At 57.4% G+C, this 115,343-nt stretch carries 95 protein-coding genes, 1 other RNA gene and 1 pseudogene (1 of these 97 cut by a window edge); 78 read left to right on the top strand and 19 right to left on the bottom strand.

Annotated features, from left to right (window positions below):
- The coding region (locus EV700_RS16800; RefSeq protein ID WP_207224594.1) for a hypothetical protein at positions 1-244 on the top strand (244 nt) is incomplete at its 5' end.
- Positions 225-1,817 (top strand): FAD-dependent oxidoreductase, encoded by a 1,593-nt coding sequence (locus EV700_RS06080; RefSeq protein WP_130411807.1) that lies wholly within the window; start codon positions 225-227, stop codon positions 1,815-1,817. The genes EV700_RS16800 and EV700_RS06080, both read left to right, overlap by 20 nt.
- On the opposite strand, the gene EV700_RS06085 is transcribed toward EV700_RS06080, so the two are convergent.
- The 5 genes from EV700_RS06085 to EV700_RS06105 are packed head-to-tail and all read right to left on the bottom strand — an operon-like array spanning position 1,800 to position 7,848.
- Positions 1,800-3,407 (bottom strand): right-handed parallel beta-helix repeat-containing protein, encoded by a 1,608-nt coding sequence (locus tag EV700_RS06085; protein WP_130411809.1) that lies wholly within the window; start codon positions 3,405-3,407, stop codon positions 1,800-1,802. The two genes, EV700_RS06080 and EV700_RS06085, sit on opposite strands and share 18 nt — an antisense overlap.
- Positions 3,408-3,429: 22 nt before the next feature.
- Complete coding sequence (locus tag EV700_RS06090) at positions 3,430-4,632, bottom strand: glycosyltransferase family 4 protein (protein ID WP_130411811.1); 1,203 nt, start codon at positions 4,630-4,632, stop codon at positions 3,430-3,432.
- Positions 4,629-5,144 carry an acyltransferase gene (locus tag EV700_RS17195; protein ID WP_130411814.1) on the bottom strand — a complete coding sequence of 172 codons (516 nt, stop codon included), beginning with the start codon at positions 5,142-5,144 and terminating at the stop codon, positions 4,629-4,631. The genes EV700_RS06090 and EV700_RS17195 overlap by 4 nt, the downstream gene beginning before the upstream one ends.
- The gene (locus EV700_RS06100) at positions 5,137-6,396 is read right to left on the bottom strand and encodes a lipopolysaccharide biosynthesis protein (protein ID WP_130411816.1); all 1,260 of its coding nucleotides are present in this window, start codon (positions 6,394-6,396) and stop codon (positions 5,137-5,139) included. Before EV700_RS06100 ends, EV700_RS17195 begins: the two co-directional genes overlap by 8 nt.
- Before the next feature lie 36 nt (positions 6,397-6,432).
- Positions 6,433-7,848, bottom strand: coding sequence for a mannose-1-phosphate guanylyltransferase/mannose-6-phosphate isomerase (locus EV700_RS06105; RefSeq protein ID WP_130411818.1), 1,416 nt, complete (start codon positions 7,846-7,848; stop codon positions 6,433-6,435).
- Between the two features lie 427 nt (positions 7,849-8,275).
- On the opposite strand from EV700_RS06105, the gene EV700_RS06110 reads away from it, so the two are divergent.
- The 11 genes from EV700_RS06110 (at position 8,276) to EV700_RS06160 (ending at position 21,658) form a co-directional block, all read left to right on the top strand.
- The gene (locus EV700_RS06110; protein WP_130411820.1) at positions 8,276-9,385 is read left to right on the top strand and encodes a polysaccharide pyruvyl transferase family protein; all 1,110 of its coding nucleotides are present in this window, start codon (positions 8,276-8,278) and stop codon (positions 9,383-9,385) included.
- 19 nt (positions 9,386-9,404) lie between these two features.
- On the top strand, positions 9,405-10,826 hold the full coding sequence (locus EV700_RS06115) for a hypothetical protein (RefSeq protein ID WP_130411822.1): 1,422 nt from the start codon (positions 9,405-9,407) through the stop codon (positions 10,824-10,826).
- Complete coding sequence (locus EV700_RS06120; protein ID WP_130411824.1) at positions 10,823-11,989, top strand: glycosyltransferase; 1,167 nt, start codon at positions 10,823-10,825, stop codon at positions 11,987-11,989. Before EV700_RS06115 ends, EV700_RS06120 begins: the two co-directional genes overlap by 4 nt.
- Before the next feature lie 3 nt (positions 11,990-11,992).
- Positions 11,993-13,237, top strand: coding sequence for a glycosyltransferase family 4 protein (locus tag EV700_RS06125; RefSeq protein ID WP_130411826.1), 1,245 nt, complete (start codon positions 11,993-11,995; stop codon positions 13,235-13,237).
- Positions 13,234-14,091: a dTDP-4-dehydrorhamnose reductase family protein gene (locus EV700_RS06130; protein ID WP_130411828.1), complete on the top strand. Its 858-nt coding sequence runs from the start codon at positions 13,234-13,236 to the stop codon at positions 14,089-14,091. Before EV700_RS06125 ends, EV700_RS06130 begins: the two co-directional genes overlap by 4 nt.
- A 12-nt stretch (positions 14,092-14,103) precedes the next feature.
- The gene (locus EV700_RS06135; RefSeq protein ID WP_130411830.1) at positions 14,104-15,114 is read left to right on the top strand and encodes a polysaccharide biosynthesis protein; all 1,011 of its coding nucleotides are present in this window, start codon (positions 14,104-14,106) and stop codon (positions 15,112-15,114) included.
- Entirely contained in the window at positions 15,107-16,234 is a 1,128-nt protein-coding gene (gene wecB / locus EV700_RS06140) for a non-hydrolyzing UDP-N-acetylglucosamine 2-epimerase (RefSeq protein ID WP_130411832.1), read from the top strand. Before EV700_RS06135 ends, wecB begins: the two co-directional genes overlap by 8 nt.
- A gap of 226 nt (positions 16,235-16,460) precedes the next feature.
- Positions 16,461-17,312: a UTP--glucose-1-phosphate uridylyltransferase gene (locus tag EV700_RS06145; RefSeq protein WP_130411834.1), complete on the top strand. Its 852-nt coding sequence runs from the start codon at positions 16,461-16,463 to the stop codon at positions 17,310-17,312.
- Between the two features lie 13 nt (positions 17,313-17,325).
- The gene (gene pgi, locus EV700_RS06150; protein ID WP_130411836.1) at positions 17,326-18,990 is read left to right on the top strand and encodes a glucose-6-phosphate isomerase; all 1,665 of its coding nucleotides are present in this window, start codon (positions 17,326-17,328) and stop codon (positions 18,988-18,990) included.
- Complete coding sequence (locus tag EV700_RS06155) at positions 18,987-20,270, top strand: nucleotide sugar dehydrogenase (protein ID WP_130411838.1); 1,284 nt, start codon at positions 18,987-18,989, stop codon at positions 20,268-20,270. Before pgi ends, EV700_RS06155 begins: the two co-directional genes overlap by 4 nt.
- Before the next feature lie 14 nt (positions 20,271-20,284).
- A complete protein-coding gene (locus EV700_RS06160) occupies positions 20,285-21,658 on the top strand; it encodes a phosphohexomutase domain-containing protein (RefSeq protein WP_130411840.1) in 1,374 nt (457 codons plus the stop codon).
- A gap of 70 nt (positions 21,659-21,728) precedes the next feature.
- On the opposite strand, the gene EV700_RS06165 is transcribed toward EV700_RS06160, so the two are convergent.
- On the bottom strand, positions 21,729-23,111 hold the full coding sequence (locus EV700_RS06165; RefSeq protein WP_130411842.1) for an ABC1 kinase family protein: 1,383 nt from the start codon (positions 23,109-23,111) through the stop codon (positions 21,729-21,731).
- A 124-nt stretch (positions 23,112-23,235) separates the two neighbouring features.
- Here EV700_RS06165 and EV700_RS06170 point away from each other — a divergent pair, with 124 nt between their 5' ends.
- From EV700_RS06170 to EV700_RS06215, 10 genes are all read left to right on the top strand, one after another.
- Positions 23,236-24,072 carry a lysophospholipid acyltransferase family protein gene (locus EV700_RS06170; protein ID WP_130411844.1) on the top strand — a complete coding sequence of 279 codons (837 nt, stop codon included), beginning with the start codon at positions 23,236-23,238 and terminating at the stop codon, positions 24,070-24,072.
- 69 nt (positions 24,073-24,141) lie between these two features.
- Positions 24,142-24,396, top strand: coding sequence for a DUF1244 domain-containing protein (locus EV700_RS06175; protein WP_130411846.1), 255 nt, complete (start codon positions 24,142-24,144; stop codon positions 24,394-24,396).
- Positions 24,397-24,504: 108 nt separating this feature from the next.
- Positions 24,505-25,971 carry a glyceraldehyde-3-phosphate dehydrogenase gene (locus EV700_RS06180; RefSeq protein WP_130411848.1) on the top strand — a complete coding sequence of 489 codons (1,467 nt, stop codon included), beginning with the start codon at positions 24,505-24,507 and terminating at the stop codon, positions 25,969-25,971.
- Between the two features lie 130 nt (positions 25,972-26,101).
- Complete coding sequence (locus EV700_RS06185) at positions 26,102-26,374, top strand: metal-sensing transcriptional repressor (protein ID WP_130411850.1); 273 nt, start codon at positions 26,102-26,104, stop codon at positions 26,372-26,374.
- 17 nt (positions 26,375-26,391) lie between these two features.
- Entirely contained in the window at positions 26,392-26,727 is a 336-nt protein-coding gene (locus tag EV700_RS06190; RefSeq protein WP_130411852.1) for a rhodanese-like domain-containing protein, read from the top strand.
- Positions 26,728-26,733: 6 nt separating this feature from the next.
- Positions 26,734-27,549, top strand: coding sequence for a sulfite exporter TauE/SafE family protein (locus EV700_RS06195; RefSeq protein WP_130411854.1), 816 nt, complete (start codon positions 26,734-26,736; stop codon positions 27,547-27,549).
- Between the two features lie 3 nt (positions 27,550-27,552).
- Positions 27,553-28,245 carry an MBL fold metallo-hydrolase gene (locus EV700_RS06200; RefSeq protein WP_130411856.1) on the top strand — a complete coding sequence of 231 codons (693 nt, stop codon included), beginning with the start codon at positions 27,553-27,555 and terminating at the stop codon, positions 28,243-28,245.
- Between the two features lie 57 nt (positions 28,246-28,302).
- Positions 28,303-29,292, top strand: a complete 990-nt coding sequence (locus EV700_RS06205) for a serine/threonine protein kinase (protein ID WP_130411858.1) — start codon at positions 28,303-28,305, stop codon at positions 29,290-29,292.
- Between the two features lie 91 nt (positions 29,293-29,383).
- A complete protein-coding gene (locus EV700_RS06210; protein ID WP_130411860.1) occupies positions 29,384-30,535 on the top strand; it encodes a fatty acid desaturase family protein in 1,152 nt (383 codons plus the stop codon).
- A gap of 3 nt (positions 30,536-30,538) precedes the next feature.
- Positions 30,539-31,633 (top strand): flavin reductase family protein, encoded by a 1,095-nt coding sequence (locus EV700_RS06215; RefSeq protein ID WP_130411862.1) that lies wholly within the window; start codon positions 30,539-30,541, stop codon positions 31,631-31,633.
- A 4-nt stretch (positions 31,634-31,637) separates the two neighbouring features.
- Here EV700_RS06215 and EV700_RS06220 read toward each other — a convergent pair whose 3' ends face one another.
- A complete protein-coding gene (locus EV700_RS06220; RefSeq protein ID WP_165391354.1) occupies positions 31,638-32,435 on the bottom strand; it encodes a DUF2059 domain-containing protein in 798 nt (265 codons plus the stop codon).
- A gap of 20 nt (positions 32,436-32,455) precedes the next feature.
- Positions 32,456-33,337, bottom strand: coding sequence for a LysR family transcriptional regulator (locus tag EV700_RS06225; RefSeq protein ID WP_130411866.1), 882 nt, complete (start codon positions 33,335-33,337; stop codon positions 32,456-32,458).
- Between the two features lie 130 nt (positions 33,338-33,467).
- Here EV700_RS06225 and EV700_RS06230 point away from each other — a divergent pair, with 130 nt between their 5' ends.
- Positions 33,468-34,430, top strand: coding sequence for a sensor domain-containing diguanylate cyclase (locus tag EV700_RS06230; RefSeq protein WP_130411868.1), 963 nt, complete (start codon positions 33,468-33,470; stop codon positions 34,428-34,430).
- 21 nt (positions 34,431-34,451) lie between these two features.
- Here the strand turns inward: EV700_RS06230 and ylqF are convergent, their stop codons facing one another.
- Positions 34,452-35,387 carry a ribosome biogenesis GTPase YlqF gene (ylqF, locus tag EV700_RS06235; protein ID WP_130411870.1) on the bottom strand — a complete coding sequence of 312 codons (936 nt, stop codon included), beginning with the start codon at positions 35,385-35,387 and terminating at the stop codon, positions 34,452-34,454.
- Between the two features lie 196 nt (positions 35,388-35,583).
- On the opposite strand from ylqF, the gene leuC reads away from it, so the two are divergent.
- The 5 genes from leuC to EV700_RS06260 all read left to right on the top strand — a co-directional run bounded on the left by leuC (position 35,584) and on the right by EV700_RS06260 (position 41,316).
- Positions 35,584-37,002 carry a 3-isopropylmalate dehydratase large subunit gene (gene leuC / locus EV700_RS06240; RefSeq protein ID WP_130411872.1) on the top strand — a complete coding sequence of 473 codons (1,419 nt, stop codon included), beginning with the start codon at positions 35,584-35,586 and terminating at the stop codon, positions 37,000-37,002.
- A 13-nt stretch (positions 37,003-37,015) separates the two neighbouring features.
- Positions 37,016-37,663 carry a 3-isopropylmalate dehydratase small subunit gene (gene leuD, locus EV700_RS06245; RefSeq protein ID WP_130411874.1) on the top strand — a complete coding sequence of 216 codons (648 nt, stop codon included), beginning with the start codon at positions 37,016-37,018 and terminating at the stop codon, positions 37,661-37,663.
- 84 nt (positions 37,664-37,747) lie between these two features.
- Positions 37,748-38,821 carry a 3-isopropylmalate dehydrogenase gene (gene leuB, locus EV700_RS06250; RefSeq protein WP_130411876.1) on the top strand — a complete coding sequence of 358 codons (1,074 nt, stop codon included), beginning with the start codon at positions 37,748-37,750 and terminating at the stop codon, positions 38,819-38,821.
- Between the two features lie 231 nt (positions 38,822-39,052).
- Positions 39,053-40,159, top strand: a complete 1,107-nt coding sequence (asd, locus tag EV700_RS06255) for an aspartate-semialdehyde dehydrogenase (protein WP_130411878.1) — start codon at positions 39,053-39,055, stop codon at positions 40,157-40,159.
- A gap of 155 nt (positions 40,160-40,314) precedes the next feature.
- Entirely contained in the window at positions 40,315-41,316 is a 1,002-nt protein-coding gene (locus EV700_RS06260) for a zinc-binding dehydrogenase (protein ID WP_130411880.1), read from the top strand.
- Between the two features lie 41 nt (positions 41,317-41,357).
- Here the strand turns inward: EV700_RS06260 and EV700_RS06265 are convergent, their stop codons facing one another.
- Positions 41,358-42,047 carry an anti-sigma factor gene (locus EV700_RS06265; protein WP_130411882.1) on the bottom strand — a complete coding sequence of 230 codons (690 nt, stop codon included), beginning with the start codon at positions 42,045-42,047 and terminating at the stop codon, positions 41,358-41,360.
- Positions 42,044-42,589 (bottom strand): sigma-70 family RNA polymerase sigma factor, encoded by a 546-nt coding sequence (locus tag EV700_RS06270; RefSeq protein WP_130411884.1) that lies wholly within the window; start codon positions 42,587-42,589, stop codon positions 42,044-42,046. The genes EV700_RS06265 and EV700_RS06270 overlap by 4 nt, the downstream gene beginning before the upstream one ends.
- A 319-nt stretch (positions 42,590-42,908) precedes the next feature.
- On the opposite strand from EV700_RS06270, the gene EV700_RS06275 reads away from it, so the two are divergent.
- The 34 genes and pseudogenes from EV700_RS06275 (at position 42,909) to EV700_RS06440 (ending at position 96,398) form a co-directional block, all read left to right on the top strand.
- Positions 42,909-45,686, top strand: a complete 2,778-nt coding sequence (locus EV700_RS06275) for a motility hub landmark protein FimV (RefSeq protein ID WP_130411886.1) — start codon at positions 42,909-42,911, stop codon at positions 45,684-45,686.
- 67 nt (positions 45,687-45,753) lie between these two features.
- Positions 45,754-46,542 carry a tRNA pseudouridine(38-40) synthase TruA gene (truA, locus tag EV700_RS06280; RefSeq protein WP_130411888.1) on the top strand — a complete coding sequence of 263 codons (789 nt, stop codon included), beginning with the start codon at positions 45,754-45,756 and terminating at the stop codon, positions 46,540-46,542.
- A gap of 47 nt (positions 46,543-46,589) precedes the next feature.
- Positions 46,590-47,213 carry a phosphoribosylanthranilate isomerase gene (locus EV700_RS06285; protein WP_130411890.1) on the top strand — a complete coding sequence of 208 codons (624 nt, stop codon included), beginning with the start codon at positions 46,590-46,592 and terminating at the stop codon, positions 47,211-47,213.
- A complete protein-coding gene (gene trpB / locus EV700_RS06290) occupies positions 47,210-48,421 on the top strand; it encodes a tryptophan synthase subunit beta (RefSeq protein WP_130411892.1) in 1,212 nt (403 codons plus the stop codon). The genes EV700_RS06285 and trpB overlap by 4 nt, the downstream gene beginning before the upstream one ends.
- 27 nt (positions 48,422-48,448) lie before the next feature.
- On the top strand, positions 48,449-49,255 hold the full coding sequence (gene trpA, locus EV700_RS06295; RefSeq protein ID WP_130411894.1) for a tryptophan synthase subunit alpha: 807 nt from the start codon (positions 48,449-48,451) through the stop codon (positions 49,253-49,255).
- Positions 49,256-49,279: 24 nt separating this feature from the next.
- On the top strand, positions 49,280-50,137 hold the full coding sequence (gene accD, locus EV700_RS06300; protein ID WP_130411896.1) for an acetyl-CoA carboxylase, carboxyltransferase subunit beta: 858 nt from the start codon (positions 49,280-49,282) through the stop codon (positions 50,135-50,137).
- Between the two features lie 34 nt (positions 50,138-50,171).
- Positions 50,172-51,434, top strand: a complete 1,263-nt coding sequence (gene folC, locus EV700_RS06305) for a bifunctional tetrahydrofolate synthase/dihydrofolate synthase (RefSeq protein WP_242610198.1) — start codon at positions 50,172-50,174, stop codon at positions 51,432-51,434.
- Positions 51,418-52,617 carry an SPOR domain-containing protein gene (locus EV700_RS06310; RefSeq protein WP_130411900.1) on the top strand — a complete coding sequence of 400 codons (1,200 nt, stop codon included), beginning with the start codon at positions 51,418-51,420 and terminating at the stop codon, positions 52,615-52,617. Before folC ends, EV700_RS06310 begins: the two co-directional genes overlap by 17 nt.
- A complete protein-coding gene (locus EV700_RS06315) occupies positions 52,605-53,126 on the top strand; it encodes a DUF2726 domain-containing protein (RefSeq protein WP_130411902.1) in 522 nt (173 codons plus the stop codon). Before EV700_RS06310 ends, EV700_RS06315 begins: the two co-directional genes overlap by 13 nt.
- A gap of 36 nt (positions 53,127-53,162) precedes the next feature.
- Positions 53,163-55,292, top strand: a pseudogene (gene rlmKL, locus EV700_RS17015) (bifunctional 23S rRNA (guanine(2069)-N(7))-methyltransferase RlmK/23S rRNA (guanine(2445)-N(2))-methyltransferase RlmL); the annotation flags it as partial.
- A gap of 1,427 nt (positions 55,293-56,719) precedes the next feature.
- Positions 56,720-56,968 (top strand): glutaredoxin family protein, encoded by a 249-nt coding sequence (locus tag EV700_RS06325; RefSeq protein ID WP_130411904.1) that lies wholly within the window; start codon positions 56,720-56,722, stop codon positions 56,966-56,968.
- 338 nt (positions 56,969-57,306) lie between these two features.
- Complete coding sequence (locus EV700_RS06330) at positions 57,307-58,017, top strand: GntR family transcriptional regulator (RefSeq protein WP_130411906.1); 711 nt, start codon at positions 57,307-57,309, stop codon at positions 58,015-58,017.
- Entirely contained in the window at positions 58,014-58,901 is an 888-nt protein-coding gene (prpB, locus tag EV700_RS06335; protein WP_130411908.1) for a methylisocitrate lyase, read from the top strand. The genes EV700_RS06330 and prpB overlap by 4 nt, the downstream gene beginning before the upstream one ends.
- A 114-nt stretch (positions 58,902-59,015) precedes the next feature.
- Entirely contained in the window at positions 59,016-60,179 is a 1,164-nt protein-coding gene (gene prpC, locus EV700_RS06340; RefSeq protein WP_130411910.1) for a bifunctional 2-methylcitrate synthase/citrate synthase, read from the top strand.
- Between the two features lie 3 nt (positions 60,180-60,182).
- On the top strand, positions 60,183-62,783 hold the full coding sequence (gene acnD / locus EV700_RS06345; protein WP_130411912.1) for a Fe/S-dependent 2-methylisocitrate dehydratase AcnD: 2,601 nt from the start codon (positions 60,183-60,185) through the stop codon (positions 62,781-62,783).
- A 138-nt stretch (positions 62,784-62,921) separates the two neighbouring features.
- A complete protein-coding gene (prpF, locus tag EV700_RS06350; RefSeq protein ID WP_130411914.1) occupies positions 62,922-64,109 on the top strand; it encodes a 2-methylaconitate cis-trans isomerase PrpF in 1,188 nt (395 codons plus the stop codon).
- Positions 64,110-64,459: 350 nt separating this feature from the next.
- Positions 64,460-65,446 (top strand): hypothetical protein, encoded by a 987-nt coding sequence (locus EV700_RS06355; protein ID WP_130411916.1) that lies wholly within the window; start codon positions 64,460-64,462, stop codon positions 65,444-65,446.
- Between the two features lie 2 nt (positions 65,447-65,448).
- The gene (locus EV700_RS06360; protein ID WP_130411918.1) at positions 65,449-66,033 is read left to right on the top strand and encodes a DUF6160 family protein; all 585 of its coding nucleotides are present in this window, start codon (positions 65,449-65,451) and stop codon (positions 66,031-66,033) included.
- A gap of 26 nt (positions 66,034-66,059) precedes the next feature.
- A complete protein-coding gene (locus tag EV700_RS06365) occupies positions 66,060-67,145 on the top strand; it encodes a hypothetical protein (protein ID WP_130411920.1) in 1,086 nt (361 codons plus the stop codon).
- 11 nt (positions 67,146-67,156) lie between these two features.
- Positions 67,157-69,136 (top strand): DUF6160 family protein, encoded by a 1,980-nt coding sequence (locus tag EV700_RS06370; protein WP_130411922.1) that lies wholly within the window; start codon positions 67,157-67,159, stop codon positions 69,134-69,136.
- 83 nt (positions 69,137-69,219) lie between these two features.
- Entirely contained in the window at positions 69,220-75,885 is a 6,666-nt protein-coding gene (locus EV700_RS06375; protein ID WP_130411924.1) for a beta strand repeat-containing protein, read from the top strand.
- Positions 75,886-76,020: 135 nt separating this feature from the next.
- Entirely contained in the window at positions 76,021-77,325 is a 1,305-nt protein-coding gene (gene tig / locus EV700_RS06380) for a trigger factor (RefSeq protein ID WP_130411926.1), read from the top strand.
- A gap of 163 nt (positions 77,326-77,488) precedes the next feature.
- Complete coding sequence (gene clpP / locus EV700_RS06385) at positions 77,489-78,088, top strand: ATP-dependent Clp endopeptidase proteolytic subunit ClpP (RefSeq protein WP_130411928.1); 600 nt, start codon at positions 77,489-77,491, stop codon at positions 78,086-78,088.
- 39 nt (positions 78,089-78,127) lie between these two features.
- Complete coding sequence (gene clpX, locus EV700_RS06390) at positions 78,128-79,459, top strand: ATP-dependent Clp protease ATP-binding subunit ClpX (RefSeq protein ID WP_130411930.1); 1,332 nt, start codon at positions 78,128-78,130, stop codon at positions 79,457-79,459.
- Positions 79,460-79,597: 138 nt separating this feature from the next.
- The gene (locus EV700_RS06395; RefSeq protein ID WP_165391355.1) at positions 79,598-82,879 is read left to right on the top strand and encodes an FG-GAP-like repeat-containing protein; all 3,282 of its coding nucleotides are present in this window, start codon (positions 79,598-79,600) and stop codon (positions 82,877-82,879) included.
- A 180-nt stretch (positions 82,880-83,059) separates the two neighbouring features.
- Positions 83,060-85,474: an endopeptidase La gene (gene lon / locus EV700_RS06400; RefSeq protein ID WP_130411934.1), complete on the top strand. Its 2,415-nt coding sequence runs from the start codon at positions 83,060-83,062 to the stop codon at positions 85,472-85,474.
- Positions 85,475-85,623: 149 nt separating this feature from the next.
- Positions 85,624-86,829: an alpha/beta fold hydrolase gene (locus tag EV700_RS06405; RefSeq protein WP_130411936.1), complete on the top strand. Its 1,206-nt coding sequence runs from the start codon at positions 85,624-85,626 to the stop codon at positions 86,827-86,829.
- 1 nt (position 86,830) lies between these two features.
- Positions 86,831-87,370: a gamma carbonic anhydrase family protein gene (locus tag EV700_RS06410; protein ID WP_130411937.1), complete on the top strand. Its 540-nt coding sequence runs from the start codon at positions 86,831-86,833 to the stop codon at positions 87,368-87,370.
- 2 nt (positions 87,371-87,372) lie between these two features.
- Entirely contained in the window at positions 87,373-87,936 is a 564-nt protein-coding gene (locus EV700_RS06415; RefSeq protein ID WP_130411939.1) for a nitroreductase family protein, read from the top strand.
- The gene (locus EV700_RS06420; RefSeq protein WP_130411941.1) at positions 87,933-88,388 is read left to right on the top strand and encodes a YiiD C-terminal domain-containing protein; all 456 of its coding nucleotides are present in this window, start codon (positions 87,933-87,935) and stop codon (positions 88,386-88,388) included. The genes EV700_RS06415 and EV700_RS06420 overlap by 4 nt, the downstream gene beginning before the upstream one ends.
- A gap of 91 nt (positions 88,389-88,479) precedes the next feature.
- Complete coding sequence (locus EV700_RS06425; protein WP_130411943.1) at positions 88,480-91,356, top strand: hybrid sensor histidine kinase/response regulator; 2,877 nt, start codon at positions 88,480-88,482, stop codon at positions 91,354-91,356.
- Positions 91,357-91,431: 75 nt separating this feature from the next.
- The gene (locus EV700_RS17200; protein ID WP_278044898.1) at positions 91,432-92,202 is read left to right on the top strand and encodes a TetR/AcrR family transcriptional regulator; all 771 of its coding nucleotides are present in this window, start codon (positions 91,432-91,434) and stop codon (positions 92,200-92,202) included.
- Positions 92,203-92,205: 3 nt separating this feature from the next.
- Entirely contained in the window at positions 92,206-93,294 is a 1,089-nt protein-coding gene (locus EV700_RS06435) for an efflux RND transporter periplasmic adaptor subunit (RefSeq protein ID WP_130411945.1), read from the top strand.
- A 5-nt stretch (positions 93,295-93,299) separates the two neighbouring features.
- A complete protein-coding gene (locus EV700_RS06440) occupies positions 93,300-96,398 on the top strand; it encodes an efflux RND transporter permease subunit (protein WP_130411947.1) in 3,099 nt (1,032 codons plus the stop codon).
- 64 nt (positions 96,399-96,462) lie between these two features.
- Here EV700_RS06440 and EV700_RS06445 read toward each other — a convergent pair whose 3' ends face one another.
- The 4 genes from EV700_RS06445 to EV700_RS16805 all read right to left on the bottom strand — a co-directional run bounded on the left by EV700_RS06445 (position 96,463) and on the right by EV700_RS16805 (position 99,403).
- A complete protein-coding gene (locus EV700_RS06445) occupies positions 96,463-97,752 on the bottom strand; it encodes a nucleotide sugar dehydrogenase (RefSeq protein WP_207224610.1) in 1,290 nt (429 codons plus the stop codon).
- Positions 97,753-97,843: 91 nt separating this feature from the next.
- Positions 97,844-98,467, bottom strand: a complete 624-nt coding sequence (locus EV700_RS06450; protein ID WP_130411951.1) for a TetR/AcrR family transcriptional regulator — start codon at positions 98,465-98,467, stop codon at positions 97,844-97,846.
- Between the two features lie 23 nt (positions 98,468-98,490).
- Entirely contained in the window at positions 98,491-99,078 is a 588-nt protein-coding gene (locus tag EV700_RS06455) for a 1-acyl-sn-glycerol-3-phosphate acyltransferase (RefSeq protein ID WP_130411953.1), read from the bottom strand.
- Positions 99,079-99,232: 154 nt separating this feature from the next.
- Positions 99,233-99,403 carry a PA1571 family protein gene (locus EV700_RS16805; protein ID WP_165391343.1) on the bottom strand — a complete coding sequence of 57 codons (171 nt, stop codon included), beginning with the start codon at positions 99,401-99,403 and terminating at the stop codon, positions 99,233-99,235.
- Positions 99,404-99,674: 271 nt separating this feature from the next.
- Here EV700_RS16805 and EV700_RS06460 point away from each other — a divergent pair, with 271 nt between their 5' ends.
- Complete coding sequence (locus tag EV700_RS06460; protein ID WP_242610199.1) at positions 99,675-100,640, top strand: ATP-NAD kinase family protein; 966 nt, start codon at positions 99,675-99,677, stop codon at positions 100,638-100,640.
- A 49-nt stretch (positions 100,641-100,689) separates the two neighbouring features.
- Here the strand turns inward: EV700_RS06460 and htpX are convergent, their stop codons facing one another.
- Positions 100,690-101,640 (bottom strand): protease HtpX, encoded by a 951-nt coding sequence (htpX, locus tag EV700_RS06465; RefSeq protein WP_130411957.1) that lies wholly within the window; start codon positions 101,638-101,640, stop codon positions 100,690-100,692.
- 146 nt (positions 101,641-101,786) lie between these two features.
- Positions 101,787-103,046: a pyridoxal phosphate-dependent aminotransferase gene (locus tag EV700_RS06470; protein ID WP_130411958.1), complete on the bottom strand. Its 1,260-nt coding sequence runs from the start codon at positions 103,044-103,046 to the stop codon at positions 101,787-101,789.
- An 87-nt stretch (positions 103,047-103,133) separates the two neighbouring features.
- On the opposite strand from EV700_RS06470, the gene msrB reads away from it, so the two are divergent.
- Positions 103,134-103,538, top strand: a complete 405-nt coding sequence (msrB, locus tag EV700_RS06475; RefSeq protein ID WP_130411960.1) for a peptide-methionine (R)-S-oxide reductase MsrB — start codon at positions 103,134-103,136, stop codon at positions 103,536-103,538.
- A 33-nt stretch (positions 103,539-103,571) separates the two neighbouring features.
- Positions 103,572-104,051, top strand: coding sequence for a glutathione peroxidase (locus EV700_RS06480; protein WP_130411962.1), 480 nt, complete (start codon positions 103,572-103,574; stop codon positions 104,049-104,051).
- Positions 104,052-104,072: 21 nt separating this feature from the next.
- Here the strand turns inward: EV700_RS06480 and EV700_RS06485 are convergent, their stop codons facing one another.
- Positions 104,073-104,546 carry a methylated-DNA--[protein]-cysteine S-methyltransferase gene (locus EV700_RS06485; RefSeq protein ID WP_130411964.1) on the bottom strand — a complete coding sequence of 158 codons (474 nt, stop codon included), beginning with the start codon at positions 104,544-104,546 and terminating at the stop codon, positions 104,073-104,075.
- An 89-nt stretch (positions 104,547-104,635) separates the two neighbouring features.
- Here EV700_RS06485 and ffs point away from each other — a divergent pair.
- The 11 genes from ffs (at position 104,636) to EV700_RS06540 (ending at position 113,324) form a co-directional block, all read left to right on the top strand.
- An RNA gene (gene ffs / locus EV700_RS06490) (signal recognition particle sRNA small type) lies at positions 104,636-104,731 on the top strand.
- Positions 104,732-104,885: 154 nt separating this feature from the next.
- Positions 104,886-106,700 carry a DNA polymerase III subunit gamma/tau gene (dnaX, locus tag EV700_RS06495; protein WP_130411966.1) on the top strand — a complete coding sequence of 605 codons (1,815 nt, stop codon included), beginning with the start codon at positions 104,886-104,888 and terminating at the stop codon, positions 106,698-106,700.
- Entirely contained in the window at positions 106,697-107,026 is a 330-nt protein-coding gene (locus EV700_RS06500) for a YbaB/EbfC family nucleoid-associated protein (protein WP_130411968.1), read from the top strand. Before dnaX ends, EV700_RS06500 begins: the two co-directional genes overlap by 4 nt.
- 6 nt (positions 107,027-107,032) lie before the next feature.
- On the top strand, positions 107,033-107,626 hold the full coding sequence (recR, locus tag EV700_RS06505) for a recombination mediator RecR (RefSeq protein WP_130411970.1): 594 nt from the start codon (positions 107,033-107,035) through the stop codon (positions 107,624-107,626).
- Between the two features lie 114 nt (positions 107,627-107,740).
- Entirely contained in the window at positions 107,741-108,157 is a 417-nt protein-coding gene (locus EV700_RS06510) for an SRPBCC family protein (RefSeq protein WP_130411972.1), read from the top strand.
- A 166-nt stretch (positions 108,158-108,323) separates the two neighbouring features.
- Positions 108,324-109,469: an acyl-CoA dehydrogenase family protein gene (locus EV700_RS06515; protein ID WP_130411974.1), complete on the top strand. Its 1,146-nt coding sequence runs from the start codon at positions 108,324-108,326 to the stop codon at positions 109,467-109,469.
- A complete protein-coding gene (gene rnd / locus EV700_RS06520; RefSeq protein WP_130411976.1) occupies positions 109,469-110,638 on the top strand; it encodes a ribonuclease D in 1,170 nt (389 codons plus the stop codon). The genes EV700_RS06515 and rnd overlap by 1 nt, the downstream gene beginning before the upstream one ends.
- Positions 110,635-110,946, top strand: coding sequence for a YcgL domain-containing protein (locus EV700_RS06525; RefSeq protein WP_130411978.1), 312 nt, complete (start codon positions 110,635-110,637; stop codon positions 110,944-110,946). The genes rnd and EV700_RS06525 overlap by 4 nt, the downstream gene beginning before the upstream one ends.
- Positions 110,943-111,260, top strand: a complete 318-nt coding sequence (locus tag EV700_RS06530) for a hypothetical protein (RefSeq protein ID WP_130411980.1) — start codon at positions 110,943-110,945, stop codon at positions 111,258-111,260. Before EV700_RS06525 ends, EV700_RS06530 begins: the two co-directional genes overlap by 4 nt.
- A 29-nt stretch (positions 111,261-111,289) precedes the next feature.
- Positions 111,290-112,129, top strand: a complete 840-nt coding sequence (locus EV700_RS06535; protein ID WP_130411982.1) for an AAA family ATPase — start codon at positions 111,290-111,292, stop codon at positions 112,127-112,129.
- Between the two features lie 16 nt (positions 112,130-112,145).
- A complete protein-coding gene (locus tag EV700_RS06540; RefSeq protein WP_130411984.1) occupies positions 112,146-113,324 on the top strand; it encodes a vWA domain-containing protein in 1,179 nt (392 codons plus the stop codon).
- Positions 113,325-113,336: 12 nt separating this feature from the next.
- Here EV700_RS06540 and EV700_RS06545 read toward each other — a convergent pair whose 3' ends face one another.
- Positions 113,337-114,803 carry an ATP-dependent DNA helicase gene (locus tag EV700_RS06545; protein WP_165391356.1) on the bottom strand — a complete coding sequence of 489 codons (1,467 nt, stop codon included), beginning with the start codon at positions 114,801-114,803 and terminating at the stop codon, positions 113,337-113,339.
- Positions 114,804-114,917: 114 nt separating this feature from the next.
- Between EV700_RS06545 and htpG the strand changes: the two genes are divergently transcribed.
- Positions 114,918-115,343: the 5' portion of a molecular chaperone HtpG gene (gene htpG / locus EV700_RS06550; protein ID WP_130411988.1), read on the top strand. 1,476 nt of this gene lie beyond the right edge of the window; only the first 426 of its 1,902 coding nucleotides appear in the window; it begins with the start codon at positions 114,918-114,920; its stop codon lies beyond the right edge, outside the window.

Here is a 115,343-nt window from a genome sequence, read left to right on the forward strand (position 1 = left end):
GTTCTACATCCGGTTCTACATCCGGTTCTACATCCGGTTCTACATCCGGTTCTACATCCGGTTCTACATCCGGTTCTACATCCGGTTCTACATCCGGTTCTACATCCGGTTCTACATCCGGTTCTACATCCGGTTCTACATCCGGTTCTACATCCGGGTCTACATCCGGGTCTACATCCGGGTCTACATCCGGGTCAGCAGTTTGGACTCCTGCTACAGCGTGTATGTCAGGCCGGGAAAATGAGCTTTCGGTTGATCTTACGAGAGGAGTAATACAGTCTGATATATTAATTTATGGCGCTACTCCGGCCGGCATAGCTGCGGCAATTGAGGGTGTTAGAAACGGAAAGACGGTAGTTGTTATAGAACCAACCATGTGGATTGGGGGGATGTCCGCTAGTGGAATTGGTGTCGCCGACATTGGCCAAAGAAAATCGATTGGCGGTTTGGCTAAGGAATACTTTGATCAAGTAAAAAAAATATACGGATCAACACCTGGCTCTTTAGATGGTGCTGCTTATGAGCCCCATGTTGCCAAGAAAGCATTTGAAGATATGCTGAATGCATGCGCGATAAAAGTTGTAACAGGCTCACGTCTGCAGTCGGTGGCCTTTAGTCAAAATCACATAAAATCCATTATAACAAGTAATGGCAGTGAGTATCAGGCAGCTGTCTTTGTGGATGCAAGTTATGAAGGAGATTTGATGGCCAAGACAGGGGTGAGTTATACGGTAGGGAGGGAAAGCAATTCCCAATATAATGAAACCCTTAATGGTGTTGGTATTTCTCATTTAATGATTGGTCAGAAAGTTGACCCCTATAGGACTCCAGGGAAGCCTGCCAGTGGAATTCTTCCTCATGTATTTTCCACGAAATTGAACCCCGTTGGATCCGAAGATAAGAGTGTGATGGCGTACAATTTCAGGCTTTGTGTAACGAAAAATCCTGACAATGCCGTCCCATTTACCAAGCCGGATAATTATGATGAAAGCGAGTTTGAAATACTGGCCCGCTTGTCTGAGTTAGTAGTTAAATCCAGAGCTGATCGAGTGAGCCAGGGAATTATCCCGGCGTCATTGCTAAAAGTACCTATGGATTATTATCTGATCTATGCTCCGTTGCCAAATGGAAAATTCGACTTGAATAGTGCTGGAGCATTTTCAACTGATTATGTCGGGCTTGGGGAAAGCTATGCAAATGGAAGTTATGAAAAAAGGGCGGAGATCGATCAGGAAATAAAGAGATATATGAAGTCACTACTTTATTTTCTAAAAACAAGCCCCCGTATTCCTGATTACATTCGAAATGAGGTTGCTTCAACAGGCCTGTGCAAAGATGAATTTATTGATACAAACGGTTGGCCGCATCATTTGTATATCAGGGAAGGTCGCCGGATGATTGGTAGCTATGTCATGAGTCAAAATGATATACAAGGAGGGCTTACTGTTCATGACTCGATTGGAGTTGGCTCTTTCTATTTCGACTCACATGTAACAAATCGGGTAGTGATTGGAGGATATGTTAATATTGAGGCTAATAACAATACATCAATCGGTCAACAATACCCGATTTCGTATCGAGTAATTACTCCCCAAAAAGATGAAATGGATAATCTTTTGGTGCCGGTATGTATATCGGCTTCGCATGCCGCTTATACATCAATAAGAGTTGAGCCAAGCTATATGATTATGGGGCAAGCAGCCGGTGCTGCCGCGTCCATAGCCGTTGAAGCGAACACTCCAGTTCAGGATGTTGATTACTCGGAACTTGCCGCTCGCCTTAAAAAACACAATCAAATCCTATGGCCGGTTCAATGATCGCTCTTTTTTTGGGGGAATAATGGGGTCATTTTTACTGTTTGGTGCAAATATCTGATAGCTCTTTGCTTTATTCCTGATGAAAGCAAAAGGGCCAATCAAATCACTGACATTGCCCGAGTGTCCGATTGACATAGGGAAGTTGCCTCTACAATTGTTACCCTGAATCAGGATGTTTCGTGGGCGAGCGATATGGTCGCTATCTTGTCCGGTAGGATCTTCCCACTTGGGGTACAATTGTGCCTCAGCTGAAATGCACAGGGTTTTTTGATTAGGCGAATTGTTAATAATGACGTTGTTGATGACAGTGGCGTTCCTGTTTCCAATTAATCTTATAGCATAAGTACTGGAGGAAATTTCGGCAGGGATTTTAATGGTGTTCTGATCAATCAATATATTTGTGGGAGTTGGGTATGAGCTAAGGCCATCATCGATGCCACCCCAGATATAGCCTCCACCACTGTAGTATTTTTTCGAGCGTCCACCGGCTATACGTTCAATGTAGTTATTTTTAATGACTACATTGTTTGAGTTGTCATACAGTATCCGGCCATCTGTTGTAAACAATACATTATTTTTAATGGTTAAGCCATCAACACCATGTGCGCCAATAGGATCGTCACCAACTCCATGAACTAGATTGTTTGAAAATTCAATGTTATGTGCGGTGTTGATGCCAAATCCTTCACCACCAATATTGTCTTGGTTATGGAATATTTTATTGTTTGATATTGTGCCATTTGAACGCACACCAGGCGTAACAAGCCATTTGGAATCATTAAAGCCCTCAATACTCGCCATGGGTATTGTATTGTCGTGAAGATTACGCCAGTCAAAAACATTGTGACGAATTGAAAAGCCATTAGCCGAATGTATGAAAAGGGCATAATTGAACTGTGAGTACGGTTTAGAAATAAAATGACATCCTGTAATTGACCCATGCCATGTAGATTCAACTCCTAGTCGTCTATTGATTCCCAGATTAATCCAGTAAGGGGAACTCGGCGAATTGGTGTTAAAATTAGCATCGATAACAATCATGGAGGGCGAGTTATTGTTTTTGGAGCAGGAAATTGAGCCGCTTCCGTATAAGAATAAATTGTTTTTGATAATGGCGGTGAACCGGGGAGGGATTACTCCGGTTAGCCCGCTTTCACTTACGCTGTCAAGAAATGCCTGAAAATGATTGTCGTCATCAGGATTTCCGTTTGGAACAAAAAACCAAATTGGACTTATTGTTGTGGTTGAGTTGTTCTTGAATATTACAGTCCCTGGGCCTGAAAAGACAGGAGTGTTGGAAAGAGGCATGCTGCCATAGAGGATCATGGATTTTTGTGAAGAGATATAAATAGATGATCGCTTTAATGCAATCAGCGCCACATTGTTGGGGATGGTAATGGATTGGTCAAGTTTTATGGAATTTCGAAGAACCATCTTGGTTGAGTTGCCACTTGCCTCGGCACGAGAGAGTGCATCTAAGAATTGTGTGGAATCTTGTATGTCGATTGAAATTGAATGTGCTACAGCTGGCTCCATAATAAGGCCGGATACGATAATGCAATTCGATATAAAGCGTAAAAAAGAAGGCATGAATTACCTCAATCAAAAAAAGTCATTGCGTCAACAGCCTCTCAAGAGGTGCAAGTCGGCTTTGCCAGCTCAATTTTGCTATGGCATATTGTTTGGTTTTTGAGGACAGTTCTGTCAGCTTTTCAGGAGATGATAGAAGGCTATTGATAGTAGATGAAAATTCGGTGGGGCTATCTGCTTGAAACCCAATGCCTGTCTCAAGGGAGTCTTCAAGACCATTAAAAGCCGAAGCGTCCCCAACGACTGTGAGGCCCAGTGAAAATGCTTCGCCGACCTTATTGATAAATCCATAATTTTTGAAAATGGGGGCAACGACCAAGGATGTATCTTTGTAGACATCAATAATGTCAGGAACAAAACCTGAAATATGAACAGTAGTGTCCTTAGCTAGCTTTTCAACAAGAAGAGGTGAGAGTTCGAGGCCCTTGCCGGCAATCCTTAATATGGCTTGCTGATGTGTACTTATAACCTTAGGCCAAACATTGGAATAGAACCAGTCTAGATTATTACGATATAGAGGATCACTAAAATTAGCGACAAACAATACAGTTTTTGAGGTTGTGGACAAGACGGTTGGGGTGTTGATGAGCCTATCGTTAACTCCATTAGACATGGCAACTGCTTTCTGAGATAGGCGGTTACCACCGATCCGTGACAGCCAGTTGATATCCTTTTGGGTTTGTACAATTACACAAGAACATTTAAGCAGAAGTGACGATTCAATTCGTGACATTAATATTACACGCAGTGATTGCAGTATTTTCCATGGCATCGAGAGTTTAGTTGCACTGCTTGCAAGTACAGAGGTGTAACAATCACTAATTGCGGCAATGGTTTTTTGGTGCGCCTTTTGGTGTTTTAGGGGGATATCAAGTGCGCTGATTGGCGTGGTGAAAAAAACATCATATAGATCAAAGGGGATGTCAGAAATTTCCGTGGGGTTTAAATAGTTCCAAGAAAGAAAAGATGGAGAGGATAGGGTGAGTTCCTGTAGCATTCGTGCCAGAGATCCCTTTCGAGATCTTTGAATCGTGAAAAATTTGCCAGGGTACTGCTTTCTGGTGTCATTAAAAAAACCATTCTCTGACTCATCGTTGATGTCTTTAAGAAAAACAAAATCAACGTCGTGCTTTTGCATCAGCAATTCAATAAAAGCTGAACTAGGGATGGTCACGCCATTTCTGGGGGGGAAGGGAGGGGTATCAAAGAAAAAAAGCACCTTCATGATTGCTCCAGTTTCAGCTTGATTCGATAATTTTCATTCTGCACGAGTGATTTCCAATCATTGCTACTGCGCTCTTTAATAATCACAGCAGGGTTCCCTCCAACAATTGTACCTGGAGGTACATCTCTTGTGACAACAGCACCTGCGCCCACAATCGCCCCATCGCCAATGGTAACCCCAGGCAAAATCATAGCTCCAAAGCCTATCCAACATCCTTTACCCAGTCTGACAGTTCCAAGAATATCATCGCCACCGTATGGAACACTTATTTTGGAGGAATAATTATGACTTGAAGACAAGATAACAACCCATGAAGATAGGATTGCGCCATCGTCAATTATTACCTTTCCTTTGCAGTCAATAAATGATTTAGGGCCAATAAAGATCCATTTCCCTAAATGCAAGTTATTGATGGATGCAAAAGTTGCAGTGTGATCAATAATACAAGAATGTGCCCGAGATGGAAATATTCCGCGCCACTGTTTGATTTTGGTGGTAAGTACCTTAATCATTTGGAGAACCCTTTTGGCTGCTTTCAATATTGTTATTCAGATGTTGATTTAAAGCAAAAAAAACAAAGAAAAGTTGTGCCATTATCATCGTGCCATGAATAGTGAGCAATAGATATGCCGCCATTATTGCACCATGAGTCGGTACTAAATAGAAGCCTGACACTAATGAAACAAAGCCTCCAATGATGTTTATTCTGGAGTATGCTGTATCAAATCGCATGCCAATTAAGTACTGACTTGAAACTAGTCCAATGCCAGTAAGTGCAGCCCACAAGCACATCGGTGTGGCAAGAAGTGTAATATCGCTGAAGTTTTTGGTTGATAAGAAATGTGAAATAATCTGTATCAAAATCCAGGAAGCCATCGAAAATGCAATAGAGATAAATAACATAGCTAGGAGATGTCTAAGAAGGAGTCTTAATGTGTTTGGAGAGGGGTGACGGCATGATTCAGATATTTGGCGGCTGAATAAGCGCAAAGATTGGCCTTGAAAAACTAAAACAATATTAAGTACTTGGCAAATAAGCCCATACGCAGCTAAGCTAGACAATTGATTGCTTGATTTAAGAAATATTTGATTTGCATAAAGTATAAGTCCGCTTGAGAATTGGATTAAGGTGATTCGAATATTTACAGATGAAAGGTCGATTTTGGAAAATAGTTGACTGCTCTGGAATGAAATGCTTTTATTGAGGGAATTCCAGGCTTTGTATTGGGATATAATCGAAATAAGACGAGTGATGAGTAGTGTAATTGATATTACTAACAGTAGTTGTGAGTTAAAAAGTGATATGGCTAATACTGTGACAATGATAACGGCAGTAAGGCGTTCGAATACAGTAAGCCGGTTTTGAAGATTTGTCATTCCAACAAAATCAAACAGCGAAAATGGATAGCAGCCCTGTAAAAGTGTCCAAAGAATAATACACCATAGAGAAAATTTAAATGGAAGTGGGGAGTCAATGATGTAATAAATTATAATTGATGATAGTAAGGAAATTGACAAAAATGTCATCAGGCGAAAAGAGGTGTTTTTCGTAATAAAAATAGAACGATCAGTGTCGGATTTAAGATAAGTCAAATCGCGAATCAGGGTTCTGTCGGAGCCAAGATTTATTATGGGGATTATAATACTGCCAATAGCGATGCCCAATACAATCCATGAATAGTCATATGCGCCCATGATCCGGGCGCATATGAAGGTAACTAAAAGTGATAAGGCGCCAGAGAGGCCAGCATAGAATATAGCCATGAAGGCTGCTGACTTAAAGAAGCGATTAATCAGCATTTATGCGCGGCCATAATTGTCGTTAAATCGGACAATATCGTCCTCACCCAAATAGTTTCCAGATTGAACTTCAATCATCTCCAGCGTAATTTTGCCGGGGTTATGTAGTCGATGACGTTTACCCAGCGGAATGTAAGTCGATTCATTTTCAGAAACAAGAAATACATTTTCGTCGCATGTTACTTCAGCGGTACCGGAAACAACAATCCAGTGCTCGGCGCGATGGTAGTGCATTTGTAATGATAAACTGGCGCCTGGAAGAACACCAATACGCTTTACCTGATAACGATTTCCATGGTCGATTGTTTCGTAATAACCCCATGGTCGATAAACTTTGTGATGAGTTAAGGCTTCAGGGCGACCAGAGGACTTAAGGATATTAACAATGTCCTTCACTTCCTGAGTTCTATCCTGGTTTATAACTAAGATTGCATCATTGGTTTCAATAATTGCTAGATTTGAAACGCCAAGTGTTGCAACAAGACGATTAGATGAATGAACATAACAATTAGTGCTGTCCTTGAGTACCACATCCCCTTTAATGTGATTGCCGTTGGCGTCATGCTCAAGGGTACTCCACAAGGATTGGAACGAACCGATATCTGACCAGCCTGCATCCAATGGGATCACGACAGCCTTGTCAGTTTTCTCCATCACGGCATAGTCAATAGAAATGTTGTCAGATGCAAGAAATTCCATACTGTCCGGACGAATGAAGTCAATATCTATATGTGATTTCTCCATTGCTGAAAAGCAGGCTGAAAAAACATTGTCGAGTGCGAATTTTTTAAGTTCAGCCTCAAAAACGCTCGCCAGAGCGACAAATATACCAGAGTTCCAGTAATATTCATTCGATGACAAATAAAGCCGGGCAGTTTCCAGATTCGGCTTTTCCACAAAGCTATCAACAAGGAAAGCCTCGGCGCTCTTAACTTGATTGCCCCGTCTGATATAACCGTATCCTGTTTCTGGAGTAACCGGTGGCACCCCGAAGGTTGCAATATAGCCCTGCTTTGCGATATTGACTGCATTCTCAAGGGCAGCCTTGAATGCATTCGTGTCAGTAACAACATGGTCAGATGGCATAACAACCAACACGGCATCCGGAGCGTTTCTTCGAGCCTCAAAAACGGCAAGAGCAAGAGCGGGGGCTGTATTGCGACCGGAAGGTTCAAGAATGATGGTCGAGTTGGTGTGGCCAACTTGGCGGAGTTGTTCTGCAATCATGAAGCGATGATCGGCGTTACAGACAACAATGGGGTTGCCTGTAAGAGCGTCCTCGGACCTAAGCAGGGTGGATTGAAGGAGAGAGTGTTCAGAGATCAACGACAGGAGCTGTTTGGGATGTTGCTCTCTGGAGAGAGGCCAAAGTCTGGTGCCTGATCCGCCGCACAAAATAACAGGACGAATGTCCATATATAACTCCTGAGTAATAATGCTATCTCTCTCGATCTGTCATGCCGGTACGCTTGTCCAGCGCTACACAGAGCGGCAATTCTATGGGTGACCAGCCTTGTAGTGCAAGAATAATGAAGCAGATGTGGTCGAGGGACTGAGTGATCCTTGGCATAGAAGCTTGGACAAGCACCATGTTGGATCCGCTGGTGCATGGGCAAGGCTTGGCTGACATGTGATGACATGTCAGGATCGGTCATGCGATGAATATGATTCCTAAAGGGCCGATTGAGTGTGGCTTTGGCATTCGTGTCATTCGGGTTGTGAATTGTTACGGTAGTGTCGCGGGCTGGCGGTGAATTGTTGGTATACTTCGCGGCCTAAAGGGGTGGCGTGACTACATGCATGTTTTACGCCATGGGTTGTTTTTTGTGCAGGGTGTGTAGTGATGTGCAGGGCGACGCTGGTTGGCTATCATGGCCGCAGGAATCTGGGGGATGATCTTTTTCTTCGCTTGGGATGCCGTTTTTTGAAGGGGCGCGGAGTAAAGGATGTCTTTGTGGCTGGCGATTACCGCCATGTTCCTCCAATGCTGGAAGGATTGACTCTGCATGCATTCGAGAACCGGGCATGGTTTGCACGGGTTGTTTGGCTGCAGATTTTTATTTATGCGCTCCGTTCCAGGGTTGTTCTGTTTTGCGCCGGTTCAATCTTTACAATTCAGCCATTTTTTATGGCTTATGTTTTAATGCTTTTTGTAAAAATTTTGCGACCCAAAGTCCGACTGATTGCCATAGGTGTCTCAATTGGCCCAATCAGATCGTCTTTTGATGCGCGTTGGTGCGGACGTCTTCTTGGTTTGTTTGATGAGATTGTTGTCAGGGATGCCGAGTCGGCTAACGTTATTAGGGAAATTTCACCTAATGTTTTATTTAAGGTTGCTAATGACTTGGCATTAACATTTGATCCGGTCCAGAATGACTTCAAGAAGAAGAAAACCACGAAGATTGGGGTGAGCCTGAATGCAAATGTTGTAGGAAGGCGAAATGGTGCAGCGGTCGATGAGGTTATTATTGAAGCGTTGTCAGATCTGAAGACAAGAAATGAGGGCCTGGAGGTTGGCCTGCTTGTTGTTTGCTCTGATGACCATGATGGTGACCTGAGTGTTGCGGATGATTTGCAGATAAGGTTATCACAGAAAGGGTTACGCTCATCATTGGTTGTTTATAATGGTAAGAATCTTGATGATTATATCTCTGGCCTTCGTGGTTTCGACGCCATACTGACGAGTCGCATGCATACTGGAATCTTGGCGATGATGGTTGGTGTTCCGGTAATGCAGGTTATTTATGCAGTCAAGATTAGTGAGTTTTTTATGGCGTGCGATTTGGGTGAAGATTATTTGGCTGAGCCTTTATCGCTGAGTGTTAAAGACGTTTCAGACTTTTTTGAGGCAGCGCTTTCTGGTGGGATCGCCGAGTTGGCGGCTGCCAGACGTGCGAAATTAATGGCATGTGGGGCCAGAACACAAGATGTTCTGAATGCCATTTCTTTTTGAGTGGGAGGCGCGTTGACTTATGGATGGTGTCATTAGGTTTTTGTGGTTAATGGGTGTTGTTATTATGGCTGTTTCATCCGTCGCTGTCGTTTTTGCCGGCGGTGTAAGGCTTGATATTGGCTTGGCTGTAGTTCTTGTTTCTGCTGTATTGCTGATTGTGAATAGACTGGGCTTATGGTTTTGTCGTGATGATGATCTGTTCGGGATAGTTTTTTCGACGATAGCCCTGTATTTTTGGCTTGGGTATGTGGCAAAGATGGCCTTTTTTCTGTACAACCCAGATGCATCATGGATTAGGGCTGTTTCTTTTTTGCCTTTAGTGGATCCTGAGGATTATGCTTTGGCCTTTCTTGGTGTCGCTCCGGGCCTTATTGCTCTGTTGTTTGGAATGATGCTGCCCGTTATAAGCTTTAAAGCAAGTAGAAAGGTAGTTAATGCACCGATGGGGAATTGGGCGTTGGTTTTGTTGCTGCTTGTTGTAGGGTTGAAGTTCTTTCTTCAAATATACTTTGACGTGGCCAAACCAGGCTTAAAACCTGTGGAAATTCCCCTGCCGTTTGTCAATGGAATACTTGCTTTCGTTGTTGGGTTCTTTCTTGTTGCGTTGGTGAATATTTATGTTTTTCATGTTATGAGTGTTGATCATAATGGTAGAAAATTTGGTGCGATATTGGCCGTGCTATTGTTAGTGATTTCGGATGTTTGGGTTGGTTATAAACAGGCTTTGATGTTCCAAATGGTGGTTCTTTTTTACTTTTTCGGGTTTCATAAGAGGTATTATTCAAGGGATGTAAATCTGCGGATTTATATCTTTGGTGGAGTCGCTGTTGTCATGGGGCTAGTGCTTTATAAATATGTCAATGATTATAGATATGCGTTGTTGCGTGGAGAAGATGTTTCGATGGCTGTGCAGAGTGCTATTAATGCCAGTGTTGTTATTGATGAAAAGGATGGCGGTATGGTTAGCCTCCTAAATAGAATCAATGGTGTTGATAATTTTTTGGCAAGTAATCTGATAAGTCAATACCAAAGTTTTCCGATTACTGCTGTCTTTGACGAGACGTTGGGACAATTGTTTAATAACGTTCTTTATAGTGGTGAAGATGTTAATACGCAGTTTGGTCTAACTCAATTTGGAGCCCTCTATGCCATTGGTGGAACAACAATGATGGTGCTAGGCGCATTTGTATTGGGTCTCTTTTTGCAGTTTTTGGCTAAGTTTATTACTCATGTTGTGTTCGCCAGGTCGAGTTGGGCTTATGCGATTGCACCATCACTGGCGTTATGGATGATGAAGGTCTTGTTTGCAGGTGGGGTATTGTTGCTGTACCTCAAAGAGATTAGTCTTTCTGTGTTTTTGCTGTTTGCGCTCTATGCTCTGTTTGGGCGAGCCAAGCCTGTAAGAAAAGGGATAATGCATACGAATGGAGGTGCGGCATGAAGATTTTGCATGTAACTGAGGATTTTTCTCCTGAAAACGCCGGTATGACAACGGCGGTCTTGCAGATGACAAAGCTTGGGGCCGGGTTGCCTGGTGCATCATTCGTGGTTGTTGCGGTCGGAAGTCGCGCGGTTCCAGTATCTGATGAGGTAAGAGTGCGTTTGTGTCCAAATTCGTCGGGTGTTCTGGGCGGATGGCGTTACTCCCCTGACCTTGAGGATGTTTTGCGAGAGGAAATTCCAAATAATGATGTGGTGCACATTCATGGTCTTTGGATGTATCCCCAGTGGAAGGCTTTGAGGCTTGCCGCTGAATATGAAAAACCAGTGATTATTACGCCTCATAACATGTTGGGCGGATGGGTGTGGGAGCAGGGTGGATTTCTTAAAAAGCTTAAGAAGAGCTTGTATTGGTCACTTGTGGTTTCGCCGGCTTTGGGTAGACACGGACTTGTTCATGTTTTGTCAGAGATTGAGGCTAAGAATGCAAGACCCTTTTTTGGGAGTATGCCTTTTTATGTAGCTCCGAACGGTGTCGATGTGAATGGAGTTGTGTCCGCGCATTCGGCATTAGGTGATACTCAGGATTTGCCTGAAAGGTTTTTGGCATTTCTGGGGAGGTTGCACCCTGTAAAGGGAGTGGAACTAATTGTGGAGGCCATGGGCTTGTTGTCTGTTCATGAAAGAATCCCTGTGCTCTTGATTGGTCCGGAAGAGAGTGAGCAATATGTTTTACAGCTAAAGAGCCTGGTGAAAGAGTTGGGGCTTGAAGATTTTATTCGGTTTATAGGTCCGGTTTTTGGCAATCGCAAGTACGAGATACTTGGTAAAGCAATCGCCCTTGTTGCTCCTTCGCATTCTGAAGGAATAAGCATGGCGGCTTTGGAGGCTATGTCTTGCAGCACCCCCGTGATCACAACGCTCGCTTCTGGAATTGATGATATTGAAAAAGGCGGTGGTGTTTTGGTTGACACAAATCCGGCTTCACTGGCTAAAGTGCTTGCGCAGATTGTGTCTTGGACAGAGTCGGATATTCTTGAGCGGCGATCACGGGCCTTGGAGTTTGTGCGACGCGGGTTTGATGTTGCGCCGGTTGGTCGTCGTTACAGTGAAATGTACAAGCATGCCTTGGAAATGTCCTGTGCCAAGCCTTCAGAAGGATGAAGTATGAAGATCTTGATAGTTAGCCAATATTTTTGGCCTGAAACCTTCATCATTAACCAATTGGCCATCCACTTGGCGGATCAGGGGGCTCAGGTTGATGTTTTTACCGGAAAGCCTAACTATCCGGCTGGTAAAATATTTGAAGGTTATCAGTCGTCCGGCGTCCTTAATGAGGTATACGCTGGTAAAGTTAATGTATATCGAGCGCCGTTGCGGCCACGTTTCAGTGGTAGAGCGAAGGATCTTTTGCTGAATTATTTGTCATTCGTAGTTTCCGGATTAAGGTATTTCCCTGGTTTTGCTCGGGGCAAAGAATATGACTTTATATTTGTGTTTGCTACATCTCCAATTACTGCCGTAATTCCGGCAATTCCATTGAAGTACAAGTGTAATTCATCTTTGGTTGTATGGGTTCAGGATCTTTGGCCGGAAAGTCTATCTGCTACCGGATTTATTAAAAATAGGGTTGCCCTTTGGCTTGTTGGCTTAATGGTTAGGGCTATTTATTTCTTTGCAGATATGATTTTGGTCCAGTCCAAGGCATTTGAGTCTCAAGTTGCCAAGTATGCGAGTTTGAATAAAGTTTCATACTATCCTAATTCAATCGATCCGCTATCAATGGCCAGTGAAACGAATGCGGCATTGCCGGATGATATTGAGCGTGTGCTTAGGGAAAGGTTTTGTCTGGTTTTCGCGGGTAACATTGGTCATGCGCAAGCGGTTGGCGTCATTATTGCTGCAGCTAGGAAATTGATTGATTTGCCTGAAATTTGCTTTGTGTTGGTTGGTAGCGGGAGTATGTCTGAGTGGGTTCAATCGGAAGCGCGGAAGTATAACTTGAATAACGTGATTCTGGCTGGAAGGTATCCGATTGGTGTAATGTCCCGTTTTTATGATGGTGCGAAGGGTTTGTTGGTGACTTTGAAGAGTGATCCGGTCTTGGACTTGACTGTTCCAAGCAAGGTGCAAGCATATCTGGCATCCAGAAGGCCTATACTGGGGGCGCTGAATGGTGAGGGAGCCAGGGTTATTGTCGAGTCGGGTGGCGGCTTGGTTGCCCCGGCAGATGATCCTGAAGCTTTCGTGAGGAGTATTCGAGCCTTCTATGCGATGAGTGACGAGGAGCGCGATGCGATGGGGGCAGCTGGGCATCGCTACTTTGAAAATAATTTTGATATGAAACAACAGGTTGAAAAACTTGTTGAGTTATTTAAAGTTGGGCTTGATGAAGGGAGAAACTTGTCATGAAGGTTTTGGTTTTGGGTGTAACGGGAATGCTGGGTAGTGCTGTCTTCAACGTTTTTAATCGTGATGATGCCTATGATACCTGGGGAACTTTAAGGGGAGCTGTTGGTCGCGGATCCTTTCCCAAGGACTGTCAGGACCGTTTGATAAGTAACGTGGATGTTCTTGATGGCGATGTGCTTATAAGCCTTCTGGGACGAGTTAAGCCGGATGTGGTGATCAACTGTGTTGGTTTGATCAAACAATTGTCAGATGCAAAAAATCCATTGGTGGCTCTGCCTCTGAATACATTGTTGCCTCATCGTTTGGCCGGACTTTGCAAGTTGTTAGGCGCTCGCTTGGTGCATATAAGTACAGATTGTGTTTTTACCGGCCGGAAAGGGCTATACACAGAGAGTGACATTTCTGATGCTGAAGATCTGTATGGCAAATCCAAATTCATGGGTGAGCTTCATGATGAAAGCCATGCTATCACTCTTCGCACATCGATTATCGGTCATGAACTCAACTCTAATGTGGCTTTGATCGATTGGTTTTTGTCTCAGGACAAGCCAGTTAAGGGATATACCCGCGCTATTTTTTCCGGGTTGCCGACGGTTGAGTTGGCAAGAGTAATAAAGGACTATGTGATGCCTAATAAGGATTTGTGTGGTTTGTATCATGTTTCTGCCGCCCCGATTGATAAATTTACCTTGCTTTCTCTTGTGGCTAAGCAATATGGCAAGGTTATTGATATCGCTCCTGACGGTATGGTTTCGATTGATAGATCGCTGAATTCCGAAAGGTTTCGTGCGGCTACTGGCTATGTTGCTCCCGAGTGGAGTGAACTGATTCGTCGTATGCATCAGTACAGATAAGGAGAACTGATCATGTTTGATAATGCGGTATTGATGATTACCGGGGGCACGGGCTCATTTGGGAATACTGTATTGAAGCGATTTTTGGATTCCCCTGTTAAGGAAATTCGAGTCTTTAGTCGAGACGAAAAGAAACAGGAGGATATGCGGATCGCCCTCGCGAATGACAAGGTCAAGTTTTACATTGGTGACGTAAGGGACTATGACAGTGTTGCTCAAGCCATGGTTGGTGTCGACTGCGTTTTTCATGCCGCAGCATTGAAGCAGGTACCTTCCTGTGAATTCTATCCTATGGAAGCGGTTAAGACCAACGTGATTGGCACTGAGAATGTTTTGAATGCTGCTATCGCAAATGGAGTTAAACGGGTAGTTGTTCTTAGTACAGATAAGGCAGTTTATCCGATTAATGCCATGGGTATATCAAAGGCGATGGCGGAGAAGCTGGTAGTTGCAAAGTCCCGCGCTATACCAAATGGAAGGACGGTGATCTGCGCTACTCGATACGGGAATGTCATGGCCTCCCGTGGATCTGTTATCCCATTGTTTATATCACAATTGAAGAATGGGGAACCCTTGTCAGTCACTGATCCGAACATGACTCGCTTCCTGATGTCTCTAGAGGACTCCGTAGATCTTGTTCTCCATGCCTTCGAACATGGTCAGCAGGGTGATATCTTTATTCAAAAGGCACCTGCTTCGACAGTAGAGGATCTTGCTGTAGCCTTAAAGCAACTTTTCAACGCGAATAATCCTGTCAATATCATTGGCACTCGTCATGGGGAAAAGTTGTATGAATCATTAGTTTCCCGTGAGGAAATGGCAAAGGCAGAGGATATGGGTCGTTATTATCGGATACCTGCTGATAATCGCGATCTTAATTATCGCAAGTACTTTGTCGAGGGCGAGCAAAAAATATCCGATCTCGATGATTATACTTCTCACAATACGCAGCGGTTAAGTGTGGAGGGGATCAAAGAGTTGTTGCTGAAGCTCGAGTATGTAAGGGGTGAGTTAAATGCTTAAGGTCATGACTTTGGTGGGGACTCGTCCTGAGTTAATTAAGATGAGCCGTGTAATTGCCGAGATGGACAGGTATGTAAACCATATATTGGTTCACTCTGGGCAAAATTACGATTATGAGCTTAATCAGGTTTTCTTTGATGATTTGGAGATCCGAAAGCCGGATTTTTTCCTTGGGGCTGGCGGGGATACTGCTGCGAAGGCCATCTCTGACATTATATCTAAGGTTGATGACTTGCTCGAAGAGGTAAAGCCAGATGCATTACTGTTATATGGTGATACCAATACCTGTCTGGCAGTGATAGCGGCGAAACGCAGAAAAATCCCAGTTTTCCACATGGAAGCTGGTAATAGGTGCTTTGATCAGCGCGTACCTGAGGAGTTGAATCGCAAGGTTTTGGATCATCTCAGTGATATCAATCTGGTTTTGACTGAGCATGCCCGCAGGTACTTGATTGCAGAGGGAATTAGGCCTGAAACAATCATCAAGACAGGATCTCATATGGCTGAGGTTCTGGAGTACTACGGTCCCAAGATTGACGCCTCAAATATTCTGGAGCGACTGGGTCTGACACACGGAAAGTATTTTATTGTCAGTACGCATCGGGAAGAGAATGTTGACTCTCCTCAGAATCTAGGCGACTTGCTCGACACCCTTAATGCTTTAGCTGAGTCTTATGGTATTCCAGTCATTGTTTCAACGCATCCGAGAACACGCAAGAGATTAGAAGATCTTGGTCGCGCGTTAGACAATCCGCTGATCAGCTTTGTTAAGCCCTTTGGTCTATTGGACTATATAAGGCTTCAAAAATCTGCTTTTTGTGTATTGTCAGATAGTGGGACAATTACGGAGGAGGCATCACTTCTTAACCTGCCAGCTATAACTCTTCGAAACGCCCATGAGCGTCCTGAGGGTATGGATGAAGGTACACTGATAATGAGTGGCCTGAAAAAAGAGCGAGTGCTTGAAGCCGTTGGAGTGGTTACATCCCAGCACTCAGTTTCTCCAAGAAGAATTCCTGTTGTGGATGATTATCTTGGTGGGCCTGTTTCTGCACAAGTTGTTCGTGTTGTTTTAAGCTATGTTGATTATATCAATCGAGTTGTATGGCGACATCCATAGCGTCTACGGCTCTTAGTCTTCGCCAACGGCTTGGAGCAGGTACAACACGATTCCATCCCTCCAAAGAAGAGATAAAGCTTTGGAGGGTTGTGAGGTTGTGAGTCCTGATGCTTTTTTTGTTGCGTGCTCCCTTTGAGTTCCAGATGGTTTTTTTTAATCATAAGAACTTGTCGTCGGTATGCCGAAAAGGAAGTTTCACTTGTTTGGCTCAGATTGGGGTGGGGGTATGGGTGTAAAAGTGGTGGTTATCCCCGTGGCGGGGCTGGGTACACGTTTTCTGCCGGCAACCAAGTCGGTTCCCAAGGAAATGTTGCCCGTGCTGGACAAGCCCTTGATCCAGTTGGCGGTTGAGGAGGCCTCTCGGGCCGGCATCAAGGAAATCGTTTTGGTGACCAATGCCGCCAAGCGGGCGATCGAAGATCATTTTGATGAAAACTTTGCGCTGGAACAGATGCTGGAGTCCCGGGGCAAACACGCTACGTTGAAACTGGTGCGGGAAACCTTGCCCGAAGGCATGACCGTTACGGTTGTGCGCCAGCGACAGGCATTGGGCCTGGGACATGCGGTGTTGTGCGCCCGGAGCGTGGTTGGCGACCGTCCTTTTGCCGTAATGTTGCCTGATGACTTCATTGACGATGTCGATGCCGGTTGTTTGGCGGACATGGTTGCCATTTATGCGCAAACCGGCGCCTGTTCACTGGCGGTGGAGGAGGTGCCACGCGCCAGTGCCGACAAGTACGGTGTGGTTTCACTGGATGCTGACGACCGTATTTCCGCCATGGTGGAAAAGCCTGCGCCGGCCGATGCGCCCAGCACGCTGGCGGTTGTGGGAAGATATGTATTGCCTGCGGCTGTCTTTGAGGCATTGGCCCAGGTGAAGCCCGGCGCGGGTGGCGAAATCCAGTTGACGGATGGCATTGCCGCCATTCTGGACCGTGTGCGCTTTGTGCCGCACCGCTTCAAGGGCGTGCGCTATGATTGCGGCAGCAAGCTGGGCTATCTCAAGGCGAACGTGATGCTGGGCCTGAGGGATGCCGAGGTTGGTCAGGACTTCAGCGCCTGGATTCACTCACTTTAAGACGGAACGTCGCATGTCAACCGCAACCTCCCGATCGGATCTGCCGGAATGGAAGCGCCTTGAGGAAATCGCCCGACGGTTGACGGTCGAGCCCTTGGGCCGAATCGCGGCGGACCCCGAACGCGCGCGCCGGATGTTGTTCCGGGCGGGGCCGCTTTGTCTGGATTTTTCCAAGCAGAGGCTGGATGCAGAGGCCTTGAAGTCGCTGTTGCTGCTGGCGGAGAAGGCGGGTCTGCCGGGCAAGATCAGGGATATGCTCAGCGGCGGAGTGGTCAATCCGACGGAAGGGCGCCCGGCCTTGCATACGGCTTTGCGCCTGCCGCTTGGTGCGGAGCTGCGGGTGGACGGTGCGCCGGTGGTGGATGAGGTTCACGAAAGTCTTTCCCGGGTCGCCTCCGTGGTGGAGCGCATCCACTCCCGGCAATGGCGCGGCTTTTCCGGCAGGGCGATCCAGGATGTCGTTAACATCGGCGTTGGCGGTTCCGATCTGGGGCCGTTCATGGCGTCTCAGGCGTTAGGGGAATTCGCGCCATCCGAAGCCGAAGGCTTGCGCATTCACTTCGTCAGCAGCATCGACGGCACGCAGCTGGCGGATCTGCTGCACACGCTGCGGCCTGAAACGACGCTGTTCATCATTTCGTCCAAATCGTTTACCACCATCGATACCATGGCGAACGCCAATACGGCGTTGCAGTGGATGCTGAATGCCGCTCCGGATGCCGACATGGTCATCCCGCTGCACTTCATCGGCGTCTCGACGCGCCCGGACCGGATGACGGCCTGGGGGATACCGGATTGCAACCAGATCCGCTTCTGGGACTGGGTCGGCGGCCGGTTTTCGCTGTGGTCAGCGATTGGCTTGCCGATTGCCCTGAAGATCGGCATGACCCATTTCCGCTCGATGCTGGCGGGCGCGCATTTTGTGGATAATCACTTCCGCCAACAGCCGCTGGAATCCAACCTGCCGGTGCTGTTGGGGCTGGTCGGGGTCTGGAATGCCACCTTTCTGGATATCCGGGCGCATGCCGTCCTGCCGTATGACGGCCGGTTAAAGTATTTCCCGTCGTATCTGGCGCAGCTGGAAATGGAAAGCAACGGCAAGTCGGTGGATACGGGCGGTCAGCCGATTGATTATCATACCTGCCCTGTTTTGTGGGGGGAGGTGGGGTCGAATGCGCAACATGCCTTTTATCAATTATTGCACCAAGGGACGCAAATGGTCTCTTCGGACTTTATTGCGCCCGTCCGCCGCTATGGCCTGACCCATCATGATGGCGAGGCGCACAAGGGCTTGCAGCAACAGCACCAGCTGGCACTGGCCAATTGCCTGGCGCAAACCCGCGTGCTGATGCTGGGGAACAGTACGGCGGATATCCGGCCCGATACGCCGGGGTTCAAGCGCTATCGCGGCAACCAGCCGTCAACCACCATTCTGCTGGACGAGTTGAATCCCCATACCTTCGGCATGCTGATCGCCTTGTACGAGCACAAGGTCTTCGTGATGTCGGTGTTGTGGGACATTAACCCGTTTGACCAATGGGGCGTGGAGCTGGGTAAAAAAATTGCCATGGATATGGTCGAGGCGCTCCAGGGGCGGCCGGCGGCGGATACGGATGCTTCCACGCAGCAACTGCTGGCGGAGATTTCGCGGATAACAGGCGATGGAGTCGGGCCATGAAAGTGTTTGTACACGGTGACAGCCTGTACGCCTGGGTTGCCGCCGGGGCGCTGGCTGAGACGGGCAATGCTGTCGCCATGGATGCCGCCGCGAACAGTCATTTTCCCGAGCGGGAGCCCGGCCTGGAGTTGTTGCTGGACAAACAGCGTCACGCCGGCCGCTTGCAGTGCGGCCGCCCCCTGGATGACGCCCGCGAAGCCGGCGTTCATATTCTGGCTTCAGTGGGAGATCCGGACCAGCTGCGGCGAATTGCCTCGCATATCGTGCCGCTGTTGACGGCGCCTTCGGTATTGCTGGTCATGGCGTCGTTGCCGGTTGGCACTCTGGACAGCCTGCAGTCCGATATTGACCGGATGGCGTCGGCGTCTCCCGGCGGGCATGGCGCGACGGTGATCGGCATGCCCTTGTTCATCCGCGAAGGTTCGGCGCTGGCGGATTTTTACCGCCCGGCCAACTTGCTGCTGAGCGGCCCGCGTGAGTCGGCGGCGATGCGTCTGGTGCTGGAGCTGTTGCGCCCCTTCGCCCGCAAGGCGGAGCATCTTATGTTGGTCAGTCATCCGGCGGCTGAACTGATCAAGCTGGGCGTGACGGCCATGCTGGCGATGCGGGTCAGTTTCATCAATGAAATGGCGGCCCTGGCGGCCCGCCTGGATGTGGACATCGAACAGGTCAGGGAAGGGCTGGCGGCCGATCCCCGGATTGGCAGCGACTACCTCCAGCCCGGCTGCGGCTTTGGCGGTCCCAGCCTGACCCATGAACTGACCAATTACCTGGAAACCGTAAAGCTGCACCTGAACTCGCCCGGACTGATCGGCACGGTCATGGCGATCAATGACTCCCAACGCGAAGTGCTCTTCCGGAAATTGTGGCGCTTCTTCCGGGGACGGCTGAGCGGCCGGGTCGTTGCGATCTGGGGGGCCGCGTTCAAACCGGGAACGGCCAGCCTGGATAATTCCGTGGTGCATCCCCTGCTGACGGCGCTGTGGGCGCAGGGATGCACGACCGTGGTCTATGATCCCATGGCCGGACAGGCGCTGAGTCGTCAGTATGCCGGCCAGCCATTGCTGGTGATTGCGCCAACCGCGGTCGCCGCCGTGCAGGATGCGGATGCGCTGGTGGTGGTGACGGCCTGGGAGGAGTTCTGGAACCCCGACTTCGACAGGGTCAAGGCGGCCCTGATCAACCCGGTCATTTTTGATGGCCGCAATATCTACAACCCTGATTATCTGAAAGAGCTGGGTTTCCGCTATTTCGGCATTGGCCGTGGTGAAACCGTCTGACAAGGAACTCCAACATGAATGCTGAAGCCAAACTGTCCGCCTTCAAGGCCTATGATGTGCGCGGCCGCGTGCCGGACCAGTTGAATGAGCGCACGGTGCAGGAAATCGGCCGCGCCTATGCCCGCGTCATCAAGCCTGAAGGGGCGGTGGCGGTCGGGCGGGATATCCGCGAAACCAGCGACGCCTTTGCCTGCGCGTTAATTGCCGGATTGAATGCCGAGGGTTGCCGTACGGTGGATATCGGTCTTTGCGGCACCGAGATGGTTTATTACGCCGCCGGGCAGGCCGGGATGGGCGGCGGCATCATGGTGACCGCCAGCCATAATCCTTCCGATTACAACGGCTTGAAGATGGTGCGTTCCGGGGCGCGGCCGATCAGCAGCGATTCCGGGCTGACGGAGATCGAGCAGGAAACCCGTCGTTTGCTGGCCGGTCCGGCCAGCACCCTTGCCGTTAACCCCGACCTGCACCGGCAGGAAAGCGTTCTGCAGCCTTATGTCAGCCTGTTGCTGGGGATGATCAATCCCGCCGCCATCAAGCCACTGCATCTGGTAGTTAACGCCGGTAACGGGTGCGCCGGGCCGGTATTCGATGCCTTGGCCGCGCATTTGCCGATCCGGGTCACCCGCCTGTGCCACGAGCCGGATGGCACGTTTCCGAATGATGTGCCCAATCCCATGCTGATCGAGCAGCAGCAATTCACCGCCCGCGCAGTGATTGAGCATGGCGCCGATCTGGGCTTGGCCTGGGACGGTGATTTTGACCGTTGCTTTTTCTTTGATGAAACCGGGCAATTCATCGAGGGTTATTATCTGGTGGGATTGCTGGCCGAGCAGTTGCTGAAGAAGGCGCCGGGTTCAACGGTGATTTACGATCCGCGCTTGACCTGGAATACGGTGCAACTTGTGGAAGCCTTCGGCGGGAAGCCGGTGATCTCCAAATGCGGTCACTCCTTCATCAAGGACAAGATGCGCGAGCAGGATGCGGTTTATGGCGGCGAGATGTCGGCGCACCATTATTTCCGCGACTTCTTCTATTGCGACAGCGGCATGATTCCCTGGCTGCTGATGCTGGAACAATTGTCCGAATCCGGCGCGAAGTTCTCGCAAGTGGTGGAAAGCTGCATGCGCGAGTTTCCGTGCAGCGGCGAAATCAATTTCACCATCAAGAGCGCGGCGGAGGCCTTGCAGCGCGTCCGGGCTTTTTATGAAGGCTCGGCCGTTACCATCAGCACCCTGGACGGGCTGACCATGGAATTCGCGCAGTGGCGTTTCAACCTGCGCAGTTCCAATACCGAGCCGGTGGTGCGTCTGAATGTGGAATCGCGCGGCGACAAGACATTGCTGGCCGCCAAGACAGCCGAGCTGAAGGAACTGATCACCGCCTGAGTTCCCGCATGGCGGCCACTAACAAAAACCCCGGCATGCAGCCGGGGTTTTTGTTGGGAATAGGCCTGGATCAGGCCGTCTGCAGATAGTGTTCCAGCATCGGGCGGCTGTGGATCTGCGCATCGATGACCGTCATGAAGGTGTAAGCCCCCACGAATTTGCGGCTGATGAACATCAGCTCCTTGGGCGGCACGGTGAAATGGCGGGTGGCGGCGGAGCGGGCGGCCTTGGCCATGACCCGGTTGTGCAGGTTCGCCTTGGCCCAGATGTAACGGCCGTCGGCGGTCAGCGCCTCCGCCGGAACGTCCGTCATGTCGGAGAAGGGCTCTACCGCCAGGAAGAACAGTTCGGCTAGTCCCCGGCGGACATCAACCGGAATGCTGAGGAAGAAGGGGTGCGATTGCATCACGTCCAGCATGCCGTCCATATTGCGGAAGAACGCGGCGCGGGTGAGACCGCGCGCCAGGTTCAGCAGATCGTCCGGGAAGTCGCGGACCGCGCCGAAGTCAAGCAGCACGATCTGGTCCGGGTTAGTGTCGGTGCCGTCGCCCAACCGTACCAGGTAGTTGCCGAAGTTGGGGTCGGTCTGCATTTCGCCCCATTCAAAGACTTCACGGCAGCAGATTTCCAGCGAGGCTTCCGCCAGCCGGTTCCGGCGTTCCTGGGACAGCGTCATGATGGCGTTGCTGTTGATCGGCACGCCATGTTCATAGGACATGGCGATGACTTTCTCGGTGCTGTAATCCGGGTAGATGTGCGGCACGATGTAGCGCTTGTCGCCCTTGAGGTGTTCGTGGAAAAGGCGGGTGGTTTCCATTTCCTGCGGGTAGTTGACCTCGCGGTGCATCATCAGCCGCACTTCTTCCAGCCACTCCTCGAACTCGCGGGTCTGCGGCACCACGCGCGCCAGGCGCATCATCTGCGCAACCAGGCTGAGGTCGGAGTCGATGGCGTCGGCGACACCCGGATACTGGATCTTCAACACGAGTTCAGTGCCGTCAGACTTGCGGACGGCGCGGTGCACCTGCGCCAGCGAGGCGGCGCCCAGCGGCTCGGGGTCGATGATCAGTTCGCCGTAACGCTTTTCGCCCAGTTCGGTCATCAGGTACTGCTCGATGACGTCCCAATGCAGGGCAACGGTGTTGTCGTTCAGCTGGTGCAGGGCGCGGGTGACTTCCGGGGGCAGGAAGTGTTCGCCGTAGAGGGCCATCATCTGGCCGATCTTGACGATGCTGCCCTTGAGCTTGCCCATTTCCCGCACCAGGTATTCGGCCTGTTCGGCCATGGCGCGCTTGCGGCGCAGACCTTTTTCTTCCTCCGAACTGAACATGCTGGCGGCGCTGGCGGTGGCCAGGCGGGTGCCGGCGACCAGGCTGGCCTTGGCCAGTGACCAGCGCCGTTCAAAGCCGCCGGTTTTCAGACTTTTCAGCTTGTTCGGGGTGTGTTCGCTCATGGGGAAGATCACAGTCCGTAAAAGGGTGGGGAATTGTAACGTAAAAGACGCTTAAAAGGCTTGGCTTGTCTGACAGGATATGGGTAACAATTACGGCATATCTGTCCGAAGAGATCCTGACGTCATGGCCAATGCCGTTGTGCCGTTCACCCCGCCGCCCCTGTCACAGGTTCGGTCCCGCCTGGCCTTGATGAACCGCTGGTTCGCGCCCCGATTTTTCGGGCTGGAGAATCTGGACCCCGCGCGGCCGGCGCTGTATGTCGGCAACCACACCCTGTACGGCACGCTGGACGGTCCGCTGATGTTGCTGGGCCTGTATGAAAAGAAAGGCATTTTCCTGCGTTCGCTGGGCGATCATATCCATTTCAAGGTGCCGGGCTGGCGGCGCATGCTGGTGGAAAACGGAGTGGTGGCGGGTACGCCGGAGAATTGCAGCGCGCTGATGGCGGCCGGCGAGCATATCCTGGTCTACCCCGGCGGGGGCCGTGAAGTGATGAAGAACAAGGGCGAGGAATACCGGCTGGTCTGGAAGAACCGCACCGGCTTTGCGCGCATGGCGCTGGAACACGGCTACGACATCATTCCCTTTGCCGCCGTCGGCGCGGACGATACCTACCGCATCCGTTACGACGCTAATGATTTCAACGCCTCGCGGGTAGGGCGGCTGTTGCGCCGCAGCGGCATTACCGACCGTTACCTGCGTGGCGGCGACGCCTTCGCACCGCTGGCGACCGGTCTGGCGGGAACGCCGTTGCCGCGCCCGGAACGTTTCTATTTCGCTTTCGGCGAGCGCATCAGCCTGTCGCCGTTGCAGGCGAGGGCGGAGGAAACCGAGGTGCAATGGCAGGTGCGCGAGCAAGTGGCCAACCGCATTTACAGCCTGATGAACGAGCTGTTCGCCCGCCGTGACGCCGAGCAGCCACAATGGCCGTTGTGGCGGCGCAAGCTGATCCAGCGCTAAACGCCGATCCCCCGCCAACGGGGGCCAGCTTCCATTTTTCAAGTCAATCCATCATTGCCGGAGACCCTCATGCAGGACCTCGATCAAGCCACCCGCACCGAACTGGAAGCCGCCGCCTTCCGTCATCTGCTGCAACACCTGCGCGAACATACCGAAGTCCAGAACATCGACCTGATGAATCTGGCCGGTTTCTGCCGCAACTGCCTGTCGAAATGGTACAAGGCCGCGGCCGATGAAAAGGGGCTGGAACTGGATTACGAGGCCGTTCGCGAAATGGTTTACGGCATGCCCTACAACGACTGGAAGGCCCGTTTCCAGAAATGAGGCTGTCTTGTCTTTTTCCGCCAGACCTTGCGGAAACCTGACAGCCTGCGCAAAAAGGGCTAGAATACGCGCCACTTTTTCTGTCAAACAGCCCGTGAGGATGAAGCCGTGAGCGATGCCGATATTCAAACCCTGCGCGAAGGTCACTTTGGTCGTTGGAAGAACCGCGAAGCGATCGCCGAAACCCTGATTCCGGTGATCGGCAAGCTGTACCGCGAGCGCAACATCATCGTTCAGGTCTACGGTCGCAACCTGGTCAACCGTTCGGTCATCCAGATCCTGAAGCTGCATCGCCGCGTGCGCATGATCGCCGGAGAACTCTCGGTGGTCGATACCGAGCCGATGATCCTGGCGCTGGCCGCCATGACCGATGTCGGTTCTTGCCAGGTTGACGTGGGCAAGCTGGCCACGGACTACAAGAACAGCGACAAGAGCCAGACCCCGGCGGAATTCCTGCGCGCCGCGCTGAAGCCCGCCATCGGCCTGCACACCGCCGAGCATCCCACCGATGTGGTGCTGTACGGTTTCGGTCGTATCGGCCGCATCATGGCCCGTCTGATCATCGAGCAGACCGGCAGCGGCCAGGGCCTACGCCTGCGCGCCATCGTCGTCCGCAAGACCCAGGAAGGCGATCTGGCCAAGCGCGCCTCGCTGCTGCGTCGTGATTCCGTGCATGGCTCTTTCGACGGCACCATCGCGGTGGATGAAGAAAACGAAGCCATCATCGCCAACGGCAACTTCATCAAGGTGATCTACGCCTCGAAGCCGGAAGATGTCGACTACACCGCCTATGGCATCAACAATGCCATCCTCATCGACAACACCGGCAAGCTGAAGGATGAAGAAGGCCTGGGCCGTCACCTGACCTGTCCGGGTGTTGCCCGCGTGATCCTGACCGCCCCGGCCAAGGGCGCCATCAAGAACATCGTCTACGGCGTCAACAGCAAGGACATCCTGGACAGCGACAAGATCATTTCCGCCGCGTCCTGCACCACCAACGCCATTACCCCGGTGCTGAAGGTGCTGAACGACAAGTACGGCATTGTCTCCGGTCATGTGGAAACCGTGCACTCGTTCACCAACGACCAGAACCTGATCGACAACTACCACAAGGCCGACCGTCGCGGTCGTTCCGCCGTGCTGAACATGGTCATAACCGAGACTGGCGCCGCCAAGGCCGTGGCCAAGGCGTTGCCCGAACTGCAAGGCAAGCTGACCGGCAATTCCGTGCGCGTGCCGACCCCGAACGTGTCGCTGGCCATCCTCAACCTGACGCTGCCGACCGCCGTGTCGCGCGATGAACTGAACGAGTACGTGCGCCAGATCGCCCTGCATTCCAACCTGCAAGGCCAGATCGACTACACCAGCTCCACCGAAGTGGTGTCCACTGACTTCATCGGTTCCCGCGCCGCCGGCGTGTTTGATGCCCAGGCCACCATCGTCAACGGCAACCATGTGACCTGCTATGTCTGGTATGACAATGAAGTGGGTTACAGCACCCAGGTCTACCGCATCACCGAACAGATGGCCGGTGTGCGTTACCTGACCATTCCGGCGGAATCGCTGAACGCCTGACCGACGGGTATGGTGTAAAAAAAACCGGGGCTGATCGCCCCGGTTTTTTTATGGTTTCACGGTCACAATAGCATTGCATTTCCCGTAAAAGGTTATACCATGGGGGGTATATACCGAGTGAGTACCCGCCATGCAGACCCCTCTACCCGAACACAAAAGCGAATTGCTGAAACGGCTGGCCCGCGTCGAAGGCCAGATTCGCGGCATCCAGAAACTGATCCAGAGCGATACCGAATGCGAGCAGGTGTTGCAGCAGATGACTGCCGCGCGCCGCGCCCTGGACAAGGCCTTCTTTGAAATGCTGGCTTGCGTCATCGAATCCAACGTTATCGAGGAAAGTTGTGACAAGCCGGTCGCCGACCGCATGTCGGAAGTGAAAGCCTTGCTGACCAAATACGCCTGATAACCGGAGTCGACGCCATGTCCATCAAGATGATCAGTATCCAGAATTTCCGCGAACACTACCGTCCCGGCCTGTTCATGATTGATGTGCGCGGCCCGGCCGAGTATCAGGCCCAGCATGTCGACGGCGCTCGACTTTATCCCCTCAACGAACTGAATCCCGCCCGGATCGAGGCCGATTTGCAGGCGCAGGGCCTGAAACATGAGGAACCGGTATTCGTGCTCTGCCAGGCAGGCATGCGGGCGCAGATGGCGGCGGCGCAACTGGTGCAGCAGACCGGCTTGAACGTGGTGGTGGTGGAGGGCGGCACCAACGCCTGCATGGGCGCGGGACTGCCCATCGTGCAAGGCTAGGGCGGCATGATCGCGCTGCTGATCGGCAGCCTGATCGGGCTGGTGCTGGGCCTGACCGGTGCGGGCGGTTCGATTCTGGCGCTGCCGCTGTTGATGACCCTGCTGCACTTGCCGATGACCACCGCGAGCGGCCTGTCACTGGGAGCGGTCGGGCTGGCGGCCTGGCTGGGTGTGCTGCTGCGGTGGCGGTCGGGCCAGATCCAGTGGTTTCTGGTGGCGGTGATGGCCGGAGCCGGAGCGCTGCTGACGCCGGTGGGGCAGTGGTTGGGGCGACAGTTTCCCGAGCCGGCGTTGCTGACGGCGTTTGCAGCCCTGGCCGCCTTGATCAGTATTCGCATGTGGCGTCAGGCCCGGCAACACCCCGAAGATACCCGCTTGTTGCGCGCCAGTCCTGAACTGGATGAGGCCGAGGGCGGGCCGGTATGCCGGTTGACCGGTAAGCCCCTTTACCTGCAATCACCGTGCGTGCTGCGTTTGCTATTGGCGGGCGCACTGGCGGGTGTGCTCTCCGGCCTGTTCGGTGTGGGCGGCGGCTTTGTGATTGTACCAATGCTGGTGTTGCTCACCAATCTGCCGATGCGCATGGCGGTGGCGACCTCACTGGGTGTGATCGGCGTGGTGTCCGTGGTCGGTTTTGGCAACTTCCTGCGTCTGCAAAGCCTGCCGATGCCGTTACTGCTGAGCCTGGTCGGTGGCGCGGTGCTGGGTATGGCGGCGGGCAGCGTGGTAGCCCGTCGCGTGGCCGGACCGGCGCTGCAGCAGGGCTTCGCCGTCATGGTGGCCCTGCTGGCGATGCAAACCTTATGGCGAGCCTGGAGTTAAGAAATGATCTTCCGTCAGTTGTTTGAACGCGAGTCCAGTACCTACACCTATCTGATTGCGGATGAGCAGACTCGGCAGGCGCTGTTGATCGACCCGGTGAAGTCGGAACTGAACGGTTACCTGCAATTGCTGAGGGAACTGGATTTGCGGCTGGAACAGGTGATCGAGACCCATATCCATGCGGACCACGTGACGGCGGCAGGCAGCCTGCGTACCGCTACCGGCTGCCGAACCCTGCTGGGTGAGCCGACCTCCAGCGAGTGCGTCAGCGCTACTTTCCGCGAAGGCGACCGCCTGTCCGTGGGCAACCTGACCTTGCAGGTGATGTATACCCCCGGCCATACCAGCGACTCCTATTCTTTCCTGCTGGAAACCGGCAACCGCCGCCTGCTGTTTACCGGCGACACCCTGTTGATTCGCGGTACCGGCCGCACTGATTTCCAGAATGGCGACGCCGCTGCCCAGTACCGCAGCCTGCAACGCCTGCTGGCCTTGCCCGGCGATACCGAAGTCTGGCCCGGCCATGATTACAAGGGCTGGACTTCCAGTACCATTGCCGAGGAACGTGCCCATAACCCCCGCTTGCAGGTGACTGATGAGGCCGCGTACGTGCAGCTGATGGCCAACCTGAAATTGCCCAACCCGCGCCTGATGGATGTAGCCGTCCCCGCCAACCGCGCCTGCGGCGAGGAATAAACCCGCCCGCTGCCGGACTGTGGCATCATCCGCGTTTTACCGTTGCGGATGCCGTTCATGTCTTCGCTGTCGCTGGATGATTACTCCCGGCTGTCCCCCGATCTGGTGATCAACGCCGTGGAAAGCACTGGTCGCCTGAGTGATGCCCGGGTCATGGCGCTGAACAGCTATGAGAACCGGGTCTATCAGGTGGGCATTGAAGAGTCGCTGCCGCTGATCGCCAAGTTCTACCGTCCCGCCCGCTGGAGCGATGCCCAGATTCAGGAAGAGCATGATTTCTGCCGCGAACTGGCCGCGGCGGAGCTGCCTGTGGTCGGCCCGGTGCCGGATGACGCCAGCCGCACGCTTAACGATTTCGAGGATTACCGCTTCACCCTGTTCCAGCGCAAAGGCGGGCAAGCCCCTGAGCCGGGTGACTACGAACAATTGCATCGCATTGGCATGTTGCTGGGTCGCATGCACGCCATTGGCCGTCAAAAGCCTTTTGTGCATCGTCCGGCGCTGACGCTTGCCCGTTTTCTGGATACTCCCTCACACGTTGTACAGTCCGGCGGCTTCCTGCCGTCTAGCCTTAATGATCGTTACGCCGCGGTGATCGCCCGCTTGCGCCAGCAGATTGCCGCGACCGGGTTGGAAGATGCCGCTTACATCCGCACGCATGGCGACTGTCATCCCGGCAACATCCTGTGGACGCGCGACGACGGGCCGTGGCTGGTGGATTTTGACGATTGCCAGTCCGCTCCGGCGGTGCAGGACCTGTGGATGCTGTTGGCCGGAACCCGTCACGAACAGGAATTGCAACTGGCGGAAATGCTGGACGGCTACAGCATGTTCTGTGACTTCAACGCGTCGGAACTGGTGCTGGTGGAAGGGCTGCGCAGCCTGCGCATGATCCATTACGCCGGGTGGCTGGCCTCGCGCTGGGACGATCCGGCCTTTCCGCGCTACTTCCCCTGGTTCAACAGTCCCGGCTACTGGGAGCAGCATGTGGCGGAGCTGGAACAGCAGGTAGTGCTGATGGACGAGGAGCCGCTGCGCCTGCTGTAAGAATTCGTGTCCGGCGGCTGCACAGCCATACAGAAAATACGGTTTTCTGTGCTAGATTGCGCGCCTCTTTCACCCTTGAAAACAGCCCGCCATGACCGAACTGCTGGAGCCCCGGACGGCCGACCGCCCCCTGACCGCCGCCACCCCGAATGATGACGCCCGTCTTGATGCCATCGAACAGGAATTCGAAGCGATCCGCGCCCGCGCCCGGGCGCAACTGGGTGCGGAGGACGTGGCCTACATCCGCCGCTTGCGCCGCAATTCGCGGCTGGCGGAGGTCGCCGGTCGCGGGCTGCTGTGGTTCGGTCGCGGGCCGCTCAGCTTTATCGCCGGCACCGGGCTGGTGTGGCTGCACCGCAATCTGGAAGCCATCGAGATCGGCCACAACGTACTGCACGGCCAGTACGACTATTTTCCGGAGATTCCGGAGTTCCACGCCCACAATTTCAAGTGGAAAGCCCCGATTGACGAGGAAGGCTGGCGGCGCGAGCACAACGCCATGCACCATGTGCACACCAATGTCTATGAAAAGGATCCCGACCTGAACCACGGCCTGCTGCGCACCAACGCCCAGACGCCGTGGAATCCGGCGCACCGCTGGCAGGTGCCGCTGTACATGTTCGGCGTCTATCCCACTATGCTGTACCGCTTCAACGGCCAGAACCTGGGCTTCGCGCAGGACTATCGCGCCGAGGCCTTCCCGGCTGGCAACGAAGGCTATGCGCTGGTCGATACCGGCGGCCAGTCGCTGGAAGAACGCCAGAAGCGCAACAGCCGCTCCATCAACCGCGTGCTGTTCAAGGAGTATGCCGTCTTCCCGGCGCTGGCGCTGCTGACCGGGCGTTCGCCGCTGCGGGTGCTGGCGGGCAACGCCATCGCCGACATGGTCAACAACTACTGGATCGGCCTGACCATCCAGGCCACGCATTTCACCGAACCGTTGCAACCGGAAGACGCCATCGACCACAAGGGCCGCTGGTACCTGTCGCAGCTGGATTCGTCGGTGAACTTCAAGGGCAGCCGCCGCATGAGCATCCTCTGGGGGCACCTTAATTACCAGATCGAGCATCATCTGTTTCCGGACATTCCCTCGCACCGTTACCCGGACATGGCGAAGGAAGTGAAGGCGGTCTGCGCCAAGCACGGCATCACCTACAAGCTCAACGACAGCTGGGGCAAGGCCATCCGCAATTATGTGAAGGTGATGTGGAAATATTCCTTCCCCAACAAGGCGGAGGCCTGATCCATGTTGCAGGCATTGAAGGCTCGCGCCAGCGTCCGGGCATTGCAGTGGCTGGGACGGGACCGGATGGACTATCTGGCTTCCAACACCATGACGGTGCTGAACCGCGCCGTGAATGACTTCCTGTGGACCTATGAGCTAAAGGCGGTGGTCACCGCAGTCCATGACGAAGCGCCGGGCGTGAAAACCTTCACTCTGATGCCGAACCAGCACTGGAAGGGGATGCAGGCGGGGCAATATGTGGAAGTGACGGTGGACGTCGACTGCCAGTCACTGACCCGTTGTTATAGTCCGACCGTGCTTCCGGGCGGCGGTATCAGCATCACCGTCAAGCGCGCCGGGCTGGGCGAAGTCTCCGGCTGGATGCACGACTGGCTGAAGCCGGGCGGGGTGGTGGGGTTGAGCCAGGCGCAGGGGTGTTTCCGCTATCGCGGGCAGGACAAGCTGCTGTTCCTGTGCGCCGGGTCGGGGATTACGCCCTGTCATGCCATGATTGCCGAGCGTCTGGCCTCGGGGGATGCGGTGGATATGCAACTGCATGCCCGTTTCGCCAGCGCAAAGGACGTGATTTTTGCCGACAGCCTGCGCGGCTGGAAAGAGCGGCTGTCGGTGGATATCGCGCTGAGCCGGGAAACGGCGGAAGGCTTTTCAGCGCCGTTGACCATTGAGAACTTCGAGGCCCGCTATCCCGACTTCCGTGACCGCGACATCTACCTCTGCGGTCCTGCCGGATTCATGGAAAGCATGGTGTTGCTGCTGACAGAGCTGGGCTACAACCTGGGCCGTCTGCATACCGAGCGTTTCACGCTGGCCGGGGTGGAAAGCGTGGGTACGATCGATTTCCAGAGCGCGCCGCCGGAAATCCGCTTCAACCACCTCAATACCACGGTGCAATTGACGGCGGACGATGCGGGGCTGACCCTGCTGGAAGCGGCGCGCCGTCACGGCGTGCCGGTGGAGTCGGGTTGCTGCAAGGGCATGTGCGGCAGTTGCAAGCTGACGCTGAAGGAAGGGAAGGTGAGCGGCAATGCCCTGGGGCAGGCCGTGTACCTGTGCACGTCCTACCCTGATTCCGCCAAGGTGGTGTTGGACGCCTGAGCGTTCAGCCGCCGCTGGTGCGAATGGAGCCGACGCACTCGGGCAGGCCCGGGGCAATGGCTTCCGCCACCCGTTGCCCGAAATCCGTGCCGATGGTTGCCAGCGCCTCGGCGCGCGCCTTGAAGTAGCGCTGCCCCAGCGGGCTTTGCGCGAATTGCAGGTAGCCTTGCAGCTGTTCTGCCGTCAATCCGCCGTAGAGATTGGCCAGCGAGCGCCGCACCTGACGGCTCATGAAGCCCACCCGGTTGCGCTTGGCGATGTTCAGCCCGATGTGCGAGCCGGGAATCTGCATCAGCGCCAGGCAGTCATAGGTATCCAGCCGTTCGATCAGCGCATCGGCGCTGGCCATGAACACGGCATTCAACGCCTCGTTCAGCTGAACAGCTTTCAGTAATTCCTGCGTTTCGGGGCCTGTGCCCGCAGCCGGAGTATTCAGCCGCTCCCGGAAGCTGGTTTCCGCCCGCAGCACCGCCTGTCCAGTGGGCGACTGATAGAAGTCGATCACCGCCTGCATGTCCTCGCCGCTCAGGGTTCGTGACAGCTCCTGCTGCAGTTGCGTATCGGTGAAGGGATTGTCGATCGTACTCTGGATGGTACCGCGTACCTCGTCCAGAAAGCGCTGCGGAATCCATTGCGTCACATCCGGGTCATACAGCGGCGTTTCCAGAAAATAGAGCGGCGTGCGGAAGCGGCTGGCCTGCAACAGTTCCGCCGCATTGGCCTTGGGAATCGGAGGCGGCAGGGGGACGGACTGGCAGGCGGCCAGCAACAGCGCGGACAGCAGGGGGAGGATTCGCCGCATCGTGGTTTTTCTCATGTCATTCAAGCCGGGGCATCGCGATCCCGCCGCAGCATCTCCAGCATGGCGCCGGCCGCCCGCGACAGGGTTCTGCGAGGATGATACACCACCCCCAGACTGCGATGCATTTCGACGCCGGACAGCGGCAGCAGCACCATGTCCTCGTTGGCCATGCTGGCGGGCAGCACGCTCCAGCCCAAGCCGATCGACACCATCATGCGGATGGTTTCCAGGTAATTGGTAGCCATGGTCACGTTCAGTTCCAGGTGCGATTCCTGAAACAGCTTCGCAGCAATCTGGCGGGTGAAGGTATTCAGCGACGGCAGGATGGCGGGATGGCTGGTCAGATCCGGCAAGGCCAGCCCCGGCTTGCTGGCCAGCGGATGATCGCGTCCGGCGACAAAGGCGAGGGGGTCATCCCAGATTTCCTCGGCCAGCAGGCGCGCATCCGGTACCGGCGGCAGGGTGACGATGCCCAGCTCCAGATCACCGCTCAGCACGGATTCGTAAGCCTCCTCCGAGTCGATGAACTGGATGTCCAGCCGTACGTCCGGATACTGCTGCGAGAAGCGGCGCAGCGTCGGCGGCAGGCGGTGGAGGCCGATATGGTGGGAGGTGCCGATGCGCAGCACGCCGGTAATCGGGCCGCTGAGATCGGCGATGCTTTTGCGGATGTCGTCGAAATCCAGCAGCCACTGGCGGGCGCGGGGCAGCAACGCCCGTCCCGCCTCGGTCAGTTGCACGCGGCGGCCGACGCGGTCAAACAACTGCACGCCCAGCGACTCTTCCAGATTGCTGACGCGCTTGCTGATGGCGGGCTGGGTCAGGAACAGCCGCTCGGCGGCTTGCGAGAAGGACTCGGTGCGGGCGACCTCGATGAAGGCCAGAACGTCGGCGGTATTCATGGGATGCCGTGGTTTTATGAATTGTGACTGAAGTATAAAACTTTTCTATTGTCGGGCGAGGGCGGATCGGGGGAGTATTGGCGGATATTCGTATTCCCGCCAGACCGGCTCCGGCGGCAAGGAGTGGTGCATGCAAGTCCCCGATTTTCCGCCGGATGAAGATGTCCGCCTGCGTACCCTGATGTCGCTGAACATTCTCGATACGCTGCCGGAAGAGCGTTTTGACCGCCTGACGCGCCTCGCGCAGCGGGTTTTCCGGGTGCCGATCGCGCTGGTCAGTCTGATCGACAGCAACCGCCAGTGGTTCAAGTCCTGCCAGGGGCTGGAGGTGCGCGAAACGCCGCGCGACGTTTCCTTCTGCGCCCACGCCATTCTCGGCAACGACCTGCTGGTGATCCCCGATGCCGCCGCCGACGCCCGCTTTGCCGACAATCCGCTGGTGACGGGCGAGCCATGCATCCGCTTTTACGCCGGTTCCCCGCTGAAAGCACCGAACGGAAGCCTGCTGGGCACGCTGTGCGTGATTGACCGGCAGCCCCGGGAGTTCAGCCAGGAGGATCGTGACGCCCTGCGTGACCTGGCTGCTATCGTCGAGCAGGAGTTGGCCATCCTGTTCCTGGCGACCATGGATGAACTGACCGGCGTCTGCAATCGTCGCGGCTTCATGATGCTGGCGCCGCAAGTGCTGAAGCTGTGCCAGCGCCAGCTGACGCCCGCGACGCTGGCTTTCTTCGATCTTGATGGCCTGAAGCCGGTCAACGACCGCTTCGGGCATGGCGAAGGGGATGTGGCGCTGACGGTGTTCGCCGCCCATTTGCGGCGCAGCCTGCGCGCATCCGATCTGGTGGCGCGGCTGGGCGGCGACGAGTTCGCGGCGTTGTGCATCGACACCACCCGCGAGAAGGTGACGACCGTCATCGAGCGCTTGCGGGAAGGGCTGGAGGCCCATAACCGCGAGGCGGAGCGGGGCTATGAAATCCGCTTCTCGTGCGGCGTGGTGCAGGTGGACCCGGAGAATGCGCTGTCGCTGGACGCGTTGCTGCGCGAAGGGGATGTGCTGATGTACGAGAGCAAGGCCGGGCGGGCGCGCTAGGGCGGTGCCCGGCTCGCCGCGTCAGTCGCGGTGCCGGGGCTGGTCACCCAACGGCTTTTTCTTCTTTGCCGCTTCCTTGGCCGCCTTCTCGGCGCGTTTCTGCTCCACGATCACCAGTTCCTGCTCGATCATCTCCGGCGTTTCCAGGGTGACGCGGCCGATGACGATGTTGCGCAACTCCTGCAGCAGGATGTTGGAAATCTTGTGGAAGTCGACATGGCCGCCACTGCCCAGACAGCCGCGCTGACGGCCGATCATTTCCAGGAAATCCACTTCGCCTTCGGGCAGCACATCCAGCTTGAAGCGCTCCTTCATCTGTTCCGGATAGGCCTTCATCAGGAAGCCGACGGTGAACACCGCGACGTCATCGGCGCTCATCGCGGTTTCCTTGATGGCGCCGGTGGCGGCCAGGCGGTAGCCGCTGGGCACGTTCTCGATCTTCGGCCACAGGATGCCGGGCGTGTCGTAGAGCAGGATGCCGTTATTGAGGTTGATGCACTGCTGGCCCTTGGTGATGGCCGGTTCGTTGCCGGTCTTGGCGATCTGCTTGCCCGCCAGGATGTTGATGATGGTGGACTTGCCGACGTTGGGGATGCCGGTGATCAGCACCGTGACGTTGCCCAGCGCGTTTTCCTTGCCCTTGAGGATGTTCTTGATCAGGCCGATCAGGCTGCGGATCTGCTCCGGACGTTGCGAGGTGACGGCAATGGCCTTCACGCCTTGCTGCTTTTCCCAGTGCGCCTGCCACAATGGGGTGACGTCGGGATCGGCCAGGTCGCTCTTGTTCAGCAGGCGGATCCACGGCTTCTTGCCGCGAAACTGCTCGATCACCGGATTGGAGCTGCTGTAGGGAATACGGGCGTCGACAATCTCGATGATCAGGTCGACCTTGGGCAGCAGTTCCTTGATCTCGCGGATCGCCTTGTTCATGTGGCCGGGGAACCAGTTGATGCTCATGGGGTCGCGCCTGCGTCGAAAGGAAATTAAGGGCGCATATTCTACCTGTTCCCCTGCGGCTTGGGGAAAGTAAGGTGGGAGCGGGCCATGTTTGATTCCATAAATCTATTCAATCCATAAAAATTATAAAATTGTGTTATGAGGAGGGCGGTCATAAAATCCCCCTATCACCCGGCACTGCAAGGGGAATTCCGCCATGACCGCCAAGACGCTCTACGACAAATTATGGGATGACCACCTCGTCAAGCAACGCGACGACGGCTCCTGCCTCATCTACATCGACCGCCAGTTGCTGCACGAAGTGACCAGCCCGCAAGCCTTTGAAGGCCTGAAGCTGGCCGGTCGCCAGCCGTGGCGGCTCGACGCCAACATCGCCACGCCCGACCACAACGTGCCTACCGACAAGGAAGAGCGCACGCACGGCATCGCCGGCATCAAGGACGAAACCTCGCGCATCCAGGTGCAGACGCTGGATGACAACTGCAAGGAATTCGGCGTGGTCGAATTCGACATCTTTGACGAGCGTCAGGGCATCGTCCACGTCGTCGGTCCGGAGCAGGGTCTCACCTTGCCGGGCATGACCGTGGTCTGCGGCGACTCGCATACCGCCACGCACGGCGCGTTCGCCTGCCTCGCGCACGGCATCGGCACCAGTGAAGTGGAACACGTGCTGGCCACGCAATGCCTGGTGCAGAAGAAGTCGAAGAACATGCTGATCCGCGTCAACGGCCAACTCGGCGCGGGCGTCACCGCGAAGGACGTGGTGCTGGCCATCATCGGCAAGATCGGTACCGCCGGCGGCACCGGCTACGCCATTGAGTTCGGCGGTCAGGTGTTCCGCGACATGAGCATGGAAGGCCGCATGACCGTCTGCAACATGGCCATCGAGGCCGGCGCGCGCGTCGGCATGGTGGCGGTGGATGAAAAGACCATCGAGTACTTCCGCGGCAAGCCCTTCGCGCCTAAGGCCGACCAGTGGGATGCCGCCGTGGCTTACTGGCAAACGCTGGTGTCTGATGACGGCGCGCATTTCGACGCCATCATCGACATTGACGGCGCCGCCATCGAGCCGCAAGTGTCGTGGGGCACTTCGCCGGAAATGGTGTTGCCCGTGACCGCGACCCTGCCCGCGCTGGCCACCGCCGCCGACGCCGTGCAGCGCAATTCCTGGGAGCGCGCCTACCAGTACATGGGCCTGACCCCGGAAGCGCCGGTCACCGCGATCAAGCTCGACCGCGTATTCATCGGCTCCTGCACCAACTCGCGCATCGAAGACCTGCGCGCCGCCGCCGCCGTGATCAAGGGCCGCTCCGTGGCTGCCTCGGTCAAGCAGGCGATGGTGGTGCCGGGTTCCGGTCTGGTAAAGAAGCAGGCCGAGGCGGAAGGGCTGGACAAGGTCTTTGTCGCCGCCGGTTTCGAATGGCGCGAGCCGGGTTGCTCGATGTGCCTGGCCATGAACGCCGACAAGCTGATGTCCGGCGAGCATTGCGCCTCCACGTCCAACCGCAACTTCGAAGGACGCCAGGGCAACGGCGGCCGCACCCACCTGGTCAGTCCGGCCATGGCGGCGGCGGCGGCGATTGCCGGCCACTTTGTTGACGTACGTCATTTCTGACAGGAGCACGACCATGCAAGCATTTACCGTTGTCACCGGCGTGGCGGCTCCGCTGGATCGCGCCAACGTCGACACCGACCAGATCATTCCCAAGCAATTCCTGAAGTCGATCAAGCGCAGCGGCTTTGGCGTCAACCTCTTTGACGAGTGGCGTTACCTGGACGAAGGCTACCCCGGACAGGACTGCTCCAAGCGTGCGCTGAACACGGAATTCGTGCTCAACCAGCCGCGTTACCAAGGCGCGAAGGTATTGCTGGCCCGCCAGAACTTCGGTTGCGGCTCCAGCCGCGAGCACGCGCCGTGGGCGCTGGACGAATACGGCTTCCGCGCCGTCATCGCCTCCAGCTTCGCCGACATCTTCTTCAACAACTGTTTCAAGAACGGTCTGTTGCCGGTGATCCTGCCGGAAGATCAGGTCGACATCCTGTTCAAGGAGTGCGAGGCGACCGAAGGCTACCAGCTCACCGTTGATCTGGAAAAACTGCAGGTGATCCGACCGAACGGCGAGGCCTTCAGCTTCAGCGTCGATAACTTCCGCCGTCATTGCCTGTTGAACGGCCTGGATGACATCGGCCTGACGCTGCAAGTGGCCGACGACATCCATGCCTTTGAGGCCAAGGCCCGCGCAGCGCGGCCGTGGGTGTTCAACGCCCTGCGTTAAGCGAATGGCGGGCGCGCGCGGCGCGCCCTGGCTCCCCGAATTTCAAACCGCGATGCGCTAAGGCGCATCCCCTGGAAGAAAGACATGTCGAAACATATTGTGATCCTCTCCGGCGACGGCATCGGCCCGGAAATCATGGCCGAAGGCGAAAAGGTCCTCGCCAAGGTCAACGAACGCTTCAACCTCGGCCTGAGCTGGAGCCATGAACTGCTGGGCGGCTGCGCCATCGACGCCCACGGCGTGCCGCTGCCCGACCAGACCCTGGAAGCCGCCCGCAAGGCCGACGCCGTGCTGTTGGCCGCCGTCGGCGGTCCGAAGTGGGACACCATCGAACGCTCGATCCGTCCGGAGCGCGGCCTGCTGAAGATCCGTTCCGAACTGAACCTGTTCGCCAATCTGCGTCCGGCCATCCTGTATCCGCAACTGGCTTCCGCTTCCAGCCTGAAGCCGGAAATCGTCGCCGGACTGGATATCCTGATCGTGCGTGAACTGACCGGCGGCATCTACTTCGGTCAGCCGCGCGGCGTGCGCACGCTGGAAAACGGCGAGCGTCAGGGCTACAACACCGACGTCTACAGCGAAAGCGAAATCCGCCGCATCGCCCACGTCGCCTTCCAGCTCGCCATGCAGCGCAACAAGAAGGTCTGCTCGGTCGACAAGGCCAACGTGCTGGAAGTGACCGAACTGTGGAAGGAAATCACCACCGAAGTCGGCAAGGAATACCCGGAAGTGCAGCTGTCGCACATGTACGTCGACAACGCCGCCATGCAGCTGGTGCGCAACCCCAAGCAGTTTGACGTCATCGTCACCGGCAACCTCTTCGGCGATATTCTCTCTGACGAAGCCGCCATGCTCACCGGCTCCATCGGCATGCTGCCAAGCGCCTCGCTCGACCAGCAGAAGAAGGGCATGTACGAACCCTGCCACGGCTCCGCCCCGGACATCGCCGGCAAGGGCATCGCCAACCCGCTGGCCACCATCCTGTCCGTCGCCATGATGTTGCGCTATACCTTCAACGAAGGCGAAGCGGCAAACGCCATTGAAACCGCCGTGGGTAAAGTTCTGGACCAAGGCCTGCGCACCGCGGATATCTGGACGGAAGGCACGAAGAAGGTTGGCACCCAGGAAATGGGCGAAGCCGTCGTGGCCGCGCTGTAAAGACGCAACCCTCCTGTCCGTAGCCAATGTTTGAGCCACACGACAGGAATCAGCGGAAGGTCGAAGTCGCGCACGGCGGTTCAGCAGAGAGCTGACCGCGCGCGAGTTTGGCGAAGGACAACGGTTTTGCCTACTTTTGCCAAGACAAAAGTAGGGCCCGCGGCAGGCGGATGACGGTAGCCATACCGACCCGCCACCGCATACCCGAACACACGAATTGAGGAACACAAAATGCGAGTAGGTCTTGTAGGCTGGCGCGGCATGGTCGGCTCCGTACTGATGCAACGCATGGTCGAAGAAAACGACTTCGCCCACTTCGAACCCTATTACTTCACCACCAGCAGCGTCGGCGGCGCTTCCCCGTCCTTCGGCGGCAAGACCGCCCCGGCGCTGATGGACGCCAAGGACATCGACGCCCTCAAGTCCATGGACGTCATCCTCACCTGCCAGGGCGGCGACTACACCGGCGAAGTCTTCCCCAAGCTGCGCGCCGCCGGCTGGAACGGCTACTGGATCGACGCCGCGTCGTCGCTGCGCATGGAAAATGACGCCATCATCGTCCTTGATCCGGTCAACCTGAACGTCATCAAGGACGGTCTGGCCAAGGGCATCAAGAACTACATCGGCGGCAATTGCACCAACTCCATCATGCTGATGGGCATGGGCGGCCTGTTCCACGCTGGTCTGGTCGACTGGATCAGCTCCATGACCTATCAGGCAGCCTCCGGCGGCGGCGCCAACCACATGCGCGAACTGCTGAAGGGCATGGGCGTCATCCATTCGGCCGTCGAAGCCGAACTGGCGACTCCGTCCTCCGCCATCCTCGATATCGACCGCAAGGTCGCCCAATGCATCCGTGAAGACGTGCCCACCGAATTCTTCGGTGCGCCGCTGGCGGGCGGCCTGATCCCCTGGATCGACAAGCAGCTCGACAACGGCCAGTCCAAGGAAGAGTGGAAGGGGCAGGCGGAAGTCAACAAGATCCTCGGCACCGCCAGCACCATTCCGGTGGACGGCCTGTGCGTGCGTATCGGCGCCATGCGCTGCCACAGCCTCGCCTTGACCGTGAAGCTGAAGAAGGACTTGCCGCTCAGCGAGATTGAATCAATCATCAAGTCCGGCAATCCGTGGGTGAAGTGGGTGCCGAACGACCGTGAAATCTCGGTCAAGGAACTGACCCCGGCCTCGATTACCGGCAAGCTCGACATCGGCGTCGGCCGTGTGCGCAAGCTGAACATGGGTCCGGAATACATTTCCGCCTTCGTGATCGGCGACCAACTGCTGTGGGGCGCCGCCGAACCGCTGCGCCGCATGCTGCGCCTGCTGATCGCCGCCTGAGCGGTTATCGGTCCGACAAGGGCGTCCCGGTGACGCCCTTTGTTTTTTGTCCTGCTTTCACGCTTGATTTCCAGCGCCAAACTCCCCACTCTTTCCGCACGTTCCACCCCGGCTCGCACGAACCGGAATTCTTATGGCCCGATGCAGGAATGCCCATGAAAGCGCTCGTACTCACCAGCAAAGAAGACGGTGTCGTCTTCAATCCCGATTATCCCAAGCCCGCCGCCGGTTCCGGTGAAGTGCTGGTCAAGGTCAAGGCCGCCGCGCTCAACCACCGTGATGTCTGGATCACCAAGGGCATGTACGCGGGCATCAAGTATCCGACCATCCTCGGTTCCGATGGCGTCGGCGAAGTGGTGGCGGTGGGCGAGGGGGTTGATGACGCCCTGATCGGCCAGGAAGTGATCCTCAATCCGAATGTGGGCTGGGGCGACAATCCCCGGCACCAGCTGCGCTCCTACAGCATCCTCGGCTTGCCGAAGGACGGCACGCTGGCGGAATACGTGGTGGTCGACGCCGACCGCGTTCGCGCCAAGCCCGGGCACCTGCTGATCGAACAAGCGGCCGCCTTGCCGCTGGCAGGCATGACCGCCTACCGCGCCCTGTTCGGCCGCGCCGGTCTGCAACCGCATGAAAAAGTGCTGATCAGCGGTGTTGGCGGCGGCGTGGCGTTGTTTGCCCTGCAGTTCGCCGTGGCGTGCGGCGCGCAGGTGTTCGTGACGTCCGGCAGCGAGGACAAGATTTCTCGGGCCATCGCCATGGGCGCCAAGGCCGGAGCCAATTACAAGGAAGAAGGCTGGCAGAAGGCCTTCGCCAAGGCGCACGGGGAAATGGACGTGATCATCGACAGCGCGGGTGGTAACGGCTTCGCCGCGCTGGTCGATCTGGTGGCTTTCGGCGGCCGTATCGCGTTCTATGGCGGCGGCCAGGGCAATATCAACAATCTCAATCCACAGAAGCTGTTCTGGAAGCAGGCCAGCATCCTCGGTTCAACCATGGGCAGCGATCAGGAGTTTTCCGCCATGGTCGATTTTGTGGAAAAGCACCAGATCGTGCCGGTCGTCGACAGTGTCTATACGCTGGTAAACGGCAAGGCCGCCTTCGAGCACATGGCGAACGGCGCGCAGTTCGGCAAGATTGTGGTCAGTATCGCCTGAGTCAGTCCGGCGCCCGTATCCGCTCCGGATACGGGCGCCGTTCAGATTTTCAGCACCGGTTTGCCGCTGCCGATCACCGGTCCGGTCGGCAGGCCGGTTGGCGAACCACCGGACGGCTCCACGCTGATCGCCAGCGTGCCGGCCATCGCCAGTCGTTGCACGCCTTGGTCGGATAGCTCCACCTCGGCCGTTTTTCCGTTCATGCGCAGCAAGCCCAGCGATACGGGCGCTTTGCCGTCCGGGATAGCCCATAATTCCAGTGCTTTGTCCTTGTCGACCGCGACCGGAAACAGGGTGGCGATGCTCAGGCGTTGATGCGGTTCATCCAGTCGGACCAACCAGTTGGGCTTTCCTTCCGGAGTACTGATCACGGCAAGCTCCAGGAGTGGCGCCGGGGCGGGACGCAGGACGACGAACGTGAGCAGCATCAGGGCGGCGGCTGTTGCCCCGAAAGCCCAGCCGCGCCAGAACGCCAGGCTGAAGAAGGGCTCCGGCTCGAAGTCGCCGCCGACGCGGGCGCGGATGTTGGCCCAAACCTGTTCGGGCGGGGCATGCGGGGGGAGGGCGTTCGCCCACGGGTTCAGGCGGGTTTCCCACGCACGGGTAATCCGTTGCCACTCAGGGTCTTTGGCCATCAAGGCGATAAATCTGTCCCGGGCCTTGCCTTGCAGGGTGCCCAGCACATATTCCGCCGCCAGCCGGTGCCGCAGTTCAGGGTGATCGTATTTCATGTCTGCATGCACTGCCGCAGTTGTACCAGCCCGCGCCGGATCCGGGCCTTGACGGTGCCCAAGGGGGTGTCAAGACGCCCGGCCAGTTCGGTGTGGCTCAGTCCTTCAAAAAAAGCCAGCGCCAGCGACTCCTGCTGGTGCACATCCAGTTGCTCGAGACACCGCGCCAGCGCCTTGCTGTCCTGATCCGTCATCAAGTGGTGCAGGGGCGTCGGCAGGTCCGAGGCAATCTTCGACCAGCTTTCATCATCCGGTTGCACCAGTCGGCGGTCGCTTTGTCGCAACCGGTCAATGCAGCGGTTGCGGATGATAGTGTTCAGCCAGGTCTGGACGGTGCCGCGCTCGGGGTTGTAAGTCCGTGCACTGTGCCACAGGCCGACATAAGTGTCCTGCAGGACCTCTTCCGCCTCATCGCGCCGTCTCAGCAACCCCAGCGCAATCGCGTACAGGCGCGGGGAGGTGGCGTCATAAAAATGCCTGAAAGCCTGTCGGTCGCCCAGGCTGATTCGCGACAACAGGTAGGCGGTATCCACAGTCCTCATTCAACCTCGCTGTAAATCCGTTCGGGCGACATCGGATGGCCGCCCCCCACAATACCCCAAGCGCAGGCCGGCTGTGAACAGTGCTTGATCAATGGCGGTCACGCGGCGCATATACGGTCGATACCGGCAAAAACCGGAAAATGACCAGCCTTTGGCAATCCACAAGAAATAAAGGGCCGAAAATCCTTTAGTGATTGCGAGTTACAGAAGCCTTGTGATAAAAAACAGTAAAAATTTACAGGCTTTGGCCGGAGTTTACCGGTCTGGTCTCGGGGTTCTCCCCGTCAACGTCAAGAATAACCAGCAAAGGAAACAAATAATGGTTCTGCGCAAGCTGACTCTGGCATTACTGGGCATGGGGGTAATGCTGCCGGGTCTTTCACACGCCCTGGCTGTTCGCGATATCCAGACCAAGTCCGCGCTTGGCCAACCATTACGGGTTGAGGTCGAGCTGAGCGATCTGGGTGATCTTACCAGTGAGGATATCCGTGTCGGTTTGGCTACCCAGGAAGACTTTCAGCGACTGGGCATTGAGAGAAGTTTTTTCCTGACGGATCTCCGTTTTGAAGTGGTGGTCAACCCGGGCGCGCGCTCCTTTATCCGGGTTTCCAGCTCGAAGCGTGTTTCCGAACCGTTCCTCGACTTTGTGATCCGCATCAGCTGGCCGGGCAATACCCGCCTGCAGGAGCTGCCCATCCTGCTGGATCCTCCCGTTGTCGCCTCCTCACGCCCGGTCGAGCCTGCCGCGCCCGTGGTCGCCACCGTTGAGCCTGTTCCTGCGGCCCGCCCGGAAGCGCCGGCTCCCCAGCCTGAGTTGATGGCCGCCGCTCCTGTGGCTGAGCCGGACCAGGCTCCGACCTATCAGGTTCGCCGTCGCGACAGCCTGTGGTCCATCGCCCAGCGTGTCCGCCCGGCGCGTGACATCAGCGTCCCGCGCATGATGCAGGCCCTGTACAAGGCCAATCCCCAGGCATTCGTCGCCAACAATATCAATATGCTGCGTGACGGTCAGGTATTGCGAGTTCCAACCCTGGGGGAGGTGCAGTCCTCCGGTGATCGCGAAGCGGCCCAGATGCTTTCCTCGCGCAATTCCGCGGCCGCCGAGGCGCGCAAGCTGAGCGGCAAGCAGATCAATGCCACCGCGGCCGCCTCAAAGCCGGTCACCGTGACGGCCCAGCCCCGGGTAGAGATGAAGCTGGTCGCCGCTGATGGCGGAAAGAATGCAACCGGCCATCCCGACAGCCATCACTCGGCGTCTTCTCGCGGCAAGGGGGGGGTTGCGGCTGCAAAACCCTCCCAATCCGGCAATTCTGCCCCGAAACCGGCCCATGCCGCCGGTTTGGCGGGAGAAGTGGCTGCCCTGCAAAGCAAACTGAAGATCAACGACACGAAAATAGCCATGCAAAATGCCCGCCTCGCCCAATTGGAAGCTCAGTTAAAAGCCCGCGCCCAGGAACAGGCCAAGAACAAGGGCACCGACAAGCATCTTGAGCGCAAGGCGATTGCGACCCTGGCTTGCGGTGTTGCCACCCAGTCCTTCCTGTCCAGTGAGGCCAAGGCGGCGGATGCGCCGGCCAAGGCGTCCGGCGGGTCGATGATGCCGGTTGTGGGCGGAGTTGCTCTTCTGCTGATTGTCGCCGCGATTTTCTTCTTTAAGTCCCGCGCGCGCAAACCCGAGGCTCCTGCGGCCCGTCCCGCCGCACCCAAGCCCGCCACTCCCGCATCCGCACCCGCTCCGACGCCTGTTCAGGCGGCGCCCAAGCCGGCTCCGGCTCCCGAAGTCAAGAAACCGGCGGACCCGCTGGAAGAGGCGCAAGCGTATTTCAATCTGGAGCGCTATCCGCAGGCCGTGGGCGTTTTGAACAAGGCGCTTGCGCAAACGCCGGATCGTTCGGATCTGCATTTGCTGCTGCTGGAAATCTTTGTCCGTCAGAATGACCGTCAAAGTTTTGAAGACCAGTATGCCCGTCTGGAATCGCTGGGTGAGCTTGAAGCGCTTTTCAAGGCGGATGAAATCAAGCGCCGCCTGCCGGAGGAGGTCAAGCATGCCGCCGCTCCCGCTCATGCCGAAGGTGTTGTTGAGTACGCTCCCACCGGCATCAAGAAAGAAGACTCTGCCGGGCCCAGCCTTGAGGACCTGGAGAAAGACTTCGCGCTCAGTCTGTCACAGCCGAACCTGAAGGCCGTCGACGTCGAAATCCGTGAGCCGGAACAGGCTGCTCCTGCCAAGGTTGATGAACTGGATGCCCTGCTGGACTCCAGTCTGGAATTCAACTTCACCAAGTCGGAGCCTGCCCCGGTCGAAACGGCCCCCGCCGCCGATCTTGATTTCGCATTTGAGGCGCCGTCCGCCCAACCGGATTCGGCTGCCGAGCTGTCGCTCGATAGCCTGGACGCATTCCTGGAAGAGAACAAGGTAACGCCGGAAGCGGTCGCTGCGCCGGTTGAGGCTTTGCCGGAGTTCGACTTCGAGAAGGCGCTGTCCGCCTACAAGGAAGAGGAGGCGGTAGCCGCCCCTGAGCCGGTTGTTGTCCCTGAACCGGTTGTCGAGACTGCTGCTATTGAGCCGGTTGCGGCTGTTGATGAAATGGCCGGGTTGGCCGAAGGACTGGAACTGGAAGAGTTCAACGTCAGCCAGATCAACCTGCCGGTGACGGATGTAGAAATCCGTCATGAAACCCAGTCCGGACTGGAGGCTCTGGACGGCGATTTCAATTTTGATGATTTTGCAACGACACCCGAACCGGTGGTCGAGCCTGCCCCGGCCGCGTCTTTCGAGGCCTTCGAGTCCGTTGACCTGGGTTCGGCTGCAGCGGCATTTGATGCCGAACTGGCCGGTCAGGCAGCCGGATCCTCGTTGGACGATGAGTCTGGCTTCGATCTGGGTGACGGTTCCGCCGATGCACTGGCTGCGCTCGATCAGGAATTTTCTTTCCTGGCCACGACTGACGAAAACACTACCCGCCTGGAGTTGGCGCGCGCCTACGTTGAAATGGGTGACAAGGCTGCCGCCCGCGACTTGCTGGAAGAAGTGGTTGCCGAAGGCAAGGAAGATCAGCGCCAGGAAGCCCAGGGCATGCTGATGCGTATTGCCTGATCACCTCTTGACGTCAACCCTGAGGCCGCTTTAAAAAGCGGCCTCTTTTATTTTTGGGGCAGGGCGCATGCGTTACGCCATCGGTATTGATTATGACGGCAACGGTTACCGGGGCTGGCAAACCCAGCAGGAAGGCGTCCCCAGCGTCCAGTTGACCCTGGAAATCGCCCTGTCGAAAATTGCCGCGCATCCGGTTATTGTGCATGCCGCCGGCCGCACCGATGCCGGCGTGCATGCCTCCGGCATGATCGCCCATTTCGACAGCCCCTCGATTCGTAAGCCCTACAACTGGGTACTGGGAACCAACACCCAATTACCGCCGGATATTGCCCTGCGCTGGATACAGCCAGTCAGTGATGAGTTTCACGCCCGCTTCAAGGCTGTGGCCCGGCGTTACCGCTTTATCATCTTCAACAGCCCGCAGCGATCCAGCCAGCTAGCCGGCAAGGTGACCTGGCACTACCATCCGCTGGATGTCGAGCGCATGCAGCGGGCGGCCACCTATCTGGTCGGACGTCATGACTTCACCACCTTTCGCGCCGTCGAGTGCCAGTCGCGGCAACCGGTCCGTGATGTCCATTTCCTGAAAGTCTGGCGTCAGGGGCCGCTGATCATCCTTGATATCCAGGCCGACGGTTTTCTGCATCACATGGTGCGTAATATTGCCGGGGTGTTGATGCGCATCGGCGAGGGTAAGGCCGAACCGGAATGGGTGCAGGACTTGATCCGGGTCAGGGACCGCACCCAGGGCGGGGTGACCGCCAGTCCCGGCGGCCTGTACTTCGTGGACGCACTTTACCCGCCGGAGTTTGAATTACCACGCGAAGCGCCCGGCCCGGTGTGGTTGCAGGGCTGAATCGCTGCTAGAATCGGGGCCTTGTTTTTTCCAATGCAGAACAGCCCTTGTCGTATCGAACCCGAGTCAAAATCTGTGGCATAACCCGTCTGGAGGATGCCCTCGACGCCGTGCGGCTCGGGGCCGATGCCTTGGGGTTTGTCTTCTATCCGCCCAGTCCGCGCTATGTCGCGCCGGAGAAAGCGGCCGAAATCATTGCCCGCCTGCCGCCGTTCGTGACTACGACCGGCTTGTTCGTGGATGCTGACGCGCAGCAGGTGCGCGATGTGCTGGCTACCGCGCCGCTGGGCTTGCTGCAGTTTCACGGCGATGAAAGTCCCGAATACTGCGCCGGGTTCAGGCAGCCCTGGATCAAGGCGCTGCGCATGCAGCCCGGTCTGGATGTGGCCGCCAAAATCCGCGACTACCGCGACGCGGCGGGCATTTTGCTGGATGCCTGGCACCCGCAGCTCAAGGGCGGCACCGGCGAGACCTTTGATTGGCGGCACTGGCCGAAACACAGCGGTTTGTCGCTGATTCTGGCAGGCGGACTCACCCCGGAAAACGTTGCCGAAGCCATCCATCTCACCCAACCCTATGCGGTTGATGTCAGCGGCGGGGTGGAGCTGGGCAAGGGACTTAAAGATTTTACGCTGATGCAAGCCTTCATGGCGGGAGTAAACGCAGCATGACTGCTATCAATTACCAGGATTTTCCCGATAACCGCGGTCACTTCGGCGTTCATGGCGGTCGTTTCGTTTCTGAAACGCTGATGGCGGCTCTGCAGGAACTGGAGGCGCTGTACGCCAAGCTGAAGGATGATCCGGCGTTCATCGCCGAGTTTGACCGTGACATGGCCCATTACGTCGGTCGTCCGTCACCCCTCTATCACGCCGAGCGCTGGAGCCGGGAACTGGGCGGCGCGCAGATTTACCTGAAGCGGGAAGATCTGAACCACACCGGCGCGCACAAGGTCAACAACACCATCGGTCAGGCGCTGCTGGCCAAGCATGCGGGCAAGACCCGTGTCATCGCCGAGACCGGCGCCGGCCAGCATGGCGTCGCCACCGCCACCATCGCCGCCCGTCTGGGCATGGAATGCGTGGTGTACATGGGCGCGGAAGATGTGAAGCGCCAGGCCATGAATGTCTATCGCATGAAGCTGCTGGGCGCGACGGTGGTGCCGGTGACCTCCGGTTCGAAAACGCTCAAGGACGCCATGAACGAAGCCATGCGCGACTGGGTGACCAATGTCGACAACACGTACTATGTGATCGGCACGGTCGCCGGGCCGCACCCTTATCCGATGCTGGTGCGCGATTTCCAGTCGATCATTGGTCGTGAAGCCCGCCGTCAGTGTCTGGAGCAGACCGGCCGACTGCCGGACGCGCTGGTGGCCTGCGTCGGCGGCGGTTCCAACGCCATCGGCCTGTTCCACCCCTTCCTGACGGATGAGTCGGTCAAGATGTACGGGGTGGAGGCCGCCGGTGACGGCGTGGAAACCGGACGTCACTCCGCGCCGCTCAGCGCCGGGCGCATCGGCGTGCTGCACGGCAACCGCACTTACCTGATGACCGACAATGACGGTCAGATCATCGAGACCCACTCCATTTCCGCCGGTCTGGATTATCCCGGCGTCGGCCCAGAGCATAGCTGGCTGAAGGACATCAAGCGCGTCAACTATGTCGCCATCACCGACGATGAGGCCCTCGCGGGCTTCCGCGGCCTGACCCAGGTGGAAGGCATTATTCCCGCGCTGGAATCCAGCCATGCCCTGGCCTATGTCAGCAAGCTGGCCCCGACCATGAGTAAGGATGAGATCATCATCTGCAACCTGTCCGGTCGCGGTGACAAGGATTTGCTGACCGTCGCCAAGCTCGACGGCATCATTGTGGCGTGACGCCCGGTCAACTTTTCAGGAAAGCACATGTCCCGTATCAAGGCCTGCTTCGCCGCGTTGAAGCAACAGAACCGCAAGGCGCTGATTCCCTACATCACCGCCGGTGACCCGCATCCCGACCATACTGTCGGCCAACTGCATGCGCTGGTGGAAGGCGGCGCCGACATCCTCGAATTGGGGATTCCGTTCTCCGATCCCATGGCGGATGGTCCGACCATTACCAAGGCCCACGAACGCGCATTGGTTCATCACACCTCGCTCAAGCGGGTGCTGGCGATGGTCAGCGAGTTCCGCCGTAAGGATGACAAGACGCCCGTGGTGCTGATGGGCTACCTGAATCCGCTGGAAATCATGGGCTATGACGCCTTCGCCAAGGCCGCCGCCGCCGCCGGTGTCGATGGCGTGCTGACCGTGGACCTGCCGCCGGAGGAGTCTGAGATTCTGACGGCTAGCCTGAAGCAGAACGGTCTAGATCCGATTTTCCTGCTGGCGCCGACCACCACGCCGGAACGTATCCATCACATCACGGCCGCAGCCAGCGGCTATGTCTATTATGTTTCGCTGAAGGGTGTGACCGGCTCCAACACGCTGGATATCGACGAAGTGGCGGAGCGCATTGCCGCCATTCGCCAGGCCAGCGATTTGCCCATTGGCGTCGGTTTTGGTATTAAGGATGCCGAAACCGCCGCCGCCGTGGCCCGTCATGCCGACGGAGTCGTGGTCGGATCGGCGCTGGTCAGTCGTATCGCCGAGTTGCAGGACGTGCCGGAAGCCATTCCCGGCGTCCTTAGCGGGATCCTCCGCGACCTGCGACAGGCGATGGATGCGGTCTGACGGCCGCACACAGGGGTATAGCAGATGAGTTGGATCGGAAAAATCCTGCCGAACGCCGGCAAGAACGCGGAAGAGAAGCGGGTGTCGGTGCCGGAAGGCCTGTGGCGACGCTGCCCCAAATGCGACGGCGTGCTGTACAAGGCGGAATTGGACCGCAACCTCAATGTCTGCCCCAAGTGTGATCATCATCTGCGCATCAACGCCCGCGAGCGGCTGGGCATGTTCCTGGATCCGGATGATCTGGAGGAGCTGGGGTCTGACCTGTTGCCGGAAGACAAGTTGCGTTTTCGCGACAGCAAGCGTTATACCGACCGGCTGGATGCCGCCCGCAATGAAACCGGCGAGAGCGATGCCCTGATCGCGATGAAGGGCAGCCTCAACGGCATGCCTGTGGTGGTTGTGGCGTTTGAATTCAGCTTCATGGGCGGCTCGATGGGCAGTATTGTCGGCTCGCGTTTCATTCGCGCCGCCCAGGTGTGCCTGGAGCAGCGCATTCCCCTGATCTGTTTCGCCGCCTCCGGCGGGGCGCGCATGCAGGAGGCGCTGTTCTCCCTGATGCAGATGGCGCGTACCGCCGCCATTATCGAGCAGATGAAAGTCAACGGTATCCCCTTCATTTCTGTGCTGACCGACCCCGTCTACGGGGGCGTTTCCGCCAGCCTGGCCATGCTTGGCGATCTGAATGTGGCCGAACCCAATGCCCTGATCGGTTTTGCCGGCCCGCGCGTCATTGAGCAAACCGTCCGCCAAAAATTGCCGGAAGGATTCCAGCGCTCCGAGTTCCTGCTGGAACATGGCACGGTGGATATGATCGTGCACCGCCACGCCATGCGCGACACCCTGTTCCGGGTGTTGGCCAAGCTGACCCACCGTCCGTTGTAACCCGCCGGTTCCCGGACGCTTTCGAGGCTGTTTGATGTTTTCCACGTTGTCAGAATGGCTGGCCCATCTGGAGCTTGCCCATGTCCGGGCCATCGACCTGGGTCTGGACCGTGTCCGTCAGGTGGCGAGGGTGCTGGATGCCGATCACTTCGCCTGCCCGGTGATTACCGTGGGCGGCACCAATGGCAAGGGGTCTACCGTCGCGACCCTGACCTCGGTCTATCTCGCCGCCGGATACCGGGTGGCCACCTATACCTCGCCGCACCTCTATGTTTTTAACGAACGCATCGCTCTGGATGGCAGTCCTGTTGCGGATGACGTGCTGATCGGCGCTTTCGAGGCGGTGGAAGCAGCCCGTGTCCAGGCGGATGTTTCCCTGAGCTATTTCGAATTCACCACCCTGGCGGCGTTCGTGGTCTTCCGCGAAGCCAATCCTGACATCGTGGTGCTGGAGGTAGGCTTGGGCGGCCGTCTGGACGCCGTGAACCTGGTGGATGCGACCGTGGCGGTCATCACCAGCATCGGTATCGACCACACCGACTGGCTGGGCGACACCCGTGAGGCTATCGGCTTTGAGAAAGCGGGGATATTCCGCGCCGGACACGCCGTGGTTTGCGGTGACCGTGAACCGCCCGCTACATTGCTGGACCATGCGGCCGACCTGGAGTGCCCGATGGCGCTGAAGGGTCGCGATTTTGATTTCGCCGCCAAGGGCGCCAGTTGGAGCTGGTGGAGCGCGACCGCTCGGCATGACGGCCTGCTGATGCCGCGCCTTGCTCTGGATAATGTCGCTACGGCGCTTGCCGCCATCCAGGCGGTTTCCCTGCCGGTGAGCGAGTCCGCGCTGCGAGAAGGGATAGTGCAGGCCAGTGTGCCGGGGCGTTTGGAGCGTTTGCTGTGGCAAGGTGTGGAAATTGTGCTGGACGTCGCGCATAACCCGCACGGCGCTGCCTTTTTTATGCAACAATTGCAACCGGTCAGGGGGCGGACACGCGCCGTCCTCGCCATGCTGGCCGACAAGGATGCCGGAGGCGTCCTCGATGCTTGCCTCGGCCGTGTCGATGTCTGGTATCCCGCCGGCTTGCAGGTGTCTCGCGGCCAGGATGCGCAGCGGTTATTGTCGTTGCTTCAGGAGCGGGGCATGTATTTTGCGGCCGGTTATGCGCGGGTCGCCGCTGCGCTGGCAGCTGCTCTTCATGAGGCGCTTCCCGGCGACCGGATTCTGGTTTTCGGTTCATTTTATACAGTATCAGCAGCCCGCGAGTGGCTAGAAAAGAATCATGGATACAGCAATTAAACAACGCATTCTCGGTGGTGTGGTCCTGTTGGCCGGCGCCGCCATTTTCCTGCCGCTGATGCTTGACGGAACCGGGGCGCGCCTGTTGAGCCGTCTTGAACCCATTCCGGCCCATCCGTTGGCACCGACTGCAGAAAAGGCGGCGCCGAATCTGGATGGACAGGCGCAATCGGCCGAGCAAGCCGTGGATCAGGCGCACGAAGACTCAACAGCCTTTTATCCGGTGGGAGAGCCTCAGCCCGGCATCCCTGCTGATACCGCTTCACAGGTTCCCGGCCCGGCTCCGGTCGCTCCTCCGGCGGCTTTGGCCAAAACACCCGAACAATTGGCGGCTGAAGAGGCTGCCCGCAAGCGCGCCAATGACTTGCTGAACAGTACGGATGAAATTTCCCCCGAAGAGGCCGCGCGCCAACAGCGTTCCGCCGAGAAGTTGGCCCGGGAAATGGCCAGTCATCCGGATGCGGTAACGGCAATGCCGGCCGTGCCGGCAGCCGCTGCCGACAAGAAGGTGGATGAGGAGCGCGCCCGCGCCATTCTGGAAGCCCGTAATCTGGCGGATCAGAAAGCTGCCGATGAAAAGGCGGCTCATCTCCGCGAGCAGAAACTGGCCTTGGAAAAAGCCGCAGCCGACAAGCCTGTCGTTGACAAGAAAGCGGCCGAAGACAAGCTGAAGGCAGACAAGCTGGTCGCCGAGAAAAAGCTGGCGGAAGATAAAGCCAAGGCGGAAAAGGCGGCGGAAAAGAAGCTGGCGGATGAAAAAGCCAAAGCCGATAAATTGAAGGCTGAAAAACTGGCGGCCGAAGAAAAGGCCAAAGCGGACAAGCTGGCTGAGGAAAAGGCCAAAGCCAAGAAGCTGGAAGAACAGAAAGCCAAGGTCGCGCTGGAAGGCAAGGCCAAGGCCGAAGAAAAAGCCAAGGCGGATGACAAGGCCGAGAGCAAGCCGGTGGGTGGCAGCCAGGCCTGGGTGGTGCAGGCGGGCAGCTTCAGCGACAAGGCCAAGGCAGCCGAGTTGTCCACCAAGCTCAAGGGCAAGGGCTTCCGCGCGCAAGTGGTGAAGAACGGCGACGCCTGGAAAGTCGTGGTCGGACCCGAGCTGGACAAGGGCGCCGCCAAGGCGTTGAGCGGCCGCCTCAGCGGTGAAGCCGGTATTTCAGGAGCCTGGGTCGCGCCTTGGAAACCCTGATACACCTGTTTGGCGAACAAGGCACACTGATCCTTGTTGTCGTACTGGTGCTGGCGCTGTTGTTGCTGGTGCTGGGCGGCAAGAAACGGGAACTGACCATCGACGAGATGGACTGGCCCTATATTCCCCGGGAGCTGATGACGGCTCCCGAACGGATCCTGTTTGGCCGCCTGCGCCAGGCGCTGCCGGATTACCTGATTTTTACCCAGGTGCAATTGTCGCGCATGCTGGATGTGGATGTTGAAGTCGATTATCACGGCTGGATCAACCGCATCAACCGCATGAGCGTGGACTTCGTGGTCTGCGCCCCGGACGGGGCCACCATCCTGGCCGCCATCGAACTCGACGATTCCACCCATAACCGCGCCGACCGCATCAAGGCTGATGCCAAGAAGGACCGGGCGCTCGCCGAAGCCGGTATTCGCATCATTCGCTGGCCCGTGCATGACATGCCGCAGCCCGACCGTATCCGCCGCGAATTCCTGCAGGGATTTTCCAAACGACGTTAAACGTCCGCATCTGGCGGACGACATTCCGAGAGCAACATGATATTGACTGACTGGGTGGTTTCCTGCGCTGACGGCCTTGAACTCCTGCTGATTGAAGAACTGAAGGAACTGGGCGTCACCGACTGCACCCGCACCGCCGGGGCGATCCTGGTGAAAGGCACGCTGGAACAAGCCTACCTGATTTGCCTGTGGTCGCGACTGGCCTCGCGCGTGTTCAAGCCGCTGCTGACCGTGAACGACATTGCCCCGGAGGCCATGTACGAAGCCGCCGTCGCTTTCCCGTGGAACGAAGTCTTCGCGGTCAACAAGACCTTCGCCATCCATGCCGTCGCCAGCAAGGGCGTGGTCACCCACACCCAATACATGGCGCTGAAACTGAAGGACGCCATCGCTGACTTTTTCCGCAACAGCACCGGCCAGCGTCCGGATGTGCGCGTGCAGGAATCCGATGCGCCGCTGCACATTTTCATCCAGGAAGGCAGCCTGACCATCAGCCTCGACATGTCCGGCGAGAGCCTGCACCGTCGCGGCTATCGCACCCAGATCGGTGAAGCGCCGCTCAAGGAAACGCTGGCGGCCGCCATCCTGCGTCAGGCCGGTTGGCCGAATGTCCGGTTTGAGGCGCTGGTGGACCCGATGTGCGGCTCCGGCACCTTCATCACCGAAGCCGCGCTGATGTTTGGCGATGTCGCGCCCGGCCTCCATCGCAATTACTATGGCTTCCTTGGCTGGCAGGGCCACGACGCCGAACTGTGGGCCTCCTTGCTGGAAGAAGCCCGCCAACGCGAAGCCGCCGCCGCGCAAAAGCCCTGGCCGCAGTTCTTCGGCTATGACGCCAGCCGCGACGCCTTGCAGGCTGCGATGAAAAACGCCCATGCCGCCGGTATCGGTCACCGCATCGTGCTGGAAAACCGTGAACTATGGAAATTGCCTGCTGCCCCGGCCAAGCTTGGCCTGCTGGTGACCAACCCGCCTTATGGCGAGCGTATCGGTGACTCCGAAACGACATTGTGGCTCTACAAGGCCGTCGGCCGACTGGCCCGTGAGCGCCTGCCCGGCTGGCAGGCCGCCGTGCTCGCCGCCGACATCCAGCATGCCGACGCGCTCGGCTTGCAGCACCGGGATACCCAGCGCCTGCGTAACGGCGACCTGACCGTGTTTGTGCGGCATGGCGATGTGATCCCGGTCGATGAAGAAATCGCGCATGTGTTTACGCCGCAGATTGGCGATATTCCGGAAGAGGGCGAAGCCTTCGCGAACCGGGTGCAGAAGAACTTGGCGCATTGCCAGAAACAGGCGCAGCGGGAAGGCGTCAGCTGCTATCGCGTTTATGACGCCGACCTGCCGGATTACAACCTGGCGATTGATGTATACGGCGACTGCCTGCATGTGCAGGAATACGCCGCGCCCAAGGAAATCGACCCTGAAAAGGCGTCGAACCGTTTCAAGCTGGCGCTGAACATCATCCGGCAGGTTTTCGGCCTGCATAAGGAAAAAGTGTTCATCAAGGTGCGCACCCAGCAGAAGGGCAGCAGCCAGTACGAGAAGCAGTCCGATCGCGGCAAGCTGCAGGATGTGCGCGAAGGCAAGGCGCACCTGCTGGTCAACCTCACCGATTATCTCGATACCGGCCTGTTCCTCGATCATCGGCCGATGCGCCAGAAAATTGCCGCTGAAGTGCAGGGCAAGAGCTTCCTCAACCTGTTCGCCTATACCGGCAGCGTCAGCGTCCATGCCGCACTGGGCGGAGCGAAGCAAACGGTGACCGTAGACCTGTCCAACACCTATCTGGACTGGGCGCGCAAGAACTTCGCCGTCAACGGTATCAGCCCCACCAACCATCGCTTTGAAGAAGCCGATGTCATGGAGTGGCTGCATCGCTGTCGTGAAACCTTCGATGTGATCTTCATCGACCCGCCAACCTTCTCCAATTCCAAGAAGATGCGCGATGTCTTTGACGTGCAGCGTGACCATGTGGAACTGCTGACACTGGCGATGCGCCACTTGAAGGAAGACGGCGTTTGCTATTTCTCCAACAACTTCCGTCGCTTCGAGCTGGACGAAACCGCGTTGCAGACCTACGGTTTTGAAGAGATCTCGCCGGAAACGCTGGGCTTTGACTTCCGTCGCAACGACCGGATCCATCGCTGCTGGCGTCTCAAACATACCCCGGAAAGCGTTGCGGCCATCCTCAAGCCGGACCCGGCAGGGCGCTTCAACCCCAACAATTCGGATAACCGCGGCTATGGCGATCGCCAGGACGCCGGTTATACCTCCGGCCGCGCCTTTGGCGGCTATCACGCCCAGAACCAACGAGGGGATCGGGACATGAGTAATTACGAAGACAGAAAGCCCCGGTTCCAGCGGGATGATGGCCCGCGCCGTGATGGCGAAGGCCGCCCGCCGCGTCGCTTTGCCGGCGACCGCCCTGAAGGTGCGCGTTCGCCGCGTGAGGAAAGTGGTGAATTCCGTCCGCGCAACCCGCGTCCCGAGGGTGGTTCTGACCGTCCCCGTTTCGGCGGAGGGGACCGTCCGCAACGCCCGCGTTTTGAGGGCGACCGCGACGGCAACCGCGCCCCGCGTGAAGGCGGCTTCAATCAGGATCGCCCGCGCTTTGGTGGTGAAGGCCGTCCGCAAGGCGACCGTCCCCGCAGCGGTGGCGAGTTCCGTCGTGACGATCGTCCCCGCTTCGATCGCGGAGGCGATAGCCGTCCCCCGCGTGACGGTGGTGAAGGCCGCAGCTTCCAGCGCGACGACCGGCCGCGTCCGTACCGTCCGGAAGGCGGCGCGGACCGCCCCCGTTTTGGCGGCGAAGGCCGTGCCGAAGGTAATCGTCCTCCCCGTACCGGGGGTGGCGAATTCCGCCGTGATGACCGTCCGCGCTTTGGCGGGGAAGGTCGGCCCGAAGGTGGTCGTCCTCCGCGCGCCCCCGGCGAATTCCGTCGTGACGATCGTCCCCGCTTCGATCGCGGCGGCGACAGCCGTCCGCCGCGTGACGGTGGTGAAGGCCGCAGTTTCCAGCGCGATGACCGGCCGCGTCCATATCGCCCGGAAGGCGGATCGGATCGTCCTCGCTTCGGCGACCGTGACGGCAACCGCGCCCCGCGTGAAGGCGGCTTCAATCGTGATGATCGCCCGCGTCAGGGTGGGGAAGGCCGCCCTTACGGCGACCGCCCGCAGCGTCCCGGCGGTGATTTCCGTCGTGACGACCGTCCCCGCTTCGATCGTGGCGGCGACAGCCGTCCGCCGCGTGAGGGTGGTGAAGGCCGCAGCTTCCAGCGTGACGACCGTCCCCGCGCCCCGCGTCCGGAAGGCGCGGGTGGCTTTGACCGCAACCGTTCCGGTGGTGATCGCCCGCAACGCCCGTTCCGTGAAGGCGGCGACAACCGCCCCCCGCGTTCCGGCGGTGACTTCCGCCGTGATGACCGCCCGCGCAGCGGCGGCGAGTTCCGGCCCCGCTCGGGTGGCGACGACCGTCGTCCCGCCCGCCAGGATGGCGATCGCCCCGCGTTCCGCCGCGATGGTGACCGCCCGGCCCCGCGCCGCGAATTCTCCGATCGCCCCTTCAACCGCGACCGCAAGCGCGACGACGAATGATCGCTAAGCTGTATGGCACCTCCGGGTGCCATCTCTGCGACGATGCCGAACGGCTGCTGGCGCAAGCCGGTGCCGCCCTCCGGCTCGACTGGACCTATATCGACATCGCCCTGAATGACGAACTGGTCGACCGCTATGGCACCCGCATCCCCGTCCTGCTGATCAACCGCCACGAACTCAACTGGCCATTTTCCCTGCTCGACATCCACCGCGCCGCCAGCAGCGCTTCTCCAACCCAGCCCTAATCATCCAGCCAGTTCCTGAAACCCCCCTAACATCCCGAAGCCGCACATGTCTTCGTGACCACCACCCATGCCGTCCGCAGCCATTGTCCGAGCCACATACCGGCCAACAACGTCCCGGATATCAAAATCCTTGCAGCAGCGAACCGACCTTGCGCGAGTTATGGCGAAGGACTCGCTTTTGCCTACTTTTGGCGACGCAAAAGTAGGGCCCGCCGCAGGCGACCCCATTACGACTAAAGTCATCCCGTTTTGTCGACAAAAAACTTGCAATAATCCGTATCGAGCCTAAAATCCCCACCACACTCGCAAGATTGTCGACAATCCGGACCGAAAGCCCGATGAACGAACCCGCTCTGACCCAACCCGAAGAAGCCAACCTCACGCTGGCCGACCGGGTATTCGGCCAGATCCAGAACGCCATCGTCAAAGGCGAACTCCGCGCCGGTAGCAAAATCTCCGAATCCGAACTCGCCGCCCGCTACGGCGTCTCGCGCGGCCCCTTGCGTGAAGCCCTCAACCGCCTTGAATCCCGCCAGTTGCTGGTGCGCACCCCACACGTCGGCATGCGCGTCGCCTCGCTGTCGGTGGAGGAGTTGCTGGAAATCTACCGCGTCCGCGAATCACTGGAAGGCCTGGCCGCGCGCCTCGCCGCCGAGAACGCCACCCCCGAAGAAATCGCCGGACTTAAATCCCTGCTCGCCTTCCACCAGGAACAGTCCGAACTGCAGGCGGGCACCGGTTATTATCAGGAGGAGGGTGATTTCGACCTGCATTACCGCCTTATCCTCGCCAGCCACAACAAGGTGCTCAGCCAGATGCTGCTGGGCGAGCTGTACCACCGCGTCCGGCTCTACCGCTACCAGTTCTCCGGCACAGCCGGACGCCCGCACAAGGCGTTTGCCGAACATTCCCAGATCATCGCCGCCATCGAAAACCGAGATGGCGAAATGGCCGAACTGCTCATGCGCCGCCACATAGGCGCGGCCCGCAAGAACATCGAGGCCCATCACCAGTCCGCCCCCGGACACCAACAGGTGCAATTACCATGAGTACACTGAACAGCGCCGGTGCGCGCTTCCGCAAAGCCTTGGCTGAAGAAAGCCCCTTGCAGGTCATCGGCGCCATCAACGCCAATCACGCCCTGCTGGCCAAGCGCGCCGGTTTCAAGGCCATTTACCTGAGCGGTGGCGGTGTCGCCGCCGGTTCGCTGGGCCTGCCCGACCTGGGCATCAACACCCTGGATGACGTGCTGGTCGACACCCGCCGCATCACCGATGTCTGCGACCTGCCGCTGCTGGTCGACATCGACACCGGCTTCGGCCCCAGCGCCTTCAACATCGAACGCACCGTCAAGAGCCTGATCAAGGCCGGAGCCGCCGCCTGCCATATTGAAGATCAAGTTGGCGCGAAGCGTTGCGGCCACCGTCCCGGCAAGGAAATCGTCACCACCGAGGAAATGGTCGACCGCGTCAAGGCCGCCGCTGATGCCAAGACTGACCCCAACTTCTTCCTGATCGCCCGCACCGACGCCATCCAGGTGCACGGCGTGGATGCCGCCATCGAGCGCGCTATCAAGTGCGTGGAAGCGGGCGCAGACGGTATCTTCGCCGAAGCCGCTTATGACCTCGAAACCTACAAGCGTTTCGTTGACGCCGTGAAGGTGCCGGTGCTGGCCAACATCACCGAGTTCGGCAAGACACCGCTGTTCAGCGTCGAAGACCTGCAACCGACCGGCGTCGGCATGGTGCTGTACCCGCTCAGCGCCTTCCGTGCCATGAACAAGGCTGCCGAGCTGGTGTACCAGTCGGTGCGCGCCAATGGTCACCAGCGTGAAGTGATTGACATCATGCAGACCCGTGAAGAGCTGTATGACCGAATTGGTTACCACGAGTTTGAAGGCAAGCTGGACGCACTGTTCGCTGCCAAGAAATGATTTCTGTAGGTCGGGTTTCAACCCGCCAACCTCTCCGTTGCGGAGGGCGGTTGTCGGGCTCAAGCCTGACCTACCAATGAACAAACCAACGGATAGACCCTAGGAGACTCCCTCATGAGCACCGAGACCACCACCCCGAATCCCGGCTTCAAGCCCAAGAAATCCGTTGCCCTGAGCGGCACCGCCGCCGGCAACACCGCCCTCTGCACCGTCGGCCGCACCGGCAACGATCTGGCCTATCGAGGCTATGACATCCTCGATGTCGCCACCACCTGCGAATTTGAAGAAATCGCCCACCTGCTGGTCCATGGCAAGCTGCCGAACGTGGCCGAACTGGCCGGCTACAAGGCCAAGCTGAAGGCGCTGCGCGGCCTGCCCATTGCCGTCAAGGTGGCGCTGGAACAACTGCCGCCGTCCTCGCACCCGATGGATGTGATGCGTACCGGCGTTTCCGTGCTGGGCTGCGTCAAGCCGGAGAAGGAAGACCACAACCATCCCGGCGCGCGTGACATTGCCGACAAGCTGATGGCCTGCCTGGGCTCGATGCTGCTGTACTGGTACCACTTCGCCTACAATGGCAAGCGCATCGACGTTGAAACCGATGACGACTCCATCGGCGGTCACTTCCTGCACCTGTTGCACGGCCAGAAGCCGCGCGACACCTGGGTCCGCGCCATGCACACCTCGCTGATCCTGTACGCCGAGCACGAGTTCAATGCTTCCACCTTCACTTCGCGTGTGGTGGCAGGTACCGGTTCCGACATGTACTCGGCCATTTGCGGCGGCATCGGCGCGCTGCGCGGTCCGAAGCACGGCGGCGCCAACGAAGTGGCGTTTGAAATCCAGAAGCGCTACGACAATCCGGACGAGGCCGAAGCCGACATCCGCGCCCGCGTCGAGAAGAAGGAAGTGATCATCGGCTTCGGCCACCCGGTCTACACCGTCAGCGACCCGCGTAACGTCGTGATCAAGAAGGTGGCGGAAGACCTGAGCGCCGAGCAGTCGAACATGAAGATGTACAACATCGCCGAGCGCCTGGAGTCGGTGATGTGGGAAATCAAGAAGATGTTCCCGAACCTCGACTGGTTCAGCGCCGTCAGCTACCACATGATGGGCGTCCCCACCGACATGTTCACCCCGCTGTTCGTGATCGCACGCACCGCTGGCTGGAGCGCGCACGTGATTGAACAGCGTATCGACGGCAAGATCATCCGCCCGAGCGCCAACTACACGGGTCCGGAAGATCAGGTGTTTGTGCCGTTGAAGGACCGGAAGTAAGCCATGAACAGCCAATTCCGCAAGCAACTCCCCGGCACGTCGCTCGATTACTTCGACGCCCGCGCCGCCGTCAACGCCCTGAAACCGGGCGCGTGGGACGGCCTGCCGTACACCGCCCGCATCCATGCCGAAAACATCGTGCGCAAGGCGGACCCGGCCATCATCAACGATTGCCTGACACAGTTGATTGAACGCAAGCGTGAGCGTGACTTCCCGTGGTTCCCGGCCCGCGTGGTCTGCCACGACATCCTCGGCCAGACCGCGCTGGTCGATCTCGCCGGTCTGCGCGACGCCATTGCCGACCAGGGCGGTGATCCCGCCAAGGTCAATCCGGTGGTGCCGGTGCAGCTGATCGTCGACCACTCGCTGGCCGTGGAATGCGGCGGTTTCGACCCCGACGCCTTCCAGAAGAACCGCGACATCGAAGAGCGCCGCAACGAAGACCGTTTCCACTTCATCAACTGGACCAAGACCGCCTTCGACAACGTCGACGTGATCCCGGCCGGTAACGGCATCATGCACCAGATCAACCTGGAGAAGATGTCGCCGGTCATCCACAACGACAACGGCGTCGCCTATCCCGACACTTGTGTCGGCACCGACTCGCACACCCCGCACGTCGATGCGCTGGGCGTGATCTCGGTAGGCGTCGGCGGTCTGGAAGCTGAAAACGTCATGCTGGGCCGCGCCTCCTGGATGCGCACCCCGGACATGGTCGGCGTCGAGCTGACCGGCAAGCGCCAGCCCGGGATCACCGCCACCGACATCGTGCTTGCCCTGACCGAATTCCTGCGCAAGGAAAAGGTGGTCGGCGCGTATCTGGAGTTTTACGGCGAAGGCGTGCCCGGCCTGACCATCGGCGACCGCGCCACCATCTCCAACATGGCTCCGGAATACGGCGCGACCGCCGCGATGTTCGCCATCGACAGCCAGACGCTGGACTACCTCCGCCTGACCGGCCGTTCCGACGCGCAAGTGGCGCTGGTAGAAACCTACGCCAAGGAAGCCGGACTGTGGGCCGATACGCTGGTCAACGCCCAGTACGAACGCGTGCTGAAGTTCGACCTGTCCTCCGTGGTCCGCAACATGGCCGGGCCGTCCAACCCGCATCGCCGCCTGCCGGTGTCGGCACTCAAGGAGCGCGGCATCGCCGTCGACCTGGACAAGGCCCGCGCCCAGGAAGCAGAAGGCCTGATGCCGGACGGCGCGGTGATCATCGCCGCCATCACCAGCTGCACCAACACTTCCAACCCGCGTAACGTCATCGCCGCCGGACTGCTGGCGCGCAACGCCCGCAAGCTGGGTCTGGTGCGCAAGCCGTGGGTAAAGTCCTCGCTGGCGCCGGGTTCCAAGGTGGTTGAGTTGTACCTGAAGGAAGCCGGTCTGCTGGAAGATCTGGAAGCCTTGGGCTTCGGCATCGTCGCCTTCGCCTGCACTACCTGTAACGGCATGTCCGGTGCGCTGGATCCGAAGATCCAACAGGAAATCATCGACCGCGATCTGTACGCCACCGCCGTGCTGTCGGGCAACCGCAACTTCGACGGCCGTATCCACCCCTACGCCAAGCAGGCCTTCCTGGCTTCGCCGCCGCTGGTGGTGGCCTACGCCATTGCCGGGACCGTGCGTTTCGATATCGAGCAGGATGTGCTGGCCGTGGTCGACGGCAAGGAAATCCGCCTGAAGGACCTGTGGCCTTCGGATGAAGAGATCGACGCCATCGTCGCCAGGTCGGTCAAGCCGGAACAGTTCAACCGTATCTACATTCCGATGTTTGAGAAGAAGGAATCGGAGAAGGCTGCCTCGCCGCTGTACGACTGGCGCCCCATGTCCACCTACATCCGCCGTCCGCCGTACTGGGAAGGCGCGCTGGCCGGAGAACGCACGCTGAAGGGCATGCGCCCGCTGGCCGTGCTGCCGGACAACATCACCACCGATCACCTGTCGCCGTCGAACGCGATCGTGATGAACTCGGCGGCGGGTGAATACCTGCACAAGATGGGCCTGCCGGAAGAGGACTTCAATAGCTACGCCACCCACCGCGGCGACCACCTGACCACCCAGCGCGCGACCTTCGCCAACAAGGAACTGGTCAACGAAATGGCCGTGGTCGATGGACAGGTGAAGAAGGGTTCGCTCGCGCGCGTCGAGCCGGAAGGCAAGGTGATGCGCATGTGGGAAGCCATCGAAACCTACATGAACCGCAAGCAACCGCTGATCATCATCGCCGGAGCTGACTACGGTCAGGGTTCCAGCCGTGACTGGGCCGCCAAGGGCGTGCGTCTTGCCGGGGTGGAAGTAATCGTGGCGGAAGGCTTCGAGCGCATCCACCGCACCAACCTGATCGGCATGGGCGTGTTGCCCTGCGAGTTCAACGCGGGCACCACGCGCCTGACGTTGGGCATCGATGGCACCGAGACCTATGACGTCGAGGGCAAGCTGGCCCCGCGCGCCGACCTGACGCTGGTGATCCATCGCCGCAACGGGGAAGTGGTGCGCGTGCCGGTGACCTGCCGTCTCGATTCCGATGAGGAAGTGTCGGTGTATGAGGCCGGTGGCGTGCTGCAGCGTTTTGCGAAGGACTTTCTGGAGTCCAGCAAGGGCTGATATGGATGTAGGGGCGCACTGCGTGCGCCCTCGCCAACGAACACCCCGCATGGCAACGGCCATGCCCAGACACGGAAGGGCGCACGCAGTGCGCCCCTACGCATTTTTGTGACAACGGTTCCTCTGAGGTAAACCCCCATGTCAAACATTCCCCAAATCCGCATCCCCGCCACCTACATGCGCGGCGGCACCAGCAAGGGCGTCTTCTTCAAGCTGAATGACTTGCCCGAAAGCTGCCAGATGCCCGGTGAAGCCCGCGACAAGCTGTTCATGCGCGTCATCGGCAGCCCCGACCCTTATGCCGCCCACATCGACGGCATGGGCGGCGCCACCTCCAGCACCAGCAAGTGTGTCATCCTGTCGAAGAGCAGCGTGCCCGAGCACGATGTCGACTACCTCTACGGCCAGGTCTCCATCGACAAGGCCTTTGTCGACTGGAGCGGCAATTGCGGCAACCTGTCCACCGCGGCCGGAGCTTTCGCCATCCATGCCGGTCTGGTTGATCCGGCGCGCATTCCGCAAAACGGTACCGCCGTGGTGCGCATCTGGCAGGCCAACATCCAGAAAACCATTATCGCTCATGTCCCGGTTACGAACGGACAAGTGCAGGAAACGGGTGATTTCGAGCTGGACGGCGTCACTTTCCCCGCCGCCGAGATCGTGTTGGAGTTCCTTGATCCCTCTGACGACAGCGAGGACGGCGGCTCGATGTTCCCCACCGGCAACCTGGTGGATGACCTGGAAGTGCCCGGCGTCGGCACCTTCAAGGCGACCATGATCACTGCCGGGATTCCGACCGTTTTCGTCAATGCCGAGGACATTGGCTACACCGGCACTGAGCTGCGGGAAGCCATCAATACCGATCAGAAGGCGCTGGCCCGCTTCGAGCAGATCCGCGTCGCCGGCGCGCTGCGCATGGGCCTGATCAAGACGCCGGAAGAAGCCCTGACCCGCCAGCACACCCCGAAAATCGCCTTTGTGTCTGCTCCAAAGGAATACAAGGCCTCCAGCGGCAAGACCATTGGCACGGGGGATGTCGACCTGCTGGTGCGCGCGCTCTCCATGGGCAAGCTGCATCACGCCATGATGGGCACCTGCGCGGTGGCCATCGGCACGGCGGCGGCGGTGCCGGGCACGCTGGTGAACCAGGCGGCGGGCGGCGGCGAGCGCGAGGCGGTACGCTTCGGGCATCCGTCCGGCACGCTGCGCGTGGGCGCGCAAGCCAAGCTGGTTAATGGCGAGTGGACCGTCACCAAAGCCATCATGAGCCGCAGTGCGCGCATCCTGATGGAAGGGTGGGTTCGTGTCCCGGGTGACGCCTTCTAGACGCTATCCTGTTGTTTTTGTATGCCCCGGCCAGCAAGAGTGAAGATAGCCGACCGGGGTTTTTCCTCGCCGTTTACCGCCCGTCGCTTCATCCGCCATTACAAAAATACACCCGTCCCGCCTGTTTCGCCCTTTGGCATTTGCACTCAAAAACGTCATAATCAAAGGTAGTCTGTCTGCTTGAGGGTTGGTTCAAAACCGCGCAGACCTGGCATACATAAAGCTGAACAACAAAAAGATAAGGCGCGCCTATGAAAGTGCTACCCGGTCTCCTGCCCGTACCGATGTTACTGACCTGCCTCAGCGCAGCGGTTTGTCATGCCGATCTCCAGCCGATTGCGGAGGAGGGCATGGGTGACGTCACGGGGGCGGGTATCATCTATCTGCCTGAAAATTTTCAGATTGAGTTCGATGATCTGGCCTATGTGAAGACATTGGTTTCCAGTACGGCGCCGTCGTTCGGCAAAAAGGCCGAATTGATCTGGTATGGCTTGAAGCTGGGTGGCGCCAATGGCAGCGTCTCTACCACTTCCGGGTCTGTGATTCCCAGTTGGGGCACGGCCAATAATCCGTGGCTGCTCAAGGTTGAAACCATGACCAAGACAGGCTACTCCGGCGGTTCCACGGCGCTCCCTGTCCTGAACTATTATGCGCCAACCTATACCCCGGGCGAGGGTGGTCTGAAATACGGCTTCTGGGGCGATATCGTTGTTCGTGACAATTCAACGGGGCTGGTTGTCACCGACGGCAAATTCCAGTCACAAAACGTCTGGAACGACTTTACGCTGAACGGCAGCCGCATTTCCCTGTTCCAGAATACCTACGACCAAAGCTTCGGCATGGTGTGGCTGAACCGTATCAACAGCAGCGCCACAGGCAAATACCGCTTCTCGGTGGCGGAGTCCACCCAGCCCGCGGGCGCTTTGGGGAATTCAACCAATGCCGTTGCCACGGCGGTTCCGACATTCAGCGCTTCCGAAGGTTTTTACATCACCGACATGGATATCAACATGGTGGTGGGTAATCTTCATTATCAGCCGGTAATCATGGGCGCTGCCGATACCACGACCCAGAATTTCCAGGTGGAGGTGGTTCGTATTCCTAACGTGGCGTCAATCTACAACCAGTTCTACCGCGACTACAGTTCATCTTCTGCGACTGAGCTGGCCAAAATGTGTACAAATACAACGGCGGACTGTACGTCGGCAACGCACAGTCAGATCAATTTCGGAAAAGTGGAGTTCAAAAGTCCAACCGGCGCAACGGTGGATCTGGGTAGCGCCAAGATTGACGGCCTGATGATCCAGCACATGAAGATCAAGACCTTGGGATTATAATAATGAAAAAGCCTCTGTACCTGGCGTTGGTGCTGGCTGGCATGGCCGGAAGTGCGTTTGCTGATCTCGATCCGGTATCCAATGAAGCGCTTGATGATGTATCCGGGCAGGCGGGAATCGCGATTGCGCTGGATATGCGGCTGAACGCGGACGCCAATGGCAATACATTGTGCGGCGGTGCGTCCCTGGCCTTGATTGAGTGCCGCTTGGCGGTTTCGCTCAACAATCGGGGTACCGCCGGTACCGATCAGGAGTGGTTGGTGTGGAAGGGTTTTTACGGACGCATCTTCATTCCGTACCTGACGTTGGATGCGGATACGGTGTCCTACACCAATGATGGCGGCGGAACTTCCACGGTGTCGGCGGCCAAATTTGGATTTGGCGGAACGGCCAATAAAATCCAGATACAGAACCTGACCATTTCCAACATGTCGATTGAGCGTGACAACCTGCTGACGGCATCTGGCACGCGAGGCTATCTGGCAACCAGTGAGGACGGCTTTCTCGGTCTCCAGATCAATGGCAATGTCGCCATTAGCGGCACCTTGAAAATGTTTGCTTGCACATCCGACCATCCGCGTTGCTGAGTAGGGGAAAAATAATGATAAGAAAAATGATGGCGTGGATTGTGGCTGTGCTGCTGGCTCATGTCTCTGTTGCCTGGTCGGGTATGCAGGACATGGATGATGAAAGCCTGGATGGCGTTACCGCGCAGGCATCCTTGTTTGCGGTCGACTACATTCCTCCCGGCGGCGGCAACCCGAACAGCAACATCGGTTTCTATCGCATTGCGCTGGATGCGGAAATGCAGATGAACGCCAATATTCGTAGCCTGCAACTGGGGTGTGGCGGGGTTAAAGGCTCCGGTTGCGATATCGACATTTCCAACGTCCGTCTTACCGGCGCCACGGCTTCCAGCGCCACGGATTCCGGGCCGCTGACAGACGCGATCCTGACGCGTCCCTTCTTCGAGTTCGCCATCCGGAATCCAACTGTCGCCGCCACGCGTGAAATGGTAGGCATCCGTTTTGGTGCCGAACAGGCCTTCGGCAAAATGACGATGGGTGAAAATCCCAATCCGTCAGATAACTCGGATGATTTCGGTATCAACAGCTTCAGCGGCGACATGAACGCGGTTATCAACCAGGCCTCGATGACCAATATTTGTGCGCGTGTGCTCTTCTGTATTATGACAACAGCAACGCTGGATCCTTATGACTATGCGGCTCTGCACGGCGGCAATCCATTGATCTTCAACCGCAGCCAGAACCAGACTTGCGGTAGTACCGATTATCCCACCGCAACCAACTGCATGTTCATGGACGGCCTCGTGGCGCATGCGGCGTTGTTTGGTTTGACACTGGATTCCCGTCTGACCGAAAATCTCAAGTACGTGCATGATCTGGCCATTACCGACACCGCCGGTACCGGACCAGTTCGAGGGCTGTATTTATCCTTGCAGAAAGAGGCGTTGTACTGGCAAAAGGTCGATGGCATTACCAACCCATTCGCCACGGTAGCTGCCCAGCAGGGCTGGTGGATGTCCATTCCTCAGGTGACGATCCAGAATCTTGTTATCAATGATTATATTGAAGTGAGTGGTACGGGCGCGCTGTTCGGACAGCCTGCCGTCATCCAGAACGTCGATCTTGGTCAGTTGCCGGCAGACAACTGCTACGGCTCGCTGCAGTTCTGCTAGGAGGAATGAGGATGAAATCCGCAATGACCCTGCTGGCTTACAGCATGTTGTTGATCAACCAGGGCGCATTTGCCCTGGATTCGCTGACTGATGAGTCGATGGGAGATATCAGTGGTCAGGAAGGTTTGTCGGTCGGAGTCTCCGGCTCTTCGTTGACCATGACGCGCGCCTATTGGCAGGAAGACAGCAAGGATCTGCAATTTCGGAATATCAACCTGACCGGCCCAGGTGGCAGCGGTACATTTTCAGCAACGGCAACCATGGACATCGGTGCGGACACCGACCTGGTTAGCGGTGTTCCCGCCATTGCATTGAATGTCAGCCTGCAGCCGTTTCTGCTGACGGTGGGGTCATTCGGGATTTGTAACGCCGGCGTGGCTTGCGCTACCACATATGGCGAACTGGCTCTGGAAAATACCCAGACTTCAACCATTTCTTATTTCAATACCAATGGCTTTTTTGATGGCACCAGCGCCAACGGCCGCCTGAAGGTCAATATCAAGGGCGCCAACCTGTATCTTGCCCAAACGAATCCCTCATCGGTACGTAGCTTGGCAATCCTGAAAAACCTGAATGTCAACGGCACGCTTAACGGCCAATTTACCATCGATCCGACGGAAGGCTTTCGGGCAACCGGCACATTGGGCCTGAGCAAGACCGGCAACACCAATGGTTTCCAGTTTGACCTGGCGCAGAAGAGCAATGTGGTCAGTGGATTTACCACTACCGGCGCTGGCACCATCTTGCGGGTCGGTGCTTCCGGTAACATGACCAATGTAGACTTCCGGATGCGCGCCGATAATTCGCTGACCGGAACGGGCAGCCAAGGCCTGAAGATTTCGACATCAGCGGTATTGGACAAGAATACCTTCTCGCTGGAGTTGGGGCATCCCAATGCCTACTCGGTCATCTTCAAGAATTTTGCCGACTTCATCAATGGGGCCGCGATTAACCCGACCAGTCCGGATATCACCTTTGGCGACTGGTATATCAATCTGATCGCCGCCGGGGGCACGCTGCCGGACTTCAGGACAGGGTTTGGTTCGGTAGGCGGGGAAACCTCGGATGCGCTGGGGATTGCGATTCGCAACCTGAATCTCCAGACCTATGCCCGCACGCTGGTTTTCCAGAACAACTCCACCTTCGCCCAGACCACCCAGAACTGGTCGTTGATTCCCACGTTGTATGACTTTGACGCCAATATGCTGTTGTATCCGGGCGGTCACCCGAATGCGGCGGTGACGGTCAAGCGCGGGATTGGTTTCGATCTGAAGTTCGCCACGACCGGCCGTGACGGCACAGGCCTTGAGGGAACCCATGTGCTGATTGCGGACCCCACGGCCGGAACCTATCTGGGTTGGCGGAATATCGATGGGCAAGTCACGCTGGGTCAAAGCCAGTTCTTTGTGGCGGATGCGGCCACGGACGGTGTGGATGGCATCAAATTCACGTCGAAAAACATGATGATCGATTTGTCGGGCGAATTTGCCGTCGGCCAACTACCCAACGGATCCACCATTACCACGATTCGTAATGATGACGAAATGTTCGGCCTGCGCGTTCGGATGGCCGGTGAGATGTCGTTTGCCTTGTCTCCGCCCGGTGGTACAGGGGGTTACCTGGGGATGAGCGGACAATTGGTGCTGAATGGCGGTGCGACCAACAGTATCTCGCTGATTGAGCCCACGGATGGAACACAGATCCAGTTCAGCAATATCAGCGGAACCATCAACCTGAATCCTGAGCATGTGGCTGGTGATAGCAATTTCAGCGACGCCAGCCGTATCGAGATCGGTAACAGTACGGTGACGTTCGCCGGCGCATTCCAGTTCGGGCCGGGCACAGGTCTGGGAGCGGCGCAAGGAACTGGCTTCGCCAATATTGTGCGGATCGGCGATTTGAATCTGGTCAGCGGCAGTACGTATCGAATGGGTGAAATTGTGATACCTGGCGGGCGACTGTACGCTCAACTCGATATTAAGCCCCAATAATCCGACAGAAGACCCAATACCGCCCGGTGATATGACTACAATTTAAGCAGGTCCGGGCTGGACACTAAGAACCGAGGTGCAAGATGGCGATCATTAACGGTGATTCTAACAACAATAGCCTGACGGGTACTGCCAGTGCTGACAGCCTTTACGGCTATGCTGGTAACGATACCCTTTCCGGGGCCGGGGGAAATGACTACCTGGACGGCGGTTCCGGTGATGATTCCATGGTTGGTGGTTTGGGCAATGATGTCTATGTGATCGACAGCGCCAGCGATGTGGTGGTTGAGTTGGCGGGAGAGGGCACGGATGTTGCATATGTTTACGCGACAACCATTAACCTGTCCACCAGCTCCATCGAAATTATTAATATGTATGGTGGGTCGCTGAACGTTACGGCGAACTCTGAAAGCAATCGCATTAACGGGAATTCAGGCAACAATTCGATTGATGGCGGAGCCGGGGTCGATACCATTTTTGCCGGGTCCGGCGATGATACGGTTTATGGCGGTGCCGGCACAGATTATATCTACGGTGACGATGGTAACGATCTGCTGAGCGGCGATTCAGAAAATGACCGTCTTTACGGCGGGAATGGGAATGATACGCTGCTTGGCGGTGCCGGTGATGATATTTTGTCAGGTGGAATCGGCACTGATTCAATGATCGGGGGAACTGGGCGAGATAGCTACTATGTTGACAGCTCTTTGGATGTTGTTGTCGAGAATGCTAATGAAGGTACAGATAAAGTGTATAGTGAAATTAGCTATACATTAGGTGCTGATGTCGAGTTGTTGGAGTTGCTTGGAACCGCCAATCTAAATGGAATTGGCAATACATTGGATAATTGGATAACAGGTAATACTGGCAATAATAGCCTTGTGGGTGGGAGCGGTAATGATACTTTAGATGGAGGTGTGGGCCAAGATACGATGGTTGGAGGTTTGGGTAATGATCGATATTTTGTTGATAGTGCATTAGATGTTGTGACTGAAGCCGCATCCGAAGGTACGGATGCGATTGTCAGTAGCATTAGTTATGTCCTCGGAGCTAATATTGAAAATTTGGCTTTAACTGGGCAGTCTAATTTGACGGCAACAGGTAATGCACAGGATAATTATCTGGTTGGTAATGATGGGAATAATACCATTACAGGTGGTGCAGGTAATGATGTGGTTAATGGCGGGGCAGGGAATGATTCTCTGGTTGGCGGCCTTGGCAATGATCAGTATTACGTTGATAGTTATGGTGATGTAGTCGTTGAGTTGGCAAACGAAGGCAATGATCGCGTTTACAGCTATGTCGGTTTTACCCTGCCGAATAACGTCGAGAACCTGGTTTTGCTGGGGGGGGATAATATCGTCGCCTATGGCAACAGCCTGGTTAATAATTTGCGTGGTAATAATGGAGATAACACGCTGAATGGAGGCACAGGCGCTGATATTATGATTGGAGGCGGCGGTAATGACACGTACTATGTCGATAATGTCGGCGATACTGTTACCGAGGCGGCTGGCGAAGGAACGAATGATACTATTTATGCCTCAGTCAATTATACTCTTCCCATTAATGTTGAGCGCCTGATTATTTCAGGTTCAGCTACCACTCTGACGGGTAATAGCAGTGATAATTATCTGGTCGGAAACACTGCTGCAAACACCATTGATGGTGGTTTAGGTAATGATACGCTGGATGGCGGAACTGGCGCCGATAGTATGAACGGCGGTGATGGTAACGACGTCTACTATGTTGATAATGTGGGTGACGTGCTGGTAGACAGCAGTGGTACGGATACCGTTTATTCCTCTATTTCCTACACGCTAGGCACAGGGTTTGAAAATCTGGTATTGACCGGGACCTCTAATATTAACGGGTCCGGTAATGCTTCCGCCAACGCAATTACCGGGAATGCCTCTTCCAATACCCTGACAAGCGGAGCGGCTACAGGAACTACTGGTAACGATACACTGACTGGTGGAGACGGTGACGACACCTACATCATAGATGATGCTGGCGATGTCATTATCGAGCAGGATGGCGAGGGTACCGATAACGTCCAGGTTAATTATTCCGGCTATACTCTAAGTGCCAATGTGGAAAACTTGACGTTGATGGGCACCGTAGCGGCCGTAACGGGTAATGTGCTCGATAATACCATGGATGGTAATGCCAGTAATAACATGATGTCGGGTGCGGACGGTAATGACCGCATTAATGGCCAAGGCGGTGCTGACACCATCGATGGCGGTAACGGCGATGACATTATTGATGGCGGCGCTGGTACTGACTCCATGGTGGGTGGTGCCGGAAATGACAGTTTTTATGTGGATGCTGCGGCCGATGTGATTGTTGAAGCTGCTTCGGGTGGTACTGATACGGTTAATGCGTCGGTCAGTTATACCATCTCGGCGAATATTGAGTCACTCGTGCTAACAGGTACGGCGGCTAACGGTAATGGAGCGACCGGTAATTTCAATGAAATGATTACTGGTAATGCTGCGAATAACATCCTGTCGGGCGATGGCGGGAATGATACCCTTTATGGCGGAACCGGTAACGATACCTTGAGCGGTGGCGCTAACGATGACGTTCTGGATGGTAATGCTGGTACTGATTCCATGGTGGGCGGAACAGGTAACGATAGCTATTATGTGGATAATTCAGGTGATTCCGTTACGGAAAATGCCTCAGAAGGAACAGACACTGTCTACACATCAATCAGTTATACGTTGGGAACAAACTTTGAAAATCTGACAGCAACTGGCTCTCAAGCGATTACTTTGACCGGTAATAGCGTTTCAAATTATATCACCGGTAACAGTAGTGCGAATACCTTGATTGGGGGTGCCGGTGATACCTTGGCAGGAGGTGGGGGCAATGACACCTATGTTTATTCTGGCAGTTTCACCGGAGCAATTGTTGAGACCGCAACAGGGGGTAATGATACTATCCAGGCGGATTTCAACGTTGACCTGAATGCAACCCAGTATGCCAATGTTGAAAATATCACGTTCACGAATGGATCTCGTACAGGTACGGGTAATGGGGTTGCAAATTACTTCATTAGTAATGCTAATGAAAATGTCTATTATGGGAACGGAGGTAATGACACCTTCGATAGTAATTACGGGGGAGGTAATGCAGAGGATGTACCACCGACATCCAATGATGGTGATACCATGTACGGCGGTACGGGTGATGATACATACTATGTCAGCACTTTTGACGAGCGCTATACCTCGTACAACTGGTTAGGGCAAGCAACTGTTAATCCCGGTTGGGCTCCTTATGTTCTGGACGTGATCGTAGAAAATGCCAATGAAGGTAATGACTCGTTGGTTATCAACTGGATTGATGTTGATGACGATGACAACGGAAGTGGTATCGAATCTGCCACTGTTGATCTGAATGCAGGCGCGAGTGATCTTGCCAATGGTCTAAGCCGGATTGGTAACGGGAATATTGAAAATTTAACGTTTACCGGCACTGATGATCTTAAAAAAGCTCAGGGGAATGGTTTGAACAACCTGATTATTGGTGGTTCAGGTGCCAATACATTATCGGGTGGTGGCGGTAATGACACTATTTCCGGCGGAGGTGGTGGCGATACTCTAAATGGTGAAGATGGTGATGATTCAATTATCACGGATGGCGGTGACGCTATTTCCGGGGGTAATGGTACGGATACTGTTTTGACCACCGTATCTTATGCGCTGGATGCGGATGTGGAAAATGCGGTTCTTCAAAATGCAGCCGCGAATTTGAGCTTGACGGGTAACGGCCTGAATAATGTGCTTACAGGTGATGCCGGTAACAATACCCTGACAGGTGGAACCGGCGCCGATTCTATGAGTGGTGGTGCTGGCAATGATACCTATGATGTTGACAATGTGTCCGATGTTTGTACCGAAAATGCTTTTGGTGGAACTGACACTGTTAATGCTGCTGTCAACTGGACCCTGGGTGCCAATTTCGAGAATCTGTACCTGAAGGCAGGTACCGGCACTATTGCGGGTACCGGTAACAACCTTAATAACACGCTTAACGGTTGGGATAATCTTTTGAGTAACTCTCTGGCTGGTGGGGCAGGGGACGATACCTATTATGTTTATTATGATGGTGCGAACAGTGATGTTGTGACCGAAAACGCCAATGCAGGTTATGATGTGGTTAACATCAAGGCCAACGGGACGTTGGCAACATATACCATGGACGCCAATGTTGAAAAATTGGTGCTACAGGGAACCGCAACATTTTCCCTGGTGAATGGGAATGTTTTAGATAATGGAATAATTGGCACATTTAATGCCGCTGGACTGACAACGTTGGCTGGAGGCGCGGGTAACGATTATTATATTGTAGGCAGCAACGATACAGTTTCAGAGACGGCGGGAAATGGCTATGATACTGTATATGTTGATAATGTTAACTATAGCGGTTCACTGGCGAATGTTGAGGCGGTATATGCATACAATACCACCAGTGAGACAACTAATTTTACGTCTGGGGGATTTACACTTAATTTTGGCACCAATACAGGTGGCTTGCTTGTCTGGGATGGTACAGGTGCTGATACAGTAACAACCGGCTCTGGCAACGATACGATTTACGGTAATGGTGGTACGGATACGCTGGCGGGAGGTGCTGGAAACGACACATACTATATTACTTCCGGCTCGGCGCAAATTACCGAACTTGCTAGCGCCGGAACTGATACAGTTTATAGTTCAGCCACATATACATTGGCGTCTAACGTTGAGTTTCTTTACCTTCAGGATTCGGGTGGAGCCATCAACGCCACAGGCAGTACCGGTAACGACACCATCATCGGCAATACCTCCAATAATCTCATATCTGGTGGCGATGGAAATGACACGCTGTCTGGAGGGGGGGGGACTGATACACTAACAGGGGGTAAAGGTGCCGACTTCTATTACGCGGACTCCAGCTCCGATGCGATCACCGAGTTGCAAACTGATCTCACGGATGGTTTGCCCGCTGGCAATTTCGCAATCTACGGGGGTTCCACTCCTGCTGCAGAGACCGTCGATAAGGCCTTTGATAACAACACTTCCACCAAGTATCTCAACTATACGACTCCAAATACCGGAGCGCTGATCGATTTGGGCTACTCCGCAATTGTGACTTCGTTGGGGCTGACTACCGCTAATGATGCGTCCTATCGTGATCCAAAGACCTTTACGCTTTATGGTTCCAATACCTCAACGACCTTGGATATGGTGCAAATTTCCGGAACCGCGGTTGCTTTAACAACGACTACTGCCCGTTTAACGGACTACCCAACGGTAGACCTCTCTGCAAATCTGTCCGCCTATCGATATTATCGCTTGGTATTCAATAGCATTGTTGGCGGAGGAGGAGATACAGATGTTCAGGTCTCTGAGATCCGTCTGGGCGGTGCCTGGAATGATACGGATACGGTCAGTTCCAGCGCCAGTTACACGTTGGGATCGTTGATCGAGAATCTCATTTTGACAGGTTCGTCTGCCATCAATGGAACGGGTAACGCCAGCGCGAACTCTCTGACTGGGAACTCTGCGGCCAATGTCCTTGACGGCTTGGGCGGCATAGACACCATGGCAGGTGGCTTGGGTGATGACACCTATATTGTCGACAATGCAAGTGATTCTGTTGTTGAGAATACAGGTGAGGGGACTGATGTGGTTCAATCGTCTGTTTCATACACTCTGGCGGCCAACGTTGAAAATCTGACTCTGACGGGAACTTCAGCGATTAATGCCACTGGTAACGCCCTGAATAACTATCTAACGGGTAATAGTGCAGCCAACGTTCTGACTGGCGGTGCCGGAGACGACATCTATTACGTCGAAGGCTCTGATACCGTGACTGAGTTGGCTAATGAGGGTACTGATAGTGTGCTTTCTACGAGCTCGTATACCTTGGCGGCCGGCTCATACATCGAGAACCTGCAATTGCTTGAGTTTGCAGGAGCCATTAACGCAATTGGCAACGAGTACGACAACTTCATCCAGGGTAACGGCAACAACAACTCGATTGTGGGCGGTTTGGGGAATGATACGCTCGATGGCATGGCAGGCAACGACACCATGCTGGGGGGCCTCGGTGACGACGTTTATTTCGTTGATAACACCTCTGACTCCGTGACAGAGTTGGCTGGCGAAGGCGTAGACACGGTCTACAGCCAGGCCACCACATATACCTTGGGAGCGAATGTCGAAAACCTGGTGCTGGTTGGTCTGAACAACATTAGCGGTGTGGGAAATACTCAGGATAATGCAATTACTGGTAATGCTGGTGCTAATGTGCTGAGTGGTGGTGGTGGCAATGATACCTTCAACGGAATGCAAGGCAACGATACAATCACAGGTGGTACTGGAAATACAAGTTACCTCTTTGCCAGAGGGGATGGTACTGATTCAGTTTCCGACACGGGAGGAGTGGATAGTTTTACGTTCGATTCCTCCGTAAATCATACTCAACTATGGTTTGCCCAGAGCGGAAATGATCTTGTGGTGACAGTGATAGGCACAACCGATCAGGTAACGTTCAATGGTTGGTTCACAGCGGCGGCTAATCATATCGAAACTATTTCCACTGGTGATGGTTTTGCAATTGATGATAGCAGTGTTGGGACGTTGGTTACGGCAATGGCAGCCTTTACTCAGCCGCCTTTGGGCTATACGGATATGCCGCCAGAGTACTTTGACAGCCTGGAGTTGACCCTGTTCTCTACCTGGCAGGGTTAAACGAACGTGGGAGCCCCTCAGGGGCTCCCACGTCCTGTTCCGAATTGTCTTGTCTCCCTTCCCTTTGCTTCATTCTCCCGTATAATCCCCGGTTTTAGATTTAGCCTGTTGGCCTGAAAAACAACCGAGGATGCCATGCAAGTAGTTGTCGAAAGCGTTTCCGCTCTGGGACGCCGCCTGAAAATTTCTGTTCCTTCCAGCCGTATCGAGCAGACTTTCAACAACCGTCTGAACCAGACCGCCCGTACCATCAAAATGGACGGTTTTCGTCAGGGCAAGGTGCCGTTGAGCATGGTGAAGAAGCGTTTTGGCGACAGCATCCGTGCTGAGGCACTGGAAGATGTGATTCGCGACAGCTACGTGGCAGCCGTGGAAAGCCAGAGCCTGCGCGTTGCCGGGTTCCCCACGATTGAGCCGTTCAACGCCCCTGAAGGTGCGGATCTGGAATTTGCTGCCGTGGTTGAAGTGTATCCTGAAGTCACCATCGGCGATTTTTCCGCCTTGTCCGTCGAGCGCCCGGCTTCGGAAGTGACCGCCGCCGATGTTGAGGAAATGATCACCAACCTGCGTCGTCAGCGCGCCAAGTTTGCCGATATTTCCGAGCCTTCCGCCCTCCAGGATCGCGTCACCCTGGACTTCGAAGGCACTGTTGATGGTGAAGCTTTTGCCGGTAACAGCGCCAAGGACTTCAACCTGGTTCTGGGGTCGGGCCGCATGATCCCCGGTTTTGAAGACCAGATCGTCGGCATGAAGGCTGGCGATGAAAAGACCATCACCGTGACTTTCCCGGCTGATTACCAGGCCGAGAACCTGGCCGGGAAGGAAGCCCGGTTCGCTATCAAGGTCAGCAAGGTTGCCCGCCCCGAACTGCCGGAACTGGATGAGGCTTTCCTGAGCGCGTTCGGTGTGACGGAAGGCGGCGTCGACAAGTTCCGCGCCGATGTCCGCAAGAACATGGAGCGCGAGCTGCGCAACAGCATTCGCGCCCGCGTGAAGACCGCCGCTTTTGATGCCCTGTTGGCCGCGAACGCCATCGAGTTGCCGAAGGCGCTGGTGGAACAGGAAATTGATCGTCAGCGTCAGCAGGCTATTCAGCGCTTTGGCGGCAACGCCCAGAACATCAAGCCGGAAATGCTGCCGAACCAGCTGTTCGAAGAGGCTTCGCGCCGTTCGGTCGCCTTGGGCTTGCTGATCAGCGAGATCATCAACAAGAACGAAGTGAAGGTTGATGGCGACCGCGTCAAGGCGTTGATCGGTGAAATCGCCGAGTCGTATGAAGATCCGTCCGAAGTCGTGGCCTGGTACATGGGCAACCGTGAACAGCGCGCCCAGATCGAGTCCGCCGTTCTGGAAGATCAGGTGGTTGACCTGATCCTGGCTTCGGCCCAGATCACCGACAAGGCCGTTTCCTACAGTGACCTGCTGCGCCAGCAGCAGTAATCGCTCCTTCCGATGGCTGGCACATTCGTGCCAGCCGCGTTGTGCTAGCCTTGTCAGATGTTTTATGTCTGTGATTTGCTAAATTGCTGGAATGCGCCATTCTTTTTTGCTAAATGTTACAGCGCAGATAATACCTTCAACAATTCGCATCGAGACAAGCCAGATGAATCCAGTCAACAGCGGCCTTGTGCCAATGGTGGTCGAGCAGTCCGCCCGTGGTGAACGCGCCTTCGATATCTACTCGCGCCTGCTGAAAGAGCGCGTCATTTTCATGGTCGGCGAAGTGGAAGACCACATGGCCAACCTGATTGTGGCCCAGATGCTGTTTCTGGAATCCGAGAACCCCGACAAGGATATCCATCTCTATATCAATTCTCCCGGTGGCTCGGTGACAGCCGGCATGGCCATCTATGACACCATGCAGTTCATCAAGCCCGATGTCAGCACCATTTGCGTAGGTCAGGCCTGCTCAATGGGAGCGTTCCTGCTCGCGGCCGGCGCTCATGGCAAGCGGTACTGCCTGCCCAATTCACGGGTGATGATCCATCAACCGTTGGGGGGCTTCCGTGGCCAGGCATCCGATATCGCCATTCACGCCCAGGAAATCCTTAAGATTCGCGATAAACTTAACCAGTGCCTCGCAACCCATACCGGTCAACCGCTCGAACGTATCGAGAAGGACACCGACCGTGACAACTTCATGGGCGCCGAGGAAGCGCAGGCTTACGGCTTGATTGACGCGGTGCTGGAAAAGCGTCCCTGATTCCGTCCGCGGACGCCAGAAAATAAATGAGGGCAAGACATGAGTGATGACCGTAAGAGCCGTGATGAAAGACTGCTGTTCTGTTCTTTCTGCGGCAAAAGCCAGCATGAAGTTTCCAAACTGATTGCCGGTCCCTCGGTTTATATCTGCAACGAGTGTGTCGAGCTCTGCAATGACATTATCCGGCAGGAAGTCCGCGAAGAGGGTCAGGCGAACGGCAAGTCCAAGGACTCGCTGCCGACTCCGCACGAGATCAAGCTGACGCTGGATGAGTACGTCATTGGCCAGGAGCAGGCCAAGAAGGTGCTGGCCGTAGCGGTGTACAACCACTACAAGCGCCTGCGCGCCGGTATGAAGAAGACCACTCCGGGCGGCAAGCAGAATCAGGATGTGGAACTGGCCAAGAGCAACATCCTGCTGATCGGTCCGACCGGCTCCGGCAAGACGCTGCTGGCGGAAACGCTGGCTCGCCTGCTGAACGTGCCGTTCACCATTGCCGACGCCACGACGTTGACCGAGGCCGGCTACGTGGGCGAGGATGTTGAAAACATCATTCAGAAGTTGCTGCAGAAGTGTGATTACGATGTAGAGAAGGCCCAGCAGGGCATTGTCTACATCGACGAAATCGACAAGATTTCCCGCAAGTCCGATAATCCTTCCATTACCCGTGATGTATCGGGGGAAGGGGTGCAGCAAGCCCTGCTCAAGCTGATCGAAGGTACGCTGGCTTCGGTGCCGCCCCAAGGCGGTCGCAAGCATCCGCAGCAGGAATTCCTGCAGGTTGATACCTCGAACATCCTGTTCATTTGCGGCGGTGCCTTCGCCGGACTGGACAAGGTCATCCGCAGCCGCGCCGAACCGGGCGGCATTGGCTTCAACGCCACGGTGAAGAGCAAGGAAGAAGATCGCAATGTGGGTGAGATTTTCCGGGAAGTGGAGCCGGAAGATCTGATCAAGTTCGGCCTGATTCCCGAGTTCATTGGACGTTTACCTGTCATCGCGACGCTGGAAGAGCTGAGCGAAGATGCCTTGATGCAGATTCTGACGGAGCCGCGCAACGCCCTGACCAAACAGTACCAAAAGCTGTTCGGGATGGAAGGCGTGGAGCTGGAGTTCCGCGAAGAGGCCCTGAAGGCCGTGGCCAACAAAGCCATGGTTCGCAAGACCGGTGCCCGTGGCCTGCGCTCCATTCTGGAAGGGGTGTTGCTGCAAACCATGTATGACCTGCCTTCCCAGGAAGGGGTTTCCAGTGTGCTGGTTGATGAAAAGACCATTCTGGAGGGGACGCCCCCACTGCTGGTTTTTGAAGATAAAGCCAGTCAGGAAGAGTCGCCGTTACCGTTGGCGTCAACAAACCTTAAAGCCTCCTGAATACAGGCCAAAGGTGTAAACAAAGCCCGGTCAAGTTCGCTTGTCCGGGCTTTGCTGCATTTGGGGATATCCGCGCTTTGCATTACGCTAGACGGATATTACTATTCCTACAGCCGTTTTCCGTTGATGACAATAAAAATGCGAATTGCCCCAGCCCCATTCCGGCTTAAGCCGGCGCTTCTGAATACCGGTCTCCTGACTCTGATCTCGCTGACATTGGCAGCTTGTGGTGGCGGAGGCGGGTTAGATGATTCCGAGAACACTACACCGGATACCGAGTTGCGGGCGATGGTGAGCGCCGTGGTTCCTGAGGCGGATCCGACCGCCGGGCGGGCATTGCCAAAAATCTCGGACGCGGTGCCGACGTTGGGTAGGGCGCTATTTTTTTCCAAGTCCCTAAGCGGTGATCGCGATACGGCCTGCGCCTCCTGCCATCACCCGTTATTGGCAGGCACGGATTCGCTTTCGCTTCCGGTGGGTGTGAATGCGGTAAATCCCGATCTTCTGGGGCCTGGGCGCACCTTGCTTTATGTTCCTACCGATGACCCCGTTCCGGGAAACGGTCCCAATGTTCCTCGCAACTCACCGACGACCTTCAATATTGCCCTGTACGATCGCGCCATGTTCCATGACGGCCGTGCATTCATCCTGGATCCGGATACCAAGCCTAATGGGGCCGGGCAATCCATTCGCACGCCTGACAGCCTGTTACAACAGGCCGACCCGCTGGCAGGCGCTAACCTGACCGAGGGCCAGGCGCGTTTTCCGGTGACATCCCTTTTCGAGATGCGTGGTTTTGGTGAGTTTTCGACGCTGAGTAACGATGCTTTACGTGCCGCGATTGTTAGTCGTCTGAAAAGCAATTCTCAATGGGTCTCCCGTTTCAAGACAGCATTCAATATTACCGGCACCCCTGATCAGGTTGTTACCTTTGAACGGGTTACGAAAGCCTTGTCCGACTATCAGCGTTCACAGATATTTGTCAGCTCGCCATGGTTGAAATATCGCCAAGGCGATAATGCAGCAATTACGGATCTTGCCAAGACGGGCGCCAAGTTATTTTTCAAGCCAATCAGTAATGGTGGAGCGGGTTGTGTCAGTTGTCATTCCGGCTCACATTTCACCGATGAAAAATTCCATGTCTCCGGCTTTCCGCAGCTCGGTCGCGGCAAGAATACCTTTGGCGAAGATGACGGACGTCGTGAAGTTACCCAGTCGGACTCCGATATTTTTGCCTTTCGGACGCCTTCATTACTCAATGCATCTCGTACGGCACCTTTTGGCCATGCCGGGTCATTCACGACGCTTTATGAGACCATTGCTTATCATGTCAATCCTGAGGCCGGGTTGTCCACGTATGATTTCAGTCTGAAGTCCTTGGATCAATTCAGGGATTTGACGGTAACGTACCCCCGTGTCAAGACGAATACACAGGATGTGGTGGCTCAATTTAAAAAGTCGCCTGATTATGTATTGTTGAATAATCCGGCGTTAACGCCTACTGATATATCGGCATTGGTGGCTTTTGTTCAGACCTTAACTGATTACCGCTTGGCGGATAGTTCTGCTCTTCAGCCGTGGATTGCGTCGGATGTATTGGGGGATAACCCGGACGGTCAAATGTTGACACCGTGTTTTTCGAACCCAGGTCTGGGGGCCGCCTGTCTGAATACAGGTGGGGGGGGGACAGGAACTTCAACTCCAGCGGACTTCAACGAGCTTTCTGCTACAGGTGGTGTAGCGATTCCACCGGTGACTCTCGCTGTCTCAACACGCGTGCTGGCAAATGCGGTTAACTGTCCTGATGGTCGTGGTGCGGTAAACCAGAAGCAGCGTCGTTTTGTGACGGCAACCGGAGCGTTGGATTTTTCTCATACGTTTGCGTTGAATATCGATAGCTATATCCGAGAGGATAACGTTAGTGTCAATGCATCCAATCTAGCGGGTTTGGCAGTTGGCGATATTAACGCTGACTGTTGGCCGGATGTCGTTTTTGCTTCCGGCCTGGACGGAGTTGTGACGTATCTGAATGACCAAGGCAAGGGCTGGATCCCCTCGTCGTCATTACCAAAGCATATTGATGCCGGGCTTGTGACGAGCTTGGGCATCGCCGACATTGACGGAGATTACAAGTCAGACGTCGTCTATGGTAATTTTCTCGGACAAAAGCTTTATATTCTTGAAAATCGATGGCCGTCATTCATCATTCATGATGAGAGCCAGACGAACATCAGTCCTGCCCACAATACTTACGGCATGGCTTTTGGTGATTATGATAATGACGGGGATGTTGATATGTTGACCGGACATTGGACCGATAAGTCGAATATCGCTCGCTCTGGTCATTTACGAGAAAATATGGGTGACTGGAAGTTCTCCTCACGTGATGCGAGTAAAGGCTTGGTCGGTCTGGTAAACAGTAACGATTTTTCCTTCTCGCCAAACTTTGCCGATATCAACAACGACGGCAAGCTCGATATACTGTTTACGGGAGACTTCAAGAATAGTCAGGTCTTCATCAACAACGGCAACGGTTTTACCCGTACCACGGATCCCACGGTCATTACCGATGAAAACGGTATGGGTGCCGCGGTTGGCGATTTTGATAACGACGGCGATCTGGATTGGTTTGTCGGCTCGATATATGGATCAAAGACTCCCTCAATACCCGTCTATGGAATTACCGGCAATCGTATGTATCGTAATGACGGTAAAGGGGGCTTGACGGATGTGACGGATAGCGCCGGTGTTCGTGATGGAGGCTGGGCTTGGGGAACATGTGCCGCTGACTTTGATAATGATGGTGATCTGGATATTTTCCAAGTGAACGGATATATCCTTCCGGATCAGGTTGTGGACTATTTGTTAGCAACTTTTCCAGGTAAGGAGGATGAGTCAAGATTAAGAGAGCTGCAGAATATTTATTCGGTCTTCCTGAACGATACTTCCCGTCTGTTCATCAACAACGGAGCCGGTGTGTTCACGGAAGAAGCGGCGGCCTGGGGGCTGGATGACACGCGTCAAGGTCGTGGGATTTCCTGTCTGGATGTGGATCGCGACGGCGATATCGATATTGTCACGGCGAATCACCTGGACAAACCCAGCTTGCGCTTGAACCAGGTTGCCGGTCGTCCGGATTCCCATTTCCTGCAGGTGCGTCTGGTCGGCATTAGCCCGAACACGGAAGCATTGGGTGCCCGTGTCTACATCACGGTTGGCGGCAAGACCCAGATGCGTGAGGTCAGCCTGGGCAGCAATTATCTGGGGAATAATCCGGCCGAGGTTCACTTCGGAACCGGAACCTCGACACGGATTGATGAATTGAAAATTGTCTGGCCGGGCGGTTCGAAAACCACGGTCATGACCGGCGTGGATGCGGATCGCTTTCTGGTGATCGGACATCCGGATATCCCCCGCTGATCCACCGGGTCCCGCAGCGTCTGCTGCGGGACCCGGTTTCCGGCCGTCAGTCAGGTCCGGAACACAAAAAAAGTCTCCCTCTCCCTTGTAATTTCCCGACTTCTCCCTAAAACAGTTATTTGAGATGGCAAATTTTTTGCAGCCATAAACAGACGGTTGTCCCATTCAGGTTGAATGCATATGTACGAATCAAATCTGCTGGATCTCCCGCTGCTGCCCCTGCGCGATGTGGTGGTGTTTCCCCATATGGTCATCCCGCTTTTTGTCGGGCGAGAAAAGTCCATTCAGGCCCTGGAAGTGGCGATGAATGGCGACAAGCAGATTTTCCTCGCGGCCCAGCGTGATGCCGGTGATGATGATCCCGGTCGCGACGCCCTCTATGACGTCGGTACGGTCGCGCAAATCCTGCAATTGCTGAAGTTGCCCGATGGTACGGTAAAGGTGCTGGTCGAAGGCCAGTACCGCGGCAAGCTGGACAGCCTGGCGGATACCGGCAGTTACTGGCTGGCCACCCTGGCGCGCGTGCCCCACGGGAATCTCAAGGACAATGAAGGCGAAGTGCTGGCGCGCTCGCTGCTGAACGAATTTGAACAGTACGTAAAGCTGGCCAAGAAAGTGGCTCCGGAAGTGTTGAATTCGGTGAACTCCATTCGTGAGCCGGAACGCTTGGCCGATACCATTGCCGCGCATTTGTCGTTGAAGCTGGAAGAAAAGCAGGAAATCCTCGACATCACCGATATCCAGCAACGGGTCGAACACCTGATGGGCATCATGGAATCGGAGATCGATATCCTGAAGGTGGAAAAGCGCATTCGCGGCCGGGTCAAGAAGCAGATGGAAAAGAGCCAGCGCGAGTACTACCTGAACGAACAGATCAAGGCGATCCAGAAAGAGTTGGGTGATCTGGGCTCCGAAGGCGGCGGTCCGGAAAACGAGATCGCCGAACTGGAAATGCGCATCGACAAGGCCGGCATGCCCGCTGAAGCCAAGAAGAAGGTTGAAAGCGAGCTGAAGAAGCTGAAGATGATGCCGCCGATGTCTGCCGAAGCGACGGTGGTGCGTGGTTACATTGACTGGATGATCAGCGTCCCGTGGAAGAAGCGCAGCCGCATTGGCATTGACCTGAAGGCGGCGCGCCAGATTCTGGATGCCGATCACTATGGCCTTGAAGAGGTCAAGGAGCGGATTCTGGAATTCCTGGCCGTGCAGTCGCGCGTGAAGAAGTTGCAGGGCCCGGTGTTGTGCCTGGTCGGGCCTCCCGGCGTCGGCAAGACGTCCCTGGGCCAGTCCATCGCCAAGGCCACCAAGCGCGAGTTTGTGCGCATGGCGCTGGGCGGTGTGCGTGATGAGGCCGAGATTCGCGGCCATCGCCGTACCTATATCGGCTCCATGCCCGGCAAGCTGGTGCAGAAGCTGGCCAAGGTTGGCGTGAAGAATCCGCTCTTCCTGCTGGATGAAATCGACAAGATGAGTTCGGACATGCGCGGTGACCCGTCATCCGCCATGCTGGAAGTGCTGGATCCCGAGCAGAACAGCCATTTCAACGATCACTATCTCGACGTGGACTACGATCTGTCCGAAGTAATGTTCATTTGCACCGCCAACTCCATGAACATTCCGGCGCCGTTGCTCGACCGCATGGAAGTCATCCGTCTGCCTGGTTATACCGAAGACGAGAAGGTGGCGATTGCCCGTCAGTATCTGGTGCCGAAACAGATTCAGGCCGCCGGCTTGAAGGCCAGTGAGCTGACCGTGGAAGACTCTGCCGTACGCGAACTGATTCGCCGCTATACCCGCGAGTCCGGCGTGCGTAATCTGGAACGCGAGATTTCCAAGATCTGCCGCAAGGTGGTGAAGGAAGCGGTGTTGGGCGAGGGCGCGCCGCATACCGTGGTCAATGCGGAGAATCTGGAAAAATACTGCGGCGTCTACAAGTTCAATTATGGCAAGGCCGAAGAGAAGGACCAGATTGGTCAGGTGACCGGACTGGCCTGGACCTCGGTGGGCGGCGAGTTGTTGACGATCGAGGCGGTAAGCACGCCGGGTAAGGGCCATTACACCATGACCGGCTCGCTGGGCGATGTGATGCAGGAATCGATCAAGGCGGCCCTGACCGTGGTGCGTTCGCGTTCGCGGATGCTGGGGATTTCTCCCGAGTTCCACGAGAAGAACGACCTGCACATCCACATGCCGGAAGGGGCGACGCCAAAGGATGGTCCCAGCGCCGGTATCGGCATGTGTACCGCGATGGTGTCGGTCCTGACGCAGATCCCGGTGCGCGCCGATGTGGCGATGACCGGCGAAATCACGCTGCGCGGTCAAGTGCTGCCGATCGGCGGTTTGAAGGAGAAGCTGCTGGCGGCGCATCGCGGCGGCATCAAGACGGTGATCATTCCCGAGGAGAACGCCCGTGATCTGAAGGAAATCCCGGATAACATCAAGGCCGACCTGACGATCAAGACCGTAAAATGGATCGATGAGGTACTGGCGATTGCCCTGACGCGCCAACCCGAGCCCCTGCCTGAAGCCATTCCCGCCGCACCGCTGGCGGCGGCTGAGGAGGCGGAAGACAAGGAGCGGGCCAGCCGTCATTAAGCGGTCAGCACGACGGAGGGGGGCGTTAAACGCCCCCTTTTTCATGCGAAAACGGGGGGCTGGCGCGGAATGTTTTTCCAGCGCGCACCCAAACCGGTAAAATCGGGCGATGTCGTCCGAAACTCCTTCATCCAGCCTACAGGTGTTACATGAGCCCAAGCCGAATCGAACGCGCTTCCCGCCTGGCGAAGACCAGCGCCGCCTTTGTGAAGAATGCCGTCCAGCGCCGGGTCAACAAGGAAAACTATATCCTTTCCGACAAGACCGAGAACGAGGTTATCCTGCGTGACGGCATCATGTCGGTCAAATACTACAAGCCGCTGGACACCGAGACCGTGACGCTGGAAGGCGGGCAGACGCTGCATGTGCGTCGTCGCCGTTTCGCCATTCCGCTGGTGATGGTGCCGCCGCTGGGTGTGTTTGCCTGGATTTTCGACCTGCTGGCCGACCGCAGCATGATCCGCTATTTTCTGGCGCATGGTTTTGAGGTCTATCTGATCGACTGGGGCAAGCCCGGGCCGGAAGACGCCGGCCTGTCGCTGGAAACCTACACCGTGGACTGGTTTCCCAAAGCGCTGCAAGCCATCCGCCAACACAGCGGCAGCGAGGAAGTCTCGTTGATGGGGTATTGCATGGGTGGCCTGCTGTCACTGCTGTATCTGGGCGTCAGCAAGGATGAGAAGGTGGCCAACCTGATCACCATCGCCAGCCCGATTGATACTTACAAGGCCAATGCCTTTGCCGGACCGCTGGGGCGCGCCCTGGCCTGGCCCGCCAGCCTGGTGAAGAACAAGACCGGCTTCCAGCTCGACAAGTTGTCCGAGCAGGCCTTCCACGTGCCCGGCAAGACACTGTCCATCCTGTTCAAGATGACCAATCCGTTGGGCGTGGCCGCCAGCTATGTCGAGCTGATCCGCAACATGGCTGATGATGACTATGTGGCGCGCTACATGACCATGAACGAATGGTTCACCAACATGCCCGATTATCCGGGCGCCACGGTACAGGAAATGACCCGGAAAATGGGCATCTATAACCGTTTCGCCAAGGGCAAGATCCGCATCGGCGACAGCCATGTGGCGGACCTGTCGGCGGTAAAGTGCAATCTGCTGGCGTTTGCCGGGGACAATGACAAAATCGTCAGCATTGCCGGTGCGCGGGCGATCATGACGGTGGTCAGCTCGACCGACAAGGCGTTCCATATTGTGCCCGGCGGCCACGCCGGGGTGTTCACCGGCAGCCGGGCGGTCCATACCACCTGGAATATCAGCAAGGATTGGCTGCAGCTGCGTTCGCGCCCCATTCCCCGTCCGGAAGGGCAGGGCGAGACCGGCTCCGCCGGGCAGGTGGCCTGAGATGGCGATTCGTCCCTTTGACGGTATCCGACCGGTTGTGGCCGAAAGCTGCTATGTCGATGACACGGCGGTGGTGATCGGCGATGTGGAACTGGCGGATTCCGTGTCGGTCTGGCCGATGGCGGTGATTCGCGGCGACGTCAACAGCATCCGCATCGGCGAGGGTTCCAATATCCAGGACTTCGCCATGCTGCACGTGACACACAAGCGTCCGGCCGATCCCGAGGGCGCGCCGCTGGTGATCGGCAAGCGGGTTACGATCGCCCATCATGTGTCCTTGCATGGCTGCACCATTGGTGACGAAGTACTGATCGGCATCGGCAGCATCGTGATGGATCGCGTGGTGATTGAGCCGCGCGTACTCGTCGGTGCGGGCAGTCTGGTGCCGCCCGGCAAGCGTCTGGAGTCCGGTTGGCTCTATATCGGCAATCCGGTGAAAAAGGCCCGGCCGCTGACCGAGGGTGAGTTGGCCTGGTTCCGGTATTCAGCGGAACATTACATACGCCTGGCGGGCAAGCACGCCGCCAGCCGGGAGGAGTGACCATGGATGCACTAGATGCCTTGCTGACCCGGAGTTCCATCGGCGGCTTGACGGACCCCGCGCCCGATGAAGCTACGCTGACGGATGCGTTCCGGGCGGCGCTGCGCGCGCCGGATCACCGGATGTTGCGTCCGTGGCGCTATCTGGTGGTGCGCGGTGCTGCCCGCACGGCCCTGGGACAGGCGTTCCTGCAGGCCGCCCTGAAGGATACGCCGGATCTGGGCGAGACCGAGCGCAACCGCTTGCTGGCGATGCCGTTGCGGGCGCCGCTGATCGTGGTTGCCGTGCTGTCTCCACGTGTCGATGACAAGGTGCCCGAGTACGAGCAAGTGCTGAGCGCCGGCGCGGCGGTGCAGAACTTCCTGCTGGCGATTCACGCGGCAGGATTTGCCGCCATGTGGCGCACCGGCTGGATGGCCGTGCACCCGACGGTGCATGCGGCCTTGGGGCTGCAGGCCGGTGAAACAATCGCCGGATTTGTCTATTGCGGAACGGCATCATCCGCCTCGCGCACACCCGCGTCGTTGCCGCTTGCCGAGTTTGTACGGGAGTGGACCGGCGCATGAAGACGGCCGGTGATCTGGCGGCCTACTTGTCGCGGCATATCCCGCTCAGCCGCGCCATGGGCGTGCAGGTTGAGGCCTATGACGGCGTCAGCCTGACGCTTTCTGCGCCGCTGTCACTGAATCACAATGACAAGAATACCGGGTTCGCGGGCAGCATCGGCAGCCTTGCGTCCTTGTCCGGCTGGGGACTGATGATGCTGTGGGCCGACAATTTCGGCCCCTGCCAAGCGGCGATTGCCCGAGCCGGGATTGAATACCGGCGCCCGGTGCAAAGCGATTTCCGCGCCGTGGCCTGTCTGCCGTCGCAGGCCGAAATTGACGCCTTCCATGACATTTTCCGGGTGAAGGGCCGCGCCCGGTTGCCGGTCCGGATCGAGGTGCTGGACCACGAAGGACTCGCCGCCGTGCAGGAAGCGGTGTATGCTGTCTGGCGTTTACCGGTGTCTGTCTGAATCCGGCCCTTTTTCAGGGATTGAACAAAGAATATACATGTCATCAGGCGTATGATGACTAGATCACATTCTATGCATCCCTGAACCGAACATGTCCGAAGCGGCCACAATAACGATTATCCGCTTGCTGCTGCTCCTGTGGGCCCTGTCCGCAGAGGTTGTGTTTGCCTCGTTCGCTCCTCCGCTGCAGCTTTCTTCCTCAACCGGGAAAATGCCGGTATCCGGCCATATCGCCTATGTGCGCGAGCATGGCCCCTGGCAACCCTCGGACGTAATGCAACTGGCGCCGTCGCAATGGACGCCGGATCGCGGCACTCCCAATTTCGGCTTCACTACCCAGGCTTACTGGTTCCGGATAGATGTTCACAGCCGCGACGCGACGGATGGCATTCTGGCCATTCTCTATCCGGCGCTGGATCATGTCCGGGTGTACGAGACGGCGGCTGACGGCCGGATGCTGGCGGCGTACCGTTTCGGCGACATGCAGCAGGATGTCGTGACCGCGCTGCCCAACCGCTATTTCCTCTCGCCGGTGCGGCTGGCGGCCGGGGAGTCCCGGATTTTTCTGATACGGGTGGAAACCGAAGGCTCGTTGCAGTTGCCGCTGACTTATTACGACCGGCAGCATTTCTATGATCGGGAACAAAAGAATTTGCTGGTGGAGGGGATCTATTTCGGCATCCTGCTGATCATGTCGATCTATAACCTGTTCATTTTCACCATGCTGCGCGATCGCAGTTACGCGTGGTACAGCGCCTTCGTATTCACCATCCTGGTCTTTCAGGTCAGCCTTTCCGGCTTCGGTTTCCAGTTCTTGTGGCCGGGCCTGCCGGGCATCAACGGCTTCATCATTCCGCTGACCATGTCGGGCTGCCTGTTCACGGGCGCCATGTTCTCGCTGCGTTTTCTCGATGCCGCCGAAAGCCATCCCCGCGTCATGGGTGTTTTCCGGCTGACCGCGGCAACAGGCTTTGCCGTGATGACGCTGTCGATCATCGGCTCATATGAAGTGGCTGTGCGCGCGGCGGTAATCACCTGCGGCATGCTGGCGGTTTACGCTATCTGGGCGGGCTTTTACCTGTGGTATCGGGGCTTGCATCATGCCCGCTATTACGCGATCGCCTGGTTCTTCCTAATGCCCACGATCGCCATCCTGTCACTGAACAAGCAAGGCTTCCTGCCGGTCAATTTCTTTACCGAATACGCCATCCAGATCGGCAGCGTGCTGGAGGCGGCGCTGTTCTCGTTTGCCCTGGGCGACCGCATCAGCCTGGAGCGCCGCGCCAAGATACTGGCGCAAGAACACCTGATCCGGCAGGAACGCACCCTGCGCGAAGAGCTGCAACGTTCGCACTTCCAGGAGTTGCAGGCCCAACAGAAAGTCGTGGCAGCGGAAGCGGAAAGCCGCGCCAAGAGCCAGTTTCTGGCGACGATGAGTCATGAAATCCGTACGCCCCTGAACGGGATCCTCGGCATGATCGAGCTGTTGCAGGGATCGGACCTGCAACCGCACCAGCGCACCTATACCGAGGTCATTTCCCAGTCGGGACAGACGCTGCTTTCGGTCATCAACGACATTCTGGATTATTCCAAGATCACCGCCGGCAAGATGCAGATCGAAAACATGGACTTCGATCTGGAGCAATTGTGCATGGAGTGCGCCTCGGTCTTTGCCTTTACCGCCGAGAAAAAGCATATCGAATTGCTGGCGTTCAACGACGCCGATGTGCCGGTTTTCATCCAAAGTGACCCCACGCGCATCCGCCAGATCTTGCTCAACCTGCTCGGGAACGCCTTCAAATTTACCGAGCGCGGACGGGTGACGCTGCGTGTTTCCCTGGAGCGCGAAGACGAGCACAGTTATATCCGCTTCGCCATCAGCGATACCGGCATCGGGGTGCAGCCGGATCAGAAAGAAAGGCTGTTCGAGTCCTTCGCGCAGGCGGATTCGTCAATGACCCGCCGTTTTGGCGGCACCGGGCTGGGCCTGGCAATCAGCAAGAAGCTGAGCGGCCTGCTGGGCGGCGGCATCGGAGTGGAGAGCTCGCCGGGGGAAGGATCGCTGTTCTGGTTCCGCGTGCGCTACACGCCGGCCGATCCGGTGCTTTACCATCATCTGCGCCGTAGCCAACAGGTTTTCAACGGCAAGCATTTGCTGGTGGTGGATGACTCTCCCGCCTTCACCCAGGTCATTGCCATGCATGCGCGGCAATGGGGCATGAAGGTGACGGAAGCCTTCTCCGGCGAGCAGGCGCTGGCCTGTCTGGAAACCGCCTTGCGTGAAGGCAATCCTCCCGATGTGGTGACCCTGGACATGCGCATGCCGGGCATGAGCGGTCTGGAGTGCGCCTCCGCCATGGAGGCCGATGAACGCTTCCGCAATATTCCGCGCATTCTGCTGACGGCGATGCAGCCCGCGCCATCGGCAGGGGAGCTGGAGGCCGCCGGCGTGCGGTTCTACCAGCAGAAACCGGTATCCGGCCGCGGCCTCAGTGACCTGCTGCATGAGGTTTTTGAACTGCGGCAGTCCGTCGAGGCCGAGTCCGCTCCGGCGTTACTGCAGGCCGCCGCCAGCCAGTTTGCGGGCAAGCATGTGCTGGTCGCCGACGACAACGAGGTCAACCTGACCGTGATCACCGCCTTATTGAAGAAGCTGGGCGTGCATGTGGTTCAGGCGCTGGATGGCGAACAGGCGGCTGAATATGTCTACCAGCACCATGCTGACATCGACCTGATCCTGATGGATTGCGAAATGCCAGTCATGGACGGGTTCGTGGCCACGCGCCGCATCCGTCATTTCGAGGCGGAACGGATGTTGACGCCGGTGCCGATCGTGGCGTTGACCGCGCACGCCTTGCCCGAATACCAGCAACGATGCCTGGAAGGCGGCATGGATGATTACATTGCCAAGCCGATCCAGTTGCGGGTCTTGTCCTCGGTGCTGGGGCACTGCTGGGAAGGGCGCTAGGACGTTCGTGCCGGGTTGCTGGACTTTTCGGCAGCCATACCCTAGGGTATGGACATACCTTTGAGTATGTCCGCCATGCGTGAAAAGCTTGTCCATAGCCTGCGTCAACTGGCCCTGTCACACCCGCTTGCCGACATCACCCCCGAACATCTGGCGCAGTGCGCCGGTGTTGATGTCGATATCGTCAACCGCACGTTGGGATCGCCGGAAAATTATCCTGCCCTGCTGGCCTGGGAGCAACCCAACGAAACCCGGGAGCGCATCTTGCAGGCGGCGATGCAGGTCTTTGTGCAGAAAGGCTGGCAGAAGACTTCGCTGGATGAAATCGCTGCCGCCGCCGGGCTGACCAAGGGGGCCATCTACTGGCATTTCCGCAACAAGCATGATCTTTTCTTTGCGTTGGTCGATGCCCGGCTGCATCGGGACACGTCACCCGTGCCGGATGAAATCCGCCAGGCCATCACCCGATCCGGTGATGGCGACCCCCAGGAGGCGGTGGCGGAGCTGTTCGGCGCGGCCTGGAAGCGGTGCGCCTCCGACCGCGACTGGCCGCGCCTGTACATGGAGGTGGTCAGTCAGGCGCAGGATCCTGAAATTGCCGCCCGCCTGCAGTCCATGTATAGCCATTTGTGGGATATGTCCGCCGGCTTTGTCCGGGTGATGCAGTCGGGCGGACTGACCCGGTCCGATATTCCCGCCGAGACGTTGGCGGTGTTGTGGTGCGCCATTTTTGACGGCGTTATGTTTGCCGCGATGGCCAATCCCGGGCTGGATGTCGGGCAGATGGCCCGGCAACTGATTCCGGTCATCTGGCGCGGCATCGCTCCCTCCGGTCCGCAGGAGTAATTCATGCCTTCCCTTATCCATTTCCGTGCGCATTTGCTTTGGGCAGGCCTGGCCGTGTTGTTGGCGGCCTGCAGTCCGCCGGAAACCGCCAAGCCGCCGCCGGCGTCCAAGGCGGTGCTGGAGCTGGCCGCCGCCGACGTGGTGCGTGCGGAAACCGGCGCTTTGCAGCCGTCGGTGGTTGTGACGGGCCAGTTGCGGGCGTTGGAGCGAACCACCGTGCAGGCCGAGGTGGCTGCCCGGGTCGAGCGGGTGCTGGTGCGGGAGGGGGATGACATCCGGGCCGGACAGTTGCTGGCGTTGTTGTCCGTGCGTGAGTTGGAGGCGCGGGTTAGGCAGGCGGAGGCGGCATTGGCATCCGCCAGGGCGCAGGCGGTGTTGGCGGATGCGGTGCGCGATCGTCAAGAGGCCTTGCGCAAGGAGCAGTTTGTCTCGGATCTGGAACTGACTCGCGGGGCGGCCGAGGCGCGCGCCGCCGCCGAGATGGTGAAGGCTCAGGAAGCGCTACTCAGTTTGGCGCGCAAATCGTTGGAGGATGCCCGGATCACGGCTCCGATATCCGGTGTCCTCGCCCGCCGCCAGGTGGAGCCGGGGCAGACGGTCAGCCTCAACACGCCGCTGTTCGATATCGTGGATCTGGGCCGGTTGGAGCTGGAGATTACTGTCCCCGCCGGCGAGATTGCCCGTGTGCGCACCGGACAGTCCGTGCAATTCCGGGTGTCGGGTTACGAAACGCAGTTTCAGGGCACGGTCAGCCGTATCAACCCGGTTGCGGAGAGCGGCAGCCGCGCCCTGACGGTGTATGTACTGGTGCCGAATCCGGGCCGGGCGCTTAAGGCCGGCTTGTTTGCGGAAGGCAAACTGGCCCTGGGTGAGGCGGTCAGCGGAGTTCTTCTGCCCTTGGCCGCCTTGCGCAGTGACGGCACCGTACCTGTTGTGCATGACAAGAGGCTCGACCTGGTTCCGGTTCGGGTATTGGTGCGTGATGACCGGAGCGGCCAGATGCTGGTTAGCGGTATCAAGCCCGGTGATCTGGTGGTGACGACCCGGCTGGCGGACGGCGCCGCCGGCCTGCCGGTCAAAATGGCGGAGTAGGGCGCATGTGGCTGACCCGGATCAGTGTCAACAATCCTGTCTTCGCGGCAATGATGATGCTGGCATTGATGGTGGTGGGGCTGTTCGCCTATCGCGATGTCGGTGTCGAGGAATTCCCGAATGTCGAATTTCCCTTCGTTATCGTCACCGTCGATTATCCCGGCGCTTCGCCAGAAGTGGTTGAGTCCGACCTGACCCGCAAGATCGAGGACAGCGTCAATACCATTTCCGGGGTGAAGAAGGTCATGTCCACCTCGTATGAGGGGCGTTGTTTCGTCGCCATCGAGTTTTACCTCAGCGTGCCGTTGTCAACGGCGGTGCAGGATGTGCGTGACAAGATCGCGGTGCTGAAACCGCAGCTGCGCGATGGCATCGAGGAACCGCGTATCGAGAAATACAACCCCGGCGCCATTCCGGTGGTATCGCTGGCGTTTACCTCGACCAGCCTGCCGATGCGCGAACTGAGTACCTACATCGAGCAGAAGTTGAGCAAGCGGCTGCAGACGGTGGCCGGTGTCGGCAAGGTGGACGTGCTGGGCAGCGTCCGCCGCGAAGTGCGGATCTATATCAAGCCGCAAGCCTTGCAAGCCTATCGGGTCGGCGTGGATGAAGTCATGCAGGTGCTGCAGCGGGAGAACGCGGAGTTGCCCGCCGGAACCCTGCGGCAGGGCAATGTGGAGCAGGTGGTGCAAATCAAGGGACGCATGGTCCGGCCGGATGATTTTCGACGCCTGATCGTGGCGCGTCGCCAAGGCGCGCCGGTTTATCTGGAACAGGTCGCGGAGGTGGCGGACGGTGAGGCCGACGCCGAGTCCGCCGCCTTGATCAACGGTCGTCCGGCCGTTTCGGTGGACGTCATCAAAAGCTCCGGCGCGAACACCATTGAGGTGGTCGACAAGGTGCATCGGGTGCTGGATGAAATCCGGGGTGAACTTCCTGCCGGTGTCACGATGACCCAGGTTGCCGACAGTTCCAAATCCATCCGCGCCTCGCTGGCGGATGTGCAGAAGACGCTGCTGGAAGGGGCGGTGCTGGCGGTGTTAATCGTTTTGCTGTTCCTGGGCTCCTGGCGCAGTACGGTCATTACCGGCCTGACCCTGCCGATTTCCCTGCTGGGCACCATTTTCGCGATCTACTTTTTCGGCTTCACCATCAACCTGATGACGCTGATGGCCTTGTCGTTATGCATCGGCCTGCTGGTGGATGACGCTATTGTGGTGCGGGAAAACATTGTCCGCCACGCCGCGATGGGCAAAAGCCATCGTCAGGCCGCGCTGGAAGGCACGGCGGAAATCGGGTTGGCGGTGCTGGCCACCACGCTGTCAATCGTGGCTGTCTTCGTGCCGGTGGCGTTCATGGGCGGCATTATCGGCCGCTTTTTCTATCAATTTGGGGTGACGGTCAGCGCGGCGGTCTTGCTGTCGATGTTTGTCAGTTTCACCCTGGATCCCATGCTGTCCTCGGTCTGGTCTGACCGCCATCGCCCGACCGGTCGTCGATCCGGTTTTGGCGGCGCGCTGGACATTTTTGGCGAATGGCTCGACCGGGTCAGCGATGTGTACGCGCGCATTCTCGGCTGGTCATTGTCGCATCGGCTGACGACGCTGGGGCTGGCGCTGGCGTCGTTGGTCGGGGCGTTCATGCTGGCCGGGTTGATCGGCAAGGAATTCGTGCCTGAACCGGATTTGGGGGAAATCGGCGTCAAGTTCGAGACCGCGGTAGACGCTTCGCTGGAATACACGGTGGCGAAGACCGGGCAGGTGGAGAAATTGATCCGCTCCTATCCCGAAGTGGTCAGTACGTATGCCACCGTCAACAGTGCCGGACAGGGCAGGAATCGCGCCAGCATCCGCATTGCCTTGAAACCGAAGCAGGCGCGCCGGCTGAACCAGAAGCAGCTGACCGCGCTATTCCGTGAGCGCTTGTCCCATGTGGCGGGCATCACGGTAACCTCGGTGGCCGCTTCGAAGGAATCCGTATCCGGCGGGTTGAAACCGATCATGGTCAGCGTCCAGGGCGCCGACCTCCGGCAGCTGCAACGCATCTCGGATACGCTGGTCGCCGAAATCCGCCGTATTCCCGGTGTGGTGGATATTGAAACCTCGCTCAAGGCCAGCAAGCCGGGTATTGCAGTCAATCTGGATCGGGACGCCGCTAGCGACGCCGGGTTGAGTATTGCAGCCATCGGCCGGGCATTGCGGCCGCTGCTGGCAGGTGATGAGGTGACAACCTGGCAGGACGCCCAAGGCGAAAATTACGCCGTCCGGGTGCGATTGCCGGACGCTGATCGCGAGACGGTGGCCGATCTGGCCAATCTGCATTTTGCCAGCAACCGCACCGACGCATCCGGGTTGCCCGAACTGATCCCCCTGGGGCAGGTGGCGTCCTTGGATCGTACTGAAGGCGCCGCCAAAATTGCCCGCCGGAACCTGTTTCGTGAAGTGCTGATCGAGGCGAATGTCGCCGGGCGTCCGGCGGGCGATATCGGCGCTGATATCCGCAAGGTGCAGGAGCGCATCAAGCTGCCGCCGGGCTATCACTTCGAAACCGAAGGCCAGAACAAGGACATGCAGGAGTCGATCGGCTACGCTGCCACGGCGTTGCTGCTGGCGGTGATTTTCATCTACATGGTGCTGGGTTCGCAGTTCAACAGCTTTCTGTTTCCGGTGGCGATCATGACGTCACTGCCCTTATCGCTGATCGGAGTGTTCCTGGCGCTCTTTGTCTTCCGCAGTACGCTGAACATTTTTTCCATCATCGGCATCATCATGCTGATGGGCCTGGTGACCAAAAACGCCATCCTGCTGATTGATTTCATCAAGGTGCGGGTGGGGGAAGGAATGGAGCGCAGCGAAGCGATCCTTCAGGCCGGACGAACCCGCCTGCGCCCCATCCTCATGACAACCATGGCGATGGTGATGGGCATGGTGCCGCTGGCGCTGGGCCTGGGGGATGGCGGCGAGCAACGCGCGCCGATGGCGCATGCCATCATCGGCGGCATTCTCACGTCCACGCTGCTGACGCTGATTGTGGTGCCGGTGGTCTATACCTATCTGGATGATCTGAAGGCGGGGCTGTGGCGGTGGTTGAGCCGTCGCGCCTGACGCGCGGATGGTGAACAACGAGGGGCGCGGCCGGACAAGGGGCGATGTCCGGCCGGATGTGTGGTTACAGACGCCAGACCCTGAAGCCCAGAGCGGTCAGCCGGGCGGCGTCATAGCGCGACTTGACGTCCAGGAAGGGCAGGGGACGGGCCGGATCAGGTCGGAAAACCGACAAATCCATATTCCGGAAGCAGTCGTGACCGACGGCGGCAATGACGGCATCAATCTGCGGCACCTGTTCCGGCGTCGTCAGCGTCAGGCCGTATTCATGGACGGTTTCCTCGGCATTGGCCACCGGATCCCAAACGGCTACGTTCAGGCCGTAATCCTTCAACTCCTGAATAATGTCGGTAACTCGGGTATTGCGGATGTCCGAGCAGTTTTCCTTGAAAGTCAGCCCCATGATCAGCACGGTGGCTCCCCGCGACATGCGGTCGGCCAGTATCATCTGCTTGATGGCCTGCTGGGCGATATAGGAGCCCATGCGGTCGTTGATGGTGCGGCTGGCGAGGATCACCTCCGGTTTGTAGCCGAGAGTCTGTACCTTGTGGGTCAGGTAGTACGGGTCGACGCCGATGCAATGGCCGCCGACCAGACCCGGCCGGAATGGCAGGAAGTTCCATTTGGTGCCGGCGGCTTCCAGGACCTCCAGCGTGTCAATTTCCATCAGGTTGAAGATCACGGCCAATTCATTGATCAGGGCGATGTTGACGTCGCGCTGGGTGTTTTCAACGACCTTGGCGGCTTCGGCCACCTTGATGCTGGAAGCCTGATAGACGCCGACATCGACGACCAGCCGATACAGTGTGGATACTTTTTCCAGAATGTCCGGATTTTCGCCCGAAACAATTTTGGTAATGTTGTCGAGGCGGTGAATCTTGTCGCCGGGATTGATCCGTTCCGGCGAATAGCCCAGCCAGAAATCCACGCCGCGAACCAGCCCGGAGGTTTCCTCCAGAATGGGACCGCAAATGTCTTCAGTCACGCCGGGATAGACGGTCGATTCATAGATGACGATGGCGCCTTTTTTGAGATGCGGGCCGATGGCGCGTGTCGCGCTGACGACCGGAGTCAGATCCGGCTGTTTGGCGTTGTCGATCGGCGTCGGCACGGCGACAATAATGTAGTCGGCTTCCGCGAGGCGGTTGGCGCTGGTGGTGTAGGTAATCTGCGTGGCGCTGCGGAATTCGTCCGGGGTGACTTCACCCGAAGGGTCGTGTGCATCCAGGTAGGCGCGGATCTTGCCCGGATGAATGTCGAATCCGATCGTGGGCACTTTGCGCCCGAAGGCGAGCGCGAGGGGGAGGCCTACGTATCCGAGACCGACGATGGCGACGGTTCCATTGAAATTGATAGTCACGTCCGGTCCTTAAATGCCTGAAGTACGGGCATTCATCTTACTCAAAAACCGGTGCGCAAACAAAACGTTTGATGTGACGGCGGGGTCAGGCCCCGGACATTCCCCGCAGCAGGTTGGCTATCCATGCCGAGCGGCGGTCATCACCGCTTTCGTGAGGATCCAGGCCCTGATAGATGGCTTCGCCTTGATAGAACATGGTGACAACTTCAACAGCGGTATCAAAATCCGGAATCACATTGATGAGCGTCGGCATCAGGTCGCGCGCCTCCAGACGGATCTCGCGCCGATAATTTTCCCGTATCGGTTGTATGGCAAGACGAAGGTCATTGTCCGTGCGCGCCGCAATCAACAGCTCAATCCAGGCCTGCTGGTGCGGTGACCGGGTATTTTCCCGCGCCAGGTTCATGGCCAGTCCGATAATGTCCGTGGGTTGCTGCTGTTCGATGAGCCGGAAACGCGTGGAGAATTGCAGCACCAACTGTTTGCTGACGTGCTCCGCCACGGCAATCATGAAGGCTAGGCGGGACGGGAAGTGCCGGAACAGCGCCCCTTGGGAAACCCCGGCGCGTTTGCAGATATCCTGTGTGCTGGTCCGCGCATAGCCAACTTCCATCAGGCTTTCAACGGCGGCGGACAACAGCCCGTCGATGGTTGCCGCAGAGCGTTCGGCCTGGGTGCGGCGCACGGTCGGAGCAGAAGAGTCGGACACAGCAATCTCCGGGGAATTAGGCGTCAGTGATCCAGGTATTTCACATCGACACTGAAATTCTCGGGGTATTTCCCGCGAATCTGGTGATAAAAGTGCATGATGGCCTTCATGTCGGCGGCCATATCATCGGAAGGATAGATGATGCGGTCAATACCGATTTCCTTTTTCGGGTAATCGACGTAAGCGAGAGCGATAGGAACGCCGGCGGTCTTGGCGACATGATAGAAACCCGTCTTCCATTCAGTGCGCAGCGAGCGCGTGCCTTCCGGCGTGACCAGCATGATCAGTTCCTCATGCTCCTTGAACAGGTCGGCCATGGATTGCACCATGCTGGGACGGTGCTCGCCTTCCTTGCGCACGCGACGGTTGATGCCGACCCCGCCCATGGCGCGGATGACCGGGCCGTAAGGAAAGCGCATGTAGCTGTCCTTGATGGTCAGCTTGGCGGGGATTCCCATGACCATGAAGCCGAGTTTGGTATACAACGCATCCCAGTTGCTGGTATGAGGAGCGGCAATCAGCACGCACTGGCGGATTTCCGGCGGCATGTTGTTCTTGAAGGTCCAGCCGGTAAGGCGCATATAGCCGCGGGCCATGATTTTGGCGAGCATCGACAAGCTCCAGTGAGGATATAATGCACAAGTGTATCATTTCTCCGGGCCGGACACAGTCAGGGTGGGTGGCTTTGTTTCATCCTGAAAAACAAAACCCCGCGAAAGCGGGGTCTGGAGAACTCAACAACAGTATAATGGAAGCATGACTGAATCAGGCGGCGCAGGGGAAGTGCCAGAGTTTCATCAGTTCATCGCAGGCCGACAGGATCATTTCTTCGGTGATGGGAATCTCGCGGCCGTTTTCGTCAACCAAGGCAGCGGCATGCACCGCGCTCATGTCGAACACGTTGTCAGTAAGTACCGAGGTTTGAAGGGCTTGCATGGAGTTCCTCACTTGCCTGCTGAAGGCATATTGGGCTGTTTCTATGAGTTCAGTATAAGAAACACCCGGCCTTGTGTAAGCTAAAACACGACTCAATCTGTAACCATCTATGAAACCTGAGAATAATTCTTGCTTGCCATCCTTGCGGATCGGAGTGCTGGTCAATCCCTTGGCCGGTTTGGGCGGACCTTTGGGTCACAAGGGCAGCGATGATCTGTCACCATCCGGGCTCACGGCGGATGACTCGCGGGCGCATGGCCGGATGCAGGTAATGCTGCAACATTTGCAACCCGCTCAGGCAAGATTCCGGTTTCTGACGGTTTCCGGTTTGATGGGGCTGGATGCGCTCAACGGAGCAGGTTTGCCTGCCCGGAGCGTATGGTCACCCCCCGTAAACAGCACGGCGCAAGACACCATCGAGGCTGTCCATCGCTTGGAAGCCGCGGGTATTGATCTGCTCGTTTTCGCCGGTGGCGACGGGACGGCGCGAAATATCTGCGAAGCCGGACCCGGTGTTCCCGTGCTGGGGGTTCCGGCCGGAGTCAAGATGCATTCCGGCGTCTTCGCCATCAACCCGCAAAGCGCGGCGGAACTGATCCTGGAGCTGGCGGAAGGGCGAGGCGTTGCGGTTGAGCGCGTGGAGATACGTGATCTGGATGAGGAGGCCGTGAGGCACGGGGTGGTTCGTCCCCGCTTCTACGGTGAGCTGAGGTGCCCGCAAGATATCCGCCTGCTGCAGCAAGTCAAATGCTCATCACCGGACAGTGACGCGCTGGTGCAGACCGAAATTGCGGCGGGAATCGTCGATGGCATGGAGCCGGATGTCGTGTACCTGTTGTGCCCGGGAACGACGGCGGCGGCGGTTATGGAGCAGCTCGGATTGCATCATACCCTGTTGGGAATAGATGCCGTGTGCAATCGCCAACTGCTGGCGGCCGATCTGGATGCCGCCGCGATTGCGGCCTTGGCCGACAAGCATGCAGTGCGGGTATTGCTGACGGTTACCGGCGGGCAAGGCATGCTGTTGGGGCGGGGAAACCAGCAATTAACCCCCGCCATTCTGCGGCGGATCGGGCGCTCGGCGCTGATCATTCTGGCGACGCCCGGCAAGCTCCGCAACCTGCAAGGGCGTCCACTGCATCTGGACACCGGCGATGAATCCCTGGACCGGGAATGGCAGGGGTTGGCGGAGGTTGTAACCGGCTATGAGTCCCGGCAGCTGTGCAGGCTGGGCTGAAATGAAGAAGGCGGCCAGTTGGCCGCCTTCTTCATTTCAAGGGTAATGCTCAGCGCATGTTGTTCCAAAGCGAGTCGCCAGGCATCTGCGAAGAAACATCGTTGGCCAGTTGCAGTTTTTGCAGCGCCTCGACGCGGTCGTCGATGCTGGGGTGCGAACTGAACAGCGCGGCCAGACTGAAACCATCCTTTTTGCCTTCGGTGATCGCCAGGGCGGTCATTTCGGCGGGCATGGTGTCGGTCAGGTCGTGCTCGCTCTTTAGGCGCAGCAGGGCGTTGATCATCGACTGTTTGCCGGCCAGGCGGGCGCCCGCTTCATCCGCGCGGAACTCGCGGCGACGGGAGAACCACATCACGATCATCGACGCCAGGATGCCCAGCAGGATGTCGGCAATGATGCTGGTGACAAAGTAGGCGATACCGGGGCCATCGTTCTCGTTCTTGAACACCACGCGATCGACGAAGTTGCCGATGATGCGCGAGAAGAACATGACGAAGGTATTCACCACGCCCTGGATCAGGCTCAGCGTCACCATGTCGCCGTTGGCGACGTGGCCGATTTCGTGGCCAAGCACGGCCTTCACTTCTTCACGGTTCATGCGATCCAGCAGGCCGCTGGAGACGGCCACCAGCGCGGCGTTCTTGTTCCAGCCGGTCGCAAAGGCATTCGACTGATAGCTGGGGAAGATACCGACTTCGGGCATCTTGATGCCGGCCTTTTGTGACAGTTCGGCGACCGTATCCACCAGCCAGCGTTCTTCCGCTGAGCGGGGATTGGTGATCAACTCGGTGCCGGTCGTGCGCTTGGCCATCCATTTCGACATGAACAGCGAGACGAGCGAGCCGACCATGCCGAAGACAAAGCACACCACCAGCAGGTTCATCAGATTCAGGGTATTGCCGGGGCCATGGGTGGCGCCGACACCGAGCACACTGAGGACGATACCTGCAACGACCACAATGGCCAGGTTGGTAAGCAGGAACAACATGATGCGGAACATGACAGTCAACTCCGGAAAAGTAGGTTTTCCACAGGTGCTAACTTAGGGATGCGAAGTGTGAAATACAACACAACAGTATTGTAGGTTTGTAATCATCAGCGGGAGAAAACCCTCCTGCCGGAACCGGTCAGGAGGGTTGAAAATGGTCAGGCAGACTTGGTGCGGAGGGTGGCCAGGAAGCGGGAGAGACGGCTGATGGCCTCGCGCAGTTCATCCGTATGCGGCAGGAAAACGACACGGAAGTGGTCGGTATGGGGCCAGTTGAAGCCGGTGCCTTGAACCAGCAGCACTTTTTCGGCTTGCAGGAAGTCAAGTATGAACTGCTGGTCGTCCTCGATGGGGTAGACCGCCGGGTCAAGCCTCGGGAACAGGTACAGCGCGCCTTCCGGCTTGGTGCAACTGACGCCGGGGATATCGTTGAGCATGCGCCAGGCCAGTTCACGTTGTTCATACAAACGACCGCCGGGACGGATCAGGTCATTGATGCTCTGGTAGCCGCCCAGCGCGGTCTGGATGGCGAACTGCGCCTGCACATTGGCGCAAAGCCGCATCGACGCCAGCATGTCCAGACCTTCGATATAGTCGGTGGCGCGCTTCTTGTTGCCGCTGACCATCAGCCAGCCGGAGCGGAAACCTGCGACGCGGTAGGACTTCGACAGACCGTTGAAGGTGATGCACAGCAAATCCTCCGCCAGCGTGGCGATGGAGGTGTGTTGCGCTTCGTCGTAGAGGATCTTGTCGTAGATCTCGTCGGCGAAGATGATCAAGTTGTGGCGGCGGGCAATGGCGACAATCCCTTCCAGCACCGGCTTCGGGTAGACCGCGCCGGTGGGGTTGTTCGGGTTGATGATGACGATGCCGCGCGTGTTCGGCGTGATCTTGGCTTCGATATCGGCCAGATCGGGATACCAGTTGTTGCCTTCGTCGCACAGGTAATGCACCGGGGTGCCGCCCGACAGCGTGACGGCGGCGGTCCACAGCGGATAGTCCGGAGCCGGGATCAGCATTTCATCGCCGTTGTTCAGCAGTGCCTGCATCGCCATGACGATCAGTTCGGAAACACCGTTGCCGACATAGACATCACCGACTTCCACGCCGAACAGGCCTTTCTGCTGGTAATACTGCACAATTGCCTTGCGCGCGGCGAAGAGTCCCTTGGAGTCGCAATAGCCGACGGCATTCGGCAGGTTGGCGATCACATCCGCCAGGATTTCCTGCGGTGCTTCAAAGCCGAAAGGGGCGGGGTTGCCGATGTTGAGTTTGATGATGCGATGGCCGAGTTCTTCCATGGCATTGGCGGCCTTGAGCACGGGGCCGCGAATGTCATAACAAACGTTCAACAATTTTGAGGATTTCTTGATTTCCATGGTAACAAACTCGGTTGGGCGGCATCTAAAGACGACCATTCTATCCAATTTCCAAGCGCGTGTTCAGTTGTCTTGCGGATTGATTGGCGCTGTGATTGCGAATTGAAAATCATTACGGAGCCTGAGATGAGTAACGTCATCAAAAGTGAGCAGGAGTGGCGCGAAGCGCTGTCTCCCGAAGAGTTCGGCATCTGTCGGGGCAAGGGCACCGAGCGGCCGTTCACCGGTGAATACTGGAACTGCCATGACCGCGGAATGTATCTGTGCCGGGGCTGCGGCGCGGAATTGTTTGCTTCCTGGTCGAAGTATGATTCCGGGTCGGGCTGGCCCAGCTTTTTCCAGCCGGTCCAGGCCGGGCGGATTGATGAGCATCGTGACCAGAGTCATGGCATGATCCGGACAGAAATTGTCTGTGCAGGCTGCGGCTGCCATCTGGGGCATGTCTTTCCCGATGGCCCGGCGCCGACCGGGCTGCGCTATTGCGTGAACTCCGCCTCATTGCGCCTGCGCCGCGATGATGAGGCATCCTGATTCCGATAACCCATTACCCCGAGGAGCGACACCATGAGCAATATTTATGATTTCACCGCCACCACCATCACCGGCCAGGAAAAGCCGATGGCCGAGTTCAAGGGCAAGGTGGTGCTGGTGGTGAATACCGCCAGCAAGTGCGGCCTGACCCCGCAGTTCAAGGGGCTGGAAGCGCTGTATGAAACCTATAAGGACAAAGGTCTGATGGTGCTGGGTTTTCCTTGCAATCAGTTCGCCAATCAGGATCCCGCCGGGAATGACGAAATCAGCCAGTTCTGCGAACTGAATTACGGCGTCACTTTTCCGATGTTCGCCAAGATCGATGTGAACGGCGATTCGGCGCATCCCCTGTTCAAGCACCTGAAGTCGTCCGCGCCCGGTTTGCTGGGTTCCGAGGCGATCAAGTGGAACTTCACCAAATTCCTGGTCGATCGCAATGGCAATGTGGTGGAGCGTTATGCCCCGACTACCGAGCCGGAGAAGATCTCGAAGGATATTGAAAAGCTGCTTTGAGCCGGTTTGTCCCCAATCGCGTCAGCGCCAGTTGACGCCCTCGTGGCGCAGCAGCCAGCGCTTGTTGTCGAGGCCGCTGGAGAAACCGCCCAGCGTGCCGTCGGCGGCGATGACGCGGTGACAGGGGACCACCAGCGCGCAGGGATTGTGGCCGTTGGCCATGCCGACCGCGCGGCAGGCTTTCGGACTCCCGATGGCGGCTGCCAGTTCGGCGTATGACCAGGCCTGACCGCCGGGAATGGTCCGTAAGCCTTCCCAGACCTGTTTCTGGAAATCCGTTCCCACCAGATGCAGCGGAATGGAGCGCAGGGCGTCGATTTCACCGGCAAAGTAGGCTTGCAGCGGCTTCATCAGAAAAGCGGGCAGTGGGACTTCCTCCCGGAAGTCGTTCGCTTCACGACGGGAAAAATGCAGTTCCCACAACGCCGCTCCGTCATGAATCAGGCTCAGTTCGGCGAAAGGGGCGGAAAAGCGGCTAATAAACAATCGGTTCATGCGGATTTCTTCCCGTGTGGTTGTTCCCAAGCCCGCAAGGCTCGCCTATACTGTACGTCCGCTGCAAGGCGGAACCGTTATGGCAACCCTGCCGGTTCCCCCGCAACGCTAAGCGATGAACCCCGCCAGGACCGGAAGGTAGCAACGGTAATTGTGATGCGTGTGCCGGGGTCGGGCTGGCAGGGGAGCCACCATAAATCTCCCCCGTAATACCCGTCAATCTGCTTGTTCCGTCGTTTACGTTCTCCGCTTCCAAGTCGCGCTCAATAAAAGACTTTAGCCGCTACCCGGCATCCGCTACCATAGCCCATCCTTGCCGTTAAGCGTTCCCGCATTGGTATGAGTTATCAAGTTCTCGCCCGCAAATACCGGCCCAAAAATTTCTCCGAACTGGTGGGGCAGGAACATGTCGCCCGCGCTTTGGGCAATGCCCTGGCCAGCAACCGCCTGCATCATGCCTACCTGTTTACGGGCACGCGCGGGGTCGGCAAGACCACCATCGCCCGCATCCTGGCCAAATGCCTGAATTGCGAGACCGGGATTACCGCGACCCCCTGCGGCGTTTGTTCCGCCTGCACCGAGATCAACGAAGGCCGTTTCATCGACCTGCTGGAAATTGACGCCGCCAGCAATACCGGTGTCGATGACGTGCGCGAGGTGATCGACAATGCGCAGTACGTGCCGACCCGGGGCCGTTACAAAGTCTACCTGATTGACGAAGTGCACATGCTCAGCAAGTCGGCGTTCAACGCCCTGCTGAAAACGCTGGAAGAACCGCCCGCGCATGTGAAATTCCTGCTGGCCACCACCGACCCCCAGAAAGTGCCCGTCACCGTGTTGTCGCGCTGCCTGCAGTTTTCGCTGAAGCCGATGTCGCCGGAGCGGGTGATGCAGCATCTGGTGAACGTGCTGAATGCCGAACACATCGAGCATGATGAAGGTGCGCTGTGGGAACTGGGTCGCGCCGCCAACGGTTCGATGCGGGATGCGCTGTCGTTGACCGATCAGGCGATTGCCTACGGCAACGGCGTGCTGCGCGAATCGGAAGTGCGGGACATGCTGGGCGCGCTGGACCGCGATGTGGTGTTCCGCGTGCTGGAAGCGGTGGGCGAGGGCGATGCCGCCGCGCTGATGGCGGTGATTGAGGCCATGGCCGCCCAGAGCGTGGATTTCTCGGCGGCGCTGACGGCGCTGGTTTCGGCGCTGCACCGGGTGGCGCTGGCGCAAATTCTGCCGGACGGGGTCGACAACAGCGACGGTGACCGCGAGCGCGTGCTGGATCTGGCGGCCTCGCTGACACCGGAAGATGTGCAACTGTATTACCAGATTGCGCTGCATGGTCGTCGTGATATTCCGCTGGCTCCCAGTCTGCGGCAGGGCTTTGAAATGTGCCTGTTCCGGATGCTGGCTTTCCGGCCGGTGCCGTCGAACGACCCCGAGGCGGGAAAGCGCCGTCCGCGCAGCGCCCCCGCCGCTTCTGACCGTGCGCCTTCCCGCCCGACCGGGGCACCCGCACCTGTGCGTGCTGTCGCACCGGCCGTTGAGCGCGCGCAACCGGCGGCGGTGGCCGTTACGAGAGTTCCCGAGTCGCGTGCCGCCGTTCCTGACCGGCCTGTTCCGGCTGTTGCCGCGACAGCGGTTGCCGCCGCTTCCCCGCAACCGGCGCCGATGACCACCGAGCCGGAGCCGGCGAAAACGGCCACCATCCTTTCTTTCCCGGCGGCTGCCCCGGCCGAACCGGAAATGGCCCCCGAACCCGAAACCGGCGCGTGGTCGCCGGAGCGCTGGTCGCGCTGGGTGCTGGCCAGCGACTTGACCGGCATGGCGCTCAATCTGGCGCGGCACGTGCTGGTGACCGGCGAGCAGGCCGGTGAAGCGGTGATGGAACTGTCCCCCCGCCACGAGATCATGGCCAACCGCGCGCTGGATACCCTGCTGGCGCGCTTGCAGCAGGATTTTCCCGACATGCGCTTGCGACGCGAAAGCCGCGAGCCCTCGGGCATGACGCCGCTGGAAATCGAACAGGAGCGGCAACGCGTAGAGCGCGCCGACGCCAAGGCCGCCTTTCTGGCGGACGGCGTGGTGCAGGCGCTGATGCAGGCCTTTGACGCCGAATTACTGGATGAAACCTTGATTGTTGGAGAAAAGCGATGAATATCAATCAGTTGATGCAGCAAGCGCAGAAAATGCAGGAACAGGTGCAAAAGAAGATGGCGCAGGCTCAGGAAGAGCTGGCCCGGACCGAAGTGACCGGTGAATCCGGCGCGGGCCTGGTCAAGGTCACCATGACCGGCAAGCACGACGTCAAGCGCGTGGCCATTGATGCCGAGCTGATGAAGGAAGACAAGGACATGTTGGAAGACCTGCTCGCCGCCGCCGTCAACGATGCCGTGCGCAAGGTGGAGCAGTTGACCACCGAACGCATGGCCGGTGCGACCCAAGGTCTGGGCCTGCCGCCCGGCATGAAGCTGCCGTTCTAAGCAGCCATGTTCAGCCCGCTGCTGAATGAGCTGATCCAGTCGTTGCGCGTGCTGCCGGGGGTCGGGCCGCGCTCGGCGCAGCGCATGGCGCTGTTCCTGCTGGAGCGTAACCGCCCCGGCGGAGCGCGTCTGGGTGACGTACTGCTGCGGGCGATGACCGAGGTGGGGCACTGCCAGGAATGCCGCACGCTGACCGAGGAGCCCGTCTGCCGGTTGTGCGCCAATACGGCTCGTGATCGCAGCCAGCTATGCGTGGTGGAGTCTCCGGCGGACGTATTGGCGGTGGAGCAAAGCGGCGGCTATCGCGGCCTGTATTTCGTGCTGGCGGGGCATCTCTCGCCGCTGGACGGCATAGGCCCCCGCGAATTGGGAATTCCTGACCTGATGACGCGATTGGGCCGGGGAGAGGTCCGCGAACTGATCCTGGCTACCAACGCCACGGTAGAAGGTGAGGCGACCGCGCATTACATCCGGGAGTCCTGTCGTGATTCGGGTTTACAGGTCAGCCGTATCGCCCACGGCGTGCCGATGGGCGGCGAACTGGACGGCGTCGATAGTCATACTCTGGCGCGGGCGCTGTCGCAACGCCAGCAAATCTGAACAATCATTCCGTTTTGACCTCTCCGGCCATTGACAGCTTGGGTCGCAGCGATAAATATCGCAGTCCTTGGTACGTTCGTACTATCTTTTCCCCTATTAGCCAGGAGTCCGGTCATGGCGCAGCAGAAAGTAGTGGTGGTTCGCGAGTTTTCACGTCCGGTGGAAGCTATATTTGCCGAACTGGCGGATCACAATAACCTGAAGAAAGTCTTCGGGATTCCGGTGAAGCGCATTCAGGACGGGCAGGGCGATGTCAACGGTGTAGGTTCCACCCGCCGCATGGGGTTGTTCCATCCCTTGGCTGTCGACGAAACCGTGGTGGCGGTGACCCCGAACCAATCGATTGATTATGTCATTTCCAAGGGTGGTTACCCGATCCGCAATCATCATGGCCGTCTGGATTTCAGCGCCACTGGCAAGGGCTCGCGGGTGCAGTGGGTGATCGAGTTCGATTCGCTGCCGGGTGTCGGCCCGGTGCTGAAATTCGTGCTGGGTCAGGCGCTGGGCGTGGGCTTGAAACGCCTCGGCTAAGCGTTTTGCGGATGCCTCCCGGCCAATTCGGTCGGGAGGCACCCTTGGGCCGTCCCCGCCGCATTGTGTTTCCCGGACAACTGTCCAATAAATACCTACCAACCGCTTGGTTACACCTCGGAATCGTGGCAGACTCGGGCCGGAATGACCCGAGGAGATGCCGCTCATGGCCCTGTACACCACCTATTTCAACGAAACCCACAATCAGGTCCGTCTGACAGCCCGCAAATTTGTCGACCAGCATATCAAACCCTTCATCAATGACTGGGAGGAAGCTGGGACATTCCCTCGCGAGCTCTATCTCAAGGCTGGCGAGGCCGGGTTGCTGGGGATCGATCATCCGGAGGAGTTCGGCGGATCCGGGCCTGATATTTTCATGAAGATCGCTGCCAGTGAGGAACTGATGCGCGCCGGTTCCGGCGGTCTCGTGGCCAGCCTGGGGTCGCTGGACATCGGTCTGCCGCCGGTGGAGAACTGGGGCAGCGACGAGATGAAGTCGCGTATCGCTCCTGCCGTCATCAGCGGCGAAAAAATCATGGCGCTGGCGATTACCGAGCCGTCCGGCGGCTCCGACGTGGCCAATTTGAAAACCCGCGCGGTCGACATGGGCGATCATTATCTTGTGAACGGCAGCAAGACCTTCATTACTTCAGGGGTGCGCGCCGATTACTACACCGTGGCTGTTCGCACTGGCGGCGAGGGCTTTGGCGGGGTTAGTCTGCTGCTGGTGGAAAAGGGTATGCCCGGTTTCACGGTTGGCCAGCCCTTGAAAAAAATGGGCTGGTGGGCCAGTGACACCGCCGAACTGTTCTTCCAGGATGTGAAGGTGCCGAAAAGCAACCTGATCGGCATGGAAAACGGCGGATTCTTCGTAATCATGAGCAATTTCCAGAAAGAACGCTTAAACTTGGCGGTCATGGCGAATATGACTGCACAACTGGCGCTGGAAGAAAGCCTCAAGTACGTGCAACAGCGGACGGCCTTTGGCAAGCCGCTGGCGAAGATGCAGGTTATTCGCCACAAACTGGCGGACATGGCGACCGAACTGGAGGCCAGCCGCGAGTTTACCTATCGGGTAGCGGCACAAATATCAGATGGCATTCCGGCCATCCGGGAAGTCTCCATGGCCAAGAACTTCGCCACGCAAGTCAGCGACAAGCTGACCTATGAAGCGGTGCAGATTTTTGGCGGTATGGGGTTCATGCGCGAGAGCTTGGTCGAGCGCCTGTACCGGGATAACCGGATTCTTTCCATTGGTGGCGGTACCCACGAAATCATGAACGAGATTATCGCCAAACAATTGGGATTGTAATGTCCTGGGAACTGATCACCGATCAACAACTGTTTCAACAACGGGTCCGGAGCTGGACCGGCGCAGGCCGTCTGGCCCTGGATACCGAATTCATCCGGGTTGACACCTTCAACCCTCGGGCGGCCCTCATTCAGGTGAATGACGGCCGTCAGGTTTCCCTGGCCGACCCGCTTGCCCTGGATATCGCCGAATTCGGTGCTGTCCTGGCCGATCCGGCGACGCTGAAAATCTTTCATGCCTGCAGTGAAGATATCGAGGTCTTCAATCTGCTGTTTCCCAAACAGCGGATTACCCGCGTCTTCGATACCCAAATCGGCTTGGCCTTTCTGGGCTATGGAAATCAGGTGGGCTACCAGAAGGCGCTGCAGGAGTGTCTCGACATCGCCATCAGCAAGGCGGAAACCCGTTCCGACTGGTTGATGCGCCCGCTGACGCCGGAGCAGCAGCAATATGCCGCCCTGGATGTCGAATACCTTTTCCCCCTGTATGACTTCATCCGCGCCCGGCTGGTGGAGCGCGGGCTGCTGGAATGGTGCGAGGCCGACTGTGCGCTGATTATGGAAGAGATGGGGGAGGCGCCGGATATGCGCAACCTGTACCTGTCGTTCAGCAACGCCTGGAAGTTCACCCGCCAGCAGCTGGCGTTGCTGCAGATGCTGACCATCTGGCGGGAAGGCGCGGCGAGGATCCACAACATTCCGCGGACCTTCGTGCTGAAGAACCATACCCTGCTGGATATTGTTGAGCGCTGGCCGCACAGCTTGCCGGCGTTGTCGCGGATTCAGGATCTGCACCCGCGCACGTATCAGAAGCACGGCCAGATGATCCTGCAACTGGTGAAGCAGGCCGAGGACAAGCCGATTGGCCAATGTCCGCCGTTGCTGCCGCTGCCGCTGCCGCGCGCCGCCAAATCCCTCTATGACCGCCTGCGCGCGGTGGCCGAGGCGGTGGCCGTGCAGCACCATATTCCGGCGGAAGTCCTGCTACGCAAGAAATGGCTGGATTCGCTGGTGCTGGGCTATGTGGATTTTGGTGCAAGCGCCAGGTTGCCCTCGGCGTTGACCGGTTGGCGGCATGATATCCTTACCCGACCCCTGTTGGAGGTGCTGGCCGATGAGGCCGCCTCCGTCGCCACATGGCGCCGCTACCGTCACCGGGAAGATTCATGAGCACCAAACCTGAAATCTGCGATATCTACAAAAGTCCCAAAAAGGACGAAATGTACCTTTACGTCCGCAAGACCGAGGGCCTGACACGCGTTCCCGAAGCCCTGCTGACCATGTTCGGCCGCCCCCGTCATTACGTCACGCTGTTGCTGACGCCGGAGCGCAAGCTGGCCCGGGCCGAGGCCCCCAAGGTGCTGGCGGAAATCGGTGAGAAGGGTTTCTACCTGCAGATGCCTCCCGCACGGGAGGATTACATGCTGGACCTCTTCCGCCCTGATGAAAGCAAGTATCAGCAAGGGGGTGGGGAATGATCGGCTATCTGGTGGCCTGGGTGGTCTATCTGACGGCGGCCATCGCGCTTCTGGTCGTCTACAAGCGTTCGTTCATCCGCATGCTGCCGTCAGGCTGGCGGCCGGTTTCCTTTTATCTGCTGGCGGTTTTGCTGCTGACGCCTTGGCCGATCGACGCTGACAACTGGTTTCCGTCGCCGGCCGTCATGGCGGTATTGTTCAACGTGATGGAGCGGGACAGCGTCGGCGTGATGAAAAGCGTGTTCCCGCTGCTGTTCCTCTCGACCCTGGTTTGTAGTGTTGCCTGGTGGAAAAGCCGCAAGGCAGAATCCTGACTTATTTCCCCGCTGGTGGAGAATCCAAGATGCGTTTTGACGGTTCCATGACCTATGTGGCGACTGACGACCTGAAGATGGCCGTCAATGCTTCGATTACCCTGCAAAAGCCGTTGATCATCAAGGGCGAACCCGGCACCGGCAAGACCATGCTGGCCGAGGAAGTGGCCGCCGCGCTGGGTCTGCGCCTGATCCAGTGGCACATCAAGTCCACCACCAAGGCGCATCAGGGCCTCTATGAATACGATGCCGTGTCCCGCCTGCGCGATTCGCAACTGGGCGACGACAAGGTCTACGACATCCGCAACTACATCAAGAAGGGCAAGCTGTGGGAAGCCTTCGAGAGTGAAGAGCGTGTCGTCTTGCTGATTGACGAAGTCGACAAGGCGGACATCGAGTTCCCCAACGACCTGCTGACCGAACTCGACAAGATGGAGTTCCACGTTTACGAGACGCAGGAAACCATCAAGGCCAAGCATCGCCCGATCGTCATCATTACCTCGAACAACGAAAAGGATCTGCCGGATGCTTTCCTGCGCCGCTGCTTCTTCCATTACATCGTCTTCCCGGACATGGACACGATGAAGAAGATTGTCGACGTGCATTATCCCGGCGTCGAGTCGAAGCTGGTGCGCGAAGCCATGGAAATCTTCTTCGAGCTGCGCAAGGTGCCGGGCCTGAAGAAGCGTCCGTCCACCTCCGAGCTGATCGATTGGCTGAAGCTGCTAATGTCCGACAACATTCCCGAAGACATCCTGCGCAACCGCGATACCCGCAGCGCCATCCCGCCGCTGTACGGTGCGCTGCTGAAGAACGAGGCGGACGTGCATTTGCTGGAGCGTCTGGCCTTCATGAGCCGTCGGAGCTGACCGGGGAGGGCGCGACATGCTGCTCAACTTCTTCTACACCCTGAAGCAATACAAGGTGCCCGTCTCCGTGCGGGAATACCTCGATTTGTTGCGTGCGCTGGATGCTGGCTTGGCCTTTGCCAGCCAGGAAGAGTTCTACAGCCTCTCCCGCGCGGTGATGGTGAAGGACGAGAAGCATTTCGACAAGTTTGACCGGGCGATGAAGGCGTTCTTCGACGGTCTGGACACCATGGAAAGTCCGCTGGACAAGCTGAACCTGCCCGAGGACTGGCTGCGAAAGGAAATCGAGAAGCTGTTGTCGCCGGATGAGTTGGCCGAATTGCAGAAGACCGGCTCGCTGGAAAAGCTGATGGAAGAGTTCCAGAAGCGTCTGGCCGAGCAGCACAAGCGTCACCAGGGCGGTAACAAGATGATCGGCACCGGCGGCACTTCACCGTTCGGGGCTTACGGCGCCAACCCGGAAGGGATCCGCCTGGCCGGGCCGTCGCGCAACAAGAGCGCGGTGAAAGTCTGGGAAAAGCGTGAGTTCAAGAACCTCGACGACGGTCAGGAACTGGGTATCCGCAACATGCAGGTCGCCTTGCGCCGTCTGCGTCGCTTCGCCCGCCAGGGCGCAGCTGAGGAGCTGGATATCGACGACACCATCCGTTCCACCGCCCACAACGCCGGATTGCTGGATATCAAGATGGTTCCCGAGCGCCGCAACCGCGTCAAGGTGCTGATTTTCTTCGATATCGGCGGTTCGATGGACCCGTACGTGAAAGTGTGCGAGGCGCTGTTCTCCGCTGCACGCACCGAGTTCAAGCACCTGCATTATTACTACTTCCACAACTTCATCTATGAAAGCGTGTGGCAGGACAATAACCGTCGTTGGTCCGAGCGCATGCCGTTGTGGGATGTGATGCACAAGTACGGCCCGGATTACCGGGTGATCTTCGTCGGTGACGCCACCATGTCGCCCTATGAAATCATGTCGCCGGGCGGTTCGGTGGAGCATTTCAACGAAGAGGCCGGGGCGGTATGGATGCAGCGCCTGACCCAGCATTTCCAGAAGGTGGTGTGGCTGAATCCGGAGCCGGAGAAAAGCTGGTCGATGACGCAGTCGGTCCAGATTGCCAAGAAGCTGCTGGAAGACCGGATGTATCCGCTGACCTTGCAGGGGATAGAGGCGGCGACGAAGTATTTGAGCAAGTAGCGGGAGGAGTCTTCACGACTCCTCTTTCAACCATCCCTTGGCATTCTCCCCACGCAAAATCCTGACCTCCTTCTTTCCCCGCGTAATGGCCGTATACAGCCAGCGCAACTGGCTGGTATAGCTGCCCTGCAAATAGCCCGGCACATCCACAATCGCCGTTTCCCATTCGCCGCCCTGCGCCTTGTGGCAGGTCAGGGCATAGCCGTACTTCACCTGCAAAGCGTTCAGGTAAGGATCATTCTGGAAGGCGCCGCTGATCTGCGCCGGCGTCAGCTTCTCCGCGCGGATACGCTGCTTGAAGTCCGCTACCAGCGCCTGCCGTTCATCATCGGTGGGGCCGGCCAAAGGGGAATACAGCAGGTTTTCGAGGATCAGGCAGTCCTGCTCCATGCGCCCGTGCAGCAGCGATTGGTACGCCACCTTCACTTGCCGGAACACCAGCTTCACCTGCTTGTGAAACGGTTTCTGCTTCAGGCGCAGCATCACCAGTCGGGTTTCCTGCGCGCCCACTTCCAGCGCCTTCACCAGATCGCCGTTCAGCAATTGCGATTCCGAGTTGTTCTGGTTGACCATCAGGATGTCGCCGGGCTGCAAGGGGGCAAACATGGCGTTGAAGCGCTTGTGCCGCACCTTGCGGTTCAGTTCCAGCGCCCGCTTGTTGGAGTGGGTGATGATGATCGAGGCGCGGCCGGACATGTGATCGGCGCGATAGCGGGTGGCGTCGTCGTCGCCCAGAAGGTAACGCCAGTCGTCGGCGGGCGGCAACCAGTCGACCGGATCGCGCGCGCCGCTGAGGATGCTGTCGCGCAGCCGTCCGGCCTGTTGCAGGATATGGCTGCCTTCCTGCTGCCGCACGATGTCGGTCAGTTCGACTTCCCGCGCCTTCAGGCCGAAATATTTCTGGAAATGATGCGCGAACAACGCCATCGACACGGTTTCGCCCACCGGCGGCAACTGGGCGGCATCGCCCACGAAAATGACGCGGTTACCGCTCAGCAAGCCGCTGGTCAGGCCCGACCAGAACAGGAAGTCGCTCAGCAGCTGCCCGGAACCGTATTGGGTGAACAGTGAGGCCTGACCTACCGGCAAAGGGCTGCCGTTGGCCAGCATAGAGGCTTCGTCAATGATGATGACGGTGTTTTCCGGCCCTTCCTGTGACAGGCTGAAGCGCACGTTCAGGCCGGTGTCACCGCTGATTTCGACGCTGGCGAACTCGTAGATGACCGAGTGTACGGTCTGCGCGCCTTCACCCGTAGCCATGCCGAGGATGCGCGCGGCGCGGCCGGTGGAGGCCAGCAGCAGGTAATCCTGCTGGGTGTCACGAAGGTGATCCAGCAGGCGCGACACCAGCGTGGTCTTACCCGTGCCCGCATAGCCGCGCAGGATGAAGCAGGCATCGTCGCTGTCGAGGAATTCCCGGATGGCGGCGAGGGCGGCGTCCTGTTGCGGGGTCAGTTGCAGGGTGGCGGGCGTGGTCATGGATCGGCTGTAGTGACTTTGCGCCGAGTATAGCGGTACACCCCCTTGAAGTCCCGTTTCACAGCCCCATCTTGGTTGCATCGAATTCTTCCGACTCAACCATGGAGAGCCCTGATGAGCGACCAAGCGACCCAAAAAGAAACGCGCGGCTTCCAGACCGAAGTGTCCAAGCTGCTGCACCTGATGATCCATTCGCTGTACAGCAACCCGGAAATCTTCCTGCGCGAGCTGATTTCCAATGCCTCCGACGCCGCTGACAAGCTGCGCTTCGAGGCCCTGAGCCAGCCGCAACTGCTGGAAGGCGACAGCGAACTGAAGATCTGGATCGACGTCGACAAGGACGCCAATACCATCACCCTGCGTGACAACGGTATCGGCATGAGCCGCCAGGAAGTCATCGACAACCTCGGTACCATCGCCCGTTCCGGCACCTCTGAGTTCATCAAGAACCTGTCCGGCGACCAGAAGAAGGATGCGCAGCTGATCGGCCAGTTCGGCGTCGGTTTCTATTCCTCCTTTGTCGTAGCCGAGCGGGTGGAA

Origin of the sequence: Fluviicoccus keumensis, assembly GCF_004217445.1 — a bacterium.
In the GTDB taxonomy this organism is placed as follows: Bacteria; Pseudomonadota; Gammaproteobacteria; order Pseudomonadales; family Moraxellaceae; genus Fluviicoccus; species Fluviicoccus keumensis.

Bases quoted from the DNA above. Each gene is read 5' to 3' on its own strand.
- EV700_RS06080 (WP_130411807.1), top strand. From the start codon at position 225: ATGTCAGGCCGGGAAAATGAGCTTTCGGTTGATCTTACGAGAGGAGTA.
- EV700_RS06085 (WP_130411809.1), bottom strand. From the start codon at position 3,407: ATGCCTTCTTTTTTACGCTTTATATCGAATTGCATTATCGTATCCGGC.
- EV700_RS06090 (WP_130411811.1), bottom strand. From the start codon at position 4,632: ATGAAGGTGCTTTTTTTCTTTGATACCCCTCCCTTCCCCCCCAGAAAT.
- EV700_RS17195 (WP_130411814.1), bottom strand. From the start codon at position 5,144: ATGATTAAGGTACTTACCACCAAAATCAAACAGTGGCGCGGAATATTT.
- EV700_RS06100 (WP_130411816.1), bottom strand. From the start codon at position 6,396: ATGGCTATATTCTATGCTGGCCTCTCTGGCGCCTTATCACTTTTAGTT.
- EV700_RS06105 (WP_130411818.1), bottom strand. From the start codon at position 7,848: ATGGACATTCGTCCTGTTATTTTGTGCGGCGGATCAGGCACCAGACTT.
- EV700_RS06110 (WP_130411820.1), top strand. From the start codon at position 8,276: ATGTGCAGGGCGACGCTGGTTGGCTATCATGGCCGCAGGAATCTGGGG.
- EV700_RS06115 (WP_130411822.1), top strand. From the start codon at position 9,405: ATGGATGGTGTCATTAGGTTTTTGTGGTTAATGGGTGTTGTTATTATG.
- EV700_RS06120 (WP_130411824.1), top strand. From the start codon at position 10,823: ATGAAGATTTTGCATGTAACTGAGGATTTTTCTCCTGAAAACGCCGGT.
- EV700_RS06125 (WP_130411826.1), top strand. From the start codon at position 11,993: ATGAAGATCTTGATAGTTAGCCAATATTTTTGGCCTGAAACCTTCATC.
- EV700_RS06130 (WP_130411828.1), top strand. From the start codon at position 13,234: ATGAAGGTTTTGGTTTTGGGTGTAACGGGAATGCTGGGTAGTGCTGTC.
- EV700_RS06135 (WP_130411830.1), top strand. From the start codon at position 14,104: ATGTTTGATAATGCGGTATTGATGATTACCGGGGGCACGGGCTCATTT.
- wecB (WP_130411832.1), top strand. From the start codon at position 15,107: ATGCTTAAGGTCATGACTTTGGTGGGGACTCGTCCTGAGTTAATTAAG.
- EV700_RS06145 (WP_130411834.1), top strand. From the start codon at position 16,461: ATGGGTGTAAAAGTGGTGGTTATCCCCGTGGCGGGGCTGGGTACACGT.
- pgi (WP_130411836.1), top strand. From the start codon at position 17,326: ATGTCAACCGCAACCTCCCGATCGGATCTGCCGGAATGGAAGCGCCTT.
- EV700_RS06155 (WP_130411838.1), top strand. From the start codon at position 18,987: ATGAAAGTGTTTGTACACGGTGACAGCCTGTACGCCTGGGTTGCCGCC.
- EV700_RS06160 (WP_130411840.1), top strand. From the start codon at position 20,285: ATGAATGCTGAAGCCAAACTGTCCGCCTTCAAGGCCTATGATGTGCGC.
- EV700_RS06165 (WP_130411842.1), bottom strand. From the start codon at position 23,111: ATGAGCGAACACACCCCGAACAAGCTGAAAAGTCTGAAAACCGGCGGC.
- EV700_RS06170 (WP_130411844.1), top strand. From the start codon at position 23,236: ATGGCCAATGCCGTTGTGCCGTTCACCCCGCCGCCCCTGTCACAGGTT.
- EV700_RS06175 (WP_130411846.1), top strand. From the start codon at position 24,142: ATGCAGGACCTCGATCAAGCCACCCGCACCGAACTGGAAGCCGCCGCC.
- EV700_RS06185 (WP_130411850.1), top strand. From the start codon at position 26,102: ATGCAGACCCCTCTACCCGAACACAAAAGCGAATTGCTGAAACGGCTG.
- EV700_RS06190 (WP_130411852.1), top strand. From the start codon at position 26,392: ATGTCCATCAAGATGATCAGTATCCAGAATTTCCGCGAACACTACCGT.
- EV700_RS06195 (WP_130411854.1), top strand. From the start codon at position 26,734: ATGATCGCGCTGCTGATCGGCAGCCTGATCGGGCTGGTGCTGGGCCTG.
- EV700_RS06200 (WP_130411856.1), top strand. From the start codon at position 27,553: ATGATCTTCCGTCAGTTGTTTGAACGCGAGTCCAGTACCTACACCTAT.
- EV700_RS06205 (WP_130411858.1), top strand. From the start codon at position 28,303: ATGTCTTCGCTGTCGCTGGATGATTACTCCCGGCTGTCCCCCGATCTG.
- EV700_RS06210 (WP_130411860.1), top strand. From the start codon at position 29,384: ATGACCGAACTGCTGGAGCCCCGGACGGCCGACCGCCCCCTGACCGCC.
- EV700_RS06215 (WP_130411862.1), top strand. From the start codon at position 30,539: ATGTTGCAGGCATTGAAGGCTCGCGCCAGCGTCCGGGCATTGCAGTGG.
- EV700_RS06220 (WP_165391354.1), bottom strand. From the start codon at position 32,435: ATGCGGCGAATCCTCCCCCTGCTGTCCGCGCTGTTGCTGGCCGCCTGC.
- EV700_RS06225 (WP_130411866.1), bottom strand. From the start codon at position 33,337: ATGAATACCGCCGACGTTCTGGCCTTCATCGAGGTCGCCCGCACCGAG.
- EV700_RS06230 (WP_130411868.1), top strand. From the start codon at position 33,468: ATGCAAGTCCCCGATTTTCCGCCGGATGAAGATGTCCGCCTGCGTACC.
- ylqF (WP_130411870.1), bottom strand. From the start codon at position 35,387: ATGAGCATCAACTGGTTCCCCGGCCACATGAACAAGGCGATCCGCGAG.
- leuC (WP_130411872.1), top strand. From the start codon at position 35,584: ATGACCGCCAAGACGCTCTACGACAAATTATGGGATGACCACCTCGTC.
- leuD (WP_130411874.1), top strand. From the start codon at position 37,016: ATGCAAGCATTTACCGTTGTCACCGGCGTGGCGGCTCCGCTGGATCGC.
- leuB (WP_130411876.1), top strand. From the start codon at position 37,748: ATGTCGAAACATATTGTGATCCTCTCCGGCGACGGCATCGGCCCGGAA.
- asd (WP_130411878.1), top strand. From the start codon at position 39,053: ATGCGAGTAGGTCTTGTAGGCTGGCGCGGCATGGTCGGCTCCGTACTG.
- EV700_RS06260 (WP_130411880.1), top strand. From the start codon at position 40,315: ATGAAAGCGCTCGTACTCACCAGCAAAGAAGACGGTGTCGTCTTCAAT.
- EV700_RS06265 (WP_130411882.1), bottom strand. From the start codon at position 42,047: ATGAAATACGATCACCCTGAACTGCGGCACCGGCTGGCGGCGGAATAT.
- EV700_RS06270 (WP_130411884.1), bottom strand. From the start codon at position 42,589: ATGAGGACTGTGGATACCGCCTACCTGTTGTCGCGAATCAGCCTGGGC.
- EV700_RS06275 (WP_130411886.1), top strand. From the start codon at position 42,909: ATGGTTCTGCGCAAGCTGACTCTGGCATTACTGGGCATGGGGGTAATG.
- truA (WP_130411888.1), top strand. From the start codon at position 45,754: ATGCGTTACGCCATCGGTATTGATTATGACGGCAACGGTTACCGGGGC.
- trpB (WP_130411892.1), top strand. From the start codon at position 47,210: ATGACTGCTATCAATTACCAGGATTTTCCCGATAACCGCGGTCACTTC.
- trpA (WP_130411894.1), top strand. From the start codon at position 48,449: ATGTCCCGTATCAAGGCCTGCTTCGCCGCGTTGAAGCAACAGAACCGC.
- accD (WP_130411896.1), top strand. From the start codon at position 49,280: ATGAGTTGGATCGGAAAAATCCTGCCGAACGCCGGCAAGAACGCGGAA.
- folC (WP_242610198.1), top strand. From the start codon at position 50,172: ATGTTTTCCACGTTGTCAGAATGGCTGGCCCATCTGGAGCTTGCCCAT.
- EV700_RS06310 (WP_130411900.1), top strand. From the start codon at position 51,418: ATGGATACAGCAATTAAACAACGCATTCTCGGTGGTGTGGTCCTGTTG.
- EV700_RS06325 (WP_130411904.1), top strand. From the start codon at position 56,720: ATGATCGCTAAGCTGTATGGCACCTCCGGGTGCCATCTCTGCGACGAT.
- EV700_RS06330 (WP_130411906.1), top strand. From the start codon at position 57,307: ATGAACGAACCCGCTCTGACCCAACCCGAAGAAGCCAACCTCACGCTG.
- prpB (WP_130411908.1), top strand. From the start codon at position 58,014: ATGAGTACACTGAACAGCGCCGGTGCGCGCTTCCGCAAAGCCTTGGCT.
- prpC (WP_130411910.1), top strand. From the start codon at position 59,016: ATGAGCACCGAGACCACCACCCCGAATCCCGGCTTCAAGCCCAAGAAA.
- acnD (WP_130411912.1), top strand. From the start codon at position 60,183: ATGAACAGCCAATTCCGCAAGCAACTCCCCGGCACGTCGCTCGATTAC.
- prpF (WP_130411914.1), top strand. From the start codon at position 62,922: ATGTCAAACATTCCCCAAATCCGCATCCCCGCCACCTACATGCGCGGC.
- EV700_RS06355 (WP_130411916.1), top strand. From the start codon at position 64,460: ATGGGTGACGTCACGGGGGCGGGTATCATCTATCTGCCTGAAAATTTT.
- EV700_RS06360 (WP_130411918.1), top strand. From the start codon at position 65,449: ATGAAAAAGCCTCTGTACCTGGCGTTGGTGCTGGCTGGCATGGCCGGA.
- EV700_RS06365 (WP_130411920.1), top strand. From the start codon at position 66,060: ATGATGGCGTGGATTGTGGCTGTGCTGCTGGCTCATGTCTCTGTTGCC.
- EV700_RS06370 (WP_130411922.1), top strand. From the start codon at position 67,157: ATGAAATCCGCAATGACCCTGCTGGCTTACAGCATGTTGTTGATCAAC.
- EV700_RS06375 (WP_130411924.1), top strand. From the start codon at position 69,220: ATGGCGATCATTAACGGTGATTCTAACAACAATAGCCTGACGGGTACT.
- tig (WP_130411926.1), top strand. From the start codon at position 76,021: ATGCAAGTAGTTGTCGAAAGCGTTTCCGCTCTGGGACGCCGCCTGAAA.
- clpP (WP_130411928.1), top strand. From the start codon at position 77,489: ATGAATCCAGTCAACAGCGGCCTTGTGCCAATGGTGGTCGAGCAGTCC.
- clpX (WP_130411930.1), top strand. From the start codon at position 78,128: ATGAGTGATGACCGTAAGAGCCGTGATGAAAGACTGCTGTTCTGTTCT.
- EV700_RS06395 (WP_165391355.1), top strand. From the start codon at position 79,598: ATGCGAATTGCCCCAGCCCCATTCCGGCTTAAGCCGGCGCTTCTGAAT.
- lon (WP_130411934.1), top strand. From the start codon at position 83,060: ATGTACGAATCAAATCTGCTGGATCTCCCGCTGCTGCCCCTGCGCGAT.
- EV700_RS06405 (WP_130411936.1), top strand. From the start codon at position 85,624: ATGAGCCCAAGCCGAATCGAACGCGCTTCCCGCCTGGCGAAGACCAGC.
- EV700_RS06410 (WP_130411937.1), top strand. From the start codon at position 86,831: ATGGCGATTCGTCCCTTTGACGGTATCCGACCGGTTGTGGCCGAAAGC.
- EV700_RS06415 (WP_130411939.1), top strand. From the start codon at position 87,373: ATGGATGCACTAGATGCCTTGCTGACCCGGAGTTCCATCGGCGGCTTG.
- EV700_RS06420 (WP_130411941.1), top strand. From the start codon at position 87,933: ATGAAGACGGCCGGTGATCTGGCGGCCTACTTGTCGCGGCATATCCCG.
- EV700_RS06425 (WP_130411943.1), top strand. From the start codon at position 88,480: ATGTCCGAAGCGGCCACAATAACGATTATCCGCTTGCTGCTGCTCCTG.
- EV700_RS17200 (WP_278044898.1), top strand. From the start codon at position 91,432: ATGCGTGAAAAGCTTGTCCATAGCCTGCGTCAACTGGCCCTGTCACAC.
- EV700_RS06435 (WP_130411945.1), top strand. From the start codon at position 92,206: ATGCCTTCCCTTATCCATTTCCGTGCGCATTTGCTTTGGGCAGGCCTG.
- EV700_RS06440 (WP_130411947.1), top strand. From the start codon at position 93,300: ATGTGGCTGACCCGGATCAGTGTCAACAATCCTGTCTTCGCGGCAATG.
- EV700_RS06455 (WP_130411953.1), bottom strand. From the start codon at position 99,078: ATGCTCGCCAAAATCATGGCCCGCGGCTATATGCGCCTTACCGGCTGG.
- EV700_RS16805 (WP_165391343.1), bottom strand. From the start codon at position 99,403: ATGCAAGCCCTTCAAACCTCGGTACTTACTGACAACGTGTTCGACATG.
- EV700_RS06460 (WP_242610199.1), top strand. From the start codon at position 99,675: ATGCTGCAACATTTGCAACCCGCTCAGGCAAGATTCCGGTTTCTGACG.
- htpX (WP_130411957.1), bottom strand. From the start codon at position 101,640: ATGTTCCGCATCATGTTGTTCCTGCTTACCAACCTGGCCATTGTGGTC.
- EV700_RS06470 (WP_130411958.1), bottom strand. From the start codon at position 103,046: ATGGTCGTCTTTAGATGCCGCCCAACCGAGTTTGTTACCATGGAAATC.
- msrB (WP_130411960.1), top strand. From the start codon at position 103,134: ATGAGTAACGTCATCAAAAGTGAGCAGGAGTGGCGCGAAGCGCTGTCT.
- EV700_RS06480 (WP_130411962.1), top strand. From the start codon at position 103,572: ATGAGCAATATTTATGATTTCACCGCCACCACCATCACCGGCCAGGAA.
- EV700_RS06485 (WP_130411964.1), bottom strand. From the start codon at position 104,546: ATGAACCGATTGTTTATTAGCCGCTTTTCCGCCCCTTTCGCCGAACTG.
- dnaX (WP_130411966.1), top strand. From the start codon at position 104,886: ATGAGTTATCAAGTTCTCGCCCGCAAATACCGGCCCAAAAATTTCTCC.
- EV700_RS06500 (WP_130411968.1), top strand. From the start codon at position 106,697: ATGAATATCAATCAGTTGATGCAGCAAGCGCAGAAAATGCAGGAACAG.
- recR (WP_130411970.1), top strand. From the start codon at position 107,033: ATGTTCAGCCCGCTGCTGAATGAGCTGATCCAGTCGTTGCGCGTGCTG.
- EV700_RS06510 (WP_130411972.1), top strand. From the start codon at position 107,741: ATGGCGCAGCAGAAAGTAGTGGTGGTTCGCGAGTTTTCACGTCCGGTG.
- EV700_RS06515 (WP_130411974.1), top strand. From the start codon at position 108,324: ATGGCCCTGTACACCACCTATTTCAACGAAACCCACAATCAGGTCCGT.
- rnd (WP_130411976.1), top strand. From the start codon at position 109,469: ATGTCCTGGGAACTGATCACCGATCAACAACTGTTTCAACAACGGGTC.
- EV700_RS06525 (WP_130411978.1), top strand. From the start codon at position 110,635: ATGAGCACCAAACCTGAAATCTGCGATATCTACAAAAGTCCCAAAAAG.
- EV700_RS06530 (WP_130411980.1), top strand. From the start codon at position 110,943: ATGATCGGCTATCTGGTGGCCTGGGTGGTCTATCTGACGGCGGCCATC.
- EV700_RS06535 (WP_130411982.1), top strand. From the start codon at position 111,290: ATGCGTTTTGACGGTTCCATGACCTATGTGGCGACTGACGACCTGAAG.
- EV700_RS06540 (WP_130411984.1), top strand. From the start codon at position 112,146: ATGCTGCTCAACTTCTTCTACACCCTGAAGCAATACAAGGTGCCCGTC.
- EV700_RS06545 (WP_165391356.1), bottom strand. From the start codon at position 114,803: ATGACCACGCCCGCCACCCTGCAACTGACCCCGCAACAGGACGCCGCC.